We start from the raw sequence: 114,939 nt of genomic DNA on the forward strand, positions 1-114,939 counted from the left end.
GGACGGATAGGCGGTGAAGAGTTCGCCGTGTTTATCCCAAATGCGTCAGCTACTGAAGCTGCTTCCGCAGGCGAAAAGCTACGCTCATTAGTGGCCAACGTTCAGTTTTATCCGGTTCATTCCACCCCTTACCCCCTCAGCGTCAGTATTGGCCTAGCGGTCGGCACGGAAGACATAGATTTGCAGCATGCCTTTCGGCAGGCAGACGTTAACCTCTACGCAGCCAAAGCCGCTGGGCGGAATACAGTCGTGGCGTCCTCAGTCAAACCCCGACTAGTTAGCCACAGTTCGGTAGCTTGATTGAGTTGCGAGTTTTTGCAGCGTGTCCAGGTCGGTCCAAGACTGGGAGCGCCCCTGACTTCATCTTCCCCCCTGTAAGCCATTTGTCAGGAAGGTTAGTTAACCGAAATTGCCTAAGAATATTGCGTCGCCGTCTTTCTTTGAGCGCGGTGTATCAGTGATCAGAGGCCGCCATGTTCTCCCGTATTTCCGTTGCCAATCGCATCTTTGCTGCCTTTGGTGCGCTTATCGTCATTCTCACGGGTATCGGCACGGTGGGATATTACGGAGTGTCCAGCGTCGCCGGGATCTTTGAAAACTATTTGCACGCCGCGCGCGAGACCCTCGAGCTGAGTGACTACACCAACGATCTGATTGATCTGCGGCTCTCTACAGATGCGTTTTTTCGTGAGCCGGGGTCGTTTTCTACTGAAGAAATTGTCGCCAAGATCGAAGACGTCGGCACAATCGATGCTGATGGTTATGCTAGGTTTGAGGGGGATGCTCTAGCTCTTAGCGAGTTGGCCAAACTGGTGGAAACGGCAAAGGCTTACCAGTCGGTATTCGGAACTGTTGCCGTAGGTGCGGATGGTGACCATTCATCCGACCTGGCCCAGCTCGATGCTTTAGCGGAAAGCATGGCACAGAATCTCAAAACAGTGTTCGAACACGCCAAGGATGTTCAGAACACTCTTGGCCCGCAAGCTCTGTCGCGAATTGATTTTACAGAAGCCGTGGTCGTTATCAGTTCGGTTTTTGGCATCGTGGTCGGCCTAGCCTTGGCGTTTTTTACTGGCCGTTGGTTGTCCCGAGCTCTCAAAGACATGACCCAGCTTATGGGGGAGCTGGCACACGGCAATTATCAGGTGGCAATAAATAATGCTGAGCAGGATCACGAGCTCGGTCGGATGGCGAAGGCCTTGAAGGTTTTTCAGCAGAACGGTTTGGCGGTGCAATTATCCAACGCCGAACGCGCTCAGCGCATCCAAGAGGCCGAGTTGCGGGCAGCGACAATGGAGCGCTTCCAAACCTCGTTTGCACAAACCATTCAGGCCGCCGTTGGAGGTGATTTCAGTAGCCGCATTCGCGATGACTTCGGCGACGCTGCTCTCGACCAGGTAGCTGGCAACATGAACACAATGCTGCAAACCACCGAGTCAGCATTGGCAGAAGCCGGCAAGGTGCTTTCTGCGCTGGCGCGGACTGACCTAACGCAAAAAATGGAAGGCCAATATCTGGGTGCTTTTGCTGCCCTGAAAGGTGACACCAATGCCGTAAGCGAACGGCTTACAGAAATGGTTATCTCGCTGCGTGGCACCTCCAGTTCGCTCAAGGCAGCGACGGGTGAGATATTGACTGGCGCCAACGACCTTGCGGAACGCACGACGAAGCAGGCCGCAGCAATTGAACAAACGTCGGCTGCCATGGAGCAGTTGGCCGGAACGGTCAAGGAGAATGCTCAAAAGATCGAGCAAGCCGCAGGTCGCACTACGTCAGCGGCCCAGCTTGCCGAAGAAGGTGGCCAAGTCATGGGCCAAGCCAACGAGGCCATGGAGCGCATTACCAGCTCTTCTAGCAAAATCTCCGACATTATCGGGCTGATTGACGACATCGCTTTCCAGACCAACTTGCTTGCGTTGAACGCGTCCGTAGAGGCAGCCCGGGCTGGAGAGGCCGGCAAGGGTTTTGCAGTAGTTGCTGTCGAAGTACGTCGATTGGCACAGTCTGCAGCTCAAGCATCCTCAGACGTGAAGCATTTGATCGAGCAGAGCACGCAGGAGGTCAGCGGCGGAACTAAGCTGGTTTCACTGGCAGCCGACAAGCTCGAGGCGATCCTGCGAGCCGTCCGAGAAAACAATGAGCTTATGAAGGCTGTATCAAGCGCCAGCACCGAGCAGAGTTCGGCCATCGGGGAGGTCACTTCTGCCATCCGCCATATGGACGAAATGACTCAGCACAATGCAGCGCTTGTTGAACAAACCAACGCCGCTATCGAGCAGACCGAGGCCCAGGCAAACGAGCTAGATCAGGCCGTTGCGATATTCCGTGTGAGCGCGCCAGCAGTGACGGCGGTTAACGCACTCGCGGCACTACAATCTGCCAGCAAGCCAGTGCTACGACAGAACGCACAGAATGCCACGCGGACGTATCTGAGCCGTGGAAATATCGCTGTCAAAGAAGAGTGGAGCGAGTTCTAACCTGGTGCTGAGACCGTGTTCGCCCATCGTTGGACTTGGGTCCGATGCCCATGCTTGCTATCGCAAGCACATGTAGACCGCTCTGGCGGCTGGACGCTCAGCGAGCAAAGTTCTAATCCAATAGCGCGATCCAAAGACAGACGCATCGGACCGAGGACGGCAGTCCGCTTTAGATCAAACGACGAGCCATTTGGTGTTTTCGGCGAGGGCCCAATGACGGTTCCGAAGGATTACCGCCGCGCCTCGGAGCAATTCGACGATTTGCTAAAGGATGCGGCGGTTGAAGCCGGCCTGGAAACGCGCAACCAAGCCTACACCATGCTCCAGGGTGTCCTTCAGGTTTTTAGACGACGGCTGGAAGTACAGGACGCGATCAATTTCGCACAAGTGCTACCACCCCTAGCCAGAGCGCTCTTCATTGAGAATTGGGAGCCTGGCCAGGCTTTGTCCTCAAATTGGGACCCGTCGGCTCTGTCCCGGGAGGTGCAGCAATTGCGTGTTCATCATAACTTTTCGCCGAATACGGCAATTCAGAATGTCGCTGCTGCACTGCGAAAACACGTCGATCAAACGGAGTTCACTAAGTGCTTGGCGCGCTTGCCACCGGAGGCGCGGGCATTCTGGGAGGAATGAGCATCTGCACCGCACACTGATCAATAGCGGCAACTCGCCGTCACGAACGCAGCACACCGCCTGGTTCTCACAGAGCACATGAGTTTCCTGGGCCGCCTAGGAGTTGTTGCGGCATAGGACATTGCCTCCTCAGCAGGGAACACACGAGCCTAGATTGGCGTTTGCCTGGGGACTGAAGGAGGCGACCATGGCACCTCGGCCTTATTGGAGAGGTTATCTGAAACTGTCACTGGTTACCTGCGCAGTGACTTTGTCGCCCGCGATCACCGAAGGCGAGAAAGTCCGGTTTCACACGCTCAACCGCAGGACCGGCGACCGCATCTATACGCGCTACATCGATGCCGTTTCAGGAAAGACCGTCGACGAAGACGATCAGGCCAAAGCCTATGAGAAGGGGGAAGACGACTACGTGATCCTTGAGGACGAGGATCTCGATGCTGTTCAACTCGAGAGTGCCCGCACGATCGATATCGATGAGTTCGTGGAGGCGGACACGATCGAATGGGTCTATTTTGACAGTCCCTATTTTGTTGTGCCGGCTGACGAGGTCGGTGAAGAGGCGTTCACGGTCATTCGGGAGGCCATGTCCGACAGCAAGGTCGTGGGGATTTCTCGGCTCGTCTTGGGCGGCCGCGAGCGCGCCGTTATGCTGCAGCCTTGGGACAAGGGAATTGTCCTTTGGACACTGCGCTATGGCGATGAAGTGCGCGAGGAAGATGAGTATTTCAAAAGCGTCCAAGCTCAAAAGCCTGAAAACAAGCTGCTGTCGATGGTTGAGGAAATTATCGAGCAGCGGACGGTGGCATGGTCAGACTCTATGGTGAAAGATCCGGTTCAAGACCGGCTCCTCGAAATCATCAAGTCCAAAAAGTCTTCCAAGCGCAAGGCCACGCCCAAGAAAGGGGCCGAGCAAAACGCCGAGCCCAAGGACAATGTGATTGACCTGATGTCAGCTCTGAAAAAGAGCTTAGAGGGAAAGGCCAAGCAGAACCGCAGGTCTGACGGTTAACTTGCCTTTCTGCGCGCCGCTGCCCGTTTCGACGCTGTGGTGCTAGACCTCTTTGCTGAAGCCGCCTTCTTGGGTGCTTTCTTGTGATCCTGCTCTTGTTTGCCGCCTGCGCTCAGGCGGAGTGCTTCGAGCAGATCATTTGCCTTGGTGGGCTCAGGTGTACGGAAAGGGATGATCTTTCTGCCCTCGATTTTGGCGCGCACCATCTCCGTCAAGGCTTCCTCATATCGATCCTCGAACTTGTCCGGTTCGAATTTTCCGGCCTTGGTTTTGAGTATGTGTTGCGCAAGCTCTAGCATCTCTGGGTCGATTTTTTGCTTGGAGATGCCGCTGAAAGCCTCGCGTGACGAGCGCACTTCGTAGTCGAAGTTCAAGGTGGTCGCGATCAGACCCTTATGATGGGCGCGGATCAGAACTGGCCGTAGGCGGCGAAACAATACGGTGTGCGCTATTGCGGCAGCCTTCCGATTGCGAAGCGCTTCGCGGATTAAGACGAAGGTCTCCTCTGTCGCTTCGCTCGCCGGCAATAGATAATAGGGGCGGTCGAAATAGGTCTGGTCGATCTGACCGCAGGCTATGAATTTGTCGACCGAGAGCACCTTGTCGCTATCGGGAACGGCGGCCGCGATTTCTTCTGGCTCGAGCACGACATATGACCCTTCATGGGTTTCATAGCCTTTGACCTGATCGTCCTGTTCCACAGGTTTATTGGTCTTCTCATCAACATAGACCCGGCGCAGACGATGACCGGTCTTCCGATTCACCATGTGCAGGGCAATGCGCTCTGAGGTGGTTGCGGCGGTGTACATCTTCACCGGGCAGACAACTTCGGCAATTTTTATTGCTCCGGTCCAAATCGCGCGTGCGGCCATTTCATCCTCCAGTCGAGGTGAAACGAGGTGGCGAACGAGCCGTTCCCCTCGACGGTACTAACGCCGTACAGCGGCATGGGGTGTTCCGGGCGGTTACATCGAGGCGGATCAGGTGGTTTGGGAAGGCAACCGAAAAGCGGCGGATCGGCCACCCTCCCAAAGGGCGTTATGCCCCGCCAAATAATGCGGCGGTGGTGGGTCAGTTGCGGGATTAACGCCGAGCAGCCGGCAAGACGATTACGCTCCGTGCCGCGGCAGCGATGGTGGGGAGGCCGTTGCAGCCGCGATAGCGTCTTTCATCCACTCGAATGATCCGTCTGGCCCTGGGCAAGTGGTCGAGCGGAAGGAAAGGGTTGCGCGCCGGCCTAGTACCGAAACGCTTCACAAAGGATCGGCTTGCCACTGTCTCGGCCGACGAGGCGCGAACCGATCGGCGGCTAAATGCGCTTGAGGTAGCCAACCGCAAGGATGGACAACCTTGAATATCGGTCGGGCACTGATATTCGGATCATTAATTGCCCGCAGCGCGTTCAGGACGCTTCGCGCTTTGCAGCCCTGACCCTCGGGTCAGAGCTTTTGCGTTTAGGCGGGAGAGCGGCAAGCGGGGGCTGGCCACCCTCCCTAACCCTGGCAGGGCTGTTCGGATATCTGGCGACCCTTTGGGCCGTAGGCAAGTTCCAAGCGCTCGTGATCGCTTACATTTTACCCAGCAGCATTCGCGCTGTTTGCAACAACTGGCGAGCGCTTGCGATCTCCCGACGTATCTCTACCCGCCTGTCATGAAGCATCTTCGCATTCTTCCGGGCTTCCGCCCGCGTCGAAGCAGCCCTCAGCATGGCCTCGTCTGCTGCTCGCAGCGCCGCGTTCAATCTGTCTTCGAGGTCGTCTGCCAAACTCATGCCCACCCAGTGCGGACTAACTTACTCGAAGAAATGCCCAACAGGCCAGTGAGGTGCCACGGAATAACATGGGCTAGTCCCGGACGCGGATGGGGTCGTGGGCTGATCCTGTCTGGTCATAGCCAAGGCAACGAGTGCAACCCTCCGCATAACCGCATCGCCGTCATCGCATCAGTGCGCTGCTAAATCACAAGCCGCTCATAGCCCTATTGTGTAGGAACTATTGGTCGTCGCTTTAGCTTTGCCCCTCGTAAAGAGGAGCATAAACATGAACTGGTGGTCTGAAACTGCGGTGCTATGGCTTCCTGTCGCGGAACAGCCCTATCCCGCTGAATTTGCCGATCGGGCTCGTCCTGGATCAAGTGACTTTTACTATTATGCTCTGGACGCGTTCGAAGCTATTTCACAGCGTCGGACACGCGAGTTTGAGCGCGAACCTTGGGCCTATGTCTTTGATAGCCAACAAATCCTGTCGCCTGCGGAAATCGACCAGTTAATGGTTGAATGGCGAACGCAGGCTCAAAACGTGCGGAAAATTGGACTGGCAGCCGCTGCCCCTAGGCAATTTAGTCCTCGGCTCTGAGGGTGTCGGTATAGGGAACCAAGCTGGGCGGTACCGGGTTTAAGATCCGCATTGTGTTTCCTGGACGTTCGCGATGTAGCCCTGGCCGGAAGGTCGGGGCTTTTTGCCTTAGCCTCTCGCAAGCTGCCCCATCCCAAGGTGGCCAGCAAGTAACCGTTGAGCAGCGATTTCGGGTGACTCATTTCCAACCGCAACGGTCAACATGCGTCCGTCGATGGCCACGTGGACGATATTATATTCAATGAAAAATGATGCCCGGTGAGCGTTGCCGCACCTGTCACGAACTTCGATGTCATAGACAGTGTTATTACTGAAAAAAGCACTCGCCATCGCCTCGCCTCAAACTTCGACAGGCAAGAGTTAGGACCCAGTCCTCAGAATGCCGGGGCAGTTGGCTGTCAGCGCCGGCATGCCGCAGACCTTGGGCCGACATTAAGGTTGAGCGTATACTTTCGGCTCCGATGAGTCGATGACGTTGAGCGCCTCCGCGCGGGGCATGTTGGCGGCAGTCTTGGAAATCTTGCATTGAACGGCAACGCCGATCGCGGCTGCCATGCAGGCGGGGGCAGCCCTGTCCATATGGCAGAGAGGGCAACCCATTATTGGCTTATTGGTAGCTGGTTTGACCCGGCTCTAACGGCGCATCGGGGATAGCCCCCTGACCTTGCATCGAAGTTTGACCCGGCTCCGGAGGAGCATCGTAGGTTGTTCTGGGGCCTGAGAAAGTAGTTCTGACCTGGCTCCGGTGGAGCATCATAATTCGAACTTGTGCTGTTGCAGCCGGCGAGCATGACGGCCGTGCCAGCTACCATTGCCAGAAGGCGAAGATTGTTTTGCATTGAAAGCGACCTTTTAAAAAGTTGGCAGGTACAGTCTCGATGCGAACACGAGAATGTGTTCAGGAATGGGCACGCGGCCCAACGAGCCGGCTTTGTGGTCTTGCTTTGTCGGAGGATGCTAGTCCTGCCCGGTCGCGCCCCAGTCGATCCTCCCCGCCGGCTGCACCGACATCCGGGTGATCCGAGATTGTGGAGCGCGGCGCCGGACCGCCGAGATCGTAACGGAAGCCCTGCAGCCGCTAGCGGGATCTGTCGCTTGTTTGCACGGGCCGAGCTGGCGAGCAATTCCTTAAGTACACGAAGACGTTGCAATAGGGACCATATTGTCTAGCCGTTTTGATCCAGCGCATAGTTGCGATGGTTCGATTCGAGCCAGCTATTAGCTTTGGGGACGAATATGGGCGGCGGCGCGTTCGGAAATCGGCACTCTGACGAAGAAGTGTTTCTCACAAGCGTGTGCCCAGCCAGCAGTCTGCCTTCGGATGGCCTACCGCTAAACCACGGTCGCACGAGGCGAAACTTCCGAGCCAACTTGCTTCGTTTGCTCTTGATCAGTGCCTCGGCAGGGACGCTTCTTTGCCTTTCCACGGGGTTGGCATCGGCGCAAGTCTGGCTCGGTACGACGAACAACGATTGGACTGTAGCCACAAACTGGTCGACCGGCGCCGTACCCGTTGCCGGCAATACCGTCCGCATCGGTACGACTTCACCGTATCCGACCGTCCTTGGCGTGGCCGGGCCCGTTGTCGGCACCACCGGGCAACTGTACGTCGGCACCGGCAATCTGACAATCCAGAACGGCAGCACGCTTACAAGCAACGGGGCCGAGTTTCACATCGGCAGCGTTGCCGGGAACAATGGCACAGTCACGGTCACCGGAGCTGGATCGCGGTGGCTTACATCCGGCGCCGGGATCGAAATCGGCGCTGGCGGCACTGGTACGCTCAACATCCAGGACGGCGCTACAGTTACTAGCCAATCGACCGTCAGTCTCGGGACCTTGAGCGGTACGGGCACCCTCAATATTATAGGTGGTACCCTCGAAACTAACAATGTCTTGCGCAGTGGTGTTGGGGGCCAAGCCAATTTCGATAACGGGATTCTGCGTGCCAGGATAAATAACAACTTCTTCCTCTCCGGTTTCACGCCAGGAATGCTCAATATTGCTGGCGGCGGTCTGACCTTAGACACCCAGGCTTTCACCCTAAGGGTGGCCTCTGTTTTTTCAGGCGTCGGCGGGTTGACCAAGACCGGCACCGGCACACTAACTCTCACGGGATCCCAGCTCTATGCGGGTCCAACGGTGATCCAGGCCGGCACGCTTTCCCTGACTGGTAACGGCTCGCTTGCCGCGTCAAGCCGGGTGGTCGCTGACGGGACCTTCAACGCCTCGGGTATCACGGCGGCGGGCACGAGCATTCAGAGCCTCGCCGGAAGTGGCGCGGTCACGCTCGGTACCAAGAACTTGACGATCACTGATGCAAAGAACGACGTGTTCTCCGGCATCATTGCTGGCGCGGGCGGGCTGACTATCTCCGGTGGCACCCAGACGCTGACCGGCACCAACACCTATGCCGGACCGACCATCGTTCGGGCGGGAACTCTGGCGGTCAACGGCTCGATTACTAGCGCGACGAGTGTGGAGGCCGGCGGTACGCTTGGCGGCACCGGCACGATTTTTGGCGATGTGACCAGTGCGGGCATTGTGGCGCCGGGCAATTCCATCGGCACGCTGACAGTGGCGGGAAACTACATCAGCAATGGCGGAGCGCTGGAGGTCGAAACCGTGCTGGGAGGCGATGCGTCGCCCACCGACCTGCTGGTGATCACCGGCAATTCTATCCTTGGCAGCGGCCCGACCCAGGTCGGCGTCGTTAACCTGGGCGGCTCGGGGGCTGCCACGGTTGAAGGCATCAAGATCGTCGATGTCGCAGGCATTTCCGATGCTGGCGCCTTTGCCTTGCTGGGGAATTATGTCTTTGAGGGAGATCAGGCGGTCGTCGGTGGCGCCTATGCCTATCGGCTCTATCAGAATGGGGTGAGTACCCCGGCTGATGGCGATTGGTATCTGCGGTCCACGCTGACCAATCCGGTCATACCACCGGGCACTCCGCCGGGTACGCCGATCCCTCCAGCCACGCCGCTCTATCAGCCCGGCGTGCCACTCTACGAGAGCTATGCCAATGTGCTGCAGAGCTTCAACGCGCTGGGCACGCTGCGGCAGCGGCTGGGTGGTCGAGCTTGGTCTGGAGCCGGGGTGATCGAGACCGATCTGCCGCAAGGCAATCTGGGTGCCTGGGGCCGCATCGAGGCGAGCCATGCCAAGTTCGATCCCCAAACTTCGACCAGTGGCGCCAGCTACGATGTCGATCTTTGGAAATTGCAGGCTGGTGCCGACGGCGTACTCTACCGTGGCGATGCCGGCAGCCTGATCGGCGGCGTCTCGCTCGAATATGGCACGCTCTCTGCCGATATTGCTTCGCCGCATGGTGACGGCTCGATCAACAGCACCGGTTTCGGCGTGGGCAGCGCGTTGACCTGGTACGGCAGCACCGGCTTTTACCTCGACGGCCAGGCTCGGGTGACCTGGTATGACAGCGATCTATCCTCCAGCACCGCCGGCCTCAACCTCGCCACCGACAATGGCGGGTTCGGTTATGCCGTCAGCATCGAAGGCGGACAGCAGATCGCGCTGGGACCCAATTGGTCGATCACTCCGCAGGCTCAATTAGCCTATTCAGACGTCGATTTCGATAGCTTCACCGATGCCTTCGACGCTGCGGTCTCGTCGGACAACGGTCAAAGCCTCAAGGCCCGCTTGGGCATCTCGGTGGACTACCGAAATGAGTGGACGGACGAGGCCGGGCAAGCCGCCAGCGCCGATCTCTACGGTATTGCCAATCTCTACTATGACATGCTGGATGGCTCCCACACCGATGTTGCCGGGGTCAAGCTCGCCAGTGAGAACGACCCGCTCTGGGGCGGCGTAGGCATTGGTGGTTCCTACAATTGGGGCGACGGCAAATACGCGCTCCATGGCGAGGCATCGCTTAATACCAGCCTGCGCAATTTCGGCGACAGCTATGCCGCCAAGGGCACTGTCGGGCTCAGTGTGAAGTTCTAGCGCCGGCTCCGTGCCGGGGAACCAATCTGGAGCCAGCGAGGTTTAGTGCTCATCGCGTTGCTCGTGACGCTCGTGTGACGCGTAAGTCCTGACCCTCGGGTCAGGACTTTTCCGTTCAGCGGAATCGTGAGCGACGTGGGCAGTGGATCAATTCGCCGCCGCGCGCCTTTCGGCAATGGCGTCCTCGATCATGTCTTCGATTGCTCAAAAGTACTTACGATCATCAGGTCGCGCTCCTCCTCGGTGTCTCCGTCCGGAGCGGGCAGCCTTGAGTGTGAACTGGCGGAGCTGATGGTCAACACGGAGGTAAAACCCCGCATCGAAACGAACTGGCCCGCGTCGCTTCAAAGGTCCACCAGGAACGTCTCCAGATAATGGATATAGCGGGTCGTCAGTTCGGCGCTTGAGCGGTTCACTGTGGCTTTCATCGGTCCCTGGTTAGTGACTTATCCCCGAAATCCTCCGCCTCGCCAATGAGGTCAATCTTGTCTGGACAACAGGAGGAGACGCCATGAGCCGAGATGTGAAACGAACGGTTGCCCAATTCTTGAATGGAGTGGCTCTTGCCATTTTAGCCGCCGGCGCCATTGGGCCAGTGGCCATGGCCAATGCGACCTTGCCGTCAGTCATTGTTGCCATCGCTATCTCCGTCGGCTTACACGGTCTTGCGTTGTTTGTGTCCGCGGCGTGAGCCTTGCGAAGATTCGAACAGCACAGATGACGGTTACCTTGAAAAGAACTGTGTGGTAGCGGGACTTGTAATGGAGAGTTTTATGAAGCGTCGTTTTGCGTACGTACTGATGGCTATAGCCAGTGCGTCGCCCGCATGGGCACAGGAGAAAACTGATCTTGCATCCTGGATAGGGGAATGGACCGCTGGACCCGAACAATTCATCACTATCAAGGCTGATGGTGACGCCCTGCTTATTGAGGGAAATGCCACCTATGGCGCCGAAGATCCGGAGAAAGCGGCCATCGGCGCGATCAATGTCGGAGACTTCTCCGTGTTGGTGCCCGCAGGTTGGATCGAGCAGGGCAAGGTCTCCTTCGGTGTTGGAGAAAATGGACCTCTGCGGATCGATGATGCGGATGAGTACGATTGTGTCGTCAACATAACGCAGTCTGGCCAGACGCTTGAGGTCTCGGACAACTACATGTGCGGCGGGATGAACGTGACATTTGACGGCACCTATTCCCGAAAGTAGGTGCTGGTCGGGGACGACGATCTCCGTGGCTCGACTTTAGAAAGGCTTCTCCCTTGAGAAGGAGGGGGAAGCGACCGTTCTGTCAGAAGCCAGCAACAGCTTGCTTGGAGCCTTTCTGGGATGGCCGGCTCAGGCAGTGGTCGAGAAGGCTAATATGAGACGGTTTTGCGTGCATACTTTGCAGCAGTGAGGACAGCGGCACATACGATTTGATTGTATGGGGCTGTTGTCCCACGGGTGTCCAATTTTCGGGGAGTGTGAGACCATGCAGGCCGGCCTCGCGATCCCTGGCCTGGCGCTCTCGCCTGTCATGGCTAAAGTTGCAGCTTTGCTGATGGTGGCGGGGCGCCAATTGGAAAAGGGCGCCTGCTAGGTGACTACGGATCGGTAGCAGGCGCCGCCCCGGCGGAAGGTGATCCAACGAGGCCCCTGTCTCATATCACTGATGCTTGGGTGGACCTACGGATTGTAAACACAGCCTCGCTCACGCATCCATGCCTCAAGTTCCCCCTTGATCGCCTCGATCCGGTCTTTTTCCGGGGTTGCATGCGCGCCGTGTGCTTCCAAGTATCGATGGCACCCAAAGAGCATTGTCGAGACTGTATAGGATTGGTCGAACGCTGAAAGTCCGCCCGGCTGGCTGTCCAAGTGGTCTCGCCAACGGATGATCGCTGACGCGAAATTTTGGGGCATATATTACCTCGAACAGAAGGCCAGACCTGACAATGTTGAATCAAGCGCCGGCCATTACCGCAAGATGATTGTACCGGACATTGGCCGAAATTCTCCCTCTACTTCCTCGGTCTGACATGATCGGCGTTTTGGGCGACGCAGTGGCGCTACTAGTTTGGCCGTACGTCACTTGGTTCCTTCTACCGAAGGGCTGCAGCGTCATCGTCGCCAGGTACGGGGGACAGGCAGAAAATCACACACGAGATCGGTAGGCGGCATGATTGGTGAGTTACCGTCCGTGCAGATGCCTAAACTTGACATGTTGTATCATAAAATCTAGTCCGAAGACTTGCGCGCACGCCGTCAGGGTTGGGTCATACACGCAGCCCCCAGGGACGAATAACCAAGCTCAAGAAAGCACATTGATGAAAACGCTCATTGCTCTGATCCTTGCGGTTGCCATTAGTGTGGCGCCGACCGTTGCTCAGGAAACCCGCAGCGTCACCGTCGCCAACGGAGTATTCGAAATCCCGACCGCGCCGCAGCGCATCGTATCTCTCAACGATCAGATCGTGACGCTACCGCTCTATGAACTGGGCGCGCCGGTCATAGGTAGCGCCGGCCGTACCGCCGAGGATGGTACCCATTTCCTGCGCGGGGGCATGGATACGCTAGGGATCGACTATTCCAATACCGACATCGCCTATGTCGGCGGCTTCAATCAGCTGGACGTGGAGGCCATCGCCGCCCTGGAACCCGATCTGATTATCGGGGGACTTTACACTGACGCCAAAGTAATCGAACAACTGCAGTCGATCGCGCCGACCCTGGTGGTTGACAACGCTGACCTGGGCTTCATCGACACGCTACGAACGCTGGCCGACATTACCGGACAGAGCGGTCGCTTCGAAGCTGAATATCAACGCTATCTCGACAATGTCGAGCGCGCCCGCTCCTTCATTGGCAATACCGGCGATATCTCGGTCGCGACAACGTTCATGTTTCCCGCTGCCGAAGAACTATGGGTCTATAAGGCCAACCTTGGGGCAATCACCCGCGTGATCGATGACCTCGGCTTTGCCAAGCCCAAGGCAATCGCCGATCTCAGCGAACCCCAAATGACATTCAGTCCTGAATTGATCCAGGAGCTCGACGCCGATTTCGTCTTCGGGTTCTATCGCCAGCAGGCCGACGCCACGCCGACCACCGTTCGCGCGGCTTATGAGAAATTCTCGCCTGGCTGGTGCCAGACCCTCGCCGCCTGCCGCAACAATCAGTTCGTTCTGCTGCCTGGTCCGAGCTTCGGCAGTTCCATGACTTCGCTCGAACTCGCGCTGGAGCTGGTGGAAAGCCATATCGCCGGCCGTGGTTTCACACCCTTGGCCGAGTAGCGTAGCCGCCTGAAGGAACGGATGTTATTTGGCGGCGGTGCTGGTCATCAAGGCTGTCGAGCGGTCGTGGTCCTGCGTTGGATCTCGGCCGATACCCTATTGATCCCTTGTGCGAAGAGTCTGGCTGTTCATCAGGGCCAGGAGCGTGGTGGTGATGCTGCTCAGGCTTTGGTAAGAAATGGCATAGGCCTCGTCGCGCGGCAGGCGGAAATATTGCTCGTTCCGGCAGGCCCAGAGCTGCTCGCAATAGCCGGGGAGCGCTTCCTGCATGCGCGCGTCGGCGTCGGCAGGCGTTTCGCCGCGATCGGTGCGGAAGGTGTCGAATATGACATCGGCATCCAGGTCCGGCAGCAATTCGGCGCTCAGTTCCTGCTCTCCGCCTTGAGGAATGGCATCGATGAGCGCTGGGAAGCGGAAGCCGGCATCGCGCAATACCTTGCCCAGGCTGCCATAGCTGTGCTGCACGGAAATCGCGCCGCCGGAGCCTTCCATCACTGAGACCGTGATGTTCTTTGCATCAACAAGCCGCACCAGTTGCGCCAGTTGCGCCTGATAGCGGGCTTCCAGGCGGGCGAGCGTGGAAGTGGTGCCGGTCAGATCGGCCAGGCGGGCGTAGATATCGAAACGATCGCTGATGGTCTCGTCGAACACCACGGTCGGCGCGATTCGCTCGAGCTGGTCGAGCGGCACATCGCGGGAGACGAGGGTAACGATCAGATCGGGTGCAGCGGCGGTTAGTGCTTCGACATCGATCGGCTCATTGCCCAGGAAAGTAATGTCGGCCGTGGCGAAATCGACCCCGGTGAGGATCAGGCCGGAGCGAATATAGGGTTGATCGTCATTGGTCCGGCCGTGCGAGGCAATGGGCAGGACATCCAACTCGATCAGCGGCACACTTAGCCGCAGGTCATCGAGCGCGGCAATCCGTTTCGGTTGGATCGGGATTTTGACCACGCGGCCCAGATCGTCGGTGAAGGAGCGGGTGTCCTGAGCCTGGCTTGGGGCGATGGCCAGCACAGCAAGGCAGAAGGCAAAGACGAGGGTTTTCATGGTTTGCTTTACTTGGACAGCGGCACGAAGGAGCGGCCGGCAATGTGGGTGAGCAGTTGCAGATAGGCCGTCTCAAGCGACTTGAACGACGACGAATAGATCGGCGTACGGTGCAGGAAGATATGCTGGTTATTGCTGCAGGCATGCAGGGCCTGGCAGTAGCCGGGTACGATCTTCTCGAAGGCGGCGCGGATCTCGGTAGGGCTGCGCTCGTCGGGGTAGAGGGGTTCATAAGTCGAGACGATGAAATCCGCATCGACCTCTGGCAGGAATTCGGGGCTCAGATCGAGTGAGCCTTTATCCAGTTCGGCAATGATGGCGGGCTTGGTAAAGCCGACATCGTCAAGCAATTGCGAGAGGGCGTAATAATCCTTGCTGGCGGCGATATAGCCGTCATCGGGCCAAGGCTGCAGGATAGCGACCGAGATATTGGCGGCATTGGGCACCAACCGCTTGAATTCGGCGACCTGTGCGTCATAGCGGGCGCGCAGATGCTCATATTTGGGCAGCACGCCTGCGGCGTCGGCCACCGCTTGCAGAGCGCCGAAAAAGCCCAGCCCGCGCTGGTCGATCAGAATGGTGGGTGCAAGTTTTTCGAGATTGGGCAGCAGGGCGTCGTCATTGCCAGAGCGGCCGATGATCAGATCAGGCTCAAGCCCGGCAATCAGTTCGAGATCGATCTCGTTGAAGACGCCGAGGAACTTGATGTCGGTATTGTCGAAACTGGTTTCGTAGAGCTCCTTTGCGCCCCGAATATAGGGAATGTTGTCTTCTTCGAGCCGTCCATGGCTGCCCACGACATGGTTGGTGGCGCCGAATTCGACCAGCGGCAGGGTGATGCTCAGATCATGCAGCGAAACGATGCGCAGAGGCTCGACCGGAATATCGATTGTGCCATTGGCAGCCTCGAAGGGGCGGGTCTCCTGGGCCCACGCCGATGCGGTGAGCAATCCCCCAAGAATGGCAGCGGCGGCTAGAAGCAGTTTCATGGGCTTGATCCTTAAAGAGCAGTCCGACGCGCGGCCCGGCGCAGCAGGATGAGAAAGATCGGCACGCCGATCAGATCGGTGACGAGACCGGCGGGAATCTGGACCGGGGCCATCAGGGTGCGCCCCACCAGGTCAGCAGCGCAGACCAGGGCCGCGCCCAGCGCTGCCGTGAGCAGCAGATGCAGGGCCACGCCCGATGGGGCGAGGCGGCGCGCGGCATGCGGCGCGATCAGCCCGACAAAGCCGAGCGGCCCCACAACGGCGGTGCCTATTGCGGCAAAGCCTACAGCGGTGGTGATGAGGCCATAGCGTACCCAGCGCACCGGGGCGCCGAGGGCAGTGGCGGTGGCGTCACCCATGCGTAGGGCTGCGGTGGAGCGCGAGAGCAGCAGTAAGGCGGGCAGCAGCACTGCCGACCAGGCGGCGAGCATCTGCACATCGCTCCAATTGGCAGCATTGATCGAGCCATTGAGCCAGGTCAAAACCGAAAGTACTCGTTCGATGTCGCCATAGGTCATCAGCACCGACGTGCCGGCTGAGATGAGTGCAGCAACCCCGACGCCCATTAGGATAAAGCGGACGGAGCTGGCACCCCTCGTCGTCCAGGTCAGGCTCTGGATCAGAATGGCCACCAGCATGGAGCCGCCAAATGCCACCCAAGGCCGTAGTGTTGCCAAGCCACTGGGCCACAACACGGTCAGCGCAACCACGGCGAGCCCGGCGCCTTGCGACACGCCCACCAGGGACGGATCGGCCAGGCCATTGCGGGTGACGTTTTGCAGCGCTGCGCCCGAGAGGGCAAACATGGCGCCGACTAAAGCGGCGGCCAGGGCACGCGGAAAGCGGAATTCCCAGACGACATTGTCGATGGTCTTGCTGACGCTTTCGCCGCTCAACGTGCGCCAGACTTCGGAAAGGCTGGTCGGTTGGCTGCCGATGGTGAGGCTATAGGCGATGATGGCTGCGAGCAGCAGCAAGGATGCAACGAGCCAGCCAAGCGCCCCAACGGGCAGGCGCAGGGCGATGCGTTCGCCGAATAGGCGCAGCACATACCAGCGAGAGGCGGCGATGGTGCTCATCAGCGGGCTCGCTGGTGAATGAGGTAGATGAAGATCGGCGCGCCGATCAGTGCGGTGATGATGCCGGTGGAAATCTCGGCCGGGCGGAACAGCATGCGCGCCGCGACATCAACTGCCAGCAAATAGCCGGCCCCGAGCACGGCCGAATAGGGCACGATCCAGCGATAGCCGGCGCCAGTGAAGAGTCGCACCACATGGGGGATGACCAGGCCAACAAAGCCGAGTGGTCCGGCCAGGGCCACCGAACCGGCCGTCAGCGCCACGACGCAGACCAGCAATTGCGCCTTGAGCCAGCCGGTGCGCACGCCCAGCGCCTGAGCCACTTCCTCGCCCATGGCTAGTGCCGTGATCTGACGTGCCAAAGCGAAGGATAGTAGCAGGGCGACGATAAGCACGGGCCCAGCCGTCAACAGCATGGACAGATCGCGTCCCGCCAGCGAACCGGAGAGCCAGACGCGATAAGAGTCGAAAGCGTTTTCGCGCAGCAGGAAGGCGACAGAAGTCAGTGCCCCCAGGAATGCGGTGACCACCGCCCCGGCCAGCGTCAAGGTCAGCGGCGACGTGCCGCCGGGTACCCAACGAGCGATGAGATAGACCAGGCATGCCGCCCCGAGCGCTCCACCGGCGGCCATCAGCGGAATGGCGGTATTGTCCACCAGACCAAGCATGCCGATGCCGAAGACCACAGCGAATGCCGCGCCCGCCATGAGGCCCAGAATGCCCGGCTCGGCAAGTGGATTGCGGGTAACACCCTGCATCAAAGCGCCGGCAACCGAGAGCGATGCTCCAACGATCATGCCCACCAGCGCGCGCGGCAGCCGTAGGTCCCAGATGATAGTGTGGTTGAAATTGCTGGGATCGCGCGCGGTCAGCGCTTCGAAGACGACGTTGAGCGGCAACAGCTTGGCGCCCAACGCGATATGAAGGCAGAAGATCGCTGCGATCAGACCCAGCGCCACTGGCAAGCCGAGCCAGCGGCTAGTGCGTATGACGGGCGAGACCCCGGCGGCGCTGTTCATGCCGTAGCCAGAGCCGGAAGGATATGGGTGCTTGCGGGCGCCCCCCGCGTCGGCATGCAGAAGAGGCGACCCGATGCCGGATCGCGCAGCACATTAGCGTCCAAATCGAACACGGTTTTGATATTTTGCGCCGTAAAAACCGCCTCGGGTGCGCCCGAACACACAATGCGCCCGGCCTGCATCATCACGAGAGTGTCGGCATAGGCGGCGGCAAGGCTGAGTTCGTGCAGCACCACCACCAGCGTGCGGCCAGTCTTGTGTGCCAGATCGTGCAGCAGGTTCATCACATCCACCTGCACCTTGAGATCGAGAAAGGTGGTGGGTTCGTCGAGCAGGATCAGATCAGTTTCCTGCGCCAGTGCCATGGCAATCCAGCAGCGCTGACGCTGCCCGCCCGAGAGGGAATCCACTGGTCGGTCGGCAAAGTCCGTGACCTGGGCGGTGACCATGGCCGCATTGACCGCCGCCTCGTCGCTCGAACTCCATTGCCGCAGCAGCGATTGATGGGGGAACCGCCCCTGCGCCACCAGCTCGCGCACGCTCAGCCCTTCCGGCGCCACCGGCCCCTGTGGCAAGAGGCCGAGTTTGCGCGCCACCTCGCGCGTAGCGGCTTTGTGGATGTCCTTGCCATCTAACAGCACGTAGCCGTGGCTTGGCATGAGGATGCGCGCCAGCGTCTTGAGCAGGGTGGATTTGCCGCACCCATTGGCGCCGACCAGAATGGTCAAAGCGCCACTGGGCACCGCAAAATCGAGGCCATCGAGAATAGTGGTGTCGTCATAGCCGGCGCGCAGCTCGATGGCCTCGAGCCGCTCGTCCTTCGCCCTTGCCTGATCTTGGATATCCATGTGCCAGCCCGCCGCGACGTCACTTTGCAAGCCCTCGGACTAGATTTTATGATCTGGCATGTCAAGTTTAAGCAGTGGCTAGATGGCACCAGGCTATCTCGCCAGCGGTGTCCCCGCCAACCGACTACGATCCGCTACTGCGGGCAAGGATGGCGGCTGCGTCGGCGACGAAGGTCTGGGCGGCATCTTCGGGTGAGCGCATGCCAAAGGCAATCTCCTGGGAGATATTGCCAAGAGCCTTGCTGACCTCGCCGGCGGCGGGGGAGGGGATGGCGGTAGCGGGCCGACCAAGGCACCAAGCGAGATAACGAAATCGAGGGCGGCCCGGCTTTCCGGCGATAGCTCATTGGCGACGGCGTCCCGCGCAGTCTGGGTGCAGGGCACACCGCGCTCGACGCCGAGCAGCTTGGCGGCAGCTGGATCGTTGACGAAATAGGAAATGAACGCCGCCGCCTGTTCGGCATTTTGCGAGGCGCCGCTGACGGAGAAGAACTGCGAGGGTTTGCGGTAATGCCCGCCGGCGCCATCGCTGATCAAAGGATAGCTGGCCAAGCCCAGCTGGTCTGGGCTGATGCCTTGATAGACCACCAATTCATTGGAGTGGATCGGGGTGGTCGCCGCCTTGTTGGTGATGATCATGCTCGATTCCGCCGAGGCGGTGCTGAGCGCCTGATCTTCGGCGGAAACGATGACGCCGGCATCGCGCAGACCGGCCCAGAGACGGAACCAATCCACCAATGCCGTCTCGTCGAAACCGATGGCGCCTTCTGGGGTATAAAGGGCCGAACCATTTTGGCGGAGCCAGTTTTCAAAAACGACATCGCTGCCGGAAGAGTCTGACAGGACCTTGATGCCGTTGCGGACATTGGCGGCGGCAAAAGCCTCGCCCATGGCGCGGTAATCATCATAGGTGGTTGTGAGGTCCGGTGGCGCTATGCCGACCTCCTCGAAAACCGTGGCATTATAGATCATCGCGGCCGAATTGCTGCCGAGTGAGACGCCATAGAGCTTGCCATTGACGCGGCCGCCAGCGACCTGGTCTTCGTCGAAATCGTCCAGCTTGAGCGTGCTGCCGATGAAATCATCCAGCGGCGCGATGGCACCGCGCGAGGCATATTCGACGATATAGCGGTAGTCCATCTGCAGCACGTCCGGCGCGGAACCGCCCGAGACCTGGGTGGCAAGGCGGGTCCAGTAATCGTCCCAGGCGATGAATTCGCCATCGATGGCCGTTCCGGTTTGCTCGGTGAATTTGTCGACCACTGCATAGGTCCGGTTTGCCCGGTCCTGGCCGCCCCAGAAGGCCAGGCGCAGCGAGGCCTGTTGGGCTTGGGCCGTGGACAGGCCGAAAGACGTGGATGCGGCGAGCGTTGCGCTGCCCATAAGAAACTGACGGCGGGGCATACGAAAAGTCATGGGAACCTCCCTTGGATCATACCGGTAGCGCTCTGTTGGCGCTTCTCTCGGTTCAGATTGACATGCCCAAGCGCGCAAGAAAAATACGAACTAAGGTGCTATTGATAGATCAAATCTATCACCGGAGGAGATATGGATAAGCTCTTGCGACAGTTCATCGCCATTGCCGAGACCGGCAGTATTCGGGCGGCCACGGCTGTGCTCAACGTCACCCAGCCAACGCTGACCGTGAACATGCGCAAGCTCGAAGCGGATCTGAATGCGCGGCTGTTCGTTCGCTCGGCGCGGGGTGTGCGGCTCACACCCTATGGCGAGGTGATCTACGAAAACGCCCGGCTGATGCAGCGGCTTGACGACAATATGCGCAAGTCAGTGGAAGAGATGCGCGTCCGCAATGAGCGGGGAATCAGCATTGGCAGCGGCTATTCGTGGTGGACCGTATTCGTGCGCGATGTCCTGCTGCGCTATCAGCAGCGCAATCCGAAGGCGCCGCTGCAGGTGAGCCTGGGCGATCAACTCCGCTGTCTCGACCAGTTGCTGTCGGGCGATATCTCGCTTTTTATATCGCACGAAATCCGCGGGCTGAACGCCGGCATCGGCGCGCAGTTCATCCGGCTGAGTCAGGTCTACAACGGGGTGTTCGTCCGCGACGGGCACCCTTTGCTAGGTGCGGTCCGCACGCGTGAGGAAATTGAAGCCTATCCGGTAGTGACCAGTTCCCTGGCGGAAAGCCGGCATCAGCGCTTCTTTGACGAGAACTGGCGTCGGCAACGTGGCGAAACACCGTTTGGCCGCGAAAGCTACATTTTTGGCTCGAACTCTATTTCGGCCTGCCTCGACTATTTACGCAACACTGACGCCTTCTTGCGCATCTCCAACGTCATCGCGCCGTATTTTGCAGAACAGGGCATAATAGAGGTGAAGCAGGCCGGAACATTGGCGAGCATCCCCATGGGCATATATGTGTTGGCTGAAAGACGCGGGGAGAAGCGCCTGGAGGATGTGTTGGAATGGCTGATCGCGGCCTGCCGCGAAGCGCTACCGCCGTCGCAGGATTAGCCGCCCGCCACAGGGTGTCGTCTTGAATGGCAGGATTTCGGTATTCCGGCTCGGAATGTACTCCTTCTCCACTTGAATGTCATGACCGATAGCCTGCTGGCAGTGAACCAGGTTTTGGACGGTCATCGGGGCATTGCATGCCATTGCTGCCGCCCATCAGACTCGAAGTCGCCCTAGCTCAAGGGGCCGCCACGATCTTGGGTCATCTTGACCAAGCGTTTAAAAACATTGCCGCTTTGACGGATGCCGTCATGCTCGAACTCATTGGTGACCCAGTGTTCGAGGTTGCCGATCAGACCAGCCGTCTCCAGTGAGAGGCTCGCGTCGACATACATGTCATCGTGGTAGATGATGGCTGAGACGGGGACCGTATTGGCGGCTAGCCGCTCGCCATCGTAGAGCAGGCTATGGTCCACGCGCTGGGCAAGCGCCTCGGTACCAGCTTGGAAGGGGCGCAGCGAGCGGATGTCCTCGAACATCCAGGGAAACATCATTTCGCCGGTGAACAGCAGCGGACGAGTAGTTTCGGCGAACTGGGGGAGGGTGTCACGCACCCGCTGCGCGGCCCAAGCGGTCGCGCCGGATCCGTGGCCGTAGATGGATTCCTGCATCACGGCAAAGAGCGGATTGCCGTCATAGCTAGTCATGCGCATCACCTCGGCGAGGAACTGGTCGGACAAGCGGTCGCGTTCGGGGGTGGCGAAAGCCTCGTCGATCAGCCAGTGGATGTTTTCGAAGCCTGGAGCCATGCCGAAATCGATGCCGATGCTCTGTAACCGGCGCACAGTGAGCTGGTCGCCATCGGGCAGGCGGACATCGCTGCTGGTGATGAAATCGGCTAGTTGACCGATGGTGTCACGGTCATCAGGGTAGCGCTTGTAATAGCGGGCGGTCTTGGCCTCGACCCGCGGATAAGTGCGGCGATAAACCTCTTCGGCCGAGGGGGTTATGCTGGCGAGACCCCCCGCCACATAGCAGGCCGAAAGCCCCTCGGATGCCTGGCTCAGATAGGTCAGGGTTAGGAAACCGCCATAGCTCTGACCCAGCGATTGCCATTTGGCTCCGCCGAACACGGTTTTTCGCAGATGTTCGAAATCGGCCACAATGGAATCGGCGCGAAAATGGGTGAGATAGGCGCCGGCCTCTTCCCCACTGACAAAGCGCTGCATGGTCGCGCCATCCACCCGCGTGCTGCGGCCGGTGCCGCGCTGGTCAGGCAGGATGACGCGGTGGCTCTTGAGGGCCTCTGCCAGCCAAGACGGTCCTCCGCTGGTGGGACGGGGCGACTTACCGCCGGGGCCGCCTTGCAGGAAGACCAGCAGCGGCAGCTCGGCGTCCTTTTTTGTCGGATCCACTGCTTCGCGGGCAAAGAGCTTGATCGTGGGGCCACCGGGATTGGCGAACCAGTCGAGCGGCACGTCGATCAAGTGGTCGCGGATATGAATGCCGGGAATGGTGTATTGCGAGACGATCATGGTCCTATCCTAACGAACGCGCGGGTCCAGCAAAGCATAGGTGATGTCGACGACGATGTTGGAGATGACGATGAAGAAACCTCCCAACAGCACCACGCCGATAATGATGGGCCTATCCTGATTATTGACGGCCTGCACGGCCAGCGCGCCGACGCCTTGCAGGCCATAAACCTGCTCGATGACGATGGCGCCGCCCAGCAGCAGGGCGATATCGGCGCCCAATTGGGTTACCAGCGGTGTGAGAGTGGCGCGCATGCCATGCTTGAACACGACGCGGCCTTCCGACAAGCCTTTGGCACGAGCGGTGCGGATATAGTCCTCATTCATCACCTCAAGCATCTGGCCGCGCGTCAGCCGGGCATAGACTGCCGCGGTCGTTAGCGCGAGCGTTGCCCAGGGCAGGGCGAGATGCCAGGCCCAGAGCGCTGGATTGGGCAGGAACGGCTTGAAGCCGCCGGCGGGAAAGAGCGTGAATCCCGCCTGGCGCGGCAAGAAATAGAAGACATAGAGCGAGACCATGCCGAGCACGAAGGTAGGAAAACTCAACCCTACCAGAATAAAGGCCTGGCCCAGCCGGTCGCGCAATCCGCCGGGATGGCGGGCCGACATGATACCGATGGGAATGCCGACCGCCAGCCAGACAATGACGCCGCCGATGACCAGGGAAATGGTGGCTGGCAAGCGATTGGCAATGAGCGTGGTGACCGGTTGCTGGTTACGGTAGGAAAAGCCGAGATCACCTACCGCCGCGCGCCCGAGAAAACTCAGATATTGCTCGTGGATGGGGCGGTCGAGCCCTAGATTGGTGCGGATCTGCACCAATTGAGCTTCGGTAGCCTTGTCGCCGGCCACCATGCGGGCCGGATCGCCGGGGGCCACGAAGAAGAGGAAAAAGACGAAGGTGCTGAGTGCAAAGAGGATTAGCGCGGCAAAGCCAATGCGGCCAAGCAGGAAGCGGATCATGGCTTGTGCCTCCAGCGCAACAGACTGCGCCTGACCACGGGGCGGGATTTGGGGTCGAGCGCGTCGCGCAGCCCATCGCCCAGAATGTTGAACGAGAGAGTGGTCAATAGCAGCGCCAGGCCCGGGATGAGCACCAGCCACCAGGCAACGAGATAGATGGAATTGGCAGCGGCGTCGGCCAACATGCCACCCCAACTCGGGGCGGGCGGCACAATGCCCAGGCCCAGGAAGGAAAGGGTGGCCTCGAATACGATGGCGCTGGGGATCATCATCGTGGTGTAAACGATAATGGGGACACTCAGATTGGGCAGAATATCGACAACCATGATGGAGAGCGAGCTGGCGCCGAGCGAGCGGCTGGCCTGAACGAACTCGCGGGCACGCAGTGACATCACCTGGCTGCGCACCACGCGGCCCATGGTCGTCCAGCTGAAAAAGACAATGACCCCGATGCTAAGCGACAGGCTTGGCCCGAACACCGAGACCAATGCCAGCGCGCAGAGCAGGAAGGGCACGCTCATCACCAGGTCCATGGCCCGGCTCAGCACCATGTCGATCCACCCGCCGAAAAAACCGGCCAGCACGCCGACGGTGACCCCGATCAGCGAGGCGGCCAGCGAGGCCAGGACGCCCACCAGCAGAGAGACGCGGGCACCATAAGCGAGGCGGACGAGCACGTCGCGACCCAGCTGGTCGGTGCCCAGCACGAATTCGGCATTGGGCGCCACGGGCAGACCCATAGTGGACAGGCCGGTGTCGCGGAATTGCTGGATCGGGGAATGGCCGGCCCAGCTTTCGATCAGCGGTGCTGCGGCAGCAAATAGCACCAGCACGACAATGAATACCATGGCGGCAAGGCTGGCCTTGTCGCGGAGCAACCGCCGCAGGGTGAGCGAGAAGGAACCGCGCTGGACCACGATGGGAGCGGAGCTGGCCGGCGTACTCATGCGGCGGCCCAATCTATGGTCTGGACCAGATCACGGCTGCGCGCGAAATGTTGGGGCGGCGGAGTGACCGAGGCGGCGAGCAGGGTACGAGTATAGTCATCCTGAGGATTGGCGTAGATGGCCTGGGCGTCGGCCAGCTCCACTATGCGGCCCTTGTTCATTACAGCGATGCGATTACAGACCTGGCGGACCACGGCCAGATCGTGAGAGATAAAGAGATAGGTAAGGTCAAGCTCGCGCTGTAGTTTGGACATCAGGTTAAGCACCTGGGCCTGGATGGAAACATCAAGCGCCGAGACCGGTTCGTCAAAGATGATCAGCCCAGGATTGAGCGCCAGGGCGCGCGCAATACCGATGCGCTGGCGTTGGCCGCCGGAGAACTCGGACGGGAAGCGGTTGTAGTGCTCTGGATTGAGCCCCACCCGTTCCATCAGTTCCTGCACGCGGTTTTTGCGGTCGGTGCCGGAAGCGACGTGGTGGATGCGGAAGGGGTCGCCGATAATGGCGCCCACGCGGCGGCGAGGATTGAGCGAGCCGAAGGGGTCCTGGAATACTAGCTGCACGGCCCTACGCGTCTCGCGCCAACCGGCGGCATCAAGATGAGCCATATCGGCATCGCCCAAAAGCACGCGGCCGCTAGTGGCCGGGATGAGGCCGGCAATGACGCGGGCGAGAGTGGATTTGCCGCAGCCGCTTTCACCCACAAGTCCCAGCGTTTCGCCGCGCCTGACTTCGAGGTTGATACCTTTGAGCACGTCAAACCGGCCTTGCTTGTCGAAGAGCCCACCGGTGGCAAAGCTCAGTGCGACATCCTCGACCTTGAGTATGACGGGGGCGCTCTGGGTGTCGATACGGCGGACGGTCGAGCCTGCATGCGGCGGCGGAGCTGGGGCCGTGTCTTCCAGCCAGCATAGAGCTTCGACATCGTCGCTATAGCGGCGCAGCGGCGGACGACTAGTGTGGCACTTTTCCATGACAGCACTGCAGCGGGGGGCAAAGGCGCAGCCATCCGGACTATGCAGCAGGCTAGGTGGGCGGCCTGGGATAGCGACCAGTTCTTCACCAGCCGCGTAGTTGGCGGGGGAGGAGCGCAGCAGGCCGGCCGTATAGGGATGAGCGGGCGTGGTGAAGACAGCTTCGCTTGAACCATATTCCATGCGATTGCCGGCATACATCACCATGACCCGGTCGGCGACGGACGACAGCAGACCCAGATCGTGGGTTATCATAATGACGGTGGTGCCCAATTCCTTGCGCATCGTATCAAGCAGAGCGACGATCTGCGCTTGCACGGTCACATCGAGCGCCGTGGTCGGCTCGTCGGCGATGATGACGGCAGGGTTGAGTACGAGTGCCATGGCGATCATCACACGCTGGCGCATGCCGCCTGAAAACTGGTGCGGATAAGCGTCGAACCGCTCGGCCGCGTTGGTGATGCCTACCTTAGCCAACATGTCGACGGCGCGGGTCCGCGCAGCTGCCTTACTCACCCTTTCGTGGGCGTGAATGGCTTCGGTAATCTGGCTGCCGATAGTGTAATAGGGATGCAGGCTCGACAGGGGGTCTTGGAAGATCATGCCGATGCGTGATCCCCGCAATTTGCGCAGGTCCTTGGGTTTTTCCCTTAGCAGGTCGCGCCCCTCAAACAGGACTTGGCCGGAAATATCGGCATAGGGCAGCAGCCCCAGAATGGCCTGCATCATCACCGATTTGCCCGAACCCGATTCCCCGGCAATACCGAACAGTTCCCCGGTCTCGATGGCGAAGGAGACATTTTGGACAGCGTGGATTGTGCCGTCTTCGGTGGGGATCGAGACGGTCAGATTGCGGGCTTCGAGCACTGGCAAGGAGCGGCTCCGAGTTTGACCTACGCGGTGGCTATGGTCCGGACCTGGTGGCCCGGACCACGCCGTTACAGCTTAGCGTTGGATCCAGACATTGGTCCAATCACCCTGCACGCCCAGCGCATAGGGCTGGAAATTCTGCACGGCGGCACTGCGATAGAGCACAACCTTATTGGCGAGATACGGCACGACCGGCGCATCGGCCATGACAAGCTCGTCGACTTGACCCCATAACCGAGCCACTTCCTCGGGTGTGGTGGCATTGATGGCCTGCTGGGCCAGCTCATTGGCCTTGGGGTTGTTGTAGTCGGTGTAATTGTAGGTCTGATGGGTGCCGTTGAAGCTGAATTGCGGCTGGAACACCGAGCGGGCCGAGCCCCCCGCCCAGTCGGGCGTCCAACCCACAGGCGCAATGTCCCAGGTTCCGTCCTTGGTGTTGACCGGGTTGGTCATGAACTTGGAATAATAGTCCGCAGGGGCCACCGGCGTCAGCTCCAGCGTAATGCCCGACGCTGCCATGCTGGCCTGGATGGTCTGGGCAATGGCCGGTTCGTTATTCTGGTTGCGGAACGGCATTTTGAGCGTGATGCCATCGGGGTAGCCTGCCTCGGCCAGCAATTCCTTAGCCTTGGCCGGGTCGCCCTTAGCCTCGGGCGAGGGATAGAGATCGAAATCGTGATAGCCCAGCACGCCCGGCCCAAAAATGCCGTTGACCGGCTGGCCTACCGTGGGGCCGCCGGATTGCTGCACGATGGCAGCCTTGTCGATGGCATAGTTCAGCGCCTGGCGGACCTTGAGGTCGCGCAGAGCGCCATTGTTGTTTTCCGATACCGTGTTGATAAAGAGGAAGGCAGTGGCCCCCGATGAGACCGTCATCAGCTTTTCATCGCCCGTGGCCGTCAGCAATTGCAGGATGGCTGGCGGAATGGTGATGTCAAAAGTCATGTCGCCATCACCAGACTGCAATTGCTGCAGGACAGCATCGGGTTGCAGGCCGAAGGTGATCTGGATGTCATCGACATAGGCTTTGCGTAGCGGATCGCTCTCGGGTGTCCAGGCAGGGTTGCGGACCAGTTGCAGGCTGCTATCGGGCGTGTAAGCGCCGGGGGTGTAAGGACCGCTCGCGATGAAGTTATTCCGATAATCGGGGCTATCGGGCAGGTAATCGAGCACCTCGACTGGTGCCGGTGCCGAGGTCGGCAGGCTCAGCATATAGATGAAGTCGCCTGCTTTTTGGGTGAGATTGATGACGATTGTTTGGTCGTCTGGCGTCTCGATGCCGGCAATGTCGTTGCCCTCAATATAGGCCTTCATGGCCTCTACAGTTGGTTCGACCTTGGAAAAGCCGGCGCAGAATTCGGCCAAACCCGCGATGAGATCCTGATAATAAGTCAGCGCAGCGGAGCCCAACAGCGGATTGCACATGCGCTTGATTCCGCGCTCGAAATCGGCCGAGGTAATCTGGCGGGCGCCAGAGGGCGCATTCCACTGTGCGCCCTGGCGTAGCTTGAACGTATAGGTCAGCCCGTCATTGGTAGGCTGAGGCACTTCGGTGGCAAGGTCCCCCTCTGGCGTGATGCGGACCGTTTCGTCGGTTGAGGCGGCATAGCTGATCAATTGCCGTGTCACCGCGCGCAGGAAATTATTGCTGGTAACCAGAGCCGCCGAAGTTGGATCAAAATGGTCGATGTCGGCTGTGCCCAGAATGCGCAGCGTGCCGCCCGCCTGGCCGTCCTGAGCCGCGACCCCATGGGGCAGGGCAATGATGCTGGTCGTCGCCATTAGGCCCGCCAAGGCCAATCGAGTAATACCGGACAAATGGTGCATGAGCTCCCTCCGAGCGTTTTGTGCCAGGAACCAGACCCCTCTGGTCTCCGGCGGAAGCCTGAGGACACCAGATGCGCTCTCCGGAGTCAATGAATTTGTCGACAAACTAAATACAGCGATTTAGAACACTGTCCCAGGAAAAGAATGGGGAGCAGCCGGCATGCCGAATACAATGAACCGAACTGATACCGCGTTACGCCAGCTCCGAGGAAAACTGACCCAAGCTGACCTTTATGGCGTGGTTGTGCCGCGGTTCGATCCCTATCAGGGCGAGGTCGTGGCGCCACATGACGAGCGGCTGGCCTTCCTCACCGGCTTTAGCGGCTCGGCCGGGATTGCAGCGGTAACGGCCGATCACGCCGTGCTTTTCGTAGACGGGCGCTATCAGGTGCAGGTGCGGGCCGAGGTGGACACCCGTCAGTTTGAGATCGCGCATTTTTTCGATTTTCCCATCGAGACCTGGCTCGAGCAGAAGCTGCCCCGCGGGCAGCGCATCGGCATCAATCCCATGCTGGTGCCGAGCGCGCTTTACGCAAAGCTGAAAGCAGCCATGGACCGAACGGGAGGCGAATTGGTCCTTTTGGAAACAGACCTCATTGATGCCATCTGGCCGGATCAGCCGCCCCCGCCAATTGCCCCGATCCAAGCCTTCCCGTTGCGCTGGGCGGGGGAGGCTAGCGCGAGCAAGCGCAGGCGTATCGGGGCGAGGCTGGAACAGGCCGGAGCGGATTTCCTGGTCGAGACTCAGCCGGATAATATTGCCTGGTTGCTCAATATCCGGGGCGGTGACATCGCTCATACGCCGATCGCCCATTCGGCGGCCATTGTTGGCCGCGACGGCCAGGTGGATTGGTTCGTGGATGAGCGCAAGCTGCCCAATGACCGCAGCGGCATCGAGACTGACGGGCTGGCGGTCCGGCCTGCTGACGGGCTAATCGCGGCGGTGCGAGAGCGAGCAGGGAATAAGACGGTATTGGTTGATCCGGGCTTCGCGCCGGTGGCGGTACGCCTGGCGGTAGAGGCCGCGGGCGGTATCCCGCTGCTGCAATTCAGCCCGGTTACGCTCGCCAAGGCGGTCAAGAACGAGGTCGAGCTGGAGGGGTTTCGGCAAGCCCATATCCAGGATGGCGTCGCCTGGACGGAATTTCTGGCCTGGCTCGATGCCGAGGTGCCGGTACGCCTGGCCGCGGGCAACGCCATCACCGAGCTTGAGGCGCAGTCGCAATTGCTCGCCTTCCGGCGCGCGGGCGTTGACTTTGTCGAAGACAGTTTCGGAGCAATTTCGGCGTCAGGCAGTAACGCAGCCATGTGCCATTATGCTTCTAAGCCACAAACCAATGCCCCTCTGACTGGCGAGTTGCCCTATCTGATTGATTCAGGCGGGCAATACTGGGGTGGCACAACGGACGCCACGCGCACCATGAATTTCGGTCCGGCCAGTGGGGCCGTACGGCAGACCTATACGGCCGTGCTCAGAGGTTTTGTGGCGCTGATGACGGCGCAGTTTCCACCGACCGCTCAGGGCCATCATCTTGATGCCCTGGCGCGGCGGCCACTCTGGGATCTCGGGCTGGACTATGATCACGGCACGGGGCACGGGGTAGGACATTTCCTGTCTGTGCACGAGCACCCGCACCGCTTCGGCAAGACGGTGAATGCGCATGGCTTCGAGCCGGGCGTGGTGATGACCATCGAGCCGGGCTATTACCGGGAAGGCGCTTTCGGGTTGCGGGTGGAAAACCAGGTCGAAGTGGTCGCGGGCGTTGCGGGCTTTCTAAGGTTCGAGACGCTGACCCTGGTGCCTATCGATGTGGCCATGGCCGACACAGAAGCGCTAACCACTGCGGAAATTGGCTTTCTCAACGCCTATCACGCCCGGGTCCGCAAGGCTCTGGCAGGGCGTCTGTCGCCGCGTGCCGCCGCGTTTCTGGACCGCAGTACCCAACCGATTTCCGGCTAGATCGTCAATGCAGTCGAACCGCGGACGACCAGACGGCAATCGGACAGCTCGATGCCGCTGGCTAAGGGCGCGCCACCAATAGCATGGAACAGGCGTTCGGCGGCATGGCGGCCGAGCAGGCCCAGATTCATGTCGATGCTGGTGAGAGGTGGGTGTGTACCCTCCACGATAATGTCCCAATTGTCGAAGCCGATAACGGCGACATCGTCGGGTACGCGGATGCCACGTTCGCGCAAAGCGTCTAGGGCGCCGCGGGCAATTTGGTCGGAATCACAGAGGATGGCGTCGACCTTGGTGCCCTGTTCCAACATCATGGCACAGGATGAACGGCCCCAGCGCTCGGTCCATTCGCCATAGGCGGTTTCGAACATCAATTGGGTTTCACTTTCGGCAAGGACCTGGGCAATGCCCCTGGTCCGGTCGGCCGCGGCGCGCTCATGACGCGGTCCGGTCAAATGGGCGATGTGGCGCCGTCCCGAGGCGAGCAGATGCTCGATTGCCATGCGGCCGCCCGCAACATTGTCGGGGGTTAGCGAGAGGTCGCGCGGGTCCTGGGAGGGCGTATAGACATAGATGACCGGCACGGGCAGGTCGCGGCCAATAGGGGCGCGATGGTCAGTCTTGCTGCCCACCACCATAATGGCATCGACGCGGCGGGCGAGAAGCGCGGAAATGTAGTGTTGTTCGCGGATCGCATCGCCCCGTGCGTCGCAGAGAAAAACCGAGACCCGCCCGGCCCCAAACCTGTCCTCCGCCCCCATCAAAATGGGTAAGCTGAAGCGCCCCTCAAGATCTGAGGTGAGCAGCCCCACTGTGCCGGAAAGCCCCTGCGACAACCCTCGTGCGAGGGGGTTGCCAACATAGGCGAGGGCCCGTGCAGCGTCTTCCACCCGAGCGCGCGTCGCATCACTAACCCGGTCTCGGCCGTTGAGCGCTTTGGATGCAGTGCCCAGAGATACGCCGGCACGGCGCGCCACATCGTCCAGCGTCGAGGGTCGGGTGTTGGCGTCACGCGGTGGAATTGTCTCGTTCATGCCGGCTTGCCTAACAGGGATCGTTGCGAGCCGAAAGCCTTGCAACATGTTCGGCTTTCGCATGTTTTCGCAAAACTCGAAAGTCCTGGGTGCCATAAACCGAAGAAGACCGGCCATTCCGTTCCAAATTTCCGATGAGAAAGCGCTTTCGCAAATATTGTCGACAAACTGAATTCTTGCTGCTAGTCCTCATGGCAATCTGGTGGCGGATCCGTTGCCAGATGAGGGAAACGGGAAGGGAAAACCATCATGAAAAAGTGGATGCTGATGACCACGGCGATTGCCGCGACAGGCCTTGTGGCCATGTCGTCGGCGCGTGCCGAAGAGCTGAACCTATGGGTGCGGACGTCCTCAGCGGGCGTCTTGGAAAAGCTCGTCGATCTCTACAATGCCAGCCATGACGACAAGGTCGTGGTGACGCCGATCACCGCTGAACAGATGGTGCCCAAGCTGGGCACCTCGATCGCGGCGGGGGCAGCGCCCGATGGCGCTGTGCTGGATTTGATCTATCTGCCCACTTTCGCGGCGACCGACAGCCTCGAAGATATGACCGATTTCATCAAGGGCCTGCCCTATGCGGATGCGCTCAGCCCCTCCCATATTCGCCTAGCCACCTATGAGGGCAAGGTCTATGGCGTGCCCGCGCTGCCTGACGCCTCGATCATCGCCTATAACAAGGATCTGTTCACAGCCGCCGGGCTCGATCCGGAAAAGGCCCCAGCCTCGCTGGCCGAAATTGCTGAAGACGCAAAGAAGATCACTGCGCTGGGCAATGACACTTATGGCCTCTTCTTCGTGGCAAGCTCAGGCAGTTGGTTGGTCTATGATTTCACGCCCCATATCTGGGCGGCCGGAGCCGATGTGCTGTCCGAAGACGGGCGCACTGCAACCATCGACACGCCGGCCATGCGAGCGACGCTAGCTGCCTATAATGACATGTGGACATCGGGCTCCATCCACCCCACCTCCCGCTCGGGTGTGGGCAATGATGCAGTGGCCGCTTTTGCCTCGGGCAAGGTTGGTATTCTGATGACAGGGTCCTACATCGTGAATCTGCTCACCAGCCAATATCCCGACGTGAATTTTGGCGTCGCACCCATTCCCGGTCCCGAAGGCGGCGCCTCGAGCTTTGCCGGTGGCGACACGCTGGCCCTGATGAAGGGCATCAGCCCTGAAAAAAAGGCCGTGGCCGAGAGCTTCATCGACTTCTACATGCAGCCCGAGCAGCAAGTCCTGATCACCGCGGAATCCGGCATGCCGCCGCGCACCGACTTGGCCGATGAGGCCTATGCCGATTTCGATCCGCGCAATCTAATTGCCTACGATATCCTGGCTAGTGCACGCACGCCCTACACTTTCGCTTCCGACGAATTGTTCGTGGCCCGCACTGGCCCCTGGGTCAATCTGCTGCAAACCGCCATTTTCGATGGCGATATCGATGGTGCGATTAGCGCGGCGCAAGAAGGGTTCACCAAGATCCTGGAACGCACCAACCCCAAGTAACTCCTCCCGGAGCGTGGCGGACGGGATTTGTTCCGTCCGCCGATTTTTGATCAGCAAGGGGAGTGCACCGTGACCGTGTCCATCGAACAGCCGGCAATCCGGCAAGAGCCGCATCAATGGCTGGGCGCCGCCTTCATCGTGCCGAGCCTGATCATGATCGGACTCTTCTTCTTCGTGCCGCTCATCATGACAGTGTGGATGAGCTTGCATGATTGGCCGCTGCTGGGTCAATCAAGCTTTATCGGACTCGATAATTTCATGGAGATCGCGGGGGACCGTCAGCTCTGGAACAGCGTGGGTTTCACCATGCTTTATACCGTGCTGGTGACCCTGGCCCTCTTCGCTGTGGCCTTTCCGCTCGCGCTGCTAATCGACCGGCCACTGCGAGCGGCAGGCTTTTTCCGCACCATCTTCTTTATGCCGGTGGTGATCGGGTTCGGTGCGGCTTCGACCCTTTGGATGTGGCTGCTCAATCCCGATAGCGGGGTTTTTGCGCAATTGCTTAAGAGCCTGCATCTGGTGACAGCCGCGCCGCGCCCAATTGAAAGCTTTTGGCCGGCGCTGGGTGTAATCATCCTGATGGTGGTGTGGAAGAGCGCGGGCTTCACCATGGTGATCCTGCTCACGGGCCTGCAAAGCGTGCCTGCCGAGGTGATCGAGGCGGCCAAGATCGACGGCGCCAATGCCTGGAGCCGGTTCCGCAATATTACCCTGCCGCTGATGCGAAATTCGCTGCTGCTGGCGCTGGTGCTTAACGTCACCTCCTCGATGCTGGCCTTCGATCAGTTCTTCGTCATCACCCAGGGCGGGCCGCAGAACTCGACTATCACCGCGGTGTTTCAGATTTATCTGGCCTCGTTCAGTTCCTACCGGCTGGGCTATGGCTCGGCGCTGTCGCTGGTACTGCTCGTGGTGCTGGTTGCCATCAGCTCGATCCAACTGACCTTTCTTAAAGTCCGCCCGGAGGAAAGCTGATGAGCGATCTGACTAGCAATGGCCCCTCGCGCCGGGAGCGGTTGGGTCTGGTCGCCTTTTATGTCACGGCCAGTGTCTTGGCCGTGCTGTTCCTGATGCCTATGGTCTGGTCGGTGGCCAATTCCTTTAAGCCGCCCGCCGAGGCGTTGGCCAATCCGCTTGCTTTGTTCAGCAAAGCTTTTTCGCTGGATAATTACCGTCGTCTCGAAGGGGTAGGAGCAGGCTGGTATGTCTATGCCGGCAATTCGGTGATGATCGCTTTAGGAACGGTCCTGCTGACCGTGCTGATCGCGGTGCCCGCCGGTTATGGCTTTTCCAAATTCCGCTTTCCCGGCCAGACGGTCCTGTTCGTCGCCTTGATGGCAACGATGATGATTCCGTTCCAGTCCATTTTGACGCCGTTATTCCTGATCCTCAACTTGCTCAAACTGCAGAACAACCTGTTGGGGCTGGTGCTGATCTACACCACCTTCCAGCTGCCCTTTTCGATCTTCATGATGCGCAATGCCTTCGATGCTGTGCCCAAGGCATTGATCGAGGCGGCGCGGATCGATGGGGCCTCCCAATGGACCATTCTGCGCCGCATCATGGTGCCTATTGCCCTGCCGGGGGTCGCTACGGTGGCGCTCTTTGCCTTTCTCAATTCCTGGAACGAATTTCTGGCGGCGCTGATTTTCCTGTCCGACCAGAACAAGTTCACTCTGCCCATCATGCTGGTGAATGTCTCATCCGGCATTTACGGCATTATCGACTGGGGCGCTCTGCAGGCCGGCGTCACGGTCACCATGATCCCCTGCCTTGTCCTCTTCCTGTTGCTGCAACGTTATTACGTGCGCGGCATGACGGCTGGCGCCGTCAAATGATCCACCTGGTTTCGAAAGCGATCCGATGACCGATCTGTCCAATCCCCTGCGCATCGAGCGCTACGTTCCCGTTGACCATGCCAAGGTCGATTTCGCCGGCGGCTTCTGGGAAAGTTGGAGCAAAACGGTGCGCGAGGTGACCGTGCCCAGCCAGCACAGACGCCTCGATGAAGAGCGCTTTCTCGAGGTGCTCAATTTCGACCAGCCACCCGGGCCATTGGCCCGGCCGATCCAACCCAGCGGGCTTTCGATGCAGCATTTCTTCGACAGCGATTTCGGCAAGTGGATTGAGGCTGCGAGCTATACGCTCAAAGCCCATCCCAATCCGGCGCTGCAAGCAAAGATCGATGATATCGTCGAAAAACTCGCCCACGGGCAAATGGCGGACGGCTACCTTAATTCCTGGTTCATCCGCCGGGAGCCGGACAAGCGCTGGACCAATCTGCGCGACCTACATGAAATGTATTCCATGGGACATTTGCTCGAAGGAGCGGTGGCTTATTTCGAAGCTACCGGGAAGCGGGCTTTCCTGGATGTGATGATCAAAGCGGTCGATCACATCGATGCCACCTTCGGCCGCGAGCCGGGTAAATTGCGCGGCTACGACGCGCATGAGGAGATCGAGCTAGCGCTGATCAAGCTCTATCGCGTGACCAAGAATCCCAAGCATCTCAAGCTTGCACAGTATTTCGTCGATGAGCGCGGCCAGATGCCCTCCTATTACGACGAGGAAGCGCGGCGACGGGGTGATGATCCTGCCAATTACCACTACCAGACCTATGCCTACAGCCAGGCCCATATGCCGGTGCGCGAGCAGACCCAGGTGGTGGGCCACGCGGTGCGGGCCATGTATCTGTTCTCGGCCATGGCGGACCTCGCCTACGAAACTAGCGATCTGACGCTCCTGGCCGCCTGTGACCGGCTTTTCGACAACCTCACCGGACGGCAGCTCTACATTACTGGCGGTCTGGGACCCTCGGGCGCCAATGAAGGGTTTACCCGGGAATACGACCTGCCCAATGAAACTGCCTATGCCGAGACCTGCGCGGCGGTTGCCCTGGCCTTCTGGGGGCATCGTATGGCACAGATCGAGCTGGACTCGCGCTTCACCGACCATGTCGAATTGGCAATTTTCAACGGCGCGCTCTCTGGGATTGCGCGGGATGGCGAGCACTATTTTTATGAGAATGTGCTGGAAAGCCATGGCCAGCACCGGCGCTGGAAATGGCATTATTGTCCGTGCTGCCCCACCAATATCGCCCGCCTGATCGCCTCGCTGGGCAGCTATTTCTATACCACCAAGCCAGATGAACTGGTGGTCCATCTGTACGGCGCCAACACGGCCGAAGCCGAGATCGGCGGACGGATCGTACAAATATCACAAGAAACGTCTTATCCTTGGGATGGCGATATCGCGCTGACCCTCGTGCCTGCGGCGCCGATGCCTTTCACACTACGTCTGCGTATGCCTGGCTGGTGTAACAAGGCCAGCGTGACGGTGAACGGAGAGGGAATAGACACTGCCGCCGCCGAAAAGGGTTATCTGGCCATCGCTCGCCAGTGGGCGGCCGGCGACGTGGTGCGGATCAGCTTCGACATGCCGGTCGAGCGAATTTATGCTCACCCGCTGGCCAGCGAGGATGCCGGGCGCGTGGCGCTGAAACGTGGGCCGGTGGTCTACTGCGCGGAGGAGGCCGATCTGGGGTTTGTGCCCCAATTGCTGGCGCTACCGGCCGACGCAGAAATCGCAGCGGAATTTGACCCCGACTTGCTCGGCGGCGCAGTGCGGCTTTCGGCCTTAGCTACTAAAACCAGCGACGCGGATTGGGACGGGCAACTTTACCGCCGCGAACAACCGAAAACCCAAGCAGCGCGTCTTAATGCGATCCCCTATCACCTATGGGCCAACCGACAAGCCGGCGGCATGCTCGTTTGGTTGCGCGAGAAATAGGAAACCAGCATGGCTCAACTTTCTCTTCGGAACGTGGTCAAAGCCTATAACGAGCACCAGGTGGTGCGGGGCATCAACCTTGAAGTCGCCGACAATGAATTCGTAGTGCTGGTCGGGCCTTCAGGCTGCGGCAAGTCGACGACACTGCGCATGATCGCCGGGCTCGAGCATATCAGCGGCGGCGAGATCGCCATCGGTGACCGGGTGGTCAACAATCTGGGGCCGGGTGAGCGCGATATTGCCATGGTGTTCCAGAATTACGCGCTTTATCCCCATATGAGCGTGCATGAGAACATCGCTTTTTGCCTGCAGCAGCAGAAAATGCCAAAGGCAGACATTCAGCAGCGGATTGCGGCGGCGGCGCAGACCCTACACATCACCGAACTCCTAGACCGACGCCCTGGCCAGCTTTCTGGTGGCCAGCGCCAGCGCGTGGCCATGGGCCGGGCCATCGTGCGCAATCCAAAAGTGTTTCTATTTGACGAGCCGCTGTCGAACCTGGACGCCAAGTTGCGCGTGCAGATGCGCACCGAAATCAAGCGGTTGCACCAGACCCTGCCGACGACCACAGTTTACGTGACACATGACCAGATCGAGGCCATGACCATGGCCGATCGGGTCGTGGTAATGAACAAGGGCCGCATTGAGCAGGTCGGGCCGCCACAGGAACTCTATCATCGCCCGGCGAGCCTGTTTGTGGCCGGCTTTATCGGTTCGCCAGCAATGAACCTGCTATCGGCAAGCGTCATTGCCGCTGGGGATGAACTGACACTGGTGCTGGCAGACGGCACGAGCCTTCCGGTGCCACCGTCAATGCGGGCAAGCGCGGGGCTTTTGGCGGGACGCAAGGTTATTGTGGGAATTCGGCCGGAAGTGATCACCCAACCCAATGGTCGACCCCATGCTGCCCCGATCTGGGCCAATGTCGAGATCGTCGAGCCGTTGGGGCTGGAAACCTTGCTTTATTTCAGCGTCGGCAACGACGTGGTGTGCGCCAGGGTAGACCCGGATACCGCACCCTCGCCTAATCAGCGGGCGAAGCTGAGTATTGATATGGATAAAGTCCATATCTTCGATCCCCAAACGGAGCAGGCGCTACGGCTATAAAGAGTTCGGTCGGCGGAGTGGGAGCCCTTGTACCTGCCAGCGCCACTAACTTGCCTGATGATCGGTCAATCGGATGCCGGTCTCCATGTCGAAAAGCAGGATGTTGGCCGTGTCATAGGTAAAGCTGACCGGCTCGCCCATGGTCAGTTTGGGTCGATTTCCCAGTACAGCAACGACGATGTCGTTGCCCGCCTCAAGCCGCAAATGCGTTTCCGATCCGGTCGGTTCGATGCTGCGGACGCTGGCGGCATTGCCGTCCGAAGTCAGCTCGATGTGCTCGGGGCGGATGCCAAATTGGATGGATCTGGTGGAACGGGCCATGGTGCAAGACCTCGGCGTGGGGCAGCAGGCCGCCGTCCCAAACACTCCCCAACAGCGCAATGTTCTTGGTTTTGCCCAGCCGGAGGCTCGTTCAGCGCTGGTGCAGGTGACCTGAAGGCACAAATCTGCTCATCCGGCATTATCGCCGGTCGGATACGCCGACGTCTAGCTTGATGGCGAGGAGCGTTGACAAGGAGTGACTACAGACATATCAATACATCAACTAAGATATCAGTTATTGGATTGATATGTCTCCAACGAGTGAATTTCCATCGCTGCCCTTGGTCGATCTTGTGCGGTCTGACGAGTTGCCGTCGGTCGGCAATATGGCCAATCGCATTTATGCCCTGCTGCGCAAGCTGATCGTCGAGGTCAAGCTGCTGCCAGGCCGGGCGCTGTCGGAAAAGGAGATCGCGGCGCTGCTGCATGTCAGCAAGACGCCGGTGCGTGAGGCCATCATCCGGCTCGCCGACGAAGGTTTCGTCACTGTCGTGCCGCAGGGCGGCACCTACGTCGCCACCATCGATGTGCAGCGCTACATGGAAGCCTGCTTCATTCGATTCAAGCTCGAAGAGGGCGCGGTGATCGAAGCCACCAAGCGCCACTCTTTCGAGGATATTGCTCGCCTCAAGACCTGCCTTGGCGAGCAGCGCACCGCCGCCGAAGACGAGCAATTCACCGACTTCTTCCTGCTTGACGAAGAATTCCACCGCACCATTTTCGCCGCCGCGCGCCTGCCTGGCGCCTGGGGCGTGGTCAATCAGGCCAAGGGCGAAATGGATCGCATGCGCCATCTCAAGCGCGTCTTCGCCGTGCGCCGCACCGAACAGGTGATCGGCGAGCATGAGGCCATCGTCGCAGCCATTGAATCCGGCGACGTTGAAGCTGCACGCGAGGCCGTCGCCAAGCATTTGGGCTCGCTCGAATCAAAGATCGCCGAACTCTCCAAGAACCCCAAAATCTGGGCCTATATCGAACAGATCAATACCCGCGTGCCCAAAAAGCGCGCTCCGCGTGGGTCCAAGACGGTCGCTGAATAGACCGTCTCCTGAAACTCCAGGGCCCTGAGGAGGAGCCTTTCTATGTCCGCAGTTGAGATCAACGATGTCGTCAAGCGCTACGGCGCGCTTGAGGTTGTGCATGGCATCAACCTCTCCATCCAGCCCAAGGAATTCGTGGTGCTGGTCGGTCCCTCCGGCTGCGGCAAGTCGACCACTTTGCGCATGGTGGCGGGGCTCGAAGACATCTCGGGCGGCACGGTTTCCATCGGCGGGCGCACGGTCAACAAGGTCGCCCCCAAAGACCGCGACGTGGCCATGGTGTTCCAGAATTACGCGCTCTATCCCCATCTGGACGTGGCCGAAAACATTGCCTTCGGCCTGCGCGTGCGCCGCGAAAAGAAGGACGTGGTCAACCAGGCCGTGGCCGAGGCCGCCCACATTCTGGGTCTCACCGATTATCTCAAGCGCAAGCCCGCCGACCTCTCCGGCGGCCAGCGCCAGCGCGTCGCCATGGGCCGCGCCATCGTGCGCAAACCCAAGGTGTTCCTGTTCGACGAGCCGCTATCCAATCTCGACGCCAAGCTGCGCACTCATATGCGTGCCGAGATCAAGCTGCTGCACCGCCGCATGGAAGCCACCAGCATTTATGTGACCCACGATCAGGTCGAGGCCATGACCCTGGCCGACCGCATCGTCATCATGAACAACGGCCATATCGAGCAAGTCGGCTCGCCCATGGATGTATTCCTCGAACCGGCCAATACCTTTGTGGCCAGCTTTATCGGCTCACCGCCGATGAATCTTATCGACGCAACGATCTCCATGGTCGATGGCAGGCCGCGCGGTGTCATCGCGGGCGGGGCAGGGCAGAGCCTGGCCATTCCCGGTGCCTTCGCCCGCAACACCAGGGACGGCCAGGCCGTCAAACTCGGCATCCGCCCCGAAGCCATGCTGGTCAACGCAGAGGCGAGCGCCGAGGCCGTCGACTGTATCATCGATCTCGTCGAGCCGCTGGGCGCCGAAGCATTGCTGCATGGCCGGATCGATGATCACCCCTTCATTGCCAAGGCCGAAACGCTCTCGGCCATCCACGATCTCGCCAATGTCCGCCGGCTCGGGGTCGACACATCCCGCATGCATGTCTTCGACACTGAGACCGGTCGAACCCTCAAGACGCTGGCGTGAGGGCAGGGCAATGGAAAACCGCTTTCGCGATTATCTGCGCACGCTTGGCGAAGACCTGAGGCGCGATTGGCAGCTCTATCTCTTGCTGGCGCCAATGGTCATTTGGTTCGCGCTATTTCTCTACAAGCCCATGCACGGGCTGCAGATCGCCTTCAAGGATTTCTCAATCTTCCGCGGCGTCGATGCCAGCCCTTGGGTCGGCTTCGCCCATTTCCAGGAATTGTTCAACAACGGGCTGTTCATCCGCTCGTTCTTCAACACCATCATTATCAGCTCGATCGGTTTGATCTTCGCGTTTCCCGTGCCGATCATTCTGGCACTGATGTTCAACGAGGTGCAGAGCGCAGTCGCACGGCGCTGGGCCCAGACCGTGGTCTATCTGCCCCACTTCATCTCGGTGGTGATCGTTGCCGGCATCGTCATCAATTTCCTGTCGCCCTCGACCGGCGTTATCAACATCTTCCTCAAATGGGTGGGGCTCGAACCCATCTATTTCCTGACCCAGCCCGAATGGTTCCGTCCCGTCTTCATCGGGTCGAGCATTTGGAAGGAAGCGGGGTTTGAATCGATTGTCTACCTGGCCGCCATCGCCGGTGTGAGCCCCACGCTTTACGAAAGCGCCCGCGTCGACGGCGCCTCGCGCTGGCAGATGATATGGCGCATCACGCTGCCCTGCATCCTGCCCACCATCATCATCATGCTGATCATCCGCATCGGCAATCTGGTCGAAGTGGGCTTTGAATACATCATCCTGCTCTACCAGCCCTCGACCTACGAGACGGCCGACGTGGTCTCGACCTTCATTTACCGCACCGGCCTGCAAGGCACCCAATACGATCTGGCGACCGCTGCCGGCCTGTTCAATGCCGTCATCGCCTTCGTCCTCGTCTACTCGGCCAACCGGATCAGCCGGAAGCTGTCGTCGACGTCGCTGTGGTGAGGAGAAGCTAAATGGCAGCCTTCAATCTCTATACGCGTGGCGACAAGATCTTTGGCTGGGCCAATGCGGTCCTGCTGACGCTGTTCGTGCTCTCCACGCTCTACCCGTTCATCTACATCCTGGCGGTGTCGATTTCTTCGGGCGCCGCCGTTACCTCCGGCAAGGTCACCTTCTTCCCCGTCGGGCTGACGCTGGCGGCCTATGAGCGGGTGCTGTCGGACAAGATGTTCTGGGTCGCCTATGGCAACACCTTCATCTACACCTTCGGCGGCACGCTGATGAGCCTCGCCATTATGATCCCGGGCGCCTATGCGCTCTCCCGCAGGCGTCTGCGTGGCCGGACCTTTTTCAACATCGCCATTGCCTTCACGCTCTGGTTCAACGCCGGCATGATCCCCTTCTTCCTCAATATGCGGGATTTGGGGCTGCTCGATAGCCGCTTCGGCATCATCATCGGCTTTGCCTGCAATGCCTTCAACGTCATCCTGCTGCGCAACTTCTTCGAGGCCGTTCCCAAATCCTTTGAAGAAGCCGCCAAGATGGATGGTGCCAGCGAAATCCAGCTGCTGTGGAAGGTGTTCATTCCCCTCTCCAAACCCGCCATCGTGACCGTGGCTTTGTTCTGCATCGTCTCGCGTTGGAACGGTTATTTCTGGGCCATGGTGCTGCTGCGCGGCGAAGAGAAAATCCCGCTGCAGGTCTATCTCAAGCGCGTCATCGTCGATCTCAACTCCAACGACGAATTCGCATCGAGCCTGCTCAACGCCCAATACTCATTTGAGACGGTGACGGCCGCCATCATGGTCGCGTCGATCATCCCCGTTCTCATCATCTACCCCTACGCCCAGCGCTATTTCACCAAAGGCATCCTGCTGGGCGGGGTCAAAGAATAATCGCTGCACCACAAGGGAGGAACCTGTGAAAGCACTACTCAAAGGCGTATCGAGCATCACACTGGCCGCCGCTTTGGCCATGCCATCAATGGTCTGGGCGCAGGAAGCGCCCAAGATTACCGAGGAGCCGCTCGAGCTCACCATCCACTTTCACTTCCGCGATAAATACGTCTACACCGAAGACTGGCCGGTGGAGCAGAAGGCGGCCGAGCTGACCAATATCCACGTGCGCAACGTGGCCTCGCTGGCAACGACCAGCAGTCGTGACGCCTTCAATCTGCTGATCGCCTCGGGCAATTTGCCCGACATCGTGGGCGGCGACGCCACGGGTGGGCTCAAGGACGATTTCATCCGCTATGGGCTCGAAGGCGCCTTCGTGCCGCTCAACGACCTGATCGAAGAGAACGCCCCCAACCTCAAGGCCTTCTTCGATAGCCACCCTGCGATCAAGGCGTCGATCTCGGGCCCGGATGGCAATATCTATTACATTCCCTATGTGCCGGACGGGAAGTTCTCGCGCGGCTGGTTCATCCGCCAGGACTGGCTGGATAAGCTGGGTCTCAAGCAACCCGAGACGCCCGAGGAAGTCTACGAAGTCCTCAAGGCCTTCCGCGATCAGGACCCCAACGGCAATGGCCAGAAGGACGAAGTTCCGTATTTCGCCCGTGACGTGGTCGACGCCGTCCGCCTGATTAACCTGTGGGATGCCCGTGTCTCCGGCTCCGAACGCTACGGCGATTTTGCCACCTATGACGGCAAGGTGCGCCATCCCTGGGCCGAGGATAATTACAAGACCGGCATTTCCAATATCGCCCAATGGTACAAGGAAGGGCTGATCGACAAGGAAATCTTCACCCGCGGCTCCCGCTCGCGCGAATTCCTGCTCGGCAACAACCTGGGCGGCATGATGCATGACTGGTTCGCCAGCACCGCCACCTATAATGACGCGCTCCGCCCCACCATCGAAGGCTTCAACTTCGTCCCCATGTTGCCGCCCAAGACCGTATCGGGCGACCGCTTCGAAGACGCGCGCCGCCAACAGGTGCAGCCCGCCGGCTGGGCCATTTCGGCCACCAATCAGCACCCGGTTGAAACCATAAAATATTTCGACTTCTGGTTTTCCGAACAGGGCCGGATCATGTCGAACTTCGGCGTCGAAGGGCTGACCTACGACATGGTCGATGGCAAGCCGCAGTTCAAAAAAGAGCTGCTGACCAATGGCGAGCCGGTCAATGCCCAACTCTGGGCCGTGGGCGCCCAGGTGCCGCGCGGTTACTGGATGGACTACGAATATGAGCGCCAATGGACCAACCAGATCGCGCTCGACGGCATCGCCATGTACGAAGAGTGCAATTGCCTCAAGGACGAGTTCCTGGGCGTCGCGCTCAATGCTGAAGAAAAGGCGATCTATGATCGCTACTGGCCCAGCCTTCTCACCTACATGACCGAAATGCAGCAGACTTGGGTGCTGGGCGCACAGGACGTCAATACCGGCTGGGACGCTTACAAGCAGCGCCTCACCGATATGGGCTACGACCAGGTCATCGAGGTCATGCAGGCCGCCTATGAACGCCAATACGGCGCCGCGCAATAGCGGCTCCGTCCTCCCGGGTGGCGGCCTCCCCGTCGCCACCCTCCCACTTCCCTTTGATAGGAGTTCGGCAGGCGATGCGTCCTTCTGCCCCGGCCAAGCTGCGCAAATCCGCTCTCGATGAACCCCGGCCGGGTTCGTTGACCATCACCTATATGCCCAACGCCGATCAGGCCCCAACGGAAAACCCGCCGCGCTTTTCCTGGCTGCCCGATATCGACGATGGCGCCCGCTATGTGCTGCGCATATCGGACGATGCGAGCTTCCCCGAAAACCGCACCAGCCTCCACACGGACCTGGCCTGGAACTTCTTCACCCCCGACGCGCCGCTGCCGCCGGGCAGCCATTGCTGGAGCTACGCCATCTGGGACGCCAAGGCCGGCGCACCAGGCTCGGATTGGAGCAGCACCCGCAGTTTCGATCTGGCCGAAGGCCTGCCCGAAACGCCCGTGCCCTCTCTCGCCGCCCGCCGCGCGGCAAGCGATCTGCGCCATCCCCGCCTATGGATGAACCCGGACGAGCTGGACACCTTCTCGGCCTCCGTCAAAGCCGACGCCACCCATGCCGGCTGGGACCAGTTCTACGAAAAATCCGTCGCCCCCTGGATCGATCGGCCCATCATCGCCGAGCCAAAACCCTATCCCAACAATATCCGCGTCGCGACGCTGTGGCGGCAGATGTATATCGACTGCCAGGAGATCATCTACGCCATCCGCCACCTCGCCATTGCCGGCAAGGTGCTGGGCCGCAGCGATCTGCTCGACAAGTCCCGCGATTGGCTGCTCGCAATCGCCCGCTGGGACCCGACCGGCCCCACCTCACGCGCCTATAATGACGAAGCCGGCTTCCGCGTCGTCGTCGCTTTATCCTGGGGTTATGACTGGTTGCATGATCACTTGACCGAGGCCGAGCGCGACGAGGTCCGCGCCGTGCTGCTGACCCGAACGCGCGAGGTGGCCAATCACGTGATTGCCCATGCCCGCATCCAGGTCTTCCCCTATGACAGCCACGCCGTCCGCTCGCTGTCGGCCGTGCTGACCCCGGCCTGTATTGCGCTCGATGGCGAAAGCGAGGAGGCCACTGCCTGGCTCGACTACACGCTCGATTTCCTTGCCACGCTCTATTCTCCCTGGGCCGGCACCGATGGCGGCTGGGCCGAGGGCCCGCATTACTGGATGACCGGCATTGCCTATTTCATCGAGGCGGCCAATCTGCTGCGCAAATATCTCGGCGTCGATCTCTACCGCCGCCCCTTCTTCCAGAATACCGGCGCCTTCCCGCTCTACACCAAGGCCCCCGGCACGCGCCGCGCCTGCTTTGGCGATGATTCAACGCTGGGCGATCTGCCCGGCCTCAAGGTGGGCTACAATGTCCGCCAGTTCGCCGGCGTCACCGGCAATGGCCACTACCAGTGGTATTTCGAGCGCCTCAAAGCCGACGCCGCCGGCACCGAAATGGCCTTCTACAATTACGGCTGGTGGGACCTCAATTTCGACGATCTGCAATACCAGCACGATTTCGCGCCCATCGAAGCGCTGCCGCCCACTGATCTACCCGCCGTCAAATGGTTCAAGGATATCGGCTGGGTCGCCATCCAGAAGCACATGGATGACCCTGCGCGCCACATCCAGTTCCTCTTCAAATCGAGCGCCTATGGCTCGCTCAGCCACAGCCATGGCGACCAGAACGCCTTCCTGCTCTACGCCTATGGCGAAGACCTGGCGATCCAGTCCGGTCACTACGTGGCGTTTAATTCCAGCATGCATCGGGACTGGCGGCGCCAGACCCGCTCCAAAAATGCCATCCTGATCGACGGTAAAGGGCAGTACGCCGACAAAGACAAGGCCCTGGGCCGCCGCGCCGCCGGGCAGATCACCGAGGTCGAAGAGAACCCCGGCCATGTCCGCATCGTGGGGGACGCAACCGAGGCCTATCGCGTCACCAATCCGCTTGTGCTGAAGGCTGAGCGCGAAACCCATTTCGTCGATGACAGCTATTTCGTCATCGTCGACCGCGTCGAGGCCGCCGAGCCCGTCACCCTGGATTGGCTCTGCCACACCACCAATGCGCCCGACGCCGGCCGCACCAGCTTCCGCTATCACGGTGAGCGGGCCGGCTTTTACGGTCAATTCGTCTTCTCATCGGCCGGCGCACCCAGCATCACAGCAGTACACGGTTTCCCCGAAATCGACCCCGCCGATACCGAAGGGCTGGAACAGCACCATCACATCAGGGCCAGCATCCCGGCCGCCAAAAGCCATGTGCTGGTGACGCTACTGGTTCCCTATAGCCTCGACGCCCCCAAGCGCATTTTCAGTTTCATCGACGACCAGGGCTTTGCCACCGACATCTATTTCACCGATGTCGATGACCAGCGCTTCAAGCTCACCCTTCCCAAAAAATTCTAGATCAGAGGTTTCATCATGCAGCGCTTTTCCAACAAGACCGTCCTCGTCGCCGGCGCCGGCCGCGATATCGGCCGCGCCTGCGCCCTGCGCTTTGCCGAGGAAGGTGCCAATGTGGTGCTGACCTATAATGGTGCCGAAGATGGCGCCCGCTCCGCCGTAGCCGAAATCGAACAGCGCGGCGGCAAGGTCCTCGCCCTCAAGGCCGATCTGACGCAGAAGGCAGTAGTCGACGCCGCCGTGGCCGCCGCCTCTGACCGCTTCGGCGCCATCCATGGCCTGGTGCATGTCGCCGGTGGCCTTGTGGCCCGCAAGACTATGGCCGAGATGGACGAAACCTTCTGGAACCAGGTGATGAGCGTCAACCTTACCTCGCTCTTCCTCACAGCCCAGGCCGTCTTGCCCAAAATGACCGAAGGCGGCGCCATCGTCACCTTCTCCTCCCAGGCCGGCCGTGATGGCGGCGGCCCCGGCGCCATCGCCTACGCCACCTCCAAGGGCGCGGTGATGACCTTCACCCGCGGCCTCGCCAAGGAAGCCGGCCCCCGCATTCGCGTCAACGCGGTCTGCCCCGGCATGATCGCCACTGCCTTCCACGACACTTTCACCAAGCCCGAAGTGCGCGAGCGCGTCGCGGGCGCAGCCCTGCTCAAGCGCGAAGGCACCTCCGAAGACGTGGCCGGGCTGGTGGCATTCCTCGCTTCCGACGATGCGGCCTACATCACCGGTGCCTGCTACGACATCAATGGTGGCGTGCTCTATTCCTGAGGCAATGATGGCCATCTCCATCCCGCGCGCCGGGCGAATTGCCATTCTTGGCACGTCGCTTGTGCAGCAAAATCACAATGGCAGCGACAGCCACATCGCCACCTCGGCGCGCGGCTGGATGAGCTGGGCCGAAGTGCTCTCGCATGGCCGCTTGGCCTGTCCGATCCATCACGATCCGGCAGTCGTATCCGGCTGGGAGCCCAGCAATCGGCCCGGCATCAGTCGCTTCTTTACCGGGCTCAATTTCGGCGTCTCCGGCCAGAAGGCCATCGAGATCGAGCGGCGCTTGGCTCGGCTGCTGGCCGAGGATTTCGATCTGATCGTCCTTGATGCCGGCACCAATGACATGATGGTCGAAACCAAGGAAACCATCGCCGAAATCCGCGCCCGTATCGCCACGACCCTGCTCGCCGCCGGCAAAACGGTCATCCTGCTGCCCATTCTGGCCCGCGGCACGCAAAAATGGGCTTCGGTCGGCGCCGAGCGCGCCAAGGCCCACTGGATCAACCAGATGAGCCTGGATTTCGCCGCCCGCCACGCCAATTGCCACGTCTTCGATTGGAACGCCCCCTGGGTCGACACCGCCGATCCCGATGGCGCGCCGCAAGCCGGCTTCTCCAATGACGGCACCCATTTCCCCGTCACCGGCGGCTTCGCCGTGGGCAAAGCCCTGGCCACCTATCTAACCCCGCTCGTCCCCCACGCCGCGCCTCGTCTGGTCGCGCCCGACGACCGCTTCGACGCCATTAACAACCCGCTCGGCAATCTCGCCCGCGCCCAAGACCAGTCGATCAGCGCAACCGCCAGTTCAAACCACGTTCTGGCCAACGACGTCGTGTATCCCGGCGCCGGTGCGTGGGTCACAGCCAGCTGCACCATCGCCGTCCCCGCCCATCCGGCCATTCTGGGTCTCTCGCTCGTCCTGACCGATCCAGCGGAGGAGGGGCTGCGCTCTATCTCCCTGTCCCCTTTCAAGTCCGACGATGGCCAACTCTGGCCCTATCCAGCCCATGCCTGGAACGGCCTCCTGCGCACCCCACCCATCCGCCTGCGGCCCGGCGCTATCCCGCCGAGCCTCACCCTCGAAGTGATCCTCGCCACCGACGCCGCCCCGCTCCATCTCGATATCGGCGGCATCGACATCCGCCCCGTTCCCAATCCGGTGCGTTCATGACCGCCAAGCCCAAACTGCTACTCGCCATGCGCGACGAACTGCCCGCCGGTTTCTGCGGAGCCGAAGAATGGGCGCGTCTTGAAGCGGTAACCGACATTATCTCGCGCGACGCCTTCACCGATTTCGACACCCCCACCGGCGCTGCCGCCCTGCGCGATGCCGACATAATGCTGGCCGCCTGGGGCGCGCCGCCCCTGACAGGGGCCCGGCTCGCCCGCGCCCCCAATCTCAAAATGGTGGCCTACGCCGCCGCCTCCGTCCGCGTCATCGCCCCGCCGCCCTTCTGGCAGCGCGACATTCTCATCACCTCGGCAGTCTCCGCCATGGCCGTCCCGGTCGCCGAATTCACCTTCGCCGCCATTATCATGTGCGGCAAAGACGTTTTCCGCATCCGCGATACCCACCGCGATCAGCGCGGCACAGGCGGCTTCGGCACCCGCATCAGCATGGACGTGTCCCATCTCGGCAATTATCGCCGCCGCATCGGCATTGTCGGCGCCTCCCGCATCGGCCGGCTCACTATCGAGATGCTGGTGCGCGCCAATTTCGCCGTCGCGGTCTATGATCCCTTCCTCAGCGCCGAAGACGCCGCCGCCATGGGCGCCACCAAAATGGACCTACACCCGCTGCTCGCCTGGTCCGATACCGTATCGCTGCACGCGCCAGTCCTGCCCGAAACCCACCACATGATCGGCGCGGCCGAACTGGCGCTGATGGCTGACAATACCGTGCTGATCAACACCGCCCGCGGCCGGCTGCTCGATCACGATGCGCTCTTGCCCGAAGTCCAATCCGGCCGGCTCCGCGTGCTGATCGACACCCCCGATCCAGAACCCCTGCCGCCCGAAAGCCCGCTCTACGACCTGCCCAATGTCGTGCTGACACCCCACATCGCCGGCGCCCAAGGCAATGAACTGCGCCGGCTGGCCGATCTGGCCATCACCGAAATCGAACGCTTCGTCACCGGCCAACCGCCATTGTTCGCGGTGCGCGAAACCGAACTGGACCGCATCGCATGAGCACGCTGACCCATTGTTTCTCCACCCTCGGCTGCCCCGATCTCTCCGTTCACGAAGCGGCCGAGCTGGCGCAGACCTATGGTATCCCAGCCATAGAATTACGAGTGATTTCCGGCTCGCTCGACATCCCTCAGGCCCTGGCCGCCGAATTCGGCGACCCTGCCGGCTTCCGTCATTGGCTCGAGAACACGCCCATCCGCATCGCAGGCCTTGGCACCTCCGCACGCCTCTTCGGCGACGAAAACCTCGCCGAACTCGAACAATTCCTGCCCTGGGCCGAAGCCGCGCGCGTGCCTTTTCTGCGCGTTTTCGACGGCGGGGAAATCCTCTCGGACGCCGACTATATCCAGGCCGGCGAGCGCCTCGCCCAATGGCAAGCCGACCGCCAGCGACGCGGCCTCGTCGTCGATCTCATGATCGAAACCCACGACGCCCTGGCCCAACCCGCCCAATTGTCCGAATTCGTCACGCGCCTCCCCACCGTCGCCATCCTCTGGGACGCCCACCACACCTGGGCCAAGGGCGGCGCCGATCCGCTCGCCACCTGGCGGAGCATCGCCCCGCACGTCGTCCACGTCCACGTCAAGGACAGCGCCTTGCGCGCCGATGGCCGCCATTATGTGCTGCCGGGGCAGGGCGACTTCCCCATGGCTACCCTCATGCCGCTGCTTGAGGCCGCCGGGCCTGTTCCCATCAGCCTCGAATGGGAACGCCACTGGCACAATGAACTACCCCCGCTGGATCAGGCGCTCCAGGCCGCCCGCTCGTGGTGGTAACCAGGAACAACAACATGCGTATTGCCGAAGTTCGCCTCACGCCCGTCGCCATCCCCGACAAGCCCTTGCTCAACTGCAAGGGCGTGCACCAGCCCTATGCGCTGCGTACTATTATCGAGCTGGTCTGCGACGACGGCACCATCGGCCTCGGCGAGAGCTATGGCAGCATCAAAGCCCTAGCCGGCCTGCGCCGCGCCGCCCCCGCACTGGTGGGCCTTGATCCCTTCCACCTGCATGAACTGCATGCTCGCGTACTGGCCGCCATTCCCGAAGGCGGCGGCATCAACGCCAAATCCGCCGTGGCCGATCACAAGGTAACCGACGTCGCCACCTCGGCTTTCGAAGTGCCCTGCATGGATATCCAGGGTAAGCTACTGAACCGTCCCGTCTCGGACCTGCTCGGCGGCGCCGTGCGCGATCGCGTCTCCTTCAGCGCCTATCTCTTCTTCAAATTCGCCGGCCATCTCGGGCAATCGCCCGACGAATGGGGTGAGGTGCTGACCCCTAACCAAATGGTCGAGGAGGCCCGCCGCTTCGTCAGCCTACACGGCTTCAAATCGCTCAAGCTCAAGGGCGGCGTGCTACATCCCGATCTTGAAATCGAAACCATGCTCAAGCTGCGCGAGGCCTTTCCCGACCATCCCCTCCGCATCGATCCCAATGGCGGCTGGACCGTCGAAACGGCCAAATACATCGCCAAAAAACTCGAAGGCGTGCTCGAATATCTTGAAGACCCGGTCATCGGCATGGACGCCATGGCCGAGGTCGCAGCCTCCACCTCCATCCCGCTTGCCACCAATATGATCGTGCTCGAATTCGACCAGATCGCCGAGGCCTATCGCAAGCGCGCCGTCAAAATCGTGCTGGCGGACCATCACTATTGGGGCGGCATGCGCGCCGCGACCCATCTGGGCAAGCTCTGTCAGGCGCTCGAGCTTGGCGTCTCCATGCATTCCAATTCCCATCTCGGCATCACGCTAGCGGCCATGGCCCACGTCGCCGCCGCCTCACTCAATCTCGGCTATGATTGCGACACACACTATCCCTGGACGGGCGTTGACGTTTTGGAAGGCGATCTCTTCGCGTTCGAGAATGGTGCGTTGGCCGTGCCAACAGGGCCCGGCCTCGGCGTAACGCTCGATCGGAATAAACTCACCAAACTCGCCGCTCTCTACGAAACCGGCGGCGTCTCCGAACGCGACGACACCGCTTATATGAAACAATTCGACCCCACTTACGAGCGCCGCGTACCCCGCTGGTAGGCCGAAACAAAGGATATCCGATGCCCGACTTCTCCGAAGCCACCCGCGAAAAATTGCGCGGCGTCAGCACAGCAACGCTTTGCACCGCCCTGTTCAAACGCGGGTTGCGCAACCAGTTTATCCAGGATGTTCGACCCGTCGGCAGCGTCACTCGCACTATGGTGGGACCCGCATTCACGCTGCGCTATATCCCCGCCCGGGAAGATCTCAATCCGCTTGAGGTGTTCCAGGACCGCGCTCATCCCCAGCGGCAGGCCGTCGAACAATGTCCGGCCGGTTCAGTTCTGGTGATGGATAGCCGGCAGAATGCCCGTGCCGCGTCCGCCGGTTCGATCCTGGTGACGCGCCTCATGCGGCGCGGTGTCGAGGGTGTGGTCACCGACGGTGGTTTTCGTGACAGTCCGGAAATCGGCCGGATGTCTTTCCCGGCCTATCATCAGAGGCCTTCCGCGCCAACCAATCTCACATTGCATCAAGCGCTCGATATCAATGTACCGATCGGTTGTGGTGATGTCGCGGTATGGCCCGGAGATATCCTTGTCGGCGATGGCGAAGGGGTCGTTGTCATTCCCTCTGGTATCGTGGAGGAGATCGCTGAGGAGGCGGTGTCCATGACGCGCTACGAGGACTTTGTGCTCGAGCGCGTTCAAGACGGGGCCTCGGTGCTTGGCCTATACCCAATGACCGCGGAGCAGCATCGCAGAGATTTCGAGATTTGGAAGGAAACAAGCCTGTCGAACAGAACCCCTGAGGCTCGCTAACATCCCAGGATGAGTTATAGACCCTGTTGCGATAGCTCACTATTTCCATAATTAATGAGCTATAGAACGGCTCGGCTATAGCTCATGACTTGGAACTGAGACCATCCCGATTGTCCGGAATTTGTTTTCGGCTCCAAGGCATTGGATGCCATGGAGCCGGTATTCTCCAAGCTGACCCTGCCCCTCAAACGCCACAGGCGGAGTCGTGAGGATAGGGGCGGGGTCCATACCCATACGAGCGCAAAGTCGCAACGGAGCCACATCGAAACGGTTAGCTTGCAGCCGAAGGCCCTTGTGCCCCGGTCGGCCTAACTGTCGCAAGCGATCAGCGCGTCGAAGTGTCGCCAATTTAGATCACTTTCGACGGACACAGGCGTGCGGCAAGCTAGTAGCGTGCCGCACGTGAGTGTTAAGATGCATCGCATCACGCAAGGAATGGATCGATTTGCACGAGAGAATTACCATACGCATGACCTCTGAGATGATCGCCCGCATTGACTCGTGGATCGTGGATCAACCTGGGTATGTCAGCCGCCAGGATGCGGTGAGACGCTGTGTCGATTTGGTGCTTGGGCAGGGTGGTTCAGAACAGCCTGACCTTTCTTCGGGTAAGGCAGCGGCAAACTCAGCGGAACAGCAAAACATTTCCAGTTAGGCACTGTCTGCCCAACGCAGTCCGCGTTGGGCTGGGTTTCCAGAATGCCGTAACACTAGAAAACTCATATTTAACACTAGAAGGGCGAGCTAAATCGCTCGCAAAGAAGCGCGGACGCCGGCATAGCCCGCGACATATTTTCTCTACAGAAGACGACTAGAAATTCTATCAACGTGCTCACTTCTACCAATCCCGTCCTGCCGGCACGCTTCGCGTTACAGAGATTGGCATACGCTGCGAGCGCTTATTTCAAAAACCTAGTCGGCTCCGGAGGAATATCGAAATTCCGTCTCTCCAACGGAATTGAACAAGAAAGAAAATGGCTTAGGACGAAAAAGTGAAATCCGAAAGATTGCAGCCGAGGATAGATTTTCTGTCTACGAGAAGGCAGTTTTCGGGCCTGTAGCGCGTAACGTGACGCATCTGACCGGATGGAGCGCCTTGGAAGCCTTTTTGAAATTTCTACACAACGTACATACATTGTGCTATTATGTTGGTAGAGGTTTGACAAATGCCGGCAAAAGAAGACCAAAAAATAAGCACTTCCGTCCCAATCAACTTGCGGATTCCGCGAGAGGCGCAGCTTATGATCGACCGGGCGGCCAAGCTATCCGGTAAGAACCGCACCGAATTCATGGTGGAGGCAGCCATGGCAGCAGCAGAAGACAAGCTGCTGGACCAGGCTTTCATCGCACTCGACGCGCAAGCCTACGCTCAGTTCCTGGATGTTCTTGATAGGGGGCCAGAGCCCGAAGGGTACAAGCGCTTGATGAGTGCGCCTTCGCCCTGGGGCAAATAATTTTTGCAGGCGCCTTCCCGACTTTCCGAGCAGCATAGGCTTGAGGACTTTTCCTCCGGCGAGGTTGTTCTCGACACTTGGCTCAAAACCCGGGCTCTGCCCAACCAGGCGGCGGGTGTTTCTCGGACCTACGTCGCAGTTGAGGGTGGCCAGGTGGCAGGGTATTACTGCCTCAGCTCCGCGGCAATTAGCTTGAAAGAGGCACCTAGGGCACTGCGCCACGGTATGCCGGATCCTTTGCCGATGATCCTGATGGGCAGACTTGCGGTCGATCAGCGATATAAGGGGCAGGGGCTCGGAACTGCGCTCCTGAAAGACTCCGTTCTGAGAGCACAATCAGCCCTGGAAATAATTGGGGTCCGCGGGCTCCTGGTTCATGCTCTTCATGACCAGGCTAAGGGCTTCTATCTGCATCACGGTTTCCGTGAGACGCCCGGAAACCCGCTCACACTGGTTCTGCCCTTCAAGTTTACATGATTGCATGCTTGCTTACCGTCTGAATTGCTTGGGCACTTCCCAAGGTGAAGATCGCCATCGGTTCGAGATCTGAACGCGGTTCGGTTTGGACGGTTCAAGCCAGGCAAAGAGGTGGGTATTGCAAGATCGCTTTGGCAACCACATTTTCGATTTGAGCTTTATGACTGAACCCCATCCGCATCTGGTTGTGCGGCTTGCCGGTGACGAGGCTGTGCCGAGCGGGCTGCATGAATTCGGCGCCTATCGCGTTGACGTCCGTTTTGAAATCGGCGCCGGAGGCGAAGTTGGCGACGGCATTTGGGAACGTTTGCCTGAAGCCGCGGGCTCCGCCGGCGATTGAATGCCGGCCGCCAAATGCCCTTCCAAGGGGGACGCGTCTCCCCAAGGCGCAGTGCGTTGATCGTCTAGCTGCGCTCGCAGCCCCCTACGAAGCGGTCCAAGGTCTCGACAATGCCGTCGATCCCGAAACGCTGAGACCGTCCGTCGTAGAGTATCTGGAGCGGCTGGGTGGCACCGCGAGCCGTCGCAAGGACCTGCCGCAGACGACTTTCCTCCAGTGTGTCGACGACCACGGTGCGCTCGCCCTCCACAGCATCGTAATAGCCATTCAAATCGTCGAAACTTGTTCCGTTGACAACAACACTCACCGCTACTCCTGGGCGCTCCTTGTCACCCTCCTGGGCATCCACAGCTGTAAACAACAGCATCTGGATATCGTCGGGGTAATTATGGTCGCAAAAGAACTGCAACTCGACGCCGCCAGTTTTGTCGGCCTGAAAGGCCGTATAGCTCCAGGCCTTCTTGGCGTCGCTACTATCCAACTCCCAGGCAGCGACCGGCGACGCCGCCAACGCGGCAGCACAAACCCACATGAGCCGATTCATCGACATTACCCTCTTTTTGAGATGGGCAGCCTACTGAGCAAATCGGCGCCAATGAGGCATTACCGACTCCAGTAGTGATGCAGGGTCTCGTTGCTCAATCCCCAGAACAGCAGCAGCGTCATGGCGATACCGGGGCGCTTTGCAGTCGGTGACGTTCATACTTATGTCGCTCTCATGGCATTGATGACGGCAGTTATCGCCTTATGACCCTGCGCAAAATCAGCAGCAGGCCTTCCTTGGCCAGACCCAGCAGCCCCCCCGCCAGGAAAAAGAGCGAGATCAGCATGAGCCAGCCAAACGCAGTCATGTTGTAGAGCAAACCGCCAATATCTGTCCCAAGGACGATGCAGGGCTGCACGAAACCCTCGTGCAGACCGCACCCATTGAGATCGGCGATGAGCCCGGCCAGAAAGACCGAGGCCAGTGGTGCGATTCCAATGAGTATCATCAAGATCAGCAACCATATTCGGCGAGGCACTCTCGTCAGGGGGAACTCAGGCATCTCCCGATCGTGTCCGGCGACCGCCAATGGCTGCGCCGGCGCCCAGCGCCACCGCGCCCGCTCCGATCATCGCCCAGTCGAGCAAATGGGTACTCACCTCGTCCTGATTGGCTTCCGAAATACGGCGTGCCGCCGCTTGGGCATCATCGCCTGAGGCCTGAGCGTCCATCATTGCGACCATGCCCGCGTCACTACATTTGGGGAGCAGGAGGGTCAGCGCCTCGGCACTATCGCTGTTCTGACTCCGCACTAGCTGTTCACACCGCGTCTGATCGACAGAGCTTACATCTGAACTGAAGAATTGTCGGTAACCACCAAAACCGAGGAGGACCAGCCCGATAATGACGAGAATTCGTTTCTGCATGCTCAACCCGAAGCTGTTTCATTTTCTGCCTCTGTAGCATAGGAGCGCTCGGCGAACAGAGGGGCATCACCGGGTGAACACCCGAGCGGATTGTGCGATGGATAGTTGGGGCGCGCTAGCTCGCCGGTATCATTGATCACTCCGGCACTTCGGCAAACTGCCAGGCGGTTGGTTTTGCTCTAAGAGGCTATGGATACGTTTATGATGAAAACCGCTTTACACCTGCCGATCCTGCTTATGCTGGCGGCGGTCGCGCCGAGTTCGGCGCTCGCTCAGGACATGGCACCGTACCAGTCGTTGGAAGTTCGCCACGTCTGCACTGCGCAGGCAATGCGAGTGACCCCCGGAGGAGCCGAGGCCCTGATGGTGGAGACTGGCGAGCAGGTGGTGCTAGTAGATGTCACCTACGCGGCCGATGAAATCGCCTGGTTTGCGCTGAACTATGCCACCGGTCGCGGGCTTGAGCGGGCCACGGGCTATCTGCCTGTTGAGGAGGTCCGCCATTTCTGTGGCGATCCTGCGCGAGTCGAGTTCGCAAGCGACAGTCGTTTGCAGTCATATATCGCTCCGCCTAACACCTGCCATCTGGTGCTCGGTTACGCCGATACGGTCGACGCATTGAACGTGCAAGCAAGCTCGGCGCTGGATTTTGCCGCTGTGATGTCGAGCTACCGCCTGCAGTCCGGCGGCTACGCTCTGACGGCAGGTCTGCTTAGCACCGAGGTTGCCGACCGGTTGCCGAATGGCAGCACTTGCGTGTCTGGCGCCGATTTCGCTGAGGCGCTGATCTACGACGGCTCAAGCTTCGCCTTGGCGGACAACAGCGCGTCTGAAAACAGGGCGGCCCGGCTTCTGAGCGCACAGGATTTACTCGCAAATGGCCGTAAACTCCAAGATCCCCAAGCCATGAAACAGGCCTGCGACCTTGGTCTTGGCGCTGCCTGCACCGGTTTTGCAGATCTGATTTATGACGAGCCCGATGGGGCAGATCGCGGCCCTGCGGTCGTAACCCGTTACTCGCTGTTGGGGTGTTTGGCCGGTGATCTGTACGGCTGCCAGATGGCGGTTAATCGGCTGGATAATACGCTGGAATTCGCCCGCACTCAGGCACTCGCGGGAACCTCTGAAAGCACCGGGCGCGTTACGACCGAACTCTCCAAGCTGCTATGCGATGAGCAGGATCGGTTCGGCTGCATCCTTCTGGCTCGGGGGACGGCACCGGACCGCCCCGCGTCGCTGGTGGAAGCTGCATCGAATTTTGCGGCCAATCTTACAGCCTGCAAACAAGGCATTGCGTGGATCTGCGAGGAACTGGCTTCTAACTTTGATCGCGTTGTTCAGGCGCGCGGGTCAGGTCTTTCCGGGGATGAACGCTTTGCCATCGCTGGTATCGAGACCGAGCTTTGCACCATGGGCGCGCGCGAGCTCAATCAACGCAGCTGCGTCCGGGCATACTATAGCTATCGTGACTTCCTGCAGTATGGCACTCACGCAAACCTCGACGCCGACCGGGTCGCCAAAGCGGTCTCGGTGCTCACCGATGGCTGTTCCGCAGGGGATCCACCCGCTTGTGGCACGATGGCTGCAATGCCCGACTATTGGTCTGTTTCGGATCGGCGGCAGGCTACCGCCAGCGCGATCGCGCTCTGTAGCGTCCAAGACCAGAAGGACAGTATCTGTGATAGCCTTGACAGCATTCTTGACCCGACATTTTCAGAGACCCGTTCGTTGCTGCGCCCAAGATATGAGCGCCTTGCCCAATCCTGCCGGACGCCGGGCAACGGCGCCTACCAGGACTGCATCTGGGCGCTGCACAGCTATGCCGCGCTAGAGGCTCCAGATGGATTGACGACGGCCGAGGCAATGTTGAACGAGGCGTGTTCGCCTGCCAATAGCAATGGCTGTCAGGCGCTGGCGCAGCTTTACGGCAAGTCGGGACACGATTACGGCGGGATAACGATCCCCGGGCGCGACGAGCCCAAGGCCTATATGGCGGTGCTGCGCATGGGCTGCAGAGAGGGCAATCAGGATGCCGGCAATACCTGCAGCCAGCTTGCCGATGCGCTGGCGATGGCTGGCGATGACGAAAACCCGCTTTCGGTTTTGGCCGAGGCTTGCGTCAGCCTGATGGACGGGCAGGGTGGTCAAGATGCCTGGGCCTGCTACGACGCTGCGAAAATGGCGCTGACGCAGAATGCGCAGTTGGAAGATGCGCTGGTCTGGGCCAACTTTGTCTGTGAAGGTGACGATATTTCGACCGCGCCCTATGCCTGCAAACTGGTGGGAAATATCCTCGCCGAGGGGCTGGGCCTGCCCGCCGATCCATCGGGTGCACTTCTTGGCTATCAGCGGGGGTGCTTTCACCCCAGGGTCAGCACGACCGATGGCGAAGCCTGCCTGAACTATGGCAATATGCTCATTGAAACGGTCCGCCAAAATGAGATGCCGACACAGCCGCTAGTCTTCGCCCATCGGGAGGATGGTGAAGACGCCGAGCCATCCCTTGTCCTTGCCGAGGCATCACGTGCCTTTGACATGGGCTGCATGGACGGTATCGCCCAAGCCTGCAGGGCAAGTGAGCGGCTCCTCGAAGAATGGAGCACCGGGGATCTACCTTTTGATGCCTTCACCTGCCAAGTTCGGTCCGCCGTCGGGGAGGTCGTATCCGAAAGGCCCTGTCGTGGCCTCGTCATCTATCAAGCGGCAGACGAAATGAAGCAGAGCCGCGAACAGATCGGGCTCAACGTCTATGTCTGGCCAGATGGCGACCGCAGCGTAACCTATATCAAAGATGGCGTTTGGCGGCTCAACGAGATCCGCACGGACTATCCGACCAGAGAAGGCGCCACGACCTGCTGGCACAACCCCATCTCGACCCGCAGTTTCTGCGTGACACCCGCGACCGGACCGAACTTAGGCTCAATGTGATCGTTGCCGAGAGGGGCAGCCTGAGCTGGTCTGGTCAGAAGGCAGCGAGCAGCGACACACACCCCGCGCCCCCTCGGCAGAGAAGATCGCCGCCACAATGGTCCTCGCCCAAGCTGTTGATGTTCCTTGCCGATGGTCCGGGCAGCTTTGTTTTCGCGCCAGCCCCGCGACGATATCCGGATCTTCATATCCGCAATCTAGCCGTACTACGGGAAGCTCTTGATGGCGGTGAGCCCGACGGGCTAAGCGGGGTGACGTCACCGAATAGGGGCATGGAGCGCGAACCATCCCCCACGACCGCTGCCGTGACGGCCGAAAGTGCTTCATTAGGGAGCGTCTGGTTCGGGGCCGGTTGCGGACCGGCAGCTTTCAGGAGCTGCAGGTCGGATAGTTGTCGTCCGCTTCAGATAGCTTCCGGCAACAGGCGGACTCCGGTCCGATTGAGAAAATCAAGGACGCTGCCGACGCCACGGTCGACATAGTCGATGAAGCCTCCTCTAGGCTTCCTGCATGCTCGGAAAACCTGCTGCTCCTCACCACGCCGCCACAGGTTGAGTATTACCGAGGCAGGGGTGTCTTTGTCAGGGACTGTTCGCCATCTCGCCATTTGGACCCTTGCGCATCGTGAACATATTGGCAGCAGCGGAGCGCGTTATGACCGTGCGCCATAATTGTCTGCTGGCTTGGCCGAACAGAACGGAGGCCAAAATTTGCCGGCGGCCGCACAAGGGCGTTCCGCAGTTGAACAGAAGTGCTGCCCACCTGCGGTCATGCGCCACCAGTGGGTACTAACACCCTGCCGCAATGGCAGGAAACGGAAACAGACATCGCGGGCCTCCGTCGGCAAAACTCGCTATTTCTGAACGACGCAAAAGCGGTTGCCATCGGGGTCTGCGAGTACGACAAAGTCGGCATCGGGTGGATAGTCTCGGGCAACCCTGGTGGCACCAAGTTTCAGAAGACGATCAACCTCCCGCGCTGGATCATCAGCGTAAAGGTCTAGATGGTGCCGGGGACGGTGACCAGTTGCTCGCTCATCTGCCTTGTCAATTGCGACCTGCACACCTTCACCGCTAATCGGAACCAGAACCGCCCAATCAATATCGGGCTTCTCACGAGGCTTGTAGTTGAGCGCGGCGCACCAGAATGCAATGGCCCTGGATACATCCTCCACTCCCCAGACAATCGAGGCAACTCGGAGCATTTTGCGCTCTCCCATAGGACTACGTCTTTGGGATAACGGTTTGCCTCGCAACCCGTTTCAGATCTTCCGGTCGAACAGGCAAAATACGGACGGAACTCTGACTTGCAAAAGTGGCCAGGTGTTAGCTTGTCAAAAACCAAGGATGGTGGGATCCAAATGGACAACTTTCTCAGCCGAATTGAGTTGGACTGGTATGCGCAAGCCCGTTCTATCCACGCAACGAGACGAGCTATTCGAACTCTACTCCGAGCTGCATCTTGCCTGCGGCCGCGCGGCCGCTACGTTGCGGCTAGCAGAACGCTGGGATGCTCCCGAGAATGAGTTGCTGGCTAGGTTCGAACGTGAGGAAGATCGCGCTGAAGCTATCTGGAGGCGGATCGTGTGCCTGCGCGACAATGCGGATCTGGAGCCGGGGGAGAGCCCATGAACGTCGTCGAAGTTTTTCTGCCACTCGACACTGGCCGCGGTGAGCCGATACCGCTTGAGACCATAGAAGGGTTGGTCGCTGGTCTAAGCGATCGCTTCGGCGGTGCTACCGCCTATACCCGCGAGCCCGCTCTTGGATTGTGGAGGCGGGCGACAACTATCGAGCGAGATCGCATTATCGTGGTCGAGGTCATGGTCGAGCAACTCGATGAGCAGTGGTGGAGCGATTACCGCCAACGGCTTGAACGCGAATTTTCCCAGGAACGCGTCCTGATACGGGCAACGGTATGCCGGACGATTTGATGGAGAGTCTTAATCATACCGACCACGGGCGGAACTAGCTGGACCGGATCAAGGACCGATTTGGGCTGCCCCCGCACCTTTCGCATGTCCACAAAACCCGCATTTCATTCGGCCATCCGGGCTGAGGGAGAATGACACCCGGCCTCTCGGATGAGTCGGCCATACTCACCCAGGTGATTTTCAACAAACGTTCTCAAAGAAAAAGTAGCCGGGGTCGGCGACTAGCGTGGCGACATACCCCAATTGCAGCTTTCACAAATGTCAAAAGCTCAATCCGTTCAAAAGGGGCGTACCCTCAGCGGCTCGGGCAATCAGTGGCGCATATTCCTACACACCGCGGGGCTTGCGTGTTTGAGGTTGCAGCTAACGAATTGGATTCGCTTACTATCGGCAACGAAGATCGGCGGCCCGCGTTGAGTCGTGCGCGATAGGCGCTTTGGAGACTACTGTGGGCACTTCCGTTCTAATCAGCATCCTGATCACCTTCTTGGTGATCGTCCTCGTTCTCTGGCTGGTTCAGCGCCTGCCCATCGAGGCGCGCATCCGCCAGATATTGCAGATCGTGATCATTGTGATCGGGATAATCTCACTGCTGAAGTACCTGGCGATATTCTAGCCTCTTGCGACCTCAGCTTCTCCATCACATTCGTTGACGGGGAGCTGAGGTCGTTGATTTCATATGTGGGGCTGCCAGGGCGAGCGACACAGCTTCGTGTCCCGTCGGAGACTTGCAGCCGGCCTTGAGGGAGGCGTCAAAAGGCTACCGGCGGACAGCGCCACTTTTGGCGTCAACTTTCCGGGTGAAGGCGTTATTGCGCCGGAGTTTGGGCGCGTAAAGCCACCCACTGATCTGTTCGATCGCGCTGGCTCGCCTTGGTGACATTTCGATACGGCCCGCAGAGCTGGGCAGCCTGGTTCGCGCCCATTGAGCTACTTTGTCTGACCTTTGCGCCCTTGCGCATCGAACTCGTCCACTTGCCGATTGATGTCGTCAAGTAGCCGCCTCGCCGATTTGTTTCGAATGGGCGTGTCAACCACCAGCGCCAGGCCAAGCGCCGTGGCCTCCAGGCGCGCGTGAACGGGCATTTGTGGATGATCAGGAACGCGGCTCATAGCTACATCATAGCGCGAGGCCGGGGCGAAAGAACAGGGGGCGGGAGGGCAACGTTTCCGCCGCAGGAACGATGCCCTCCCTGTCACCTGCAGCATCTTGGGCTGCGCAGGGATCCGGTTTTGCGGCCTCTGCGCGACAGAAGAGGCCCAGACCCAAGGCAATATAGCGAGCAATATGCGAGTCTCTCGAACACCGCGTCCCCCGATCCACAGGGTGCGGTGGGCATGGTTTACGAGTTCTTATCTCCGGCCAAACCTGTGATGTGAATTGTCAGAGATGGTTCGTTTGCGGACTTGTCAGAATGGCCGACAGCCTCAGTCTCTCGCCGCACAGCAACGTGCTGGGCATCCAGGTCATGGCGCCCGCGACTGTGCCGCATGCGAGAATGCCCGTTTGGGCTTCGGAGAGCGAATATTAGCCCCAATGGTGAGAATTTGGTCGGCCCATCATAAGGCCAGCGCATAATAGAATGCCTCGTTTGTATTTGACCTTTATGTGACGGATTTTCCAAGATGACCGCCTAGATGAGCTGTCCCGGTAAGGGTGTCAGCAAAGCGGGGGGCACATATAATCGTGCAATTGGGGATGTCATCAGGCCTTAGAACGAGCTCTAATTTCTGGGCGGCGTTGTTGTTTCTTGTCATGGGCGTCGCTGGCGCGATCCTGGCGACACGCTATGATTTGGGCCAATTGCGCCGCCTCGGTCCGGGGGCTTTTCCCTTTGCAGTCGCGCTCCTTCTGGCGCTGATCGGGCTATGCCTCTTGCTTAAATCCCTGCGGGATCATGGCCCCGACATACTGGGTGTCGAGGTCGCCAGTCTGCTGGCCATCGGCGGCGCGCTACTGATCGCCGGGTTGACGGTGCGCTCGCTGGGCATTGTCGTTGCCGTCCCGGCGGCCGTGGTGGTGAGCAGTCTCGCCGCCGGCGGATTCAAGCCGCTGCGAATAGCCGCAATGGCGGTGGGGCTGACGCTGTTCTGCTATCTCGTGTTCATTTTGGGGCTTGGTATTCAATTGCCCGTTTTTCCGGGGCAATTCTGATGGATCTGTTTTCCAACCTTGCCACGGGTTTCAATGTTGCCCTGACGGTCCAGAATATCGGCTTCTGCTTCATCGGCGTCTTGTTGGGCACTGCCGTGGGCGTGTTACCGGGCCTTGGGCCGCTGGCGACCATCGCCATGTTGCTGCCGCTGACCTATTCGCTTGAACCGGTGACGGCCTTGATCATGCTGTCGGGCATCTATTATGGCGCCCAATACGGCGGCTCGACCACGGCAATCCTGGTCAATCTGCCGGGCGAATCCAGCTCGGTCGTGACCTGCATCGATGGCCACCAAATGGCGCGCAATGGGCGGGCAGGTTCGGCGCTGGCCATGGCGGCGCTCGGATCGTTCTTTGCCGGCACGATTGGCACTTTGCTGGTGGCCGCCTTTTCGCCCTATCTGTCCCGGCTTGCCCTTTCGTTTGGCCCCGCCGAGTATTTTTCGCTGATGGTCCTGGGTTTGATCGCGGCCGTGGTGCTGGCTTCGGGTGGACTGCTCAAGGCGGTTGGGATGATCCTGATCGGCATCCTGCTGGGCACTGTCGGCACCGACGTTAGCAGCGGCGTCATGCGCTTCACCTTTGGCTCGCTCGATCTGGTGGATGGGTTCGAGTTCGTTGCCGTCGCCATGGGCCTATTTGCCTTCGCTGATATCATCGCCAATGCCCGTGGCAGCAATACGCGGACGCTGATCACCGACACCGTGAAGGGCCTGTGGCCGAACCGGGAAGAGTTCCGCCTGGCCTGGCCGGCAGTGCTGCGCGGCACCGCACTTGGTTCCGTGCTGGGGCTGTTGCCGGGCGGTGGCGCGACCCTGTCGTCGTTTGCCTCCTACACGATCGAAAAGAAGATATCGAAGCACCCCGAAACGTTCGGCAAGGGCGCGCCCGCTGGTGTGGCGGCGCCTGAATCGGCCAACAATGCGGGTGCGCAATCCTCGTTCATCCCGATGCTGACCCTGGGCATCCCGAGTAATGGCGTGATGGCGATGATGATCGGCGCCATGATGATCCACGACATCGTGCCGGGCCCTGAAGTGATGACCAGCAACGCGCCGCTATTCTGGGGCCTAATTGCCTCGATGTGGATCGGCAATTTGATGCTGGTGATCTTCAACCTGCCGATGATCGGTATCTGGGTTCGCCTGCTGCGCATTCCCTATGCGATCCTTTATCCAGCCATCCTGATCTTCTCCACGATCGGGCTCTATTCGATCGCGAACAGCACGTCGGCGATCATTATGGGCGCTGGATTCGCGCTGTTCGGCTATCTGCTCAATCGCCTTAAATGCGAGCCGGCGCCGCTGCTGCTGGGCTTCATTCTCGGTCCGATGATGGAAGAATATCTGCGCCGGGCCATGCTGCTGTCGCGCGGCGATCCGGCTGTGTTCGTCACCCGCCCGCTCTCGGCCGTGCTGCTGGCCGCCGCGGTGATCCTGCTCGTAACCATTGTGTCGCCGATGGTGCGCAAGAAGCGCGAGGAGGTGTTCGCCGAAGACTGAGACGCCGCCGCTTCCCAAATAATCGCGCGCAATCTGCCAGACCGGCTTGCTGCTGCCTAACTGATCAAGGTCAAAATGCCAGACATTATGGGTGAATATGTCGACAGGCTCGTCACTGTCGAAATGAGAAACCGTGGGATGAATCACGGTATCATCAAGCAAATCTACGACGCTGCACGCGCCGAGGGTGGCGGACGTCCACTGAGTGCCCAGGCTGCCGAGGCGCTGGTGAACACGGTCAAACCGGGCGACGTGGTCTTTATCGTGACCGGTGCTGGTTATGCGCCCGAAGTGCCCAATGGCGAGAGCGATGGTCCTCCCGGCGCCGCGTCCCTAGCACGCGCCATCTATTGGGGTCTCAAGGCCATCCCCGTCTTCGTGACCGAAGAGTGCCACGCTCCGCCGGTCGTCGCCTCGGCCAAGGCCGCCGCCGTCATGGTGCGTGAATTTGATCTGGCCAAGAACCGCCGCATGGGCGGGGCTTTGATAACCGCGCCGACCGATCGCAACCAGACTAAGGCCTGGGCCGAACAGATCGTTGAGGAATATCAGCCCAAGGCAGTGATCTCGATCGAGCGGCTTGGACCCAATGATCAGGGCATCGTGCATGGCTCGACCGGCGTTGCTAAGGAATGCGTCGATCTGGGTCACGTGTTTGTCGAAGCCAAGAAGCGCAAAATCCTCACCGTCGGCATCGGCGACAACGGCAATGAAATTGGCTTTGGCCGCATCTATGATTTTATGCGCGATTTCCACCCTTATGGGCGCGAGACCCAGTATCCGGGCGGTACCGGCGTGATCACGGTGATCGCCACCGATTATTTCCTGCCGGCCTCGGTCTCGAACTGGGGTGCTTATGGCATTGCGGCGATGATCGCCTTCTTCCTCAAGAATCAGGATCTCATCCAGACCCCAGAGATGGAGCGCAAGATCCTTGAAGCCTGCCTTGATGCCGGTGGCTGGGAGATGCGCTATTGCACATCCCGCTTCATCGTCGACGGCACGGCAGGGGAAAGCTCGATGTCGATCGTGCAATTGCTGCGCGACATGCTCCGGCTCAACATCGCGGAACCGGACCGCGGCCTCTCCCATGGTAAGATGAAGGAACAAGCCTGATGAAATCAGTTGCTAAGTGTCTGGCGGTCGTCGCCGCTTCGCTCGTTTCCTGCGCTCTGCCGGTCCTGGCGCAAGCACCCGATTACCCAAGCCGTGCCATTACCATTATTGTTCCTTATGCGCCGGGCGGGCAGGGGGATATCACTGCCCGCGTCATCGCCGAGCACCTTGCTCCGCTGCTTGGTCAGCCGGTGACGGTGGAGAACCGGGCCGGCGCCAATGGTGTGATCGGCATCGATGCCATCGCCCGTTCGGCGCCTGACGGCTACACGATCGGCGTCGTGGTCGCTTCGCACGCCCTGTCGCCAGCGCTGATGGAGAGCTTGCCCTATGACCCGGTGACAAGCTTTGCCCCGATCACCACGACGGCGCTGACACAGATGGTGATGGTGGGTAGCCCAACGCTGGAGGCCGACACGGTTGGGGAGTTCATTGCCTACGCCAAGGAACATCCGGGAGAACTTGCCTATAAGTCCGCCGGCCCGGGCAGCAATTCGCACCTCTTTGGAGCCTGGTTCGCCGATGCTGCCGGGATCGAGATGATCCACGTTCCCTATAAGGGCAGTGGGGATTCCATGCCGGACCTGATGAGTGGTGTCGTGCAGATGGGCTTCGATACGCTGCCGGCCGTTCAGGGGCATATCGATAGCGGCCAACTCAAGCTGCTTGCTGTCGGCGGGCCAGATCGCTCGCCGCAATACCCCGATGTCGAGACCGTTGCCGAAGCTGGTATTGAAGGCTTTGCCGCTAATTCCTGGGGTATGGTGCTTGCCCCGGCCGGCACGCCGGATGCGATTGTGGATAAGCTCAACGAAAACATCGTTACCGTGCTGAACATGGAAGCGGTGACGGCGCGCTTTACGACCATGGGCGCCTCAGTAGTCGGCAATACACCGGCAGAGGCTGCCGCAATGCTGCAGTCCGAGGTCAACCTATACGGTGATCTGGTCAAGCGTCTGGCGATTGAGACCAATAACTGACAGGCGACGGCATTCATTGTGTGTAATGTGGCGGGGGGAACATCAAGTTCTCCCCGTTCTGCAATGAAGTCGAAAATGAAGGCTAATCGTCCCCTTAACGAGCGGCAGCTGGAGGCGTTCCGGGCTGTGATGCTGACTGGCAGCATGACTGGTGCGGGCCGGTTGCTATCGGTGTCGCAGCCGGCGGTTACCCGCTTGATCAAGGACCTTGAGAGCGAACTCAAGTTGATCCTGTTCAGCCGCGAGGGCACCCATATTGCGCCCACTGCCGAGGGTAAGGCACTCTACCGCGAGGTCGAGCGGCATTTCGTCAGTACCGAGCGTATCCGCGAAGCTGCCTATGGCATCCGCGAATATAATGCGGGGCAGATCAAAGTCGCGGCCATCGTTTCGCTGTCCATGGCTTGCCTGCCCAAGGCGATCCAACGGTTTGCCGAAATCTACCCCAACATCGTCATCAGCGTGCATAGTGGGGCCTCGCACGACATTATTGATCTCGTCTCCAATGGCAGCATGGATGTCGGTTTTGTTGCTTTGCCGCCAGGGCGCAACGACCTGCGCAGTGAGCCGCTTTCGGCCTCCAAGGCGATTTGCCTCCTGCCCAAAGGGCACCGGTTGGAGAAGCTGGCTGCAATCACGCCGAAGGATGTGGATGGTGAGGACTTTGTTGCCCTGGGCCCCGGCAGCCTCATGCGCCTCGAGCTAAATGCCCGCCTGCACCTGGCGGGCGCAAAGCCCAAAATCCGGATCGAGACGCTATTCTCGTTCTCGGTCGCAACCTATGTGAGCCGGGGTTTCGGCGTCGCGGTGGTAGATCCTCTCGCGGCAAGTTTCGTTGACCCCGAACTGGTCAGTGTGAGGGCGTTCTCCCCCGCCATTCCCTACCTGCTATCGACAGTTTTTCCGCCTGCCGAGGCACCCTCGGCTCCGCTGGAAGACTTCGTCAACATCATGCGGGTGGCCTATGAACAGGAATTGGCCAAGGCCGAGGAATTATGCCGATTTGGAAGGTAGAGCGGCAAGGACTAAGCCCGGCACCCAGGCGCGATGGTCCATCCCGGCGACGGGGTTATTCTGCTGCTCCATGGTCGGCTGCTCGCACAGCGGGCGCCAAAGCCGCCGGTCTGCTCCCGACCCCATCTCTGCCGTTCGTGGCAGGATGCAAGGACGCTTGAAGCGGACCTTGTATGCCGGTGCGGTCTTGGATCATACCTGTCGCTGATTTCGGGAATTTGCGACAACCTACTCATGGAGCATTTGGCAGAAATCAAATTGACGCGAGACGAAGCATGCTTTTGAACCGACGCACCTTGCTCGCGATGGGAGTCCTTGGGATGACAGCTCCTCTGGCTGCTCGGGCAGCTATGTCTAAAGTTCTGTATGACGGCAATCTCTTGGCCGACTATTTCCAAATATACCTGCGCGACGAAGCCCATCCTGAATTACCCGACGACTACACCGATGAAGCGATCTCCCGACGTCTCATGGCCGGGCCGTATGCGGTCATTCTCCACACAGCGCGCAATATGACCGTGCCGATCCGCGTTGAATGGCACGACATACGACCCGCTCTCGATCTCAATGCTTACCAACACATTGTCGAGGCTCATTTCGATTGTCCCTCGGGCCAACTCGTGCTGGCTGGCCTGACAGACTACGATCCCACCGCTCTGCGACTTTCGGTGAAAGCAGGGCCGCTTGGCGTTCGTGCCAGCTTTTCCGGTCTCGACACGCTCAGTGAAGATGGTCTTGAAGGAGATGATCAATACGTAGTTCAGCTCTGGCCCGGAGCTGAACCGGAAGGCGTGCGTGTGTTGAAGGGATGGCCTGGCGAATAAAGGGCTGCTTTCCAGCCAGCCGGTTGGAAGGCGGCCTTTCCGTTCCCCCAACTACTCGTCTGTCGAACCCTGATGCCCGCATTGAGGAAGTGCGAACGTTCGTCAAACAGCCGAAATGGGGCGCGTTTCGACACCGGGTTGCCGCTGATATCGGACAGTATCTGGGCAATGTCCGCGAAGGACACGGCAGGGTCACCGTACAGTCATGGCGGCGGCATTTTTGTCTGCGGCTTCGGTTATGCGGAAGTAGCCAAGCTTCCCTCGGCCCGGACGGATGGCGGGCCATCTCCGGGCGTTGATGTTATCGCTCCCAGTCACGATCGCCCTTCGCCGGCTTGTGCTGCCAGATAGCTGGCGTACCACTCCCGGAATTCTTCCGCGGCACCAAATTCGGGATGGTGCCTTGAGAGCTCTGCCGTCACATCTTTCGGCGCTGTCGACAAAAGCCCGATGATCTCGGGGGAGCGCGGAAGCCTGAAGGCCGAATGATCGTGATGGTTGCCGACCGCGATTGTGCCAAGAGGTCGTCCGTCCCGTCCCAGCATCTTGCTGAGCATCCACCGTTGCTGGTGCGTCTCATCGGCATTGCCCCACTCTCGGCTGCTCTGAAAACTGCCGGGCAGGCGGGGGACGGCCTTCAATCCCGCTTCTGCAATGGCATGTCGGGCCGGAAGGAACAGTAAGGCATTGAACTTGCCATAGGCCATGTCACCCACGCTCTCGAACAGCGTCTGATATTCTCCCAGCAGAGGCTGCAGTTCGTTTAGCCGGTGATCAACGGAAGACTGAATGGCATTCGCGAGCAGCGTGATGCTCGTGACCGCCGCTATTGGCAGGCGGAAATCTGGTTGATGCATCTTTCAATCCTTAATAGCGTACGCCGTAAAGTTTTGGCGTTGTAAGGGCAATGCCGTACTATGTAAAGAGTTGAGGGCAGCCAGTATGGGTGACGTTTCGGGCGCTAAAGCCGAAATTGATAGGCTATGGGGTAACCAAAGTGACTCTAGGACAGGTCCAAAGGCGAAGTTGACAGGCAGACAAGTCGCCAGGAGAGCGATTGGGCTTGCCGATCAGAATGGTATCCATGCCCTGACCATGCGCTCCGTGGCCCACGCGCTGGGCGTATCCCCCATGGCGCTCTACACCTACTTCCCAGGCAAGAACGAACTCATTGAGGTCATGGTCGACGAGACCTTCACCGAACCTTCGCTGACATCGGAGATGGCAGGAGGCTGGAAGGAACGGCTCATCGTAGTGGCCGAGAGGAATTGGTCTCTCTTGATGCACCATCCGTGGCTTGCCGATGTCGAAGGCTTCAGGCCTGTTCTGGGACCTAATGTCATCGCCAAATACGATTTCGAACTCTCAGCACTCGAGGGGGTGGGTCTTTCGGACGTGGAAATGGATCTTGTACTCGCTACCGTGCTGAACTTCGTGCGGGGCGCGGCCAAGACCAAGCTGGATGCCGCGGCGGCGGTGCATCGGACCGGGCAGGCAGATGACGTCTGGTGGCGAGAACGAGGCCCCCTATTGGCCAAAGTCCTAGGAGACCGGTACCCTCTTGCCCAACGTGTTGGTGCCGCAGCGGGGGCATATTACGATGCCCCGGGTGATCCCGATTTGGGGTTTAGATTTGGTCTCGAGCGCCTCATCGACGGCATCGGGCTAATGCTGCCACGTCAGTCGCCAAGGTCTGAATAGCGGCTTATTTGGAACAGGTTATCACCTGTTGGCAATACGCCGCGAGGGCAGCTCTCACAGTGCACATATGGGGCACAAGGGCCTTGCTTCAAGAGTGGTTACCCGTCGTACACCGCGGTGAACGTGTTCGGTTTGGAGGTAAATGATGCGCGTATTGCTGGCTAGCTATGGATCAAGGGGGGACGTCGAGCCCATCGCCGCGCTGGCGGTTCAACTGCTTGGGCAAGGTGTAGAGGTGAAGGCCTGCGTCCCGCCGGACCGTGAGTTCGTGGAGCTATTGGATCGCTACGCAATACCGTCGGTACCCTTCCCGAAAAGCTGGCGATCCTGGGCGGACCAGCCATCAACCGCCGAAGAGAAGGTCTTTAGCGTTGATGACTATGTCGGTCAGCACGTCGCTGTGACCTATCCGACCTTGGTAGAGGCCGCGCAAGATTGCGATGTAATGGTCGCCAGCGGTATGTTGCACTTCGTCGCCAGCTCAGTCGCGGAGCGGGTCGGCATTCCGCTACGCTTTGTGCTCTTCTCGCCTAGTCTGCTCAAGCCGCAACCGTGGCAGCCTTTGGCAGTGGCGGCGATCAATGCTCATCGAGCCTCCATCAATTTGCCGCCGATCAGCAATGCTATGGAGTTCTTGTTCACTGCCCGCCCTTGGCTGGCGGCCGACCCTCTGTTGAGCCCGCTAAGTGACCGGCAGGAAATGCAGCTCGATCGCACGGGTGCTTGGGTCTCGACTGATGATCGCCCCCTACCTCGCGACCTTCTGGCGTTCCTGGATGCCGGCGCCCCGCCCATCTATGTGGGTTTTGGCAGCATGCGGATGGCGAGCGATAGCGCGAGGATGGCGATCGAAGCTATACGCGAACTTGGGCATCGCATTGTCTTGGCACGTGGTTGGTCCGACTTGGCAACCATCGATGCGGAAAAGGACTGCTTTTCAGTCGGAGAGGTCAACCAGCAGGCGCTGTTTCCCCGCATGGCGGCAGTGGTGCATCATGGCGGCGCCGGCACGACGATCGCCGGGGCCATGGCGGGAATTCCGCAGGTCGTCGTTCCGCAAGCGGCTGATCAGCCCTATTGGGCCAGTCGCGTCAGCGCTTTGAGAATAGGCGCTGTCCACGACGGTCCAGTTTTGACATCGAGCTCGCTTTCTTTGGCGCTCCTGGAAGCACTCAATCCAAAAGTGCAAAAGGCAGCCTCGGCCATGGCCCAACGTATCCACCGGGATGGGGCCGCTGTGGCTGCCAAACGATTATTGGATGTTGTCGCGCAACCGCTAGTCACCGCAAAGGCCGGGAAGCATGACCCGCATTCAGTTTCGTAACGCGACATCTGCCGACCGCGACAGTCTCAATCGGATCAAGCGAGCGGCTTCGCTTGTCAGCGATGAGTACAGGGAGGCACTTTTGGCCCATCCCGAATTCCTGCTGGTGCCGGACAGGCAAATAGACTCCGGCCAGGTAGTCGTTGCGGAGGAGGGAGGCGAGATCGTTGGACTGGCCGCAATCAGCCGCCGGGACGATGGACTGGAGCTGGAAGGTCTTTTTGTTGACCCGTCTCGGTGGAAACAGGGAATCGGGCGCCGCCTGGTCGAGGTGACGGTTCGGCAGCGTAGCGAGGATCCTGCATTGACGCCGCTGCATGTTGTCGCCAGCCCTGACGCCAAGCCATTCTACCTGGCCTGCGGGTTCAAGATTGTTGGAGACACCGACACCCGCTTCGGTCCCGCAATCGTCATGAGACTGGACCCTCAGCCTTGTGGCTGAGCAATCATACCCCCAACGAGGAGAGATCAGATGAAGGCACGCGGAACATTCACGGTCAGCAATTTCAAGCCGACGCAGTTGGCTCCTGTGCCGGCCATTTCGACCGCCATGCCGGTTGGCGTCAGCACGATGGAGAAGACATATTCAGGCGGAATTGTCGGCCGATCCGCCACGATCTTTACGGCCGCCTTCGATCAGGCAAGTGGAGTCGGCTCTTACGTGGCGATGGAAAGCTTCGAAGGCACGATTGCCGGCAGAACCGGCACCTTCAATTTTCTTCACTCCGCCTCGACCAAGGGCAGCGATCGGAGCAATGAGTTTATTGCCATTGTCGAGGGAAGCGGTACCGGTGGATTTTCCGGAATCTCGGGCGCCGGGCAAATGACAGTCGATGCTGATGGCACACATCACTTGGAGTTCGATTTTCAAATTGTTGGATAGGCTGGGGTTGATTGCCAAGGTCACTACTGTCTGCCAACATATCGCGGGAAGACTGCTAGATCACGAGCGAGTGGGTTCAGCGGGCGAAGTACTAGGTTGTTACCGGCCATCGTTGGTTGCGGGTCAAAGTTCAAGTGCTGAATGTCCATCCCATATCCATGGCTGCGTACCTGCTTCGCACGACATTGGGACAAAAGCTGACGGACTGCGAACCCCCCTTTGTCGCCTGCGAACGGACGGGACAAAGTCAAGGCTGAAACGCTTCGTGGGCCGATCCAGCCGGCCGCTAAGCCGGCTGGTCGGATTAAGTTAGTTCGCCTCCTCTTTTCGGGCGTCGATCATTTCCTGCGTATTTCTGCTAATCTCGGACGCGATGCGGGCGCGTTCCAGGGCGGCTAACGCTTCCCCATCTCGACGCTGCTGTTGGATCAGCATGCATTGCGTGTGCTGGGCTGAACCATAGCGCGATCCGAAGTTGGCACAGGTCACCATGTCTTCATTCAGTTCGGCCTGCCGTTGCTCGGCAGTGGTGGCACAACCAGCCAAAAAAGAGCCAATCATGATGACAAGTGCGAGAGACTGGGCAGAGCGGTGACGTCTAGAAAAAGGAGTATGCTTCATAGCTTAGGTCTCTTGAATTGAGGAATTGATTACTTGACCGGAGCGACTTTGAGCCCAGTCCAACGTGCTGCGAACGCCCACATGTCGGCATAGAGGGAGACCAACTTGTCCAATGGCATGCCGGCGCCATGACCAGCGCGGGCCTCCACCCTGACCAATCGGGGCTTTGGGCCTAGTTCCTCGGCTTGCAGCCGGGCAACGTATTTGAACGTGTGTCCTGGTACGACACGATCGTCCGCTTCGGCCGTGGTCGCCAGGATAGCGGGATAGTCAACACCGGGTCGGGGGTTAATGTTGTGATAGGGCGAGTAAGCAAGGAGATTGTCGAAATCGGCCTCGATGTCGGGATTGCCGAAGTCCGATATCCACATGGCTCCACCGGTGAACTTGTGGAACCTGAGCATGTCCATCACACCCACGCCCGGAAGAGCCGCGTCGAATAGATCTGGACGTTGGTTGACGACGGCACCGACCAGCAGCCCGCCATTGGACTCGCCTTGAATGGCCAAACCTTTTTCTGACGTAATGCCTTCGGCCTTCAGGAATTCGGCTGCGGCGATGAAGTCGTCGAAGACATTCTGCTTGTTCACCAACCGACCGGCCATGTGCCAGGCACGGCCATACTCACCGCCACCACGAATGTTGGCGACAGCAAGGACCCCGCCTTGCTCGACCCAAGCCATCTGCGCAGGGTTGTAAACCGGCACCTGACTCACCGCGTAGCCGCCGTAGCCGTAGAGCAGGGTCGGCGCGGCCGCATCGACATCGTCGCGTCTGACGATGAAGATCGGGACCCGGGTGCCATCATGGGAATGATAGAAGCGCTGCTCTACCTTTACGCGATCGAGATCGACCGGAACTTTTGGTTCGAACCATGTAGACACGGCGTTCTTATCGACGTCATAGCGAAGCACCGAGATAGGCATGTTATAGCTTGAGAAAAGGAAGAATGCCTCGGTGTCTGCGGCGTCTCCCTGCATAACGGCTGCACTGCCAATACCGGGCAAATCTACTTTGCCCTCTGGCGTGCCGTTCAAGTTGAACCGGCGAACTTCGGTATTAGCGTTGACCAGATAGTAGGCGATAAGACGCCCCCCGACGAGCACCGCCCGGGTAAGCACCGCATCGTCTTCGGGGACGATCTCAACGACTTTACCTTCCGCATCATCCAGATCGAGCGTCACCAGTTTTCGGCGTTCGGCGTTGTCGCTGGTAAGGATGAAGAGTCTGTCATCGCTGTTGCCAACGACTGACCATTCGGCATCGAAGCCTTCAACGACGGTGCGAGGCGCCCAATCTTCGGTCGACAGGTCGATGACGGTCAGTGCATTGACACCAACTGATGCCGTCGAGGCGATGAACAGGTAGCGGCCATCGTCGCTGCGATCCGAGAGGTGAAGCAGCTTTGGATCGTCCGGTGTAGAATAGACCAGCCGATCATCGGCCTGTTCAGTGCCCAAAGCATGATAATAGACTGCATGGCCTGACACGGCTGCGGAGGCACCAGCGTCGCCCTTTGGCTCGGGGAAACTCGAGTAGAAAAAGCCTTTACCCGCCTTGTCCCAAGCGATCTGGGTAAACCGTGCCCATTTCACCTCGTCCTGCCGCACCTGTTGCGTGTCAACGTCCAGAACCTGAATGGTTCGCCAGTCGCTGCCACCAGATTGAACGCCGTAGGCGATGTATTTGCCATTGTCGGAAACCGACCATTCGGCCAGCGCATCAGCGTTGTCTTCAGACCAAGTGTTGGGATCGATAAGCACTTGGTCTTCGCCGGTTGCACCATCGCGGACCAGTAGCGCTGGCTGATTGGTGGTCGTCGCATTTCGCGTGAAGAAGTACCGGTTTGCCCGTTTGATCGGCGCGGTGGCCTGCTCATAGTCGAGCACTGATGCCAGACGATCACAGAAGACATCTCGGGTTGGCAAGGTGTCCAGGTAATTTCTGGTCAAGGCATTCTGCGTCGTCACCCAGCGTGCAACATCGTCATCACTGCGCAAGTCGGTTTCGAGCCAACGGTATGGATCTACGAACGTCCGACCGAAGAGTTCTTCGGAAACGTCCAGACGTTTGGTTTCGGGATAGTTGAAGGTCTCCATGGGAGGCTCCTGGGCTAGGGCCGGCACGGCTGCAAGGGCAGCGAGCGCGAATATCATCGCTTTTGGTTTCATCGATAATCTCCTCTCCAGCGAATGGTCGTCGCACAGGCGCTCGGACCACGCCGAAAGACGTGAACAGACACATAATATGTCACTTAGTGACATAAATGTGTTCTATAATCGATCTTGGACGGGAAAAACACCTTGATGCCGGACTTAAATGTCACTTAGTGTCAGACCATGTCTGCACGGGGATCAAAATTGACATCTCGGGAAGCGACGAGATTGGACATCTCGCGTCATGCGGCGAAGCTTTTTCTCGAGCGTGGGGTGGCTGGGACCAGCGGCGACGATATTGCGGCCGCTGCCGGGCTGTCGGCTCGCACGATCTGGCGATATTTCAGATCGAAGGAAAGTTGCGTTGAACCCCTTTTCGCGAAGTCGATGACCGACTTCTGCGAACAGTTGCGAGCTTGGCCGAAGGACATTTCGATCGAAGAACAGTTCGCAAAAACGTTCGCACTCGAGACTAAGACCGACCAGGAGATAGCCGATGGTTTTCTGATTGTTCGTCTAGTCGCAAAATTGGCGGAAGAGCCAGAGTTGCAGACGTCATGGTTGATGTCTCGCCATCAAAGCGAGCCCGATCTTGCGCTCATTATTGCGGATCGCTTAGGCCGGTCGTCACAGGATTTCGACATCCGACTTTGTGCAGCCGCCGTGGCTTCGGCCATCCGAGTAATCGACGAAACGGTGAGCTTCGCTGCGATTGTACATAAACAGACCTTCAGCACCGCTGAACTGGTGGAGCAGATGGCTGCTGCAATCCGACGGATAAGTCCAATACCCTTTTGCGATCCCGTGGCTTCCGATGTCTTCGGCAGGTCAGGCGGATCCAGAAGATCGTGATCAGGGATATCGCCAAACGCCGGCCAGGTGATGCATGTCGCAATTCCGGTTTCCCCGTAGTCAGCTCCGGGATACTGCGCTGGTGGAGGGGTACGGACTAATTTCCGTCCCTTCATTCTTCAGAGGGCACGCCCCCAGATAGATACGTATAATACCAGTTGCTAAGTGGTGACTCGATGCGTATCGATTTTGTGCCTGCGGGACTGGATGATGTTATGAGCACCGACGACTTCATAGAGTGGTTGAAGCGCAATATGGCGGACGCTGATTCCGGCCAGCCCCTTCACAAGCGGCTCAAATTTTCCATTGAGGGCGCGATCCTTAGCAACAGTCTCAAGCCTGGTGCAGTCCTGCCCGGTGAACGGACCTTGTCGGACGCGCTGGCACTGTCACGGGTAACTGTTCGCAAGGCCATCGCGCTGCTTGTGGAGGAGGGGCTAGCCCATCGACGGCAGGGGGCGAGAACGGAAGTCGGCTCGCGTGTCGAGAAGTCGCTGGCGACCTTGACCAGCTTTTCAGAAGATATGTCGGCCCGTGGTCTGGAGCCGGGATGCATCTGGATTTCCAAGCAGATGTGCCGTCCTTCGCCCGCCGAAATGATGGCGTTGGGCGTATCGGCGGACAGTCAAGTCATCCGTATGAAGCGCATACGAACGGCCGACGGCATCCCCATGGCAGTGGAGACCTCCGCTGTTCCGGCCCGCTTTATTACCTCGCCGGATCTAATCGGGGATTCGCTCTATGAAGCGCTTGAGCGGCTTGGCGCCATGCCGCAGCGAGCCATCCAACGCATGCGCTCGCGTCCCGCTTCCGCTAACGACGCGCAGCACTTGCAATGCGATCTGGGACTGCCATTGCTCGTCATGGAGCGACGCTGCTTTTTGGCCGACGAGCAGATCGTGGAATTCACGGAATCGCGTTACCGCGGGGACGCCTATGATTTCGTGCTGGAGCTGAAGCGCTAATACCAGTGAAAAACTGGTTGTAATCTGGTATACTCTCGATATCGTTGCCGGCAATCAGGGGTTGCCGGTGCAGCGCGAAGCTCTCAAGAACGTACTTATTGTATCCTGCCAGCCGGTTCCCGGTGGGCCGATGGATAATCCCGAAATGGTGGTCGGGTTCGCCCTTGCCGCCCTGTCATCGGGCGCGGGCGCGTTGCGGATCGAGTCGCTGCCGTATTTGCGCGCCGTCCGCGCCGCTACCAGCGCTCCTATCGTCGGCATTATCAAACGTGATCTTAGCGATAGCCCCGTGCGCATCACTCCCTATGTCGAGGATGCCATAGCGCTGGCCGAGGCGGGCGCCGATATCGTGGCTTTCGACGCCACCGACCGCACTCGGCCCGCCAGCGTTGCCGAACTCATCGCCGCCGTCAAAGCCAAGGGCAAACTCACTATGGCCGACTGCTCCTCCCTTCAGGACGCGCAGCGTGCTCTCGCGGCAGGCATCGATTTTGTCGGTACGACCCTTTCAGGCTACGTCGGTGAAGCTGAGCCGGTCGATCCCGATCTCGGGCTCATTGCCGACATGGTCCGTCTCACGCCCTTCGTAATTGCCGAAGGCCGCATCCGCTCGACTGATCAGGCTAGTGCTGCGGCACGGGCGGGTGCCTATGCCGTCGTGGTTGGCTCGGCCATCACGCGCACCGAGCATGCAACCTCCTGGTTCAAGGAGGCCGTCGAGCACGGTTTTGCTGATCGCCAGCCATCGAGCAAGCCCGTGCTGGCCATCGACATCGGCGGCACCAAGATCATCGCCGCTCTGGTCGAAAACGGCACAGTCCGCGATGAGGTCACCCTGTCGACGCAACGCGACGCCGGACCTGATCGCTGGATCGATGATCTGGCTAAAAAGTCCGCTGCCTGGCGCGGCCAGGTGGAGAGGGTCAGCATTGCCGTCACAGGCATCATCGACAATGATCTGTGGTCCGCACTCAATCCTGCTACTCTGACCATCCCGGAAGCCTATCCGTTGGTCGATAGGCTCCGGCAGGCATTCGATCTGCCTGTCTTTGCCGCCAATGACGCGCAGGCCGCCGCCTGGGGCGAGCATCGATTTGGCGCGGGGCAGGGGCAGGACATCGCTTTCCTCACCATCTCCACCGGCATTGGCGGCGGTCTTGTGCTCAATGGCAAGCCGCTCCTGGGCATTGCCGGCCATTTCGGACTGCTGCAATCGCCGAGCGCCGGCGCTGGTCCGCTGGAAGATCAGGTTTCTGGCCGTTGGATTGCCGATCAGGCATCCAGGGCTGGACATCAGGTCGATGCGCCCGCCGTCTTTGCCGCCGCACGCCAAGGCGCGACCTGGGCAAATTCCATCATCGATCAGTCCGCCGGCAGAGTGGCGCTGCTGTGTCGGGACATCCAGCTAATGTTTGATCCGGACAGGATCGTCATCGGCGGGGGCATTGGTCTGGCCGACGGTTATCTCGACCGGGTCATCGACAAAATTCCAGCTGAGCCCGTTCGGCTCAAGCCTCGAATCGTGGCCTCCCGGCTTGGACGCCATGCTGGTGTGATCGGCGTGGCCGATCTCGCTTTTCGATCCAAGGGAACCGACTGGACGGCTGAGGGGCTGCCCGGCGCAGAATACAGGGACAAAGGGAAGTAAAATGAAGATTCGGAACGGGACAAGCGTTTCATTGGCCGCCATCATGTCTGCGTCGCTCGCACTGGTCGGCACCGCCCAGGCGGCGGTGACTGTATTGGGTTGGCCCGGCGGCTCGGAAGAAACTGCGCTACGCGCCACCGTCGAAGCCTATAACGCCCAGGACAGCGTTGCCGCCGACGATAAGGTGGAGTTGTTGTTCTTCAACCGCGAAGGCTTCTACGACAAGCTGCAGGCCGACATGGCTGCCGGCTCGGACGCCTTCGACGTCAACCTGATCGCTACCTATTCGATCGGTCGCTACGCTCCGTATATGGAGCCGATCGACCTCGGCGACGCGGCGGTTGCGACCTATGGCGAGTCCACGCTCAGCACCATGCAGTTTGAGGGCAAGCAATTTGGCGTGCCAACCGATCTGTCGGCCCACTTCATGTATTTCCGCAAGGATCTAATCGACCAACTTCTGGCCGACGATGGCGCCAAGGCTAAGTACGCCGAGATCTCTCAAAAATATCTCGGCACGGCGCTCGAGCCAAAAGACCCCGATAGCTGGACTTGGGAGGACTGGGCGGCAACCGCGCTCTATTTCACGCAGTCCATCAATCCTGATAGCCCAGTCCGGTACGGCACCGTGTTGCAGCTGAAGAACCTGCTGTTCAACATGATGGTCTTCCAGTCCCTTCCGCGCTCCTATGGCGGCGATTGGCGCGATGCATCGGGCGCGGTGACAGTTAACTCCGAGGCTTATCGCGAGGGGCTTGAACTCTATAAGACGCTCTATGATGCCGGCGCTACGCCAAAGGATTCGCTGAGTTACGAATATGCCGAAACCAATGCCGCGTTTGGCGCTGGCCAGGCCGCCACGGCCCTGCAATGGAATGCCGCGGCAGCCGAATTGACCGACCCGGAAAAGTCCCCGGCAGTGGCCGACGTCGTCGGGATCGTTGCCCCGCCGGCCGGTCCGGAAGCGCGCGCCGATCACATCCACGGTCTTGGTCTGGGTATAAACAAGAACGCCAAAAACAAGGAAGGCGCCATTCAATTCCTGCAGTGGCTCGCCACCGAAGATGCGGCGCTCACCTATGCGCGGGCCGGTGGTTCGCCGGCCCTGGCGCCAGACGTGGTCGCCAAGATTGCCGAGGAACGCCCCGACCTCGTCCAGCTTGGTGAATTCGCCAGCGCCTATGGCTATGTGATGAATGGTGCAACATCGGCCAATGCCCTGTCCATCTATGAGCTGCAGGCCAAGGAGTTCACCGCCTATTGGTCCGGCCAGCAGGACCTCGACACCACCTTGGCCAACACCAAGGCCGGTATGGAAGAACTGCTGAAGTAGTCAACGTCACGCAACGGGCCTGGCCACTACGGGCCAGGCCCCACATGATCTTGAGGTATGATGGAACGCATCCGTAGCCACGATTGGGCGATTTTGACGGCGCCGATGGTGGTGTTTCTTCTGCTGTTCCTGGGCTTCCCGGCTCTGGTGAACGTTGTCTATTCGGTGTCCGAAGTCCGTTTCGAAACATTGCGCAGTCCCACCCTGTCGGGCCTTGGCAATTATCTGGCCGTACTCACCGACGACGACTTCTGGCGCGCCAGCTGGTTCTCCCTGCGCTTCGGCGTGGTTACGGCTTTGGCCGAATGCCTGATCGGGCTGTTCCTCGCCATCTTCCTCGCGCCGCTTCTGGCCAAGCGTTCATGGCTTCTCGCCCCCCTAATGTTGCCGCTGATGGTGGCACCCGCCATGATCGGGCTGATGTATCGCCTGGTGCTGCATGAATTCGTCGGACCGATCCCGTTTTATCTATACGATTGGTTCGGCTCGAGTCCGGCCTTCCTCGATGTCGGCAGTGCGTTCTGGACGCTTAGCGTAATCGAAACACTGCAGTGGACGCCGTTCGCTTTCTTGCTTTTTCATATGGCCTACCAAGCCATTCCCCAGGATGTGCGCGACGCCGCGCTAATCGATGGCGCCACCTCCTGGCAGATCCTCAAGCGCATCGAATTGCCGCTGATGGCGCCCACGATCGTGGTCGCTCTCTTCATTCGCTTCATCGATGGCTTTCGTGTCTTCGACAATGTCTACACACTCACGGGCAGCGGTGCAGGCGGCAGCACCATGTCGCTGTCGATCTATATCTACGAAGCTTTCTTTAAACAGGGTGCGATTGGCAAAGCCGTGGCGGCCTCGGTGGTGCTGTTCATCGCTTCGTTTGCTGTGCTCTGGGGCCTGAACGCGCTGGCTGCCAGTCGGAGAAAAGCATGATCAAGGCGTTGCGTTGGCTGGTGCTGGTCGTGGCAGTCCTTGCCATGAACTTCCCCGTTCTGGTGACGTTGATCACCTCGTTCAAAAGTGCACGAGAACTATCGACCAATCCCGGTTTTTGGATCAATGCGCCAACGCTCGACAATTATGCCCGCGTTCTGCAGGTCAGCGACCGGCTCAACATATTCGCCTATCTTGCTAATAGCGTTGCTGCCGCAATCATTGGCACGACCCTGGCGATCATTCTTGCCTTCCCTGCAGCTTACGCTATTGCGCGCGGTGATTTCGGCCGCAGAACGCTAATGCCCGTCATCGTCAATCTGCGCGCGGTGCCGCTCATCATCTTTGCCATTCCGCTCTACATGATGTTTCAGTGGCTTGGGCTACTCGACACACAGCTCGGGCTGGGGCTGATCCTGACCATCGTCAATCTGCCCCTGGCACTGATTATTCTTGTCAACGCCATTGCCGAAGTCCCCATCGAGCTCGACGAAGCTGCAAAAATCGACGGTGCCACCACCCTCCAGATTATGTGGCGGATCATTCGACCGGTGGTACGGCCAGCGCTAGTCACCACCTTCATCTTCGGCTTCATCACCGCCTGGAACGAATTCCTCTTCGGTCTCATGCTGACCACCAACAAGGCCGTGCCGATGACGGTGGGCGCCTCGTTCTTCTTCTCGGCTAGCGGTGGCGGCATTCAGTGGGGCATGGCCTCCGCGGTCATGATCCTGGGTGCCCTGCCGCCTATGTTGCTGGGCCTTGTGATGTATCGACAGATTTCAGGCTCGATGACGGCCGGTGCCGTAAAAGGCTAGATCGGCCGGATCGGTCCCCGGTTGCTGACGGCTAACGGCCCGGCGTTCCGCAAACGATCACCTGTACTCCGCTATGGCGCAGGCTTTCTTCGTTCTTTGCTTCATCCGATCGGTCACAAAAGCGGTGAATTCGGAAAATGACGCCACCCGCACCGCAGCGGTTCCGGACCACTTGCTGACGGCGGCACCGAGGTAACCCCCAGTTGCAACTCTCGGTAGAACCTAGATAGAATCTGTCCATGACACCCACGCCTCAACTCAGCCTCGGCCTGCTGCTCACCGCGGCTGCTGGCTTTGTCGATGTGGTGGGCTTTGTCGAACTGGGCGGACACTTCACCTCTTTCATGAGCGGCAATATCACCCAGTTGGGCGATGCGCTGGCGCTGGGCGCCTGGTCGGTGGCGCGGATCACCGCTTCGCTGGTGGCACTGTTCCTGCTGGGCAGCGTTGCCGGTTCCATGCTGGCCCTGATCGCCGGAACGCGCTGGGGTTCGGCCGCCGTAACGGGTTTCGTGGTGGCGACTTTTATCGCTACGCTGGTCCTTGCCTATTTGGGCTTTCCGCCCGACCAGTTCATGCTGGCTTTGGCCGCAGGCGCTGGCGCCCAGAACGCCATTTTACCCTCTACCGGCTCGGTGCGGCTCGGCACCACGTTCGTCACCGGCACCTTGTTCGCAGCCGGCCAAGACCTTGCCCGCGCCCTCTACCGCCTCGCGCCACCCTGGCGATGGGCGCAGCACATGCTGGTGTGGATATCGCTGCTGCTCGGCGGGCTGCTAGGGGGACTGGGCTACAAGGTGTTGGGCATCAACGTCTTGGTGGTTCCAGGGGCAGTGTATCTGGGATTTCTTGTGGCATTTGTAGTAAGGCGGCCGAGCAAGGTAGTGCCGTAGCGCACCTGAATGGCAGTTTCTCTATCGTCGTTTGTGTCAATGGCCGCGCGGAGTCATCTGCCGCCGAGAGGCGGCATCGCTGGCTGGGAAAACACCGACTACGACAATCGCAGGCCAATGACAGTCCCCGGCCTTAAGGCCCTAGATGGAGTATCGCAGCCATTGGCGGGATGAGCCGGGCAGGCGGCCAACGCCAATCCCTATTAGGATGTACTGCACCGCGCCCGCAGCTATGCATGCGACAGGATAGCACTGCGACAGCTGACCGGCTTAACGGGCGCCTTGCACCAGTTTAAAGCATAGATCGCCCAGGAGGCGCCAAAATGCTGTCTGTTTCAACTTGCTCTGAAACTATCGATATTCCGCTTTTTTGCCAGAACTGCCCGTCGCGGCGAAAGGGTAGCTGCGCGGCCCTAAGCTCCGACCAATTGGGTCGGCTGGCGAGTCAAAGCCGACGGGTGCACTACGATGCCGGCGAGGCGTTGGCCGCCGACGCGATGCCAATCGGTGGCTATGGTAGTCTGCTGCATGGGGTGGTTAAGCTGTCAAAGGTACTTGAGGACGGCCGCCAGCAATTGGTGGGGCTGCAGTTTGCTCCCGACCTAACGGGGCGGCTCTTCGCCAATGAAAGCCGGGTAACTGCCGAAGCTGCATCGGATGTCGATCTTTGCGTTGTATCGAGATCGGCGATGGAAACGGTGCTCCGCGACAGCCCCGATTTCAAACACAGCATCATGCTGCAGACGTTACGGGAATTGGACGAGGCGCGCGACTGGATGGTGACGTTGGGTAGGAAGACGGCGGCCGAAAAGGTGGCCAGCTTCCTCTGTCTTATTGCCAGCCATGCGACCCCCGACCAGGACAAACCTCGCACCAGCTTTGACCTACCGTTGAGCCGGGCTGATATCGGCGATTTTCTGGGTCTGACCATCGAGACGGTGAGCCGGCAGATGAGCAAGTTCAAGGCCGATGGCGTGATCGGGATTGAGAACTACCGGCATGTAACTGTGCCGGACCTGGCGCGACTGCGGGTGCAGTGTGGGTAGGGCTGCTTTCTTCTAAACACCCTGTGGCTACCCTATCAAAGTGAGGCCAGGAGGCAGGCGCGCGCGTTGTGCGAATTACTCCCCCAGCACCCCATTCCTGATGCTCACCACGCGGTCCACCGTCCCATCGGGGATGGCGGCGTGAGTGACAAGGATGGTGGTGCGGCCGGCCATGGCGGTTTTGATGGTGGCGAAAAAGGCCAGTTCCGCGTCGCGGTCCAGGCCCGTAGTGGGTTCGTCGAGCAGGATGACCGGCGCGTTGCTGAGCAGGGTGCGGGCGAGGCAGAGGCGGCGGCCCTGGCCGGCCGAGACAGTTTTGCCCGTTTCACCCAGAAGACTGTCGAGGCCGCGCGGCAGGCTACGCACGAAATCGGCAATCCCGGCATCGGCAAGCGCTGCCCAGAGGTCGGGCTCGCTGGCATTGGCACGGCCGATCAGCAGATTGGCGCGGATGGTGTCATGGAACACCTGGCTGTCCTGGCCGAGCAGGGCAATATGGGCATGAAGGTCGGCTTGCCGCAAATTGGCGAGCGGCACGCCCCCCAGGGTGATGCGGCCCGATTGCGGATCGCTCAGGCGCAGAAGCAGCTTGAGCAGGCTAGATTTGCCGCCGCCGCTTGGGCCGACAATGGCAATGTGCTCGCCGGGCATGAGGGTCAGGTTGATATTGCTGAGGACCGGGGCGCTGCCGCCATAGCAGAAGGTGACGTTGTCGATGACAATAGCCGCTTGCGTTGGAATTGGTTGCGGCTGGGCGGGGTCGGCGACGCTGACCGGTGTTTCTGCCATGGCCATCAGCCGCTCGGCGGCGGCCATAGCGGTACTGAGCTTGCCCACGCTGCGCACGATGGCATTGGATGCCTCAAAGCTGCCGAGCACGGCCAGCAGTAACCCAACCAGGAGCGCAGCATCGATTTCGCCGCGGTTGAAATGGTCAAGGCCAATCCATAGTACGCCGACCAAAGCCAGTGCAGCGAGCGTCTGTACGATTGCGGTCGCAATGGCAATGAGGCTTGCTATTTGCCCACGCGCCGCCGCGAGTTGGGTCGCCTTGATCGCGAAATTGGCGTGGGTGGTCCCCAGTATGCCCATGGCCAGCAAGTCGGTATGACCATCAATGCCATCGAGCGTTGCAAGGCGCGCATCGGCCGCGCGGGCAACCACCTGGCTACCGGCACGGCGAGTGTACAGGACCAGCAGGACTGGTGCGGCGAGAACGGCGAGAGCGTAGCAAAGAGCATAGACCAATGCAGCGGCCGGCAGCAGGAATACGAGGATGGTGGAAACAGCTCCGCCGATAACGAGCGCGGCTGTGACTGGACCAACGGCGACAAGGAAAGCCGTATCGAGCGCATCAACGTCGGCGGTGAGCCGGCTGACCAGGTCGCCATGCCGTATATTGCGGTCAGCAAGCGGCAAGCGGGGAAAGAGGCGAGCAAAAAGCCAGCCGCGAATATCGGCCAGCAGGCGCAAGGTGGCGTCATGTCCGGTGAGGCGCTCGCCATAGCGCGCCAGGATGCGGATAAAGGAAAAGCCGCGCACTAGCGCCGAGGGGGCAAAAAGATTGAATGCCAGGCCCGCTGAGGTGAGCGCTGCCGCGGTGATGAACCAGCCCGAAGTGCCGAGCAGGGCAATGCCCGCAGCCAGTGTCACTAGCGACAGGATGAGCGCCAGTAACAGGCCGCGCGCCTGTCTTGCAAAGAGGCTGCGAAAGGCCAGAAGTGCTTTCATGCCGCGCTCCGTTTGCCGGCGGCGGGAACTGGGGTGGCCAGCAAGCGGCCGCCGGCAATGCGATAGGCCTTGCCCAAGTGTGCCGCTACGGCGAGCGAATGGGTAGCCACGATCAGCGTGCGTCCCTGGGCATAGCGCAGCAGATTGTTGAGCACCGCCTGTTCGAGCTCGCCATCAAGATGGGCCGTAGGCTCATCCAGCAGGATCAGTCCGGCATCGCGCAGGAAGATGCGCGCCAGCGCCACGCGCTGGGCCTGACCGCCGGAGAGGCCGACGCCATCCTCACCTAGCATGGTATCGAGACCATCGGGCAGGGCATCGGCAAAGGGCAGGACATGCGCCAGCTCGGCCGCCCGGACGATTTCCGCTGGCGTGGCACCGGGCCGAGCCAGGGCGATATTATCGGCCATGCTGGCATGGATGATCCGGGGCTTCTGGCTCAGCAGGGTGACGCGGCCGCGCAGGTCGGATTCGGCCCATTCGGCCAGTTCGATATGATCGAGATGTGCCGAGCCCTCATGGGGGCGAAGACGGGCGATGGTTTCGAGCAGGGTGGATTTGCCGCTGCCGCTGGGGCCCAGAATGGCGACATGTTCCCCCGCGGCGACATGCAGCGCCGCGTTGACCAGAATTGCGCGGCTGCGATCGGGCGTGCGGATGGTGAAATCACTGAGCGCCACGGCAATGGCGGCAATGTAGGGCAAAGGCGGAGCGTCGCTGGGCCGGGCGATGGTGGTGGGGAGGACGCCGAGTTGCGCCTCTATTTCGCCGATGGCTGCCTTGGCGCTGGAGCGATCATGATAGCAGGCGGCGAGCTGGCGCAGGGGATTATAGACCTCCGGCGCCATCAACAGCAGGAAAAGACCAAGCTGCAGGCTGAGCGGTTCGGGGCGCAATTGCAGGTAGCCGATATAGGTGAGGCCCACATAAAGCGCGATGCCTGCCACACCTAGGGCCGCAAAAAATTCCAGCACGGCCGAGGAGAGAAAGGCGATGCGTAGCACGCGCAGAGTGCGTCGCCGCAATTCGTCGCTGGCGGCGACGATGCTCGCGGTTTCCGCCTCGGCGCGGCCGAACAGTTTGAGTGTGAGCAGGCCCCGCAGCCGATCGGCGAAGCGTCCATTGAGCTGGCTGAGCGCGCGGGCCTGCCGCGTCGTCGCGATCTGGGCGCCCCAGCCGACCAGGGCCATGAAGAGCGGGATCAAGGGCGCAGTGACGAGAAACAAGAGCCCCGCCAGCCAGTCGAGCGGGAGGATAACGGCGCCGAAGGCCAGCGGCAGCACGCTCGCCTGGATCATGGCAGGCAGATAGCGGGCGAAGTACCCGTCTAACGCCTCGGTCTGGTCGATGATGACGGAGGCGGCGGAACCCGATGCGGGCTGGTCGGCGGCGCGGGGCGGGCGGGCGAGCAATTGGGCAAACAGGGCCTGGCGTAACTGGAGCTTGATGGCCTCGGCTGCGCTGACGCCAGCCCGTTCGCCCAGTGCCCCGAGCGTGGCACGGATGATTAATAGGGCAAGGACGAGGCCAATAGCCGGGGCGAGGGCGGCAAGCGGCCGGTTATGCTCGATGGCCTGACCCAGAATATCGGCAAAGAGCCAGGTCTGGCAGATCAGCAGGACCCCGCCAGTGAGGGGCGCTGCGATCGTCAGGCCGATCCATGGGCCGCCGTGATGGGTGAGGGCGGAGAGTGCCTTGGCATGCAGGCGATCCTTAGTCGTCATATAGTCCTCAGCGTATCCCAAGTGCATCCCCATCTGGCTCGGTCTGTTGCGGCCGGTGAAAAGCTCCTGTCCGGGCAACATTAGCCAAGCTGCAGCCCCAACCTTTGATCTGAATCAAGGCGGCTCGCCCCCCGACACGGCAAAAGAGCCTCGGGACAGCCACGAATCGGCGGCTGAGCTTACTCACAGGGGCATTCGCGCCATGATCGACATGACGGTTGTCGAACTCTCGCGGTGGCAATTTGCCGCCACCGCCATGTACCATTTTCTTTTCGTGCCGCTGACCCTGGGCCTGTCTTTCATGATGGCCATTATGGAGAGCGTCTACGTGATGACCGGGCGCGATATCTGGCGCAAGGCGACTCTTTTTTGGGGCACGCTGTTCGGCGTCAATTTTGCCATGGGCGTGGCTACCGGCATCGTCATGGAGTTCCAGTTCGGCATGAACTGGAGCTATTACAGTCATTACGTGGGCGACGTTTTCGGGGCGCCGCTGGCCATAGAAGGGCTGATGGCCTTTTTCCTCGAAGCTACGTTTATCGGCGTCTTCTTTTTCGGCTGGGACCGGCTGAGCAAGGTGGGGCACCTCGCCGTCACTTGGCTGACCGCTTTGGGCGCTAATTTCTCGGCCCTGTGGATCCTTATCGCCAACGGCTGGATGCAGAATCCGGTCGGCGCCAAATTCAACCCCGATACCATGCGCATGGAAGTTACCGACTTCATGGCGGTGATCTTCAATCCGGTGGCGCAGGCCAAATTCGTGCATACGGTGAGCGCGGGCTATGTCTGCGGCGCCGTCTTCATCTTCGCCATTTCCTGCCTGTTCCTCCTGCAGGGTAAGCACGCGGAACTGGCCAAACGCTCTATGGTCGTGGCGGCCAGCTTTGGCCTCGCCTCGGCGCTGTCGGTCGTGGTTCTGGGTGATGAGAGCGGCTATGTCGCGACCGAGCAGCAGAAGATGAAGATCGCCGCGATGGAGGCGATGTATCACACCGAGCCCGCGCCTGCAGCGCTGACCCTGTTCGCCATTCCCAGCAGCATACCGGGCGAACCGGTATTCGAGGTGCGTCTGCCCTGGGTGCTAGGCATCATCACCACACGTTCGCTCGATATGGAATTGCCCGGCATCACCGAATTGGTCGAACGTGCGGCAATCCGCATCCAGTCCGGCATGATCGCCTATGGCGCGCTGCAGGACATCAGGGCCGATGGAAGCAATGCCGAGGCACGCGCCCTGTTCGAGCAGCATTGGGCCGATCTAGGTTATGGCCTGCTGCTCAAGAAATACCGGACCGATATCGAGAATGCGACGGGCGAGGAAATTGCCCTGGCCTCGTTCGATACCGTGCCCGATGTGTGGCCCCTGTTCTGGAGCTTCCGCCTGATGGTGGGCGTGGGTTTCTTCTTCATTGCCTTCTTTGCCGTGTGGTTCTACCGCGCCTCGCGCGGCTGGATCGACACTAACCGGACCATGCTGTGGATCGGGGTGGCAACACTGCCGCTGCCCTGGCTCGCCATCGAAGCGGGCTGGTTCATCGCTGAATATGGCCGCCAGCCCTGGGTGGTCGAGGGCGTGCTCCCGACCTTCTATGCCGCCTCGGGGCTGCGCTTCTGGGATCTGGTGATCTCACTCAGCTTCTTTGTCGCGCTCTATACCGTGCTGCTGATCATCATGGTCCTGCTGATGATCAAGATCATCAAGGCCGGGCCGCAGGAAAAGCTCTTTGCCGCCAGCCCCACCGATGACGAGGACTTCGTCATTGCCGCGCTTCCGGCTACTCCCGCCAATAAGGAACTTGGATCATGAGCTCCATTCCGCTCGACTATGAAACCCTGCGCCTGGTCTGGTGGCTGCTGCTGGGCATATTGCTGATTGGCTTTGCCATTATGGGTGGGCGCGACCTTGGCGTGGGCGCGCTGCTGCCCTTTGTCGCCCGTACCGATGAAGAACGACGCGTGCTACTCAATCTCGTTGGGCCGACCTGGGAGGGCAATCAGGTATGGTTGGTGCTAGGGGGCGGGGCGATCTTTGCCGCCTTCCCGCCGCTCTATGCGGTGAGCTTTTCTGGCTTTTATCTGGCCATGATCGTGATCCTCTTGGCCCTGATCCTTCGGCCGGTGGGCTTCAAGTTCCGCGGCAAGGTGAAAGACCCGCGCTGGCGGGCGGCCTGGGACTGGGCGCTGTTCATTGGCGGTTTCGTGCCCTCGCTGATCTTTGGCGTGGCGGTGGGCAATGTGCTGCTGGGCGCTCCATTCCACCTCGATGACACGATGCGGGCCTTCTATACCGGCAACTTCTTCCTGCTGCTGATGCCGTTTGCCCTGCTCTGCGGATTGGTGAGCCTGGGCATGATCGTGACGCAAGGGGCCAGTGTAATCGCCGGGCGGACCACCGGCCCGTTGGCCGAACGGGCGCGGAGCTATGGCACCATTTCGGCCATGGCGACCATTGCCCTTTTCGCGCTGGGCGGCATGTGGATCGCGCTGGGCGTTGATGGCTATACCATTACCAGCGTTGTCGATCCCAACGCGGCAATCAATCCGCTGGCCAAGACTGTGACGCTGACGCGGGGCGGGTGGCTGGCCAATTATGGGCTCTATCCCTGGATGATCCTTGCCCCAGTGCTGGGGTTTGCTGGCATGATCGGCGCCTTGCTGGCGCTACAGGCGCGCTGGCGGTTGCCGGCACTGCTGGCTTCCAGCCTCGGCATTTTCGGCATCACTTCAACGGCGGGCCTGTCGCTATTTCCCTTCCTGTTGCCATCCTCGACGGTGCCGGAGGCGAGCCTGACCGTCTGGGACGCCTCCTCCAGCCATTTGACGCTGTTCATCATGCTGCTGGTGACCTGCTTTTTTCTGCCCATCATCCTCCTCTATACCGGCTGGGTGTTCCGAGTGATGCGTGGCACGGTGAGTACGGAAAGTCTCGAAAAGAACCCCAACGCCTATTAGGAGACGAGCATGTGGTATTTTTCCTGGATTCTCGGGGTCGGCCTCGCCTGCAGTTTCGCCATTCTCAATGCCATGTGGTTCGAGATGCGCGAGGACCGGCATGGTGCAAAAGTAAAGCGCTGACTTTTGACGGCAGGGGCCATTGGGCTTGCCTGCCGCCACTATGTTCTTGCCGATGACAGCTGCTGCGGTACCGCAGCCGTGCTTTCGCTCGAACAGCGGACCGCCATGCGCCAGTTCAGCGCAGGCGATGAAGCGGATACACAGCACACGTGAAGGTCCATCGTCACCGGACCGCCCTTCCACTTTGGCGCGTAAAGATCATCGCGTTGTGTACGTCGCTATGATGTCGAGCCTGATACCTTGTCGGCTGGTAAGGGCGATAGCATGAAAACACAGCCGGCATTCACGACGCGTGTTTCGCCTCACTGCCTCAGGACACCGGGTTCATGGCGCCCAGCAGTGCTTCGATCTTGATGGTGGCGAAATTGGAGAATGTATCTGATACGGCATAGGGCAGAATGATGCGGCTGCCGTGCCGGATGGCGCCGCAGGTATAGACGACATTGGGCACATAGCCTTCGCGTTGGGACGGATCCGGATGGACCAGCGGCTCGCGTGAGCGAGCAATGACTTTGCTCGGATCGGCCTTATCGAGCAGCGCTGCCCCAATGGCATAGCGGCGCACCGGACCGACCCCGTGGGTGAAGAGCAGCCAGCCTTCATCCAGCTCGATGGGTGATCCGCAATTGCCGATCTGCACGAATTCCCAAGGCCATTGCGGCCTGAGGATTGGCTTGCCGCCGTCCCAGGTCAGCAGATCATCGGAATAGATGAGATAGAGGTTCTCATTGTCCTGCCGACCGATCATGGCGTAGCGGCCGTCGATCTTGCGAGGGAACAAAGCCATGCCTTTGTTGCGGGCCGCACTGCCCTTGAGCGGGGTCATGCGGAAGCTCAGAAAATCCTGTGTCTCGATGAGCTCGGAGCGGATGCCGCGGCCGTCATAGGCAGTGTAGGTGGCGTAGTAAGTGCGCTCGCCCTCATCCTCGAACAATACGAAGCGGGCGTCTTCGATGCCGTTGGATTGGGCGGCGGTGACCGGGAACAGCACGCGTTCGCTGATGTCCTGGGTGTCAAACAGCACCTCGACCGGCCCATCGACCTGTGGGTCGAAATTGTCGGGCAGCTTCGCTGTTGCCGCCAACCGTGCCGTGGGATCGATAGAGACGGCGCCATCCTTGGAAAGCGTGCCAGCCCGGAAGGTCAGCGAGGAAACATGGCCCTCTCCCACCGCCCGCAGACTGAGGACGAAGCGCATGCCGCCCGGTGGGGCCAGCGTTTGGTCGGGATGCGGGACAATGCTCGGGTTGAACAGAGCCGAGGCTTCGAAGGAATATTCGTTGAGAAAATAGGCGCCGACCAGCTGGCTTTGCAGCTTGGTGAAGGGCGCGTGGTCAAATAGCGCCTCCTCCATTTCCGCCGCGCGGGTTTCAAAACTGCGCAGCAGATTGCGATGCCGACCCTGGAAGTTTTCCAGCACGTCGGCCAATTGGCTGGCTACGGTTGCGTCGTCCAAAGCCAGGACCCGGTCGACAATATGGTTGGCGCGGGTCTTGTCGGTCGGCTTGAAATCCTTGGGCTCGGTGGCCGGCTTGAAGGGCCGAACGATCACCCGGGCGGGATCAGGACGGAGATAAAGGGCCTGCCGGTTCAGGAATGTTGCTTGCGACAAGGCGACCTCGAAATTGTGGTTTTGGGAAAGGCTGAATATCGCCGCGATGCAGCGGCTGCGAGCGGTCCGGCACGAGCGCGACACGTTCGAACTGACGCATATCGGCCAGGCTGAGCAGGTAGGAGACGACGGATTCGCCGCCCCGATTTTCGTTGCGACGGTCGGGATGGAGGCCATCCCGGCACGAGCCGGTTTCAGGATCGACCAAGGGCAGGCCCAGATCATTGCTGCCCAGGAACCAGGCAAAGGCCCGGCTGGCATCGTCGCGCCAGCGCGGCTGCGCGGTCATGCGCCAGGCAGCAAGGCACGCAGCGATGGTGGCGGCCGCTTCCACCGGCTGCTGATCAAAGGGTTTGGGTGCCAGGCGGATATCGGAAAATCCGCTGCTGCCCACCGGGCGGAACTGGCCGCTTGGGCTGGTCTGGCGGGCCATGAGCCAGCCGAGCATGCGCAATCCAGAAACGCCATAGGCCTCGCTAGCGGTGGCGCGGCCGGCAAGGATCAATGCTTCGCAGAGACGTGCATTGTCATAGGAGAGGCCTTCTTCAAGCCAGATCCAATCAGGGGTTTCCACCCGACGCAGCAGGGCGACGAGGCGGTCGGCGAGCACCAGCCGCAGCCGGGCGGCAAATTTGTCGTTAGCCACCACGGCGCAATAGGCATGCAGGCCCAGCAGCGTGAACGCCCAGGCGCGGGGCGAGGCGAAGCTTTCCACGACGGGCAATGCCTGGGCAAAGAGCGCAGCTGCCCATTGCCGCCGCGAGGCCGATGCGCCGCTGCGGGCGGCAACGCCCAGGGCCCACAGGGTGCGGCCATGGCTGTCTTGTGAGCCCTGTTCTTCGAGCCAGCGGCGGTCAAAGCTCATGAAATTGCGGAAGCGGCCGCTGTCGGGATTGAAGGCGTGTTGCACGAAGGCGGCATAGGCCGATGTGAGCCGGTCGGGCAGACATTCGCGGCCATCGGCGTCGAGCACGCTGGCCAGCAACAGGCCGCGGGCATTGTCATCGACGCAATAGCCATGGGCGCGGTCGGGCACGCAGTGAACGGCGTGCTGGAACAGCCCCGTGCCATCACTCATGGCTTCCAGATGATCGAGCGCCATGGCTGGCAGCTTGGGCGTTTGCTGGCCGCGAAGCAGGTTATGCGCACGCTTTGGCGCACTGACCTCTTCGAGCACGGAGACATAGCGCTCGGCCGTCCGCTCCCAGGTCATGTGGCGGCTATCCGCATAGGCACGGCGGCGCATGGCCTGGCGCCGGGGCTCGTCATTCAGCAGGCCGGCTATTGCCTGACCGGTGGCATTGGCATCGCCGAAGGGCACCAGGATACCCTTCTCGCCAGCGAGCAGCTCTTGCGCGTGCCAATAAGGTGTCGAGACCACCGCATTGCCCAGGCCAAAGCTGTAGGCCAGCGTGCCCGAAGTCATCTGCGCCTGGTTGAGATAGGGCGTCACATAGACATCGCACATGGCGATATATTGCAGCAGCGTGGGCCGATCGACGAACTGGTCGAGAAACACGACATGCTCGCCAATGCCCAGCTCCGCGGCACGGGCCTGCAGGCTTTCGCGATAGGCCTCGCCCCGATCGCGCACCAGGTTGGGATGTGTCGCGCCCAGCACGACATAGATGGCATCGGGGCGGCTTTTGAGCACCAGCGGCATGGCGTCGATCATCACCTCGATGCCCTTATTGGGCGAGAGCAGGCCAAAGGTGAGGATGACGGTCTTGCCGCCGTAACCCAGGCTCAGCTTGGCCGCGTCGGGCTCGACAAAGGCGAAATCGGGAATGCCATGGGGGATCACCTCGATCTTGGCGGCATTGGCGCCGTCGATGGCGAGCAGCAGCTCACGACCCTTTTCGGCCATGACGATGACGCGCGCCGACATGGCCAGGATGCGCTCCAACACACGCCGTTGCGCGGTACTGGGTTCCGCCAAAACGGTGTGCAACGTGGTCACCACCGGTACGGTGAGGCGGTCGAGCAGGTCCAGGATATATTCGCCGGCCTCGCCGCCGAAGATGCCGAATTCGTGCTGTAGCGAGACCGCGTCGAAGCCGCCCTTATTGATGAATTCGGCGGCCCGCACATAATCCTCGAGCCGGTCTTGCTCGACCTCGAAGGCCACAACCTTGGGATAGGTATAGCGGCGGCCGGCATCGGTCATGGCGATGATTACCGTTTCGAGCGGCAAGGGCGAGGCGGCGACGGCCTGCTGCAAATCGGTGGTGAAGGTGGCAATGCCACAACGGCGCGGCAGGGAATTGCCGATAAAGGCGATGCGCTTGATGCGTGTCATGCCGACACCTCCAAATGGGTTGCGGCTTCGAGAAGGCCTGCGGCCACATCGGGGCCGGGATAGGCCACAAGGACGATAGCGCCTGCGGGGCCGGAGGCCAGTTCGGTGCGGCCGGCGGACATGAGGGCGACTTCCCCGACATCGAGATCGTCTTTGCCCAGAGCCAGCCGGCCGGATATGGCCATGATCCAGGTCTCGCCCGAAGCCGTCAGGCGCTGGCTGGATGCGGGCAACAAGGTGAGGCGTTCGAGGATGAAAAACTCATTGGCGATCAGAACCGTGCGAGCCTCGCTCAGCGTGGTGGCGGGCACCTGCGGGGCGGGCGGATTTGCGTCTGCCACGGCAATGGCATTGTCGAGATGCAGTTCACGATCCCGGCCATAGTCGAACATGCGGAATGTGGCGTCGCTGCGCTGCTGGATTTCGGCGATCACGAGGCCTGGTCCGATGGCGTGGATGGTGCCGGCCGGCACGTAAATGACCTCGCCCGCCGTCACGTCGCGCCAGCCGATCAGCTTGGCGACCGAACCATCAAGGATCGCCGCGCGCAGCTCTGCCGGTGTCAGCGCGCGCTTGAGCCCGATAGCCACCTGTGCGCCGTGCCGGGCCGAAAGGACATACCAGGCCTCGGTCTTGCCATTGGGCAGGCCGATGGATTGAGCGAAGGCGTCATCGGGATGCACCTGCACCGACAGGCGCTGTTCGGTGAACAGCAGTTTGAGCAACAGTGCCGGCGCCTCAGCATTCCCGTCGGCCGGCTCGTACCACAGCTCGCCCACCGGCTCGCCGCGTACAATTACGCCGCTCCAAGGCAGCAGGTGGCGGCTGCCCCAGGGCTTGCGGACAATATCGATGCGGGCGCGCTGGGCCCGGCCGACAGCTGGTACAGCGGGCAGTCCTATCGCGGGCGCCCTGGCTGGCAGCGTGGAGGGTGTCAGTGTTTCGCCTTCGGCGCAGAGATCGCTGCGGCCGTCCCCTTCACTGCCGTGGTCTCGACGGCCGGGAGCTTTACGGCCTTTGGTTTCTTGGCTTCGCGATTGCCGTTTTTCCGGTCTTTTGACATGGCTATTTCCTCGGTTTGATTGCAGGTCTATTCGAACAGGCCGGGCGGAAGTCGCCCGATTTCGAGCAACACGATGGGCGTGTCATAGGCGTCGGTTTCGATGTCGACTTCCTGGGAGAAGGCAACCACCCCGGCGCGGATCGGACCGAGCCGTTCGGCGGTCGCGATTGCCGATTCTTCGGTTTTGCAGGGCCTCACGACATCCGCGACGAGCTTGGAGCCCTTAAGGGTGAACCCCTGGACCAGATAGGCAGTCGTCATTTTGGCTCCTTGAGAGCGAGGTAGCTAAGCATTGGGTCGAGCGTTGCAGGGGCCTCTAGGCGATGACCACCCAGCCGCCGACCAGGAGCAAAATGCCCAGTACCAGCATGAAGCCGGAAGCGAAGGCTATCGAGCGCCCATAGCCGATGGCTGGGCGCGAAATGGTTGCAGCCCTGCTCTTGGTAGGCGGCAATTCAACCGGCATGGCTGGAACTGGGCAGCACCTCAGTCGCTTTGGTCGCATCACCATCGATAAGCGTGCCGATGAGGCGAACCAGGCTCTGCTTTTCCGGGCCAAGGCCCCAGCCTTCAGGAAATCGAGCAATTCGGCATCGCTGGTCGCGCCGCCCGAGGGCTCGTTGGCCCGGTGGCGCACCACGACACGCCCATCGATCCGCACCAGGGTCCAGCGGTCGCCATTGCTGCTTTTGTAAATGTCTCGGCTGTTCTGAGTCATTGCGGAGGCCTTTCTCAGGCTTGGGACTTCTGGTCGGCACGAATGCGAAGAATGGCACTTTTGAGCGCCGCCACCGAAAACGGCTTCGCCACGACGGTCTGGCGCCTGTGCCGGGACGGCAGCACGCCAATATCGTGGCAGGAGGTGAAGATGAACGGGATCGCCGCATCATCCAGCGCATTAGCAACACGGAACTCGGGACCAGATTGGTTCAACGAGCATTCCACCAGTGCCATTTGTGGAACAAAGGTCTTGATAGCCAGGAGCGCCTGCTCGGCAGTGGCAGAGGTCACTGACATCCGGCAGCCCAACTCGGCTGCGAAATCTTCCAGGAGAATGGCAATCAGCGTCTCATCTTCGACGATGAGAAGGCGAATATCGGACAATAAGCTTCTGGTTCGAGCCATCTGCTCCTCCGTTGCGGAAGAGCGATCAAGGTTCTCTTAATCGGAAACGCCCGTGGCCTTGCTTCCGATAGCCTCACTGTGCGCCTTGCGGAGGCACATAGCAAATGACTTCGCAAATCGGTCGGCTCATAGGCCGGACGTATCGATGGGCGTGCACCCGAGTTCGCCTGCCTTGCCTTACAATTAGTTTGTGCCCCGTCTGGCCAAAGCAATCCCAGGTGCCGCCCAGCGCGGGGATTTCGGCGTCGGCGTTGCTCCCCGAAAGCTTCGCTGGGTATCGCAGATACATTTTTGGCCAAGAGTGACAGTCTGGGTTGTGTTCTCGCCCAGTTTCGGCTAGCTGAATAATCAGTCGTATACGTGCGGGTTAGGTGACGAAGTTCGTTCCTCAACCGTTGGGTTCATGTTCGCCGGTGGTGATCGTGGAGTGAAAAAGAGCCTAGATTGACACCGTGAGTGAGGGATATTCGGTTCCTTGCAATATCGCACACACAAGATGCACCCGTAGCTCAGCTGGATAGAGCGCTGCCCTCCGAAGGCAGAGGTCACAGATTCGAATTCTGTCGGGTGCACCATCCCGTTTTCACCGGATAAAATTTGCCCTAACACCTTGAAAGGTAAGGTCAAATTTGGTGTTCTAATCCTCATTTCGCTGATAGGTCAATGGTCCTGAAAATGCCAGTTTAAGCACGGCTTGACGGCTTTCAACTTGACCGGATTCCCAAAGTTTCCAGGGGCTTGCGAGGAACATTAGGGAGTTTCTAAGTGCATCGTCGAAGGTGCGGGCGGGGCGGCCGGAAGTTGCGAGCTTCTCAGCGACTGCCAGCTTGTCAGCTTCCAGTTTGCGAAAGCGAGCTTCGTAGGCATTAATAACGCTCACAACGTCGGTCTCAACGATCCGATCAAGTAACTGCGATGCCTGGCGCTCGATCTTGATCAGCTCTGCACCCAAGGCAGCCTTCTGTGCTGCGCCTTGCGACAAACGATGCTCCCAAATATCTTTGAACATGAGAGACGCGGCCCTGAATAAGGATTCGCTTGGAACAAGCTTCCGCAAGAGTTGATCGAATTTCGTGTGGAGCTTCTCCGCCGGAATGGATTTGCCGTATTGCCCGCGCCAACCGCGTGAAGGAGGGCAAGAACAACGGCCTGATCGTCGACTATTGCGGCATCTCGAAAAACCCGGCAAAGCCCTGGCGACGTTTGCCGGGCACACAGGTGACGACACGATGGGCGGTGAAGGGGGGCCGGAGACCGATCCTCTGCACCCTGAAGAAGAGCTCTTGGAAGAACTCTCCGATGCCATCGAGTTTGTTGGTGAGCAGCTAGAAGACAATGGCTTCGACCTGGCCATCCTTAAAACCGCAATGGGATTTGCGAGAAATAAGGCCTTGGTTGATGCCAGGCGGTCAATGTCGATGATGAAAGCCGCAAGAAGTTCGAGATATCGGCGCGCTCGGTTTTCAGGAAGTACAAGGCCTGTCTCACCTTCGAAAGCGTGCAGAAACACCGAGCGGAAAGCGAAGCCATCGCCTTCTCTATAATACCCTGGAGGAAGACCGCGATAGCGCAGACACCTCTGAGATCATCCAGAAGCTGAACGCCATTGTCAGCGAAGCTATTGATGTAGCCGCGGACCCAGCGGCAGGCGACAAAATATTCGACATCTCGAAAATCAACTTCGAGCTGCTCCGTCGGGAGTTTGCCAAGAGCGAACAGAAGCACACGGATGTTCAGGACATGAAGACCGTGATCGAGAACAGGCTCCGCAAGATGCTCGCAGAAAATCCGCTTTGCGTCGATTTCCAGGAGCGCTTCGACGACATCGTCCGTGAATACAACAAGGAAAAAGACAAGAACACGATCGAGGCGACGTTCGAGGCCTTGATGCGGCTCACGGCGGAATGTCAGAGGAAGAAAAGCGTCACGTTGCAGAGGGACTCGATACCGAAGAGCAATTGGCAGTCTTCGACATGCTACTCAAGCCCGACCTCTCAAAGCCAGAAATTAAGAAGGTCAAGTCAGTCGCCGTTTCGCTTTTGCAAGAGCTTGAGCGGCAAATGCTCGACGTCCAGGGCATATTTGACAAGACGGCAACACGCGACCGCTTCCGTCAGTCCATTTACGACTATCTCTATGACGACCGAACTGGCCTGCCTGCCGAGAGCTATAAGCCCCATGACTGGGAGGAAGTATTCATTGCTGGCAAAATTGGAGTTCGCCCGCAGATGATCTGCAACACTCCAAAGTCTTTTCTCAATTTCACCGACATGATCCATTGGTCTTCGCTCAACTTCCGCACTTAACAACTTGATATTGATTGTATTTATAGTGATGCCACAGCTAAGCGGCGGTAAGAGCCTTTTCTGGCGAGCCGTGGCGCTAGCCCCGCGTGTACCAGGTCGCCCTTGCCTTGCCGTGCCTTTTGATCCGACCGGCCTCGACAAGCTCCCGCAGGCGCACCTTGAGGGTATTGCGGTTGGCCCCGAGCTCTCGCTCGATGGCAGCCGGGGTTAGTCGCTCATGGGCTTTGAATAGCGCCAGGATTTGCATGGAAAGCTCCGGCAGCGCATCGTCTGCGCTTTCCTGCTCGCGCTCGCGGTCAAGACGCTTCGCCAGGCTGTCCTTTTGTTTCTTGAGGGCGCGCAGGAAAAATCCGAACCACGGCTCCCAGTCGGGGGCTTCGCCTTTGAGCGTGGTCTGCGTCCGCCTTAAGGCTTTGTAATAGAGGTCCTTGTTTTCTTCGATTACGCGTTCCAGCGAGGCATAGGGCACATAGACGTAGCCCGCCCGAAGAAGAAGCAAGGTAGTGAGGACGCGTGAAAGCCTCCCGTTCCCGTCCTGGAATGGATGGATCGCCAGAAACTGGACGATGAAGACCGCGACGATCAGCAGAGGATGCAGGCTTTCTTCATCAATCGCTTTACGGGTCCAGGCAACCAGCACTTCCATATCGCGCGGCGTGTCGAATGGTGTTGCCGTCTCAAATACGACGCCAAGCTCTTTGCCGTCCGCATCGAAAGCCACGACGTCATTGCGCAGGGTCTTGTATCCCCCGCGATGCCGCTCATCTTTCACACTGTGACGCAGCAGCGTCTGGTGAAGCTGGAAGATGTGGTTTTCGGTCAGGCGCAGATCGTCGAAGGCCTGAAAGACAAGGTCCATCGCCTCGGCGTAGCCCGCGACCTCCTGCTCGTCCCGCGTATTGAACGATTGCATCTTGATGTTGGAGAGAAGCTCTTCGACCTGCGCGTCGGAAAGCTTCGCCCCTTCAATGCGTGTGGATGAGCCCACGCTTTCGACCGTCGCGACTTTGCGCAGCGCGTCCAGCCGGTCGGGCGAGAGTGTTTTCAGGGCGTCCCACCGCCCCTTAAATTCATCGATTTCAGCGATGAGTTTAACGAGGTCCTGGGTTAGTATGATCTTGGGCTCCCTCATGATCGGGTCGCCTGCATATCCAATTCCATACCCGATTATACCCGATTATACCCGATAATGCATCAGCATTTTCAGGGTCGGTGAAGAGCAGAAATCTGCCAAGACAGACCTGAGAGGCATCCAACCGGCGGACGGTTGGCCGTGGGTTGGAAGGGGGAGCGGCCTCCCCTTGCCCTGTGGTCCGGCGGCTGCACGCCTGTCAGGGTGGGTTCTTAGGGAGGGGCTGGAACGCCCCGCCTTAAGCGCGATGAAACGGCGGACGTTTCTCCATGGCCCGGTGCGGGTGGAGAGGGAAATCTCCAGGACCCGCGAGTGGTGAACCGGCGATACGGTTCGATGGTGTGGATGGGGCTCAATGCCCGATCCACACCAAGGCCTGGGGGATGCAACGGGGGGCGCGCAGCGGTCCCCTTGCCAAGATTGCGGTACTACACCGCACATCGCGAGGAATACCGGATTTGGAAATCCAGAAACTGACGTTTCACCTGCCACTCTACAACAGAAGGGTCCCAATCGGGACCCTTCGCATTACCAGGTCTGTCGATCATACCAATCGTCGACGTCCTTTTTCACTTCATCCTTGGCCTTGCCGTAGCGTTCCTGGATCTTGCCCTCGAGCTGCTCGCGGTTGCCGTTGATCTCGGTGATGTCGTCGTCGGTGAGCTTGCCCCACTGCTCCTTCACCTTGCCGGTTATCTGCTTCCAGCTGCCTTCAACGCGGTTCCAGTCCATGACGGATCTCCTTTTTCGGTCTTATGGAACAACGGTTCCGGCCCGAGGATGTTCCAGCTCGGTTCATGTTGAACGCGCAGGCGGGAGAGCCTACTTGAGAGCCATGCCATCAAAACGCAAAGTCGAAGCGCCTCTTGCCCTGGTCCAGGAATGGACGCTACCGGCCGCGGCGACGTTGGGATCCGCGGTCAGGGCCAAGGGCATTCTGCTCGAAATGCGCGCTCGTCTCCCTTCCGCAGTCAAGAAATCGCTCGATGTCACCGGCGTGGTACTGACTCTCCAGATGCCTGAGGGCTTGGAGGGCGAATTCAAGACCGCATCCTCCATCGTTTCGAAGGCGCTGGAAGGGATCGAGAGCCTGCCGGTGATCCCGCGCGAGATCCAGGACATCCTGTCGATATCGACCACCGAGCGGCATCGCTGGCTCAAGGACGGTCGCCTTCCGAGCGCTGGCACGCGCACGGTCAAACTCCGGGGCCGCGCCAAGAAGATAACCTTTCACATCTTCGATCCTCGTCGTGTGGAAGAGGTGCTGAACGAGGACATGGTCTCGGCATGGCGCGAAGACGATGCGATCGCTAAAACCGAAAAGCGACGGCAGGCCGCCTGGAACAGAAAACTGGTTCGCGAGGAGAAGTCAGCGGCCAAGGGCAAGCCAGTTGCCGATGGCAGCGCCGAAGACTCCGCGCGTCACCAGCTCAAAGGGTGGGCAGAGTTCGAACGCAGCGGACTGCTTCGCTAATCTCCGCTGGGCATCGAAGCATCGATCGATTGCTATTACAATCCAGACAATATTTCCTCTGTCCAGCCACTTATGCTGTACTTATTGTAAATGTAGTCACTAAGAACTTCATAAGGTTCTTCTGTGAACTCCCGTCTAATTTTTGGATTTTTTCGGTCTATTACGTGAATATTGCTTTGATGGTAGAAATCAGTCTCAATTGCCACTCGATTTGTAGTCACTAGTTTTTTTCGCGAGCCTAGGGTTTCGAAGGTTCTGATCGTGAGGCCGGTTTGGCGAGGGTGTTCAATATCAAGAATAGCTTTTGATCGCGAAAACACTGATTGCACTGTTTTTCGGTTCAGAGGCGTAAAGGAGAATTGATCAAATCTCGTGCGCCGGAATGAGGGGTTGGTTAGCTTATACGCCATGAAAACCCACGGTGCCTGCAGATATAGATACCAGAACCGCTTCGAAGTTTGGGGCAATAAACGATCAATTTCGTTTACGATAAAAGCCCTATCGGTGTGAGCGGTGCCAATAAAACTGATGTCTATATCTTGATTGGTTTCAGCATGGTTGGAAAATGCGGGAGAATAAAACAGAGGTCGATGCTGGAGACCAAACGTTTTTGAATCCGTTTGGTCAAAGCTGTAAATAGAATCGTATTGGCCCATATTCCGCAATGTCGAAGTTCTGTTGGCAACCGAATCCCAAAGATACAATACCAAGGACGATTCGGGATAACTCGTCCGCAACTGTGCCAACAGGCGCCCCGACAAAGTTTGGCCGTTAACGACTAAAATGAGGTCGTATCTGGATCGACCAAAGCCTTCGAGCTGCCGCGTGTACAAGCGGTCCACGAAGGGCATCACGGAAGTGCGTGCAATGCGTGTCATCGCCATCATGATTGCAGAGTCGAAAGGGCGGTCCCGGATGAAATCAACCTGCGCGCCACGACGTCTCAACTCGTTGGCGATGTCAGCGTCATAGCCAAAAAACTTGGGTGCGATGAGCAATACATTCTTGCCGTGAAGATCCACAGGTTCGTCCTCTATTGGCTAAGGCTTGTCGATAATACGGATAGCCGAGCCAACGGCAGTTATGTCTTGTTCCAGATTTATAGTGACTACCGTATTGGCGCCGATCCGGACGCGGTCGCCGATTGCGATGCCACCTAGCACCTTGGCGCCAGATCCGATCAGTACGTCGTCGCCTACTGTCGGACGGCTATCCACCGCGTAGTGGTAGTCGAGTTCTTTTGCGCCGATCGTCACACCGTGATAGATCGTGGCATTCTTGCCAACTCTGAGAGCGCCGATCACGGTGCCTTGCGTATGGGGAAAGAACAAGCCGCCTTCAATAGGACAGCGGGTGGCGACCTCGATTCCGAAAAGGCAAAAATTCAGAAATGAAACCAGTTTTGCCAGCACACCAAGTCGAGACATCTGCATCTTGTAGGCGATGCGTACCAGCAGCATGGGCAGGAATCTGGGCGACGCCAAACTAAGCCAGTCGCTTGGCCGCAGACCTGCTGGTGCCTGGCCCGCCACTATCGCGCGGAACCGGAGCATGTCCTGTCTCACACAGTGCCGAAAACCATAAGGCCCCATGGTCAGCTACCCATCAGGGAGCGATCCTGAAGCTCCTTGTTGGCCTTGGCCAGAAGGTCTTCAGGGAGAGGTTGCGTTAGCACCCACTGAGCGAAACGCTTCAAACCGGCTTGCAAGTCGATTGAAGGTTCGAAGCCCAGTTTGCTTCTTATCAGAGACATATCAGCCACGTTGTGGCGAATATCACCAATGCGATACTGCCCCGTGATAACCGTGTTGTGCACTTTTCCAAATGCCGTGGACAATGCGCCGGCGACCTCGGCAATGCTGGTCGCGACGCCACTGCCTACATTGAACGTATCATCGGGAGGCATAGGTGCGTCTATGCCCAGAACCAGCGCGGAGACGACATCGTCGACGTGTACGAAATCTCTGCTTTCCAGCCCGTCTTCGAACAGTGGGAGCTCAAGGCCTCGACGGAGTTTGGTCGAGAATATCGACAGGATTCCTGTATACGGATTTTTTAGTGACTGGCCTTCGCCATACACATTCTGCAGGCGGAAAATGGCGTAGCCGATCCCGAGAGCTTCGCAGCCGACGCGCACCAGATCTTCTTGCGCGTACTTTGTGGCCGCATAGATTGAGGCGGGGCGAGGTGTGTCGCTCTCTTTTGTGGCAACGACGTGCAAGTTTGACCCGCAATTAGGGCAAGTCGGCTCCCACTTGTGTTCGGACAGCTGGCTGGCCGATCGCGAGGAGGGATAGACTGGGGCGAGGCCGCAAGAACGGCATTCGTAGCGACCTTCGCCATAGATGGATCGGCTGGAGGTCAGGATTATACGTTTGACGGATCGCCTGTCATCCTGAGCCAAAACATCGAACAGGAGCGCCGTTCCCTGGCTGTTGACCTCATTGTAGCGAGCAACCTCGTACATTGACTGGCCCGTGCCAGTTTCCGCCGCCAAGTGAGCGACGCAGTCCACATCCTTAAGGGCGGCTATCCAGTCCTGTCGGTTTACAACACTCCCCCGCATGAACTCGATATCCGGCTCCTGCAGCCAGCCCACGTCTTGAGGCACCGCGCCGTGAACCTGTTGTGTCAGCGGGTCCAGGATGCGAACTTGATGGCCGGATGCCAAAAGGCGCGAGGCAAGACGGCGGCCTATAAATCCGGCGCCGCCTGTGATCAAAACTCTTGCCATCGCGACAGTCTCCGTCTGGAAGTTAAGGAAAGGCTCTTGGCTGATTAGCATGCCGTGCTGCAGTAGATATTATGCCGCCAGGTTCGGCTGCACCGAGCCCAACTCGCAACGGAGTGTGGTCTCCGGCGAAAATGCTACCGAAGGTTTGGTGGGCCGCAAGGGATTACCGCGCAGGGTGCTGCGAGCTACAATTTAGTCTTGCGGGCATCGAGCCGGGGCACTTCGGTCGCGGGGGCGCCGCGATAAATCTTGGCAGGATTGGGCAACGTTTTTGTAATCAGCGTACCGGACGCTATGATGCAGTACTCTGGAATTGTGACATGGTCATTCAGCGTAGAATTGACACCGACGAACGTTGAATTGCCTATCCGGCAATAGCCAGAGATTACCACATGCGATGAGACAAAACAGTTGTCTTCAATGACGCTACGGTGTCCGAGGTGATTGCCGCTCCACATAATGACATTGTTGCCAACTTCGGTGAAGGGTTGGAGGGTATTGTCTTCGAAGATGAAGCAATTCTCTCCGATCTTGCAGTTATGCCAGACAAAGGCCCAACTGCTGACATAGGTCGCAATGGAATACCCTTTTTCCTTCGCTTCCTGGTAGAGACGCGTCCTGGTAGCGTTCAGGTCGCTGGCAGGCACCGCGACGAAGACATGATTTCCCGCAATGGGAAAAGTTTCGGTCACGTCTTCGAATGCAACGACTGGCAAGCCGAGAAGCTCAGTTGCAGTCAGATAGGCGCGCTCTACAGCAAACCCAACGACCCGGTATTCGGAATCATGCGTAAAGTACTCATAGGCGATCATGGCAAATTCGCCGGCGCCCACGATAACTAGATTTTTCGTCTTCTCGACTGTGCGGGGCTGGTTAGGACGCATTGCCGACCTCCTTCAGAAAATCCTCGTATGAACGAATGTAGTCCGACTCGGAGTAGAGCTCGCTAGCCAGCACCATGAGGACGCAATTGTCGCTGAAATCGTGCATTTCACGCCAGATGAAACTTTCAATCTGCAGGCCAACGCCGGGCGAATCGAGGACCACGCTCTCCCGAACCTTGCCGTCGTCGAGCACAAAGCGGCAACTCCCCGACAGGCATACGGCAACCTGTCGCAAGGCCTTGTGGGCGTGGTAACCGCGTGTGCTGTTGGCCTCCAAGCGGCTGAGGCAATAGACACGCTTAATTTCGAAATCAACGCCTTTACCAGTCTCGTAGACCGAGAGCAGACCAGTAGGATCGGGAATAAGCTGGAAATTAAATGTCTTAACAAGAGACACTATTTGTTCTTTCTGATTTGCCCTTGGACACACTAACTGCTGAGCGGTACCTTCGTAGTAGGAATAGCTCGACTCTGTGGCGAGCGCATGCTCAAGCCCTGCCGCGAATATGGCATTACCTACAGAATATGGCATTACCTACATAAGCCCCCATGAAATTGCCAGTCCTATGTCGATGCCAACGCAAGCGTGGCCGGTTGCGCTCACCTAGCTTCGAATCGCCTGTTATCGTAGGCGTTGTCGCCCTATGCTGGCATGCAAAGAATTGATCGAGAAAGGCAATGCATGACAATTCTGGTTACAGGCGGTGCGGGATTTATCGGTTCCAACTTCGTCGTTTCGTGGTTTCGGCACTCCGATGAGCCTGTGGTCAATCTCGACGCGCTCACTTACGCCGGCAACCTGCAAAATCTTGACAGCCTGCGGGATGATCCGCGGCATATCTTTGTTCGCGGTTCAATCGCCGACGCCGATCTGGTCGGTTCGTTACTGGCGGAGCATCAGGCGCGCGCGGTTGTAAATTTCGCTGCGGAGAGCCACGTTGACCGCTCGATATCCAGTCCAGAGCCTTTTTTTGACACCAATGTGATTGGGACGTTACGGCTGATAGAAGCGAGTCGACACCATTTTGGCACCCTTTTGCCGGTCGAACAGGGTCGTTTCCGTTTCGTTCATGTTTCGACCGATGAGGTATTCGGTAGCCTGGGGCCAAATGATCCGGCCTTCACCGAAGAGACCAGCTACAAGCCCAATAGTCCGTACTCTGCAAGCAAGGCCGCATCGGACCATATCGTTCGCTCGTATTTCGAGACCTTTGGGCTGCCGACGATCATTACGAACTGTTCCAACAATTACGGCCCGTTTCATTTCCCCGAAAAACTTGTCCCTCTGATAATTACGAATGCTCTCGATGGCCACGATTTGCCGGTATACGGGGATGGACAGCAAGTCAGGGACTGGCTGTACGTGGAGGACCACTGCAGTGCGATCCGGCTGGCGCTAGAAAAGGCCAAGCCGGGTTCCACCTACAATATCGGCGGCAACAATGAGCGAACCAATCTGCACGTGGTCACCCAGATATGCGGTATTCTCGATGCTGTCCGGCCGAGGAGCGACGGCCGGAAATACTCGGAACAGATCAAGTTTGTGACCGACCGTCCCGGGCACGACCGACGGTACGCTATCGACTCGACGAAGATACGCGATGACTTAGGCTGGGAGCCCGAGGTCTCGTTTGAGCAGGGGATAGTGAAGACAGTTGATTGGTATCTTGACAACCAGGAGTGGGTAGCAGCAGTGCGAAGCGGAGCATACCTGGACTGGATCAAGGTGCAGTACCAGTGACGATCCTTATCTTTGGCGCTAGCGGACAAGTCGGATGGGAACTCCAGCGTGCCGTCTCACCGCTTGGGCCCGTCATCGTTCCGAAACGTGGGGCCTACGATTTTCGTGATCCGAAAAGTCTCAAGGACGTTGTTGAGGCGATTCGTCCGGACGTCGTCGTCAACGCGGCTGCCTATACTGCCGTGGACGCTGCCGAGACCAACCGGAACGATTGCTTTGCCATTAACGCGATTTCGCCGGGCGTCTTGGCCGAGGCCGCTGAGGGCCTTGGGGCCTGGATAGTACATTACTCAAGCGACTACGTTTTTGATGGGGCCAAGCCCGAACCCTATGTCGAGAGCGACGATTGCTCGCCGCTGTCGGTCTACGGCGAAAGCAAGCTGGGTGGTGAACGGGCGGTCTCCCAGGTCAGCAAGCACCTGATCTTTCGTACGAGCTGGGTTCACTCGCCGCGGGGCTCCAATTTCGTCAAGACGATGTGCCGTCTCGGGCGCGAGCGTTCGCAGCTCAAGGTGGTGAGCGATCAGTTTGGCGCACCAACTGGGGCAGCACTCATTGCAGATGTGACGGCACTCGCCATCTATCGCGCCTCGGTTGGTCAACCCATCGCGACGGGCATCTATAACTTGACCTCAGCTGGCGCGGGCTCTTGGTTCGACGTTGCCGTGGAAGCGCTCGATACTGCCCTTTCGGCTGGCCTCATTGAGCGGAAGCCTGAAATGACACCCATTGCCAGCGATGAATATGTGACTGCCGCGCGCCGGCCCCGCAATTCAAGGCTCAGCAGCGACAAGCTGCGCGATGCCCTGAACATTCAGTTTCCCGATTGGCGCGATGGTGTCCGCAGGACGGTCAAAGAGTTGAAGGATATTGGCGTCAAATGACACGCAAAGGTATTATTCTGGCGGGCGGAGCAGGCACACGTCTCCATCCGGCCACCCTGTCGGTTTCGAAGCAGTTGCTTCCGGTCTATGACAAGCCGATGATATATTATCCGCTGTCGACGTTGATGCTTGGCGGCATGCGAGAAATTTTGATCATCTCTACTCCCGAGGACATCCCCCGATTTCAGAGGCTGCTGGGAGACGGGTCTCGCTGGGGTATCAAGCTGGCATACGCTATCCAGCCCAGTCCTGACGGTCTCGCCCAGGCCTTCATGATCGGCGAGTCGTTTCTTGATGGCGCGCCGAGCGCGCTGGTCTTGGGGGATAACATCTTTTTCGGACACGACCTCAAACATCTGCTGAGCGAAGCGGATGCGCAGACCGACAGCGCAACAGTCTTTGCCTATCATGTTCAGGACCCGGAACGTTACGGTGTCGCCGAATTTGACCTGTCGGGAAAGGTCGTTGGGCTTGAGGAAAAGCCGGCCACGCCAAAATCCAGCTACGCTGTTACAGGACTGTACTACTATGACTCTCGCGTTGTTGAGCTGGCGAAACAACTGAGGCCTTCTGCCCGCGGCGAGTTGGAAATAACCGATCTAAATCGGCTCTATCTGGAGGAAGGCAACTTGCGAGTTGCGCTTATGGGGCGCGGCTTTGCGTGGCTTGATACGGGAACGCATGATTCCCTTTTAGAAGCCGGCCAGTTTATTTCGACTATCGAAAAGCGACAGGGGCAAAAAGTGGCCTGCCCAGAAGAAGTTTCGTGGCGCAACGGCTGGATCGATGATGCCCAATTACGGGAGTTGGCGCTGCCGCTAGCAAAAAGCGGTTATGGAACATATTTGCAAAGGCTGCTTGAGGAGATTGATTTCAGATGAAGGTAACGCCACTCTCGCTCCCAGGCTTGGTCTTGCTTGAGCCTCGCGTTTTTTCTGACGGCAGAGGTGCCTTTTTCGAGAGCTTTAACCAGCGCTCATTCGAGGAAGCGACCGGCGTTCGTGCAGAATTTGTGCAGGACAATCATTCCGTTTCCTCCCGGAATGTAGTGCGTGGACTTCACTATCAGGTAGGAGATGTCGCCCAGGGAAAACTCGTAAGAGTTGTCCGTGGCTCTGCGTTTGACGTGGCAGTCGACCTGCGCCGCACCTCAGCGACTTTTGGAAGATGGTATGGCATCAACCTCTCGGCGCAAAACCGATTGCAGATGTGGATTCCTGAGGGCTTTGCCCATGGATTTGTCGCCCTCGAGGAAACCACCGAGTTCCTTTATAAAACCACGTCCTACTATTCGGCTACTTCGGAACGGTGTATTTTGTGGAACGATCCCTCGATAGCGGTTGAATGGCCCATTACAGGGGAGCCAGTGTTGTCAGAGAAGGATGCCGCCGGCCGCTCTTTTGACAGCCTTGGCAATTCTGACCTGTTCTGAAGCTGGAGGCTCATCTGACGTGATTGCCTCACGATTGGATGCGGTCCCCACGACCGGCACCAAACGCAGTGGCGATGATCAGCCGAAGGTCAGTACCCAGAGACATCGTTGAAAGATACTCGGCATCACGCTGTGCCAGTTTGATCGGATCAGACATGTCTATTCCCGCGACCTGCGCAACGCCCGTTATGCCAGGCAGAACTTCGTAGAGTCCCCGGATCCGGCGAGCTTCGATCAGCTCGGTCTGTGAGGGAAGGCAGGGGCGAGGCCCAACGAAACTCATTTCTCCACGCAAAATGTTCCAAAGTTGAGGGAGTTCATCGAGCTTGAGCCGTCTCAGCAGGGCCCCTGCAGGCGTAACTGCCGAAGCTTTTGTTTCGTGGCTCGGGGCGTCGCGCGTATCGACATACATCGTGCGAAGCTTGAAGCATACGAAAGGCGCCTCATGTAAGCCAACCCGGATTTGCCGGAAGATCGCTGGGCCAGGCGAGGTCAATCTGACCACCACCATGCACAAAAGGGTAACGGGCAGCGCAAAGGGAAGACCAAACAGGGTAATAATGACGTCAGCTGCTCGCTTCATTGGGCGATTCCATTCTGGGTATTTTCTATCGTTCGTCTGTATTGGTGGCCGGACGCGACAATGGAATCCAACAGCCTTTTAGGCGGGATGAAGTCGAAGGTTTGGTTAAAGCGCGAGGCGTCTACATCTAGATCGCCGAGCAGTCCCGATGCGGCTTTCGCCTTTCCAAGCCACCGGCCGATGGTCGAAATTAATCCAGGAGGGATAGCGATGAGGCGTGGCCCAATGCCCATGCCTTGACGAAGGGCCGTGACGACCTCCGGCAAGGAGAGGGTATCCAGATCGGCGACGCAATAGTTTCCGGACTCTGCAGTCGTCCACTGCCTGGAGCAGAGATGGCCAATAGCGCTGACGAGCGTTTCGATGCCTATGAAGGCCCGCCGATTTTGAACACTGGCAAATGGTAGCGGCAAGCCTGTAGCTGCAAGGCGTTGCAACTGGGCCCAATTTCCGCGTGCATCAGGACCCACAACAAGAGGCGGCCGAATGGAAACGGCAAATTTTCCGCTATGCGCAAAGGCCGCTACGTGCTGCTCCGCTAATTTTTTAGAGGCTCCGTAAGGTGAAGCGGCAAGCTCATTCGTCGAATCGTTGATGACCGACGACGAGGAGTTTCTCGTTATCGCGGCAAGGCTGCTCAAGTGTATGAAAGTGTGACTCCCAGATGCCTCGGCAGCCCTGACGAGCCTTTCGGTTGCCACGGCATTCGATAAAAAGAAATCACTGGCTTTGGCGCGGGGCGCATGCGCCAGCCCGGCCAAATGGCAGACAACCGTGACATCCTGAAGAGCAGATGCGAGGCTGTCCGAAGTTTCAATCGGACCCGTCTCCACGATCTCTATGCGACCGTTGCCAGTCCAAGTCGTTGGAAAGGGCACAAGGCTACGCACCGCAAGTCTCAAATTTGCATCGCTTGACGACAGCAGATGGCTGACCATATGCCGCCCAACAAACCCGTTAGCGCCAGTGATTAAAATACGATCTGGCTTCAATTCAGTTCCCATTGATGCTCAACGTTAGGTGATAATTGTGGCTATCCGCTTCTTCTAACGAGATCGAAAAGAACGTGGCGAGCGCTGTGCTCGTTGTTTGATGAAACCGCTTCACGGATTTGACCTATTTCGTCGGCGATTTTCAGTACTTGACTTCTGGAGTTCGCACGCATGATTTTAGCGTGTTGCGTGAATTCCGCAGACGCAGAATCGTAGAACAACTCTTCATAGAGCTTTTCGCCCGGACGCTTGCCCGTAACGACTATCTCGATATCACCATCTGGGTTCTTTTGGTTGCGGACCGTCAGTCCTGCTAGCCTAACCATATTTTCCGCCAAGTCGGAGATCAGTATTGGTTCGCCCATGTCCAGCAGGAACACATCCCCACCTTCCGACAGGGCGCCTGCCTGAACGATCAGTTCGGCAGCTTCCTGGATCGACATAAAGTAGCGAGTCATCGCCGCATCCGTGAGCGTAATGGGGCCACCCTGCGCGATTTGCTTTTTGAATAGGGGAACGACCGAACCGTTCGAGCCCAAGACGTTACCAAATCGCACGGCGCAAAATCGCTGACCTGTACCCGCAGCCTCTGCCCGCGCAGCAACATCGCTGACTATGAGCTCGGCCCAACGCTTCGTCGCGCCCATGACGTTTGTCGGGCGGACGGCTTTATCGGTTGAAATCAAAACAAAGTTTTCGACGCCGCAGGTGTATGCGGTCTCCGCGACCACATGGGTGCCAAAGATATTGTTTTTTATGCCCTCGAGCGCGTTAGCTTCAACTAGTGGAACGTGCTTATGCGCTGCGGCATGAAAGACGACTTTTACATCGTTCTGCATAATTATACTTTTAACTCGTGCTTGGTCTATAACCGAGCCAAGCACCGGCACGACACTCAGGTCCGGAAGATCAGCCAGCTCTTGTTCGATCTGATAAAGCGCAAATTCATTGGCTTCAAAAAGAACCAGACGCTGTGGGCTCCAACGCGCAATCTTGCGGCATAACTCGGATCCTATCGACCCTCCCGCGCCAGTCACCATAATGGAACGACCGACCACCATACTGCGAATAAGTTCGGGGTCAGGCGGGACCGACGAGCGACCAAGAAGTTCGACTATGTCGATTTCCTTGATTTGGCTGACTAGGTACTTGCCGGTTACAAGGTCTACGATGGATGGCAGTGTTCTTATTTTTACGCCGTGTTCGCTTACGGAAGCAACGATCTCTTTCCTACGTTGTGTGGTGAGCGACGAGATGGAAAGGATAACGTCAGCGACGCCATACTCGCTGACCAACTCCCTGAGTTTTCCGGGGCCGTAAACCCGAATTCCGCCCATTTCACGACGGTGAAGCCCGGGGTTGTCGTCGATAAAACCGGCTATGTAGTGAGTACTCCGAAGCGATTGAGCTATTTGCAGGCCTAAATCGCCCGCGCCATAGATTACGATGGCTTTGTGATCAGCACCCTGCCGGTTAAGCTTGGACAGGAAAGCCCACTTTGCTACGAAACGGCTGCCTGCCACGATAAAGGTGCCAATGCCGAAATAGATCACCGGCACTGAACGAGGTACTACGCCACGCCCGGCCATTTCGGACAGAAATACAGCTACGACCCAGACGACCGTCGCCAAGAGCATAGCCTGCATGATCGTCCACATTGCACGCTCCGGCAAATAGCGTACAACCGAGCGATAAAGACCCATTCTGATAAAGATTGGAATGGCGACGATAGGGGCCGAAACAACAATAGCCCACTGATCAAGACTATACGGCACGTACCAGTTGTCGTAGCGCAGACAGAAACTGGCCCAGAGGGCACAGGACAGGGCAGCAAAGTCAAAAGCGACCAGAATGGCCTGCTTCCACCGGCGCGGCAGTGACAAAACGCGCATGCGAATTTGGGCTATCATATACTATTCCAGAAGCATGTTTGGCCCGCAGCCAAAATCTGCAGGCAAGCCAGATCACAAATCGGATTTGTCTACCATGGCCATGAGGACCGGCACCATTGAAAAGGCGCTTGAAACCCTTGGAAGGTATTATCAGAAAGCGAACCAATGCCCCGGAACGGAGGGGCGCCACAAGATAGTGCCGTCGAAACCTGAGCGGCTAACCCGCCGCCGCCGCTCCTCGGTCGGAAGCTGCTTTCGTTCAAGAAATTGATGCGGGAGCTCGGCGCCAGCGCATGCAAAATCATGATTTTGCCCTGTGAGCAGCGAGGTTATAAACAGCTTGGAAGAAGCTTAAGCGCTGTAGTCCCATATTGGCAGAAAACTGGCCCAGGCCGATAGCAAAGGCAAGGAGGGCGTCACCGCGCGAAAAGCGCGCCCGCAGGTCGCCGAGCCGGTCTTTGTCACCCGCCAGGGTGAGCCGGGCGGCTTCGCCGAGCAGGTAACGGCGGCGGCCGCTGCGACAAGCTGCGTTCAGTTCGAGCTCAGGGTAGCGCTCCTGGACTATGTCCAGCGTCTTCATCGTTTCGTCCATCAACTCGAAGGTCCGGCGGCTAGCGCCCTGACTGTGGCGACGATACGCGCCGAAGATCCCGTCGAGCCGAAGCAGGCCGCCGCGAATGCCCACTTCGATGAAGAACAACCAGTCAGAGGCGCTGGCGATGGCCGGGTCGTAGCGCCATTCGGGAATAGCGGAGGCGCGAACCATGATAGAGCAGCCAAACGGAATTCCGGCATGGCGGATAATATCGGCAACCTCGGCGTAGCGTTCAGTGGTGTCCTGCCACACCGCTATCCGCCGTCCGTCATCGTCGATCACGTCTAGGCCGTGGAAACACAAAGACGCCGATGGCTTGGTGGCGAAGGCCTCGATCTGACGCCGAATCTTTTCCGGGTACATTAGATCGTCGCCCGCAAACAGGCAGATATATTCCCCAGTACAGAGCGACAGAGCCAAGTTACAATTGGCGGTAATGCCGAGATTTCGCTCGTTGAAGTTCAGAACGATGGTTCGGTGCGGATAGGCAGCGGCAATTTCGGTTGCAATGCGCCGAGACTGATCGCTAGAGCAATCGTCCGAGATTACAAGTTCCAGATTGGGATAATCCTGGTCCAGAACGCTCCGCATGGCGAGTTCGAGATACTCCTCGGCATTGTAGACCGGGCACATTATGGAAACGCGGGGAAAATCTGGCATTGTATTTGCACCGATAAGGCGACCGCGGGCTGAGCGCCGCGCCTCGCACGTTTCCTGAAACAGCCGAAGCCGGTGATTGCGCTTCGAGTCGACAAGTGACGTCTAACGGCTGAGGGCTGCCGATGCTAGTAGCGCCCGCAAATTAACAGTTCTCGCATGCAAGGCGCTCCTTGACTGACCAGGCGCCATCGATCCGCGATCCCGTACCGCCAGCTCCTTTTTTAGAAAGGAGATTGAAAAAGCAATTCGTCCTCCAGATCAGCTTTTCGCGGTTACCCTCGCGACGTTAGCCACCTCGGATCGTGGGGCTGAGAGCAGCGCCGCAACCACAAAGAACGCTAGGCCGCCGCTCAAAAAGATCGGCGGTAAAGCCACAAAACACGCTGTCCAAACAGGCACGACTGCTGAAGCGATCAGTGGCTTGGACTTGGTCGAAATCAGCAACTTGATGGTCACGGCAAAGAGCGCGGCGTATAAAATCACGCCGATCCAGCCGAAGTTCAACCAGGCATCGACCAGGAACAGGGCATTAGACGAGGCCGTGCCGGCCTCGTTCTGGCCCCATTGCATTGTGGCAACTTCGCGTTCCACCAGCAAAGGCTCCATGCCTAACGCAACGGCTATAACCTTTATCGAACGGCCCAGCACGAAGTCGCCGTCAAGGATGTCGCGTTGGTAGCGCAGCCAGTCGATCGCCGTGACGTAGGGTATCCAAACAATTCGATTTACTGCCAACGAGAGTTGGTCGTCGCGCTGCAGCAGATTATACGCTGCCGGAACCGCAGAAGCGTTCTCGACCTGCGGCTCCAGGGGGGCGCTCTGGGCCTGCTGGGCCTGCTGTAGCGCTGGCGGGGTGTCACCGATCAGCGCGCCGAACCGTCCGCTGGACAGGAAGTACATCGAGGCGATGACCGCGCCTAGCATTATCAACGGCAGGATGGCCGCTCGAAAACGCCGTTCCATCAGGAACAAGGCTAGCAGGGGGAAGGCGATAGAACCGATGGCACCTTTTGCGAGAGTCAAGGAAAGCCCCACGACCAATATCCCCAGCGCGACATGCCGCCAAGCGCGCCTGTTGTGATAAGCGTAGGTCACGGCGAGCGGCATCAGAGCGTTGCTCAGGATTGCATAGGCGTAATTGAGCGATTGCCACGCGCCTGATCTGGTGCGGAGCAGCGTCTCACGCAGCAGTTGAAGCTCCTGCGCAGGGGCTCCGCGAAAAGCTTCGATGAGCGCAACCTTATCGGAGGTACCCATGACGATGATGAGCAAGCCAACATAGACGACAACGACGGCAAACGCGGTGAACTCCACCTTACGTCGTGATAGCTGCACTAGCCGAATTTTGCTCAGCCAGGCTTCCGACACGAGTCGAAACGCCAAGATGTATGAAAGCGCGCCGACTACAGATATCCCGATGAATAGTAATACCAGATCTTTTGGGAGAATATATATTCCAGCTATATTTTGGAACGCATAGTATACTGCAAAAACCGCCATTGGCAGATAGAAAAGCCAGCTTTTTGCTAATTCCTTCATGCGTATAAGTCCTTAACGGCCAGTTCGGGCTCGCCTAACATAGGGCGCGTGCCGGGCGCAAGTGAAGCGATCCGGCCCTGCTTAGCGACCCGGCCTGACGATATGGATGACGTAGTAGAACGTCGAAAAAACGGCATATGCTAACGCGTTGCCCAAAAAGGCGTACGACGCGCCGATGAGGCCAAATCGGCCGGTAAAGTAGATTGTCGCCGCATAGAGGGTAAAGCCAAAAAAGAGCTCTGATCCCACCATGGCAACAACTTTGCCCCGCACGATCATGTGGTACGCCACAACCCAGCCGCCGATCCTCACAACGCTGCCCGCTAACTGCGGCCCGAGAATGTCCGACACGGGTAAAAACTCGTGGGAGAAAACTAGCGGCACTACAATATCGCGCATCAGGTAGATTCCGAGAGCAAGCACGCTACTGGTTGCAATGGCGAAGGAAAG

Annotated in this window: 107 protein-coding genes and 1 tRNA gene (2 of these 108 cut by a window edge); 63 read left to right on the forward strand and 45 right to left on the reverse strand. The window is 59.3% G+C overall.

What is annotated here, in order from left to right; translation table 11 throughout:
- The 4 genes from N8A98_RS01400 to ku (N8A98_RS01415) form a co-directional block, all read left to right on the forward strand.
- Positions 1–300, forward strand: partial view of a GGDEF domain-containing protein gene (locus N8A98_RS01400; protein WP_262165179.1) — the 3' portion only. Its footprint begins 441 nt before the window's first position; only the last 300 of its 741 coding nucleotides appear in the window; the start codon falls outside the window, past its left edge; it ends in the stop codon at positions 298–300.
- A 173-nt stretch (positions 301–473) separates the two neighbouring features.
- The gene (locus tag N8A98_RS01405; RefSeq protein ID WP_262165181.1) at positions 474–2,477 is read left to right on the forward strand and encodes a methyl-accepting chemotaxis protein; all 2,004 of its coding nucleotides are present in this window, start codon (positions 474–476) and stop codon (positions 2,475–2,477) included.
- A gap of 213 nt (positions 2,478–2,690) precedes the next feature.
- Positions 2,691–3,110, forward strand: coding sequence for a DUF2267 domain-containing protein (locus N8A98_RS01410; RefSeq protein ID WP_262165183.1), 420 nt, complete (start codon positions 2,691–2,693; stop codon positions 3,108–3,110).
- A gap of 187 nt (positions 3,111–3,297) precedes the next feature.
- The gene (ku, locus tag N8A98_RS01415; RefSeq protein WP_262165919.1) at positions 3,298–4,119 is read left to right on the forward strand and encodes a non-homologous end joining protein Ku; all 822 of its coding nucleotides are present in this window, start codon (positions 3,298–3,300) and stop codon (positions 4,117–4,119) included.
- On the opposite strand, the gene ku (N8A98_RS01420) is transcribed toward ku (N8A98_RS01415), so the two are convergent.
- The gene (gene ku, locus N8A98_RS01420; RefSeq protein WP_262165185.1) at positions 4,116–4,991 is read right to left on the reverse strand and encodes a non-homologous end joining protein Ku; all 876 of its coding nucleotides are present in this window, start codon (positions 4,989–4,991) and stop codon (positions 4,116–4,118) included. The genes ku (N8A98_RS01415) and ku (N8A98_RS01420) overlap by 4 nt on opposite strands.
- A gap of 1,167 nt (positions 4,992–6,158) precedes the next feature.
- On the opposite strand from ku (N8A98_RS01420), the gene N8A98_RS01425 reads away from it, so the two are divergent.
- From N8A98_RS01425 to N8A98_RS01445, 5 genes are all read left to right on the forward strand, one after another.
- A complete protein-coding gene (locus N8A98_RS01425) occupies positions 6,159–6,473 on the forward strand; it encodes a hypothetical protein (protein WP_262165187.1) in 315 nt (104 codons plus the stop codon).
- A gap of 1,569 nt (positions 6,474–8,042) precedes the next feature.
- Complete coding sequence (locus N8A98_RS01430; RefSeq protein WP_315974455.1) at positions 8,043–10,436, forward strand: autotransporter family protein; 2,394 nt, start codon at positions 8,043–8,045, stop codon at positions 10,434–10,436.
- Positions 10,437–10,947: 511 nt separating this feature from the next.
- Positions 10,948–11,127 (forward strand): hypothetical protein, encoded by a 180-nt coding sequence (locus tag N8A98_RS01435; RefSeq protein WP_262165189.1) that lies wholly within the window; start codon positions 10,948–10,950, stop codon positions 11,125–11,127.
- A gap of 82 nt (positions 11,128–11,209) precedes the next feature.
- Complete coding sequence (locus tag N8A98_RS01440) at positions 11,210–11,641, forward strand: hypothetical protein (protein WP_262165190.1); 432 nt, start codon at positions 11,210–11,212, stop codon at positions 11,639–11,641.
- 1,097 nt (positions 11,642–12,738) lie between these two features.
- Complete coding sequence (locus N8A98_RS01445; RefSeq protein WP_262165192.1) at positions 12,739–13,704, forward strand: ABC transporter substrate-binding protein; 966 nt, start codon at positions 12,739–12,741, stop codon at positions 13,702–13,704.
- A 96-nt stretch (positions 13,705–13,800) separates the two neighbouring features.
- Here N8A98_RS01445 and N8A98_RS01450 read toward each other — a convergent pair whose 3' ends face one another.
- From N8A98_RS01450 to N8A98_RS01475, 6 genes are all read right to left on the reverse strand, one after another.
- Positions 13,801–14,754: an ABC transporter substrate-binding protein gene (locus N8A98_RS01450; RefSeq protein WP_262165194.1), complete on the reverse strand. Its 954-nt coding sequence runs from the start codon at positions 14,752–14,754 to the stop codon at positions 13,801–13,803.
- An 8-nt stretch (positions 14,755–14,762) separates the two neighbouring features.
- On the reverse strand, positions 14,763–15,743 hold the full coding sequence (locus N8A98_RS01455; RefSeq protein WP_262165196.1) for an ABC transporter substrate-binding protein: 981 nt from the start codon (positions 15,741–15,743) through the stop codon (positions 14,763–14,765).
- Between the two features lie 11 nt (positions 15,744–15,754).
- Positions 15,755–16,822 (reverse strand): FecCD family ABC transporter permease, encoded by a 1,068-nt coding sequence (locus N8A98_RS01460; RefSeq protein WP_262165198.1) that lies wholly within the window; start codon positions 16,820–16,822, stop codon positions 15,755–15,757.
- A complete protein-coding gene (locus N8A98_RS01465; RefSeq protein ID WP_262165200.1) occupies positions 16,822–17,841 on the reverse strand; it encodes a FecCD family ABC transporter permease in 1,020 nt (339 codons plus the stop codon). The genes N8A98_RS01460 and N8A98_RS01465 overlap by 1 nt, the downstream gene beginning before the upstream one ends.
- A complete protein-coding gene (locus N8A98_RS01470; protein ID WP_262165202.1) occupies positions 17,838–18,689 on the reverse strand; it encodes an ABC transporter ATP-binding protein in 852 nt (283 codons plus the stop codon). Before N8A98_RS01470 ends, N8A98_RS01465 begins: the two co-directional genes overlap by 4 nt.
- Positions 18,690–18,782: 93 nt before the next feature.
- Positions 18,783–20,105, reverse strand: a complete 1,323-nt coding sequence (locus tag N8A98_RS01475; protein ID WP_262165204.1) for an ABC transporter substrate-binding protein — start codon at positions 20,103–20,105, stop codon at positions 18,783–18,785.
- Between the two features lie 132 nt (positions 20,106–20,237).
- Here N8A98_RS01475 and N8A98_RS01480 point away from each other — a divergent pair, with 132 nt between their 5' ends.
- On the forward strand, positions 20,238–21,164 hold the full coding sequence (locus N8A98_RS01480; protein ID WP_262165205.1) for a LysR family transcriptional regulator: 927 nt from the start codon (positions 20,238–20,240) through the stop codon (positions 21,162–21,164).
- Positions 21,165–21,337: 173 nt separating this feature from the next.
- Here N8A98_RS01480 and N8A98_RS01485 read toward each other — a convergent pair whose 3' ends face one another.
- The 5 genes from N8A98_RS01485 to N8A98_RS01510 all read right to left on the reverse strand — a co-directional run bounded on the left by N8A98_RS01485 (position 21,338) and on the right by N8A98_RS01510 (position 28,175).
- On the reverse strand, positions 21,338–22,639 hold the full coding sequence (locus tag N8A98_RS01485) for an alpha/beta fold hydrolase (protein WP_262165207.1): 1,302 nt from the start codon (positions 22,637–22,639) through the stop codon (positions 21,338–21,340).
- 9 nt (positions 22,640–22,648) lie between these two features.
- On the reverse strand, positions 22,649–23,602 hold the full coding sequence (locus N8A98_RS01490; protein ID WP_262165209.1) for an ABC transporter permease: 954 nt from the start codon (positions 23,600–23,602) through the stop codon (positions 22,649–22,651).
- Entirely contained in the window at positions 23,599–24,549 is a 951-nt protein-coding gene (locus N8A98_RS01495; RefSeq protein WP_262165211.1) for an ABC transporter permease, read from the reverse strand. Before N8A98_RS01495 ends, N8A98_RS01490 begins: the two co-directional genes overlap by 4 nt.
- Entirely contained in the window at positions 24,546–26,390 is a 1,845-nt protein-coding gene (locus N8A98_RS23285; RefSeq protein WP_315974456.1) for an ABC transporter ATP-binding protein, read from the reverse strand. Before N8A98_RS23285 ends, N8A98_RS01495 begins: the two co-directional genes overlap by 4 nt.
- 78 nt (positions 26,391–26,468) lie before the next feature.
- Positions 26,469–28,175, reverse strand: a complete 1,707-nt coding sequence (locus N8A98_RS01510) for an ABC transporter substrate-binding protein (RefSeq protein ID WP_262165213.1) — start codon at positions 28,173–28,175, stop codon at positions 26,469–26,471.
- Positions 28,176–28,380: 205 nt separating this feature from the next.
- Between N8A98_RS01510 and N8A98_RS01515 the strand changes: the two genes are divergently transcribed.
- Positions 28,381–30,180 (forward strand): aminopeptidase P family protein, encoded by a 1,800-nt coding sequence (locus N8A98_RS01515; RefSeq protein WP_262165215.1) that lies wholly within the window; start codon positions 28,381–28,383, stop codon positions 30,178–30,180.
- On the opposite strand, the gene N8A98_RS01520 is transcribed toward N8A98_RS01515, so the two are convergent.
- Entirely contained in the window at positions 30,177–31,214 is a 1,038-nt protein-coding gene (locus tag N8A98_RS01520) for a LacI family DNA-binding transcriptional regulator (protein ID WP_262165217.1), read from the reverse strand. The genes N8A98_RS01515 and N8A98_RS01520 overlap by 4 nt on opposite strands.
- A 249-nt stretch (positions 31,215–31,463) precedes the next feature.
- Between N8A98_RS01520 and N8A98_RS01525 the strand changes: the two genes are divergently transcribed.
- The 5 genes from N8A98_RS01525 to N8A98_RS01545 all read left to right on the forward strand — a co-directional run bounded on the left by N8A98_RS01525 (position 31,464) and on the right by N8A98_RS01545 (position 37,613).
- Positions 31,464–32,717, forward strand: coding sequence for an ABC transporter substrate-binding protein (locus N8A98_RS01525; RefSeq protein WP_113123724.1), 1,254 nt, complete (start codon positions 31,464–31,466; stop codon positions 32,715–32,717).
- Positions 32,718–32,786: 69 nt separating this feature from the next.
- The gene (locus N8A98_RS01530) at positions 32,787–33,692 is read left to right on the forward strand and encodes a carbohydrate ABC transporter permease (RefSeq protein ID WP_262165222.1); all 906 of its coding nucleotides are present in this window, start codon (positions 32,787–32,789) and stop codon (positions 33,690–33,692) included.
- Positions 33,692–34,555, forward strand: coding sequence for a carbohydrate ABC transporter permease (locus N8A98_RS01535; RefSeq protein WP_113123725.1), 864 nt, complete (start codon positions 33,692–33,694; stop codon positions 34,553–34,555). Before N8A98_RS01530 ends, N8A98_RS01535 begins: the two co-directional genes overlap by 1 nt.
- A 25-nt stretch (positions 34,556–34,580) precedes the next feature.
- Positions 34,581–36,506, forward strand: coding sequence for a glycoside hydrolase family 127 protein (locus N8A98_RS01540; protein ID WP_262165225.1), 1,926 nt, complete (start codon positions 34,581–34,583; stop codon positions 36,504–36,506).
- 9 nt (positions 36,507–36,515) lie between these two features.
- Positions 36,516–37,613 carry an ABC transporter ATP-binding protein gene (locus N8A98_RS01545; protein ID WP_113123727.1) on the forward strand — a complete coding sequence of 366 codons (1,098 nt, stop codon included), beginning with the start codon at positions 36,516–36,518 and terminating at the stop codon, positions 37,611–37,613.
- A 45-nt stretch (positions 37,614–37,658) separates the two neighbouring features.
- Here the strand turns inward: N8A98_RS01545 and N8A98_RS01550 are convergent, their stop codons facing one another.
- Positions 37,659–37,934, reverse strand: coding sequence for a TOBE domain-containing protein (locus N8A98_RS01550; protein WP_262165228.1), 276 nt, complete (start codon positions 37,932–37,934; stop codon positions 37,659–37,661).
- A gap of 248 nt (positions 37,935–38,182) precedes the next feature.
- Here N8A98_RS01550 and N8A98_RS01555 point away from each other — a divergent pair, with 248 nt between their 5' ends.
- From N8A98_RS01555 to N8A98_RS01625, 15 genes are all read left to right on the forward strand, one after another.
- Positions 38,183–38,974, forward strand: coding sequence for a GntR family transcriptional regulator (locus tag N8A98_RS01555; RefSeq protein WP_162740477.1), 792 nt, complete (start codon positions 38,183–38,185; stop codon positions 38,972–38,974).
- A 42-nt stretch (positions 38,975–39,016) separates the two neighbouring features.
- Positions 39,017–40,120 (forward strand): ABC transporter ATP-binding protein, encoded by a 1,104-nt coding sequence (locus tag N8A98_RS01560; protein WP_262165234.1) that lies wholly within the window; start codon positions 39,017–39,019, stop codon positions 40,118–40,120.
- Positions 40,121–40,130: 10 nt separating this feature from the next.
- The gene (locus N8A98_RS01565) at positions 40,131–41,060 is read left to right on the forward strand and encodes an ABC transporter permease (RefSeq protein ID WP_262165235.1); all 930 of its coding nucleotides are present in this window, start codon (positions 40,131–40,133) and stop codon (positions 41,058–41,060) included.
- Between the two features lie 11 nt (positions 41,061–41,071).
- Positions 41,072–41,953 (forward strand): carbohydrate ABC transporter permease, encoded by an 882-nt coding sequence (locus N8A98_RS01570; RefSeq protein ID WP_262165237.1) that lies wholly within the window; start codon positions 41,072–41,074, stop codon positions 41,951–41,953.
- 79 nt (positions 41,954–42,032) lie between these two features.
- On the forward strand, positions 42,033–43,547 hold the full coding sequence (locus N8A98_RS01575) for an extracellular solute-binding protein (protein ID WP_262165923.1): 1,515 nt from the start codon (positions 42,033–42,035) through the stop codon (positions 43,545–43,547).
- Positions 43,548–43,621: 74 nt separating this feature from the next.
- Positions 43,622–45,952, forward strand: a complete 2,331-nt coding sequence (locus N8A98_RS01580; RefSeq protein WP_262165238.1) for a heparinase II/III domain-containing protein — start codon at positions 43,622–43,624, stop codon at positions 45,950–45,952.
- A gap of 15 nt (positions 45,953–45,967) precedes the next feature.
- Positions 45,968–46,717, forward strand: coding sequence for an SDR family NAD(P)-dependent oxidoreductase (locus N8A98_RS01585; RefSeq protein WP_262165240.1), 750 nt, complete (start codon positions 45,968–45,970; stop codon positions 46,715–46,717).
- A 7-nt stretch (positions 46,718–46,724) separates the two neighbouring features.
- The gene (locus N8A98_RS01590; protein WP_262165241.1) at positions 46,725–47,891 is read left to right on the forward strand and encodes an SGNH/GDSL hydrolase family protein; all 1,167 of its coding nucleotides are present in this window, start codon (positions 46,725–46,727) and stop codon (positions 47,889–47,891) included.
- Entirely contained in the window at positions 47,888–48,910 is a 1,023-nt protein-coding gene (locus N8A98_RS01595; RefSeq protein WP_262165243.1) for a hydroxyacid dehydrogenase, read from the forward strand. The genes N8A98_RS01590 and N8A98_RS01595 overlap by 4 nt, the downstream gene beginning before the upstream one ends.
- Positions 48,907–49,686: a sugar phosphate isomerase/epimerase family protein gene (locus tag N8A98_RS01600; RefSeq protein WP_262165244.1), complete on the forward strand. Its 780-nt coding sequence runs from the start codon at positions 48,907–48,909 to the stop codon at positions 49,684–49,686. The genes N8A98_RS01595 and N8A98_RS01600 overlap by 4 nt, the downstream gene beginning before the upstream one ends.
- A 14-nt stretch (positions 49,687–49,700) precedes the next feature.
- On the forward strand, positions 49,701–50,948 hold the full coding sequence (locus tag N8A98_RS01605; RefSeq protein ID WP_262165246.1) for a glucarate dehydratase family protein: 1,248 nt from the start codon (positions 49,701–49,703) through the stop codon (positions 50,946–50,948).
- Between the two features lie 20 nt (positions 50,949–50,968).
- Complete coding sequence (locus tag N8A98_RS01610) at positions 50,969–51,709, forward strand: ribonuclease activity regulator RraA (RefSeq protein ID WP_262165247.1); 741 nt, start codon at positions 50,969–50,971, stop codon at positions 51,707–51,709.
- A 1,166-nt stretch (positions 51,710–52,875) separates the two neighbouring features.
- A complete protein-coding gene (locus N8A98_RS01615) occupies positions 52,876–53,163 on the forward strand; it encodes a type II toxin-antitoxin system TacA family antitoxin (protein ID WP_113123739.1) in 288 nt (95 codons plus the stop codon).
- A 3-nt stretch (positions 53,164–53,166) separates the two neighbouring features.
- Positions 53,167–53,640, forward strand: coding sequence for a GNAT family N-acetyltransferase (locus N8A98_RS01620; protein WP_262165250.1), 474 nt, complete (start codon positions 53,167–53,169; stop codon positions 53,638–53,640).
- An 85-nt stretch (positions 53,641–53,725) separates the two neighbouring features.
- Positions 53,726–53,980: a hypothetical protein gene (locus tag N8A98_RS01625; RefSeq protein ID WP_162740478.1), complete on the forward strand. Its 255-nt coding sequence runs from the start codon at positions 53,726–53,728 to the stop codon at positions 53,978–53,980.
- 64 nt (positions 53,981–54,044) lie between these two features.
- On the opposite strand, the gene N8A98_RS01630 is transcribed toward N8A98_RS01625, so the two are convergent.
- The 3 genes from N8A98_RS01630 to N8A98_RS01640 all read right to left on the reverse strand — a co-directional run bounded on the left by N8A98_RS01630 (position 54,045) and on the right by N8A98_RS01640 (position 55,390).
- Positions 54,045–54,524: a hypothetical protein gene (locus tag N8A98_RS01630; RefSeq protein WP_262165253.1), complete on the reverse strand. Its 480-nt coding sequence runs from the start codon at positions 54,522–54,524 to the stop codon at positions 54,045–54,047.
- A 193-nt stretch (positions 54,525–54,717) separates the two neighbouring features.
- Positions 54,718–54,984 (reverse strand): hypothetical protein, encoded by a 267-nt coding sequence (locus tag N8A98_RS01635; protein WP_262165254.1) that lies wholly within the window; start codon positions 54,982–54,984, stop codon positions 54,718–54,720.
- Positions 54,985–55,018: 34 nt separating this feature from the next.
- Positions 55,019–55,390, reverse strand: coding sequence for a hypothetical protein (locus N8A98_RS01640; protein WP_262165256.1), 372 nt, complete (start codon positions 55,388–55,390; stop codon positions 55,019–55,021).
- Between the two features lie 189 nt (positions 55,391–55,579).
- Here N8A98_RS01640 and N8A98_RS01645 point away from each other — a divergent pair, with 189 nt between their 5' ends.
- Positions 55,580–58,318 carry a hypothetical protein gene (locus tag N8A98_RS01645; protein WP_262165257.1) on the forward strand — a complete coding sequence of 913 codons (2,739 nt, stop codon included), beginning with the start codon at positions 55,580–55,582 and terminating at the stop codon, positions 58,316–58,318.
- Positions 58,319–59,171: 853 nt separating this feature from the next.
- On the opposite strand, the gene N8A98_RS01650 is transcribed toward N8A98_RS01645, so the two are convergent.
- A complete protein-coding gene (locus N8A98_RS01650; protein WP_262165259.1) occupies positions 59,172–59,522 on the reverse strand; it encodes a VOC family protein in 351 nt (116 codons plus the stop codon).
- A gap of 423 nt (positions 59,523–59,945) precedes the next feature.
- Between N8A98_RS01650 and N8A98_RS01655 the strand changes: the two genes are divergently transcribed.
- The gene (locus N8A98_RS01655; RefSeq protein WP_113123748.1) at positions 59,946–60,251 is read left to right on the forward strand and encodes a hypothetical protein; all 306 of its coding nucleotides are present in this window, start codon (positions 59,946–59,948) and stop codon (positions 60,249–60,251) included.
- Positions 60,252–60,699: 448 nt separating this feature from the next.
- Entirely contained in the window at positions 60,700–60,867 is a 168-nt protein-coding gene (locus N8A98_RS01660) for a Thivi_2564 family membrane protein (RefSeq protein ID WP_262165261.1), read from the forward strand.
- Between the two features lie 314 nt (positions 60,868–61,181).
- On the opposite strand, the gene N8A98_RS01665 is transcribed toward N8A98_RS01660, so the two are convergent.
- On the reverse strand, positions 61,182–61,364 hold the full coding sequence (locus N8A98_RS01665; RefSeq protein WP_262165263.1) for a hypothetical protein: 183 nt from the start codon (positions 61,362–61,364) through the stop codon (positions 61,182–61,184).
- 631 nt (positions 61,365–61,995) lie between these two features.
- Here N8A98_RS01665 and N8A98_RS01670 point away from each other — a divergent pair.
- From N8A98_RS01670 to N8A98_RS01695, 6 genes are all read left to right on the forward strand, one after another.
- Positions 61,996–62,406 (forward strand): tripartite tricarboxylate transporter TctB family protein, encoded by a 411-nt coding sequence (locus tag N8A98_RS01670; RefSeq protein WP_262165264.1) that lies wholly within the window; start codon positions 61,996–61,998, stop codon positions 62,404–62,406.
- Positions 62,406–63,908, forward strand: coding sequence for a tripartite tricarboxylate transporter permease (locus tag N8A98_RS01675; RefSeq protein WP_262165266.1), 1,503 nt, complete (start codon positions 62,406–62,408; stop codon positions 63,906–63,908). The genes N8A98_RS01670 and N8A98_RS01675 overlap by 1 nt, the downstream gene beginning before the upstream one ends.
- Positions 63,909–63,995: 87 nt before the next feature.
- Positions 63,996–65,024 (forward strand): glutamate cyclase domain-containing protein, encoded by a 1,029-nt coding sequence (locus tag N8A98_RS01680; RefSeq protein ID WP_262165924.1) that lies wholly within the window; start codon positions 63,996–63,998, stop codon positions 65,022–65,024.
- On the forward strand, positions 65,024–66,004 hold the full coding sequence (locus N8A98_RS01685) for a Bug family tripartite tricarboxylate transporter substrate binding protein (protein WP_262165268.1): 981 nt from the start codon (positions 65,024–65,026) through the stop codon (positions 66,002–66,004). Before N8A98_RS01680 ends, N8A98_RS01685 begins: the two co-directional genes overlap by 1 nt.
- Before the next feature lie 75 nt (positions 66,005–66,079).
- Positions 66,080–67,018, forward strand: coding sequence for a LysR substrate-binding domain-containing protein (locus tag N8A98_RS01690; RefSeq protein ID WP_113123754.1), 939 nt, complete (start codon positions 66,080–66,082; stop codon positions 67,016–67,018).
- 320 nt (positions 67,019–67,338) lie between these two features.
- A complete protein-coding gene (locus tag N8A98_RS01695; protein WP_262165270.1) occupies positions 67,339–67,842 on the forward strand; it encodes a hypothetical protein in 504 nt (167 codons plus the stop codon).
- Positions 67,843–68,156: 314 nt separating this feature from the next.
- Here N8A98_RS01695 and N8A98_RS01700 read toward each other — a convergent pair whose 3' ends face one another.
- Complete coding sequence (locus N8A98_RS01700; RefSeq protein ID WP_262165272.1) at positions 68,157–68,699, reverse strand: DUF6022 family protein; 543 nt, start codon at positions 68,697–68,699, stop codon at positions 68,157–68,159.
- Between the two features lie 85 nt (positions 68,700–68,784).
- Between N8A98_RS01700 and N8A98_RS01705 the strand changes: the two genes are divergently transcribed.
- The 4 genes from N8A98_RS01705 (at position 68,785) to N8A98_RS01720 (ending at position 71,750) form a co-directional block, all read left to right on the forward strand.
- A complete protein-coding gene (locus N8A98_RS01705) occupies positions 68,785–69,543 on the forward strand; it encodes a TetR/AcrR family transcriptional regulator (RefSeq protein ID WP_262165274.1) in 759 nt (252 codons plus the stop codon).
- 142 nt (positions 69,544–69,685) lie between these two features.
- Entirely contained in the window at positions 69,686–70,867 is a 1,182-nt protein-coding gene (locus tag N8A98_RS01710) for a glycosyltransferase (RefSeq protein ID WP_315974432.1), read from the forward strand.
- The gene (locus N8A98_RS01715; protein ID WP_262165275.1) at positions 70,845–71,309 is read left to right on the forward strand and encodes a GNAT family N-acetyltransferase; all 465 of its coding nucleotides are present in this window, start codon (positions 70,845–70,847) and stop codon (positions 71,307–71,309) included. Before N8A98_RS01710 ends, N8A98_RS01715 begins: the two co-directional genes overlap by 23 nt.
- A 30-nt stretch (positions 71,310–71,339) precedes the next feature.
- Positions 71,340–71,750 (forward strand): DUF3224 domain-containing protein, encoded by a 411-nt coding sequence (locus N8A98_RS01720; RefSeq protein WP_262165277.1) that lies wholly within the window; start codon positions 71,340–71,342, stop codon positions 71,748–71,750.
- 309 nt (positions 71,751–72,059) lie between these two features.
- Here N8A98_RS01720 and N8A98_RS01725 read toward each other — a convergent pair whose 3' ends face one another.
- Entirely contained in the window at positions 72,060–72,371 is a 312-nt protein-coding gene (locus N8A98_RS01725; protein ID WP_262165279.1) for a hypothetical protein, read from the reverse strand.
- 29 nt (positions 72,372–72,400) lie between these two features.
- Positions 72,401–74,542, reverse strand: a complete 2,142-nt coding sequence (locus N8A98_RS01730) for a prolyl oligopeptidase family serine peptidase (protein ID WP_262165280.1) — start codon at positions 74,540–74,542, stop codon at positions 72,401–72,403.
- Between the two features lie 213 nt (positions 74,543–74,755).
- Between N8A98_RS01730 and N8A98_RS01735 the strand changes: the two genes are divergently transcribed.
- The 8 genes from N8A98_RS01735 to N8A98_RS01770 all read left to right on the forward strand — a co-directional run bounded on the left by N8A98_RS01735 (position 74,756) and on the right by N8A98_RS01770 (position 83,012).
- Positions 74,756–75,379 (forward strand): TetR/AcrR family transcriptional regulator, encoded by a 624-nt coding sequence (locus tag N8A98_RS01735; protein WP_262165282.1) that lies wholly within the window; start codon positions 74,756–74,758, stop codon positions 75,377–75,379.
- Between the two features lie 215 nt (positions 75,380–75,594).
- Positions 75,595–76,344 carry a GntR family transcriptional regulator gene (locus N8A98_RS01740; protein ID WP_113123069.1) on the forward strand — a complete coding sequence of 250 codons (750 nt, stop codon included), beginning with the start codon at positions 75,595–75,597 and terminating at the stop codon, positions 76,342–76,344.
- Between the two features lie 67 nt (positions 76,345–76,411).
- Positions 76,412–77,992: a putative N-acetylmannosamine-6-phosphate 2-epimerase gene (locus N8A98_RS01745; protein WP_262165284.1), complete on the forward strand. Its 1,581-nt coding sequence runs from the start codon at positions 76,412–76,414 to the stop codon at positions 77,990–77,992.
- 43 nt (positions 77,993–78,035) lie between these two features.
- Complete coding sequence (locus N8A98_RS01750; RefSeq protein ID WP_262165286.1) at positions 78,036–79,325, forward strand: extracellular solute-binding protein; 1,290 nt, start codon at positions 78,036–78,038, stop codon at positions 79,323–79,325.
- A 60-nt stretch (positions 79,326–79,385) separates the two neighbouring features.
- Entirely contained in the window at positions 79,386–80,255 is an 870-nt protein-coding gene (locus N8A98_RS01755; protein WP_113123123.1) for a carbohydrate ABC transporter permease, read from the forward strand.
- Positions 80,252–81,073 carry a carbohydrate ABC transporter permease gene (locus N8A98_RS01760; protein ID WP_262165288.1) on the forward strand — a complete coding sequence of 274 codons (822 nt, stop codon included), beginning with the start codon at positions 80,252–80,254 and terminating at the stop codon, positions 81,071–81,073. The genes N8A98_RS01755 and N8A98_RS01760 overlap by 4 nt, the downstream gene beginning before the upstream one ends.
- A 239-nt stretch (positions 81,074–81,312) precedes the next feature.
- Entirely contained in the window at positions 81,313–81,966 is a 654-nt protein-coding gene (locus N8A98_RS01765) for a YoaK family protein (RefSeq protein WP_262165290.1), read from the forward strand.
- A 323-nt stretch (positions 81,967–82,289) separates the two neighbouring features.
- Positions 82,290–83,012, forward strand: a complete 723-nt coding sequence (locus tag N8A98_RS01770) for a Crp/Fnr family transcriptional regulator (RefSeq protein WP_262165291.1) — start codon at positions 82,290–82,292, stop codon at positions 83,010–83,012.
- Positions 83,013–83,087: 75 nt separating this feature from the next.
- Here N8A98_RS01770 and cydC read toward each other — a convergent pair whose 3' ends face one another.
- Both cydC and cydD read right to left on the reverse strand, forming a co-directional pair.
- Entirely contained in the window at positions 83,088–84,743 is a 1,656-nt protein-coding gene (gene cydC, locus N8A98_RS01775) for a thiol reductant ABC exporter subunit CydC (protein WP_262165293.1), read from the reverse strand.
- Positions 84,740–86,467 (reverse strand): thiol reductant ABC exporter subunit CydD, encoded by a 1,728-nt coding sequence (gene cydD, locus N8A98_RS01780; RefSeq protein ID WP_262165295.1) that lies wholly within the window; start codon positions 86,465–86,467, stop codon positions 84,740–84,742. Before cydD ends, cydC begins: the two co-directional genes overlap by 4 nt.
- A gap of 202 nt (positions 86,468–86,669) precedes the next feature.
- Between cydD and N8A98_RS01785 the strand changes: the two genes are divergently transcribed.
- The 3 genes from N8A98_RS01785 to cydX are packed head-to-tail and all read left to right on the forward strand — an operon-like array spanning position 86,670 to position 89,542.
- On the forward strand, positions 86,670–88,274 hold the full coding sequence (locus N8A98_RS01785; protein ID WP_262165297.1) for a cytochrome ubiquinol oxidase subunit I: 1,605 nt from the start codon (positions 86,670–86,672) through the stop codon (positions 88,272–88,274).
- Positions 88,271–89,419 (forward strand): cytochrome d ubiquinol oxidase subunit II, encoded by a 1,149-nt coding sequence (cydB, locus tag N8A98_RS01790; protein WP_262165299.1) that lies wholly within the window; start codon positions 88,271–88,273, stop codon positions 89,417–89,419. Before N8A98_RS01785 ends, cydB begins: the two co-directional genes overlap by 4 nt.
- Positions 89,420–89,428: 9 nt before the next feature.
- Positions 89,429–89,542, forward strand: coding sequence for a cytochrome bd-I oxidase subunit CydX (cydX, locus tag N8A98_RS01795; RefSeq protein ID WP_262165302.1), 114 nt, complete (start codon positions 89,429–89,431; stop codon positions 89,540–89,542).
- Positions 89,543–89,852: 310 nt separating this feature from the next.
- Here cydX and N8A98_RS01800 read toward each other — a convergent pair whose 3' ends face one another.
- The 7 genes from N8A98_RS01800 to N8A98_RS01830 form a co-directional block, all read right to left on the reverse strand.
- Entirely contained in the window at positions 89,853–91,154 is a 1,302-nt protein-coding gene (locus N8A98_RS01800) for a glycoside hydrolase family 130 protein (protein ID WP_262165304.1), read from the reverse strand.
- Positions 91,105–93,453: a glycosyltransferase family 4 protein gene (locus tag N8A98_RS01805; RefSeq protein ID WP_262165306.1), complete on the reverse strand. Its 2,349-nt coding sequence runs from the start codon at positions 93,451–93,453 to the stop codon at positions 91,105–91,107. Before N8A98_RS01805 ends, N8A98_RS01800 begins: the two co-directional genes overlap by 50 nt.
- Entirely contained in the window at positions 93,450–94,232 is a 783-nt protein-coding gene (locus N8A98_RS01810) for a class I mannose-6-phosphate isomerase (RefSeq protein ID WP_262165308.1), read from the reverse strand. Before N8A98_RS01810 ends, N8A98_RS01805 begins: the two co-directional genes overlap by 4 nt.
- 155 nt (positions 94,233–94,387) lie before the next feature.
- A complete protein-coding gene (locus N8A98_RS01815) occupies positions 94,388–94,516 on the reverse strand; it encodes a hypothetical protein (RefSeq protein WP_262165310.1) in 129 nt (42 codons plus the stop codon).
- A gap of 27 nt (positions 94,517–94,543) precedes the next feature.
- The gene (locus N8A98_RS01820; RefSeq protein WP_113120823.1) at positions 94,544–94,777 is read right to left on the reverse strand and encodes a hypothetical protein; all 234 of its coding nucleotides are present in this window, start codon (positions 94,775–94,777) and stop codon (positions 94,544–94,546) included.
- 55 nt (positions 94,778–94,832) lie between these two features.
- The gene (locus tag N8A98_RS01825; protein ID WP_262165314.1) at positions 94,833–95,234 is read right to left on the reverse strand and encodes a hypothetical protein; all 402 of its coding nucleotides are present in this window, start codon (positions 95,232–95,234) and stop codon (positions 94,833–94,835) included.
- Positions 95,235–95,248: 14 nt separating this feature from the next.
- Complete coding sequence (locus N8A98_RS01830; protein WP_262165316.1) at positions 95,249–95,641, reverse strand: response regulator; 393 nt, start codon at positions 95,639–95,641, stop codon at positions 95,249–95,251.
- A 498-nt stretch (positions 95,642–96,139) separates the two neighbouring features.
- Between N8A98_RS01830 and N8A98_RS01835 the strand changes: the two genes are divergently transcribed.
- Positions 96,140–96,216 (forward strand) — tRNA-Arg (locus tag N8A98_RS01835).
- A 62-nt stretch (positions 96,217–96,278) separates the two neighbouring features.
- On the opposite strand, the gene N8A98_RS01840 is transcribed toward N8A98_RS01835, so the two are convergent.
- Positions 96,279–96,650: a hypothetical protein gene (locus N8A98_RS01840; protein ID WP_262165318.1), complete on the reverse strand. Its 372-nt coding sequence runs from the start codon at positions 96,648–96,650 to the stop codon at positions 96,279–96,281.
- A gap of 85 nt (positions 96,651–96,735) precedes the next feature.
- On the opposite strand from N8A98_RS01840, the gene N8A98_RS01845 reads away from it, so the two are divergent.
- Together N8A98_RS01845 and N8A98_RS01850 are read left to right on the forward strand one after the other, a co-directional pair.
- Positions 96,736–97,185: a hypothetical protein gene (locus tag N8A98_RS01845; protein WP_262165320.1), complete on the forward strand. Its 450-nt coding sequence runs from the start codon at positions 96,736–96,738 to the stop codon at positions 97,183–97,185.
- 360 nt (positions 97,186–97,545) lie between these two features.
- On the forward strand, positions 97,546–97,947 hold the full coding sequence (locus N8A98_RS01850; protein ID WP_262165932.1) for a hypothetical protein: 402 nt from the start codon (positions 97,546–97,548) through the stop codon (positions 97,945–97,947).
- Between the two features lie 76 nt (positions 97,948–98,023).
- On the opposite strand, the gene N8A98_RS01855 is transcribed toward N8A98_RS01850, so the two are convergent.
- Together N8A98_RS01855 and N8A98_RS01860 are read right to left on the reverse strand one after the other, a co-directional pair.
- Complete coding sequence (locus N8A98_RS01855; protein ID WP_262165322.1) at positions 98,024–99,079, reverse strand: Fic family protein; 1,056 nt, start codon at positions 99,077–99,079, stop codon at positions 98,024–98,026.
- 528 nt (positions 99,080–99,607) lie between these two features.
- On the reverse strand, positions 99,608–99,811 hold the full coding sequence (locus tag N8A98_RS01860; protein ID WP_262165324.1) for a CsbD family protein: 204 nt from the start codon (positions 99,809–99,811) through the stop codon (positions 99,608–99,610).
- Positions 99,812–99,914: 103 nt separating this feature from the next.
- Here N8A98_RS01860 and N8A98_RS01865 point away from each other — a divergent pair, with 103 nt between their 5' ends.
- Positions 99,915–100,553, forward strand: a complete 639-nt coding sequence (locus tag N8A98_RS01865; protein WP_262165928.1) for a hypothetical protein — start codon at positions 99,915–99,917, stop codon at positions 100,551–100,553.
- A gap of 35 nt (positions 100,554–100,588) precedes the next feature.
- Here the strand turns inward: N8A98_RS01865 and N8A98_RS01870 are convergent, their stop codons facing one another.
- The 5 genes from N8A98_RS01870 to N8A98_RS01890 all read right to left on the reverse strand — a co-directional run bounded on the left by N8A98_RS01870 (position 100,589) and on the right by N8A98_RS01890 (position 104,568).
- Positions 100,589–101,575, reverse strand: coding sequence for a WaaS/CpsH family glycosyltransferase (locus N8A98_RS01870; RefSeq protein ID WP_262165326.1), 987 nt, complete (start codon positions 101,573–101,575; stop codon positions 100,589–100,591).
- 18 nt (positions 101,576–101,593) lie between these two features.
- Positions 101,594–102,013 carry a serine O-acetyltransferase gene (locus tag N8A98_RS01875; RefSeq protein ID WP_262165328.1) on the reverse strand — a complete coding sequence of 140 codons (420 nt, stop codon included), beginning with the start codon at positions 102,011–102,013 and terminating at the stop codon, positions 101,594–101,596.
- 134 nt (positions 102,014–102,147) lie between these two features.
- Positions 102,148–103,338: an NAD-dependent epimerase/dehydratase family protein gene (locus N8A98_RS01880; RefSeq protein WP_262165330.1), complete on the reverse strand. Its 1,191-nt coding sequence runs from the start codon at positions 103,336–103,338 to the stop codon at positions 102,148–102,150.
- Between the two features lie 134 nt (positions 103,339–103,472).
- Positions 103,473–104,171 carry an acetyltransferase gene (locus N8A98_RS01885; protein WP_262165332.1) on the reverse strand — a complete coding sequence of 233 codons (699 nt, stop codon included), beginning with the start codon at positions 104,169–104,171 and terminating at the stop codon, positions 103,473–103,475.
- The gene (locus N8A98_RS01890) at positions 104,161–104,568 is read right to left on the reverse strand and encodes a sugar 3,4-ketoisomerase (RefSeq protein WP_262165333.1); all 408 of its coding nucleotides are present in this window, start codon (positions 104,566–104,568) and stop codon (positions 104,161–104,163) included. The genes N8A98_RS01885 and N8A98_RS01890 overlap by 11 nt, the downstream gene beginning before the upstream one ends.
- A gap of 285 nt (positions 104,569–104,853) precedes the next feature.
- On the opposite strand from N8A98_RS01890, the gene rfbB reads away from it, so the two are divergent.
- Genes rfbB through rfbC form a run of 4 tightly spaced genes read left to right on the forward strand, consistent with a single transcriptional unit; the run spans position 104,854 to position 108,228 of the window.
- Positions 104,854–105,912 (forward strand): dTDP-glucose 4,6-dehydratase, encoded by a 1,059-nt coding sequence (rfbB, locus tag N8A98_RS01895; RefSeq protein WP_262165335.1) that lies wholly within the window; start codon positions 104,854–104,856, stop codon positions 105,910–105,912.
- Positions 105,909–106,796 (forward strand): dTDP-4-dehydrorhamnose reductase, encoded by an 888-nt coding sequence (gene rfbD, locus N8A98_RS01900; protein ID WP_262165337.1) that lies wholly within the window; start codon positions 105,909–105,911, stop codon positions 106,794–106,796. The genes rfbB and rfbD overlap by 4 nt, the downstream gene beginning before the upstream one ends.
- Complete coding sequence (gene rfbA, locus N8A98_RS01905) at positions 106,793–107,677, forward strand: glucose-1-phosphate thymidylyltransferase RfbA (RefSeq protein ID WP_262165339.1); 885 nt, start codon at positions 106,793–106,795, stop codon at positions 107,675–107,677. The genes rfbD and rfbA overlap by 4 nt, the downstream gene beginning before the upstream one ends.
- Positions 107,674–108,228, forward strand: a complete 555-nt coding sequence (gene rfbC, locus N8A98_RS01910) for a dTDP-4-dehydrorhamnose 3,5-epimerase (protein WP_262165341.1) — start codon at positions 107,674–107,676, stop codon at positions 108,226–108,228. The genes rfbA and rfbC overlap by 4 nt, the downstream gene beginning before the upstream one ends.
- Positions 108,229–108,256: 28 nt before the next feature.
- On the opposite strand, the gene N8A98_RS01915 is transcribed toward rfbC, so the two are convergent.
- From N8A98_RS01915 to N8A98_RS01940, 6 genes are all read right to left on the reverse strand, one after another.
- The gene (locus N8A98_RS01915; protein WP_262165342.1) at positions 108,257–108,811 is read right to left on the reverse strand and encodes a sugar transferase; all 555 of its coding nucleotides are present in this window, start codon (positions 108,809–108,811) and stop codon (positions 108,257–108,259) included.
- Positions 108,808–109,815 carry an NAD-dependent epimerase/dehydratase family protein gene (locus N8A98_RS01920; RefSeq protein ID WP_262165343.1) on the reverse strand — a complete coding sequence of 336 codons (1,008 nt, stop codon included), beginning with the start codon at positions 109,813–109,815 and terminating at the stop codon, positions 108,808–108,810. Before N8A98_RS01920 ends, N8A98_RS01915 begins: the two co-directional genes overlap by 4 nt.
- Before the next feature lie 29 nt (positions 109,816–109,844).
- A complete protein-coding gene (locus tag N8A98_RS01925; RefSeq protein WP_262165345.1) occupies positions 109,845–111,713 on the reverse strand; it encodes a polysaccharide biosynthesis protein in 1,869 nt (622 codons plus the stop codon).
- A gap of 283 nt (positions 111,714–111,996) precedes the next feature.
- On the reverse strand, positions 111,997–112,950 hold the full coding sequence (locus tag N8A98_RS01930) for a glycosyltransferase family 2 protein (protein ID WP_262165347.1): 954 nt from the start codon (positions 112,948–112,950) through the stop codon (positions 111,997–111,999).
- Between the two features lie 258 nt (positions 112,951–113,208).
- Entirely contained in the window at positions 113,209–114,489 is a 1,281-nt protein-coding gene (locus tag N8A98_RS01935; protein ID WP_262165349.1) for a hypothetical protein, read from the reverse strand.
- 81 nt (positions 114,490–114,570) lie between these two features.
- Positions 114,571–114,939, reverse strand: the 3' portion of a protein-coding gene (locus N8A98_RS01940) for an O-antigen translocase (protein WP_262165351.1). 885 nt of this gene lie beyond the right edge of the window; the window shows 369 of its 1,254 coding nt (coding positions 886–1,254); its start codon lies beyond the right edge, outside the window; it ends in the stop codon at positions 114,571–114,573.

Source organism: Devosia neptuniae, assembly GCF_025452235.1.
GTDB lineage: Bacteria > Pseudomonadota > Alphaproteobacteria > Rhizobiales > Devosiaceae > Devosia.

Coding starts and splice junctions, on each gene's coding strand:
- N8A98_RS01405 (WP_262165181.1), top strand. CDS start 474: ATGTTCTCCCGTATTTCCGTTGCCAATCGCATCTTTGCTGCCTTTGGT.
- N8A98_RS01410 (WP_262165183.1), top strand. CDS start 2,691: ATGACGGTTCCGAAGGATTACCGCCGCGCCTCGGAGCAATTCGACGAT.
- ku (WP_262165919.1), top strand. CDS start 3,298: ATGGCACCTCGGCCTTATTGGAGAGGTTATCTGAAACTGTCACTGGTT.
- ku (WP_262165185.1), bottom strand. CDS start 4,991: ATGGCCGCACGCGCGATTTGGACCGGAGCAATAAAAATTGCCGAAGTT.
- N8A98_RS01425 (WP_262165187.1), top strand. CDS start 6,159: ATGAACTGGTGGTCTGAAACTGCGGTGCTATGGCTTCCTGTCGCGGAA.
- N8A98_RS01435 (WP_262165189.1), top strand. CDS start 10,948: ATGAGCCGAGATGTGAAACGAACGGTTGCCCAATTCTTGAATGGAGTG.
- N8A98_RS01440 (WP_262165190.1), top strand. CDS start 11,210: ATGAAGCGTCGTTTTGCGTACGTACTGATGGCTATAGCCAGTGCGTCG.
- N8A98_RS01445 (WP_262165192.1), top strand. CDS start 12,739: ATGAAAACGCTCATTGCTCTGATCCTTGCGGTTGCCATTAGTGTGGCG.
- N8A98_RS01450 (WP_262165194.1), bottom strand. CDS start 14,754: ATGAAAACCCTCGTCTTTGCCTTCTGCCTTGCTGTGCTGGCCATCGCC.
- N8A98_RS01455 (WP_262165196.1), bottom strand. CDS start 15,743: ATGAAACTGCTTCTAGCCGCCGCTGCCATTCTTGGGGGATTGCTCACC.
- N8A98_RS01460 (WP_262165198.1), bottom strand. CDS start 16,822: ATGAGCACCATCGCCGCCTCTCGCTGGTATGTGCTGCGCCTATTCGGC.
- N8A98_RS01465 (WP_262165200.1), bottom strand. CDS start 17,841: ATGAACAGCGCCGCCGGGGTCTCGCCCGTCATACGCACTAGCCGCTGG.
- N8A98_RS01470 (WP_262165202.1), bottom strand. CDS start 18,689: ATGGATATCCAAGATCAGGCAAGGGCGAAGGACGAGCGGCTCGAGGCC.
- N8A98_RS01475 (WP_262165204.1), bottom strand. CDS start 20,105: ATGACTTTTCGTATGCCCCGCCGTCAGTTTCTTATGGGCAGCGCAACG.
- N8A98_RS01480 (WP_262165205.1), top strand. CDS start 20,238: ATGGATAAGCTCTTGCGACAGTTCATCGCCATTGCCGAGACCGGCAGT.
- N8A98_RS01485 (WP_262165207.1), bottom strand. CDS start 22,639: ATGATCGTCTCGCAATACACCATTCCCGGCATTCATATCCGCGACCAC.
- N8A98_RS01490 (WP_262165209.1), bottom strand. CDS start 23,602: ATGATCCGCTTCCTGCTTGGCCGCATTGGCTTTGCCGCGCTAATCCTC.
- N8A98_RS01495 (WP_262165211.1), bottom strand. CDS start 24,549: ATGAGTACGCCGGCCAGCTCCGCTCCCATCGTGGTCCAGCGCGGTTCC.
- N8A98_RS01510 (WP_262165213.1), bottom strand. CDS start 28,175: ATGGCGACGACCAGCATCATTGCCCTGCCCCATGGGGTCGCGGCTCAG.
- N8A98_RS01515 (WP_262165215.1), top strand. CDS start 28,381: ATGCCGAATACAATGAACCGAACTGATACCGCGTTACGCCAGCTCCGA.
- N8A98_RS01520 (WP_262165217.1), bottom strand. CDS start 31,214: ATGAACGAGACAATTCCACCGCGTGACGCCAACACCCGACCCTCGACG.
- N8A98_RS01525 (WP_113123724.1), top strand. CDS start 31,464: ATGAAAAAGTGGATGCTGATGACCACGGCGATTGCCGCGACAGGCCTT.
- N8A98_RS01535 (WP_113123725.1), top strand. CDS start 33,692: ATGAGCGATCTGACTAGCAATGGCCCCTCGCGCCGGGAGCGGTTGGGT.
- N8A98_RS01540 (WP_262165225.1), top strand. CDS start 34,581: ATGACCGATCTGTCCAATCCCCTGCGCATCGAGCGCTACGTTCCCGTT.
- N8A98_RS01545 (WP_113123727.1), top strand. CDS start 36,516: ATGGCTCAACTTTCTCTTCGGAACGTGGTCAAAGCCTATAACGAGCAC.
- N8A98_RS01550 (WP_262165228.1), bottom strand. CDS start 37,934: ATGGCCCGTTCCACCAGATCCATCCAATTTGGCATCCGCCCCGAGCAC.
- N8A98_RS01555 (WP_162740477.1), top strand. CDS start 38,183: ATGTCTCCAACGAGTGAATTTCCATCGCTGCCCTTGGTCGATCTTGTG.
- N8A98_RS01560 (WP_262165234.1), top strand. CDS start 39,017: ATGTCCGCAGTTGAGATCAACGATGTCGTCAAGCGCTACGGCGCGCTT.
- N8A98_RS01565 (WP_262165235.1), top strand. CDS start 40,131: ATGGAAAACCGCTTTCGCGATTATCTGCGCACGCTTGGCGAAGACCTG.
- N8A98_RS01570 (WP_262165237.1), top strand. CDS start 41,072: ATGGCAGCCTTCAATCTCTATACGCGTGGCGACAAGATCTTTGGCTGG.
- N8A98_RS01575 (WP_262165923.1), top strand. CDS start 42,033: ATGCCATCAATGGTCTGGGCGCAGGAAGCGCCCAAGATTACCGAGGAG.
- N8A98_RS01580 (WP_262165238.1), top strand. CDS start 43,622: ATGCGTCCTTCTGCCCCGGCCAAGCTGCGCAAATCCGCTCTCGATGAA.
- N8A98_RS01585 (WP_262165240.1), top strand. CDS start 45,968: ATGCAGCGCTTTTCCAACAAGACCGTCCTCGTCGCCGGCGCCGGCCGC.
- N8A98_RS01590 (WP_262165241.1), top strand. CDS start 46,725: ATGGCCATCTCCATCCCGCGCGCCGGGCGAATTGCCATTCTTGGCACG.
- N8A98_RS01595 (WP_262165243.1), top strand. CDS start 47,888: ATGACCGCCAAGCCCAAACTGCTACTCGCCATGCGCGACGAACTGCCC.
- N8A98_RS01600 (WP_262165244.1), top strand. CDS start 48,907: ATGAGCACGCTGACCCATTGTTTCTCCACCCTCGGCTGCCCCGATCTC.
- N8A98_RS01605 (WP_262165246.1), top strand. CDS start 49,701: ATGCGTATTGCCGAAGTTCGCCTCACGCCCGTCGCCATCCCCGACAAG.
- N8A98_RS01610 (WP_262165247.1), top strand. CDS start 50,969: ATGCCCGACTTCTCCGAAGCCACCCGCGAAAAATTGCGCGGCGTCAGC.
- N8A98_RS01615 (WP_113123739.1), top strand. CDS start 52,876: ATGCCGGCAAAAGAAGACCAAAAAATAAGCACTTCCGTCCCAATCAAC.
- N8A98_RS01630 (WP_262165253.1), bottom strand. CDS start 54,524: ATGAATCGGCTCATGTGGGTTTGTGCTGCCGCGTTGGCGGCGTCGCCG.
- N8A98_RS01640 (WP_262165256.1), bottom strand. CDS start 55,390: ATGCAGAAACGAATTCTCGTCATTATCGGGCTGGTCCTCCTCGGTTTT.
- N8A98_RS01645 (WP_262165257.1), top strand. CDS start 55,580: ATGGATACGTTTATGATGAAAACCGCTTTACACCTGCCGATCCTGCTT.
- N8A98_RS01650 (WP_262165259.1), bottom strand. CDS start 59,522: ATGCTCCGAGTTGCCTCGATTGTCTGGGGAGTGGAGGATGTATCCAGG.
- N8A98_RS01655 (WP_113123748.1), top strand. CDS start 59,946: ATGAACGTCGTCGAAGTTTTTCTGCCACTCGACACTGGCCGCGGTGAG.
- N8A98_RS01665 (WP_262165263.1), bottom strand. CDS start 61,364: ATGAGCCGCGTTCCTGATCATCCACAAATGCCCGTTCACGCGCGCCTG.
- N8A98_RS01675 (WP_262165266.1), top strand. CDS start 62,406: ATGGATCTGTTTTCCAACCTTGCCACGGGTTTCAATGTTGCCCTGACG.
- N8A98_RS01680 (WP_262165924.1), top strand. CDS start 63,996: ATGGGTGAATATGTCGACAGGCTCGTCACTGTCGAAATGAGAAACCGT.
- N8A98_RS01685 (WP_262165268.1), top strand. CDS start 65,024: ATGAAATCAGTTGCTAAGTGTCTGGCGGTCGTCGCCGCTTCGCTCGTT.
- N8A98_RS01690 (WP_113123754.1), top strand. CDS start 66,080: ATGAAGGCTAATCGTCCCCTTAACGAGCGGCAGCTGGAGGCGTTCCGG.
- N8A98_RS01695 (WP_262165270.1), top strand. CDS start 67,339: ATGACAGCTCCTCTGGCTGCTCGGGCAGCTATGTCTAAAGTTCTGTAT.
- N8A98_RS01700 (WP_262165272.1), bottom strand. CDS start 68,699: ATGCATCAACCAGATTTCCGCCTGCCAATAGCGGCGGTCACGAGCATC.
- N8A98_RS01705 (WP_262165274.1), top strand. CDS start 68,785: ATGGGTGACGTTTCGGGCGCTAAAGCCGAAATTGATAGGCTATGGGGT.
- N8A98_RS01710 (WP_315974432.1), top strand. CDS start 69,686: ATGATGCGCGTATTGCTGGCTAGCTATGGATCAAGGGGGGACGTCGAG.
- N8A98_RS01715 (WP_262165275.1), top strand. CDS start 70,845: ATGACCCGCATTCAGTTTCGTAACGCGACATCTGCCGACCGCGACAGT.
- N8A98_RS01720 (WP_262165277.1), top strand. CDS start 71,340: ATGAAGGCACGCGGAACATTCACGGTCAGCAATTTCAAGCCGACGCAG.
- N8A98_RS01725 (WP_262165279.1), bottom strand. CDS start 72,371: ATGAAGCATACTCCTTTTTCTAGACGTCACCGCTCTGCCCAGTCTCTC.
- N8A98_RS01730 (WP_262165280.1), bottom strand. CDS start 74,542: ATGAAACCAAAAGCGATGATATTCGCGCTCGCTGCCCTTGCAGCCGTG.
- N8A98_RS01740 (WP_113123069.1), top strand. CDS start 75,595: ATGAGCACCGACGACTTCATAGAGTGGTTGAAGCGCAATATGGCGGAC.
- N8A98_RS01750 (WP_262165286.1), top strand. CDS start 78,036: ATGTCTGCGTCGCTCGCACTGGTCGGCACCGCCCAGGCGGCGGTGACT.
- N8A98_RS01755 (WP_113123123.1), top strand. CDS start 79,386: ATGGAACGCATCCGTAGCCACGATTGGGCGATTTTGACGGCGCCGATG.
- N8A98_RS01760 (WP_262165288.1), top strand. CDS start 80,252: ATGATCAAGGCGTTGCGTTGGCTGGTGCTGGTCGTGGCAGTCCTTGCC.
- N8A98_RS01765 (WP_262165290.1), top strand. CDS start 81,313: ATGACACCCACGCCTCAACTCAGCCTCGGCCTGCTGCTCACCGCGGCT.
- N8A98_RS01770 (WP_262165291.1), top strand. CDS start 82,290: ATGCTGTCTGTTTCAACTTGCTCTGAAACTATCGATATTCCGCTTTTT.
- cydC (WP_262165293.1), bottom strand. CDS start 84,743: ATGAAAGCACTTCTGGCCTTTCGCAGCCTCTTTGCAAGACAGGCGCGC.
- cydD (WP_262165295.1), bottom strand. CDS start 86,467: ATGACGACTAAGGATCGCCTGCATGCCAAGGCACTCTCCGCCCTCACC.
- N8A98_RS01785 (WP_262165297.1), top strand. CDS start 86,670: ATGATCGACATGACGGTTGTCGAACTCTCGCGGTGGCAATTTGCCGCC.
- cydB (WP_262165299.1), top strand. CDS start 88,271: ATGAGCTCCATTCCGCTCGACTATGAAACCCTGCGCCTGGTCTGGTGG.
- cydX (WP_262165302.1), top strand. CDS start 89,429: ATGTGGTATTTTTCCTGGATTCTCGGGGTCGGCCTCGCCTGCAGTTTC.
- N8A98_RS01805 (WP_262165306.1), bottom strand. CDS start 93,453: ATGACACGCATCAAGCGCATCGCCTTTATCGGCAATTCCCTGCCGCGC.
- N8A98_RS01815 (WP_262165310.1), bottom strand. CDS start 94,516: ATGTCAAAAGACCGGAAAAACGGCAATCGCGAAGCCAAGAAACCAAAG.
- N8A98_RS01820 (WP_113120823.1), bottom strand. CDS start 94,777: ATGACGACTGCCTATCTGGTCCAGGGGTTCACCCTTAAGGGCTCCAAG.
- N8A98_RS01825 (WP_262165314.1), bottom strand. CDS start 95,234: ATGACTCAGAACAGCCGAGACATTTACAAAAGCAGCAATGGCGACCGC.
- N8A98_RS01830 (WP_262165316.1), bottom strand. CDS start 95,641: ATGGCTCGAACCAGAAGCTTATTGTCCGATATTCGCCTTCTCATCGTC.
- N8A98_RS01840 (WP_262165318.1), bottom strand. CDS start 96,650: ATGTTCAAAGATATTTGGGAGCATCGTTTGTCGCAAGGCGCAGCACAG.
- N8A98_RS01845 (WP_262165320.1), top strand. CDS start 96,736: ATGGATTTGCCGTATTGCCCGCGCCAACCGCGTGAAGGAGGGCAAGAA.
- N8A98_RS01850 (WP_262165932.1), top strand. CDS start 97,546: ATGTCAGAGGAAGAAAAGCGTCACGTTGCAGAGGGACTCGATACCGAA.
- N8A98_RS01855 (WP_262165322.1), bottom strand. CDS start 99,079: ATGAGGGAGCCCAAGATCATACTAACCCAGGACCTCGTTAAACTCATC.
- N8A98_RS01860 (WP_262165324.1), bottom strand. CDS start 99,811: ATGGACTGGAACCGCGTTGAAGGCAGCTGGAAGCAGATAACCGGCAAG.
- N8A98_RS01865 (WP_262165928.1), top strand. CDS start 99,915: ATGCCATCAAAACGCAAAGTCGAAGCGCCTCTTGCCCTGGTCCAGGAA.
- N8A98_RS01875 (WP_262165328.1), bottom strand. CDS start 102,013: ATGCTGCTGGTACGCATCGCCTACAAGATGCAGATGTCTCGACTTGGT.
- N8A98_RS01880 (WP_262165330.1), bottom strand. CDS start 103,338: ATGCTAATCAGCCAAGAGCCTTTCCTTAACTTCCAGACGGAGACTGTC.
- N8A98_RS01885 (WP_262165332.1), bottom strand. CDS start 104,171: ATGCGTCCTAACCAGCCCCGCACAGTCGAGAAGACGAAAAATCTAGTT.
- rfbB (WP_262165335.1), top strand. CDS start 104,854: ATGACAATTCTGGTTACAGGCGGTGCGGGATTTATCGGTTCCAACTTC.
- rfbA (WP_262165339.1), top strand. CDS start 106,793: ATGACACGCAAAGGTATTATTCTGGCGGGCGGAGCAGGCACACGTCTC.
- rfbC (WP_262165341.1), top strand. CDS start 107,674: ATGAAGGTAACGCCACTCTCGCTCCCAGGCTTGGTCTTGCTTGAGCCT.
- N8A98_RS01915 (WP_262165342.1), bottom strand. CDS start 108,811: ATGAAGCGAGCAGCTGACGTCATTATTACCCTGTTTGGTCTTCCCTTT.
- N8A98_RS01920 (WP_262165343.1), bottom strand. CDS start 109,815: ATGGGAACTGAATTGAAGCCAGATCGTATTTTAATCACTGGCGCTAAC.
- N8A98_RS01925 (WP_262165345.1), bottom strand. CDS start 111,713: ATGATAGCCCAAATTCGCATGCGCGTTTTGTCACTGCCGCGCCGGTGG.
- N8A98_RS01930 (WP_262165347.1), bottom strand. CDS start 112,950: ATGCCAGATTTTCCCCGCGTTTCCATAATGTGCCCGGTCTACAATGCC.
- N8A98_RS01935 (WP_262165349.1), bottom strand. CDS start 114,489: ATGAAGGAATTAGCAAAAAGCTGGCTTTTCTATCTGCCAATGGCGGTT.